103 protein-coding genes, 1 tRNA gene, 1 pseudogene and 1 other annotated feature (2 of these 106 cut by a window edge) are annotated in these 113,626 nt (G+C 59.5%); of the genes and pseudogenes, 68 read left to right on the top strand and 37 right to left on the bottom strand.

What is annotated here, in order from left to right; translation table 11 throughout:
- The 3 genes in view from IZV00_RS15425 to IZV00_RS15415 are tightly spaced (each overlapping or abutting the next) and all read left to right on the top strand, a layout consistent with a single transcriptional unit that may run on beyond the window.
- Positions 1–640 carry the 3' portion of an acyl-CoA dehydrogenase family protein gene (locus tag IZV00_RS15425; protein WP_196227466.1) on the top strand. 527 nt of this gene lie to the left of the window's left edge, so 640 of the gene's 1,167 nt are visible here — the last part of the coding sequence; its start codon lies off the left edge, out of view; its stop codon occupies positions 638–640.
- Positions 640–1,761: a CaiB/BaiF CoA transferase family protein gene (locus IZV00_RS15420; RefSeq protein ID WP_196227299.1), complete on the top strand. Its 1,122-nt coding sequence runs from the start codon at positions 640–642 to the stop codon at positions 1,759–1,761. The genes IZV00_RS15425 and IZV00_RS15420 overlap by 1 nt, the downstream gene beginning before the upstream one ends.
- On the top strand, positions 1,758–2,546 hold the full coding sequence (locus IZV00_RS15415) for an FAS1-like dehydratase domain-containing protein (protein WP_196227298.1): 789 nt from the start codon (positions 1,758–1,760) through the stop codon (positions 2,544–2,546). The genes IZV00_RS15420 and IZV00_RS15415 overlap by 4 nt, the downstream gene beginning before the upstream one ends.
- Positions 2,547–2,553: 7 nt before the next feature.
- Here the strand turns inward: IZV00_RS15415 and IZV00_RS15410 are convergent, their stop codons facing one another.
- From IZV00_RS15410 to IZV00_RS15395, 4 genes are read right to left on the bottom strand one after another with little or no spacing between them, the layout of a single operon-like run.
- Positions 2,554–3,924 (bottom strand): MmgE/PrpD family protein, encoded by a 1,371-nt coding sequence (locus tag IZV00_RS15410; protein WP_230463460.1) that lies wholly within the window; start codon positions 3,922–3,924, stop codon positions 2,554–2,556.
- 1 nt (position 3,925) lies between these two features.
- Positions 3,926–5,416 (bottom strand): aldehyde dehydrogenase, encoded by a 1,491-nt coding sequence (locus IZV00_RS15405; RefSeq protein WP_196227297.1) that lies wholly within the window; start codon positions 5,414–5,416, stop codon positions 3,926–3,928.
- A 35-nt stretch (positions 5,417–5,451) separates the two neighbouring features.
- Positions 5,452–6,042, bottom strand: a complete 591-nt coding sequence (locus IZV00_RS15400) for a thiamine pyrophosphate-dependent enzyme (RefSeq protein ID WP_196227296.1) — start codon at positions 6,040–6,042, stop codon at positions 5,452–5,454.
- A complete protein-coding gene (locus IZV00_RS15395; protein WP_196227295.1) occupies positions 6,030–6,581 on the bottom strand; it encodes a thiamine pyrophosphate-binding protein in 552 nt (183 codons plus the stop codon). The genes IZV00_RS15400 and IZV00_RS15395 overlap by 13 nt, the downstream gene beginning before the upstream one ends.
- A 90-nt stretch (positions 6,582–6,671) precedes the next feature.
- Here IZV00_RS15395 and IZV00_RS15390 point away from each other — a divergent pair, with 90 nt between their 5' ends.
- The 7 genes from IZV00_RS15390 (at position 6,672) to IZV00_RS15360 (ending at position 13,317) form a co-directional block, all read left to right on the top strand.
- Entirely contained in the window at positions 6,672–7,619 is a 948-nt protein-coding gene (locus tag IZV00_RS15390; RefSeq protein ID WP_196227294.1) for a LysR substrate-binding domain-containing protein, read from the top strand.
- A 132-nt stretch (positions 7,620–7,751) separates the two neighbouring features.
- A complete protein-coding gene (locus tag IZV00_RS15385; protein ID WP_230463459.1) occupies positions 7,752–8,954 on the top strand; it encodes an alpha-hydroxy acid oxidase in 1,203 nt (400 codons plus the stop codon).
- On the top strand, positions 8,951–9,844 hold the full coding sequence (locus tag IZV00_RS15380; RefSeq protein ID WP_230463458.1) for an amidohydrolase family protein: 894 nt from the start codon (positions 8,951–8,953) through the stop codon (positions 9,842–9,844). The genes IZV00_RS15385 and IZV00_RS15380 overlap by 4 nt, the downstream gene beginning before the upstream one ends.
- A 13-nt stretch (positions 9,845–9,857) precedes the next feature.
- Positions 9,858–10,646: an SDR family NAD(P)-dependent oxidoreductase gene (locus IZV00_RS15375; RefSeq protein WP_196227292.1), complete on the top strand. Its 789-nt coding sequence runs from the start codon at positions 9,858–9,860 to the stop codon at positions 10,644–10,646.
- Positions 10,647–10,733: 87 nt separating this feature from the next.
- A complete protein-coding gene (locus tag IZV00_RS15370) occupies positions 10,734–11,087 on the top strand; it encodes a VOC family protein (RefSeq protein ID WP_196227291.1) in 354 nt (117 codons plus the stop codon).
- A 47-nt stretch (positions 11,088–11,134) separates the two neighbouring features.
- Positions 11,135–11,539, top strand: a complete 405-nt coding sequence (locus tag IZV00_RS15365) for a VOC family protein (protein ID WP_196227290.1) — start codon at positions 11,135–11,137, stop codon at positions 11,537–11,539.
- Positions 11,536–13,317 carry a flavin-containing monooxygenase gene (locus IZV00_RS15360; RefSeq protein ID WP_196227289.1) on the top strand — a complete coding sequence of 594 codons (1,782 nt, stop codon included), beginning with the start codon at positions 11,536–11,538 and terminating at the stop codon, positions 13,315–13,317. Before IZV00_RS15365 ends, IZV00_RS15360 begins: the two co-directional genes overlap by 4 nt.
- Positions 13,318–13,666: 349 nt before the next feature.
- Here IZV00_RS15360 and IZV00_RS15355 read toward each other — a convergent pair whose 3' ends face one another.
- Together IZV00_RS15355 and IZV00_RS15350 are read right to left on the bottom strand one after the other, a co-directional pair.
- A complete protein-coding gene (locus IZV00_RS15355) occupies positions 13,667–14,872 on the bottom strand; it encodes a family 43 glycosylhydrolase (RefSeq protein ID WP_230463457.1) in 1,206 nt (401 codons plus the stop codon).
- 28 nt (positions 14,873–14,900) lie between these two features.
- Positions 14,901–17,990 carry a glycosyl hydrolase gene (locus tag IZV00_RS15350; protein ID WP_196227288.1) on the bottom strand — a complete coding sequence of 1,030 codons (3,090 nt, stop codon included), beginning with the start codon at positions 17,988–17,990 and terminating at the stop codon, positions 14,901–14,903.
- Positions 17,991–18,217: 227 nt separating this feature from the next.
- On the opposite strand from IZV00_RS15350, the gene IZV00_RS15345 reads away from it, so the two are divergent.
- On the top strand, positions 18,218–18,589 hold the full coding sequence (locus IZV00_RS15345) for a DUF6481 family protein (protein ID WP_196227287.1): 372 nt from the start codon (positions 18,218–18,220) through the stop codon (positions 18,587–18,589).
- A gap of 125 nt (positions 18,590–18,714) precedes the next feature.
- The gene (locus IZV00_RS15340; RefSeq protein WP_196227286.1) at positions 18,715–18,906 is read left to right on the top strand and encodes a hypothetical protein; all 192 of its coding nucleotides are present in this window, start codon (positions 18,715–18,717) and stop codon (positions 18,904–18,906) included.
- 123 nt (positions 18,907–19,029) lie between these two features.
- Here the strand turns inward: IZV00_RS15340 and yaaA are convergent, their stop codons facing one another.
- On the bottom strand, positions 19,030–19,782 hold the full coding sequence (gene yaaA, locus IZV00_RS15335; RefSeq protein WP_196227285.1) for a peroxide stress protein YaaA: 753 nt from the start codon (positions 19,780–19,782) through the stop codon (positions 19,030–19,032).
- Positions 19,783–20,022: 240 nt separating this feature from the next.
- Here yaaA and IZV00_RS15330 point away from each other — a divergent pair, with 240 nt between their 5' ends.
- The 3 genes from IZV00_RS15330 to IZV00_RS15320 all read left to right on the top strand — a co-directional run bounded on the left by IZV00_RS15330 (position 20,023) and on the right by IZV00_RS15320 (position 22,328).
- The gene (locus IZV00_RS15330; RefSeq protein ID WP_196227284.1) at positions 20,023–20,484 is read left to right on the top strand and encodes a YaiI/YqxD family protein; all 462 of its coding nucleotides are present in this window, start codon (positions 20,023–20,025) and stop codon (positions 20,482–20,484) included.
- The gene (locus tag IZV00_RS15325) at positions 20,484–20,696 is read left to right on the top strand and encodes a hypothetical protein (RefSeq protein ID WP_196227283.1); all 213 of its coding nucleotides are present in this window, start codon (positions 20,484–20,486) and stop codon (positions 20,694–20,696) included. Before IZV00_RS15330 ends, IZV00_RS15325 begins: the two co-directional genes overlap by 1 nt.
- A 14-nt stretch (positions 20,697–20,710) precedes the next feature.
- Positions 20,711–20,766 (top strand) — a sequence feature (sul1 is cis-regulatory element that is thought to sense ions involved in sulfur or methionine metabolism; They are found in Alphaproteobacteria).
- An 80-nt stretch (positions 20,767–20,846) separates the two neighbouring features.
- Positions 20,847–22,328: a SulP family inorganic anion transporter gene (locus IZV00_RS15320; RefSeq protein ID WP_196227282.1), complete on the top strand. Its 1,482-nt coding sequence runs from the start codon at positions 20,847–20,849 to the stop codon at positions 22,326–22,328.
- A gap of 59 nt (positions 22,329–22,387) precedes the next feature.
- On the opposite strand, the gene IZV00_RS15315 is transcribed toward IZV00_RS15320, so the two are convergent.
- Entirely contained in the window at positions 22,388–23,710 is a 1,323-nt protein-coding gene (locus tag IZV00_RS15315; protein ID WP_196227281.1) for an Hsp70 family protein, read from the bottom strand.
- A gap of 582 nt (positions 23,711–24,292) precedes the next feature.
- Positions 24,293–24,367: transfer RNA gene (locus IZV00_RS15310), tRNA-Gln, on the bottom strand.
- 122 nt (positions 24,368–24,489) lie between these two features.
- On the opposite strand from IZV00_RS15310, the gene IZV00_RS15305 reads away from it, so the two are divergent.
- Both IZV00_RS15305 and IZV00_RS15300 read left to right on the top strand, forming a co-directional pair.
- Entirely contained in the window at positions 24,490–25,011 is a 522-nt protein-coding gene (locus IZV00_RS15305; RefSeq protein ID WP_196227280.1) for a MarR family winged helix-turn-helix transcriptional regulator, read from the top strand.
- 66 nt (positions 25,012–25,077) lie between these two features.
- Complete coding sequence (locus IZV00_RS15300) at positions 25,078–25,392, top strand: hypothetical protein (protein WP_196227279.1); 315 nt, start codon at positions 25,078–25,080, stop codon at positions 25,390–25,392.
- Positions 25,393–25,433: 41 nt separating this feature from the next.
- On the opposite strand, the gene IZV00_RS15295 is transcribed toward IZV00_RS15300, so the two are convergent.
- Positions 25,434–26,258, bottom strand: a complete 825-nt coding sequence (locus IZV00_RS15295) for a transglutaminase-like domain-containing protein (protein ID WP_196227278.1) — start codon at positions 26,256–26,258, stop codon at positions 25,434–25,436.
- A 126-nt stretch (positions 26,259–26,384) separates the two neighbouring features.
- Between IZV00_RS15295 and IZV00_RS15290 the strand changes: the two genes are divergently transcribed.
- Complete coding sequence (locus IZV00_RS15290) at positions 26,385–26,648, top strand: hypothetical protein (protein ID WP_196227277.1); 264 nt, start codon at positions 26,385–26,387, stop codon at positions 26,646–26,648.
- Here IZV00_RS15290 and IZV00_RS15285 read toward each other — a convergent pair.
- From IZV00_RS15285 to IZV00_RS15275, 3 genes are read right to left on the bottom strand one after another with little or no spacing between them, the layout of a single operon-like run.
- On the bottom strand, positions 26,583–28,457 hold the full coding sequence (locus IZV00_RS15285; protein ID WP_196227276.1) for a response regulator: 1,875 nt from the start codon (positions 28,455–28,457) through the stop codon (positions 26,583–26,585). The two genes, IZV00_RS15290 and IZV00_RS15285, sit on opposite strands and share 66 nt — an antisense overlap.
- Complete coding sequence (locus tag IZV00_RS15280; protein WP_196227275.1) at positions 28,447–29,310, bottom strand: CheR family methyltransferase; 864 nt, start codon at positions 29,308–29,310, stop codon at positions 28,447–28,449. Before IZV00_RS15280 ends, IZV00_RS15285 begins: the two co-directional genes overlap by 11 nt.
- On the bottom strand, positions 29,307–32,405 hold the full coding sequence (locus tag IZV00_RS15275) for a response regulator (protein WP_196227274.1): 3,099 nt from the start codon (positions 32,403–32,405) through the stop codon (positions 29,307–29,309). The genes IZV00_RS15280 and IZV00_RS15275 overlap by 4 nt, the downstream gene beginning before the upstream one ends.
- A gap of 241 nt (positions 32,406–32,646) precedes the next feature.
- Here IZV00_RS15275 and IZV00_RS15270 point away from each other — a divergent pair, with 241 nt between their 5' ends.
- The gene (locus IZV00_RS15270; RefSeq protein ID WP_196227273.1) at positions 32,647–33,972 is read left to right on the top strand and encodes an MFS transporter; all 1,326 of its coding nucleotides are present in this window, start codon (positions 32,647–32,649) and stop codon (positions 33,970–33,972) included.
- Positions 33,973–34,058: 86 nt separating this feature from the next.
- Positions 34,059–34,349, top strand: coding sequence for a hypothetical protein (locus IZV00_RS15265; protein ID WP_196227272.1), 291 nt, complete (start codon positions 34,059–34,061; stop codon positions 34,347–34,349).
- Between the two features lie 114 nt (positions 34,350–34,463).
- Here IZV00_RS15265 and IZV00_RS15260 read toward each other — a convergent pair whose 3' ends face one another.
- The 4 genes from IZV00_RS15260 to IZV00_RS15245 are packed head-to-tail and all read right to left on the bottom strand — an operon-like array spanning position 34,464 to position 39,098.
- On the bottom strand, positions 34,464–35,252 hold the full coding sequence (locus tag IZV00_RS15260) for a DeoR/GlpR family DNA-binding transcription regulator (protein WP_196227271.1): 789 nt from the start codon (positions 35,250–35,252) through the stop codon (positions 34,464–34,466).
- Between the two features lie 19 nt (positions 35,253–35,271).
- Positions 35,272–36,516, bottom strand: coding sequence for an MFS transporter (locus IZV00_RS15255; RefSeq protein WP_196227270.1), 1,245 nt, complete (start codon positions 36,514–36,516; stop codon positions 35,272–35,274).
- Positions 36,513–37,667 carry an FMN-dependent L-lactate dehydrogenase LldD gene (lldD, locus tag IZV00_RS15250; RefSeq protein ID WP_196227269.1) on the bottom strand — a complete coding sequence of 385 codons (1,155 nt, stop codon included), beginning with the start codon at positions 37,665–37,667 and terminating at the stop codon, positions 36,513–36,515. Before lldD (IZV00_RS15250) ends, IZV00_RS15255 begins: the two co-directional genes overlap by 4 nt.
- Before the next feature lie 12 nt (positions 37,668–37,679).
- Entirely contained in the window at positions 37,680–39,098 is a 1,419-nt protein-coding gene (locus IZV00_RS15245; protein ID WP_196227268.1) for an FGGY-family carbohydrate kinase, read from the bottom strand.
- A gap of 89 nt (positions 39,099–39,187) precedes the next feature.
- Between IZV00_RS15245 and IZV00_RS15240 the strand changes: the two genes are divergently transcribed.
- Both IZV00_RS15240 and rhaI read left to right on the top strand, forming a co-directional pair.
- Complete coding sequence (locus tag IZV00_RS15240; protein ID WP_196227267.1) at positions 39,188–41,299, top strand: bifunctional rhamnulose-1-phosphate aldolase/short-chain dehydrogenase; 2,112 nt, start codon at positions 39,188–39,190, stop codon at positions 41,297–41,299.
- A gap of 23 nt (positions 41,300–41,322) precedes the next feature.
- Positions 41,323–42,615, top strand: a complete 1,293-nt coding sequence (gene rhaI, locus IZV00_RS15235) for an L-rhamnose catabolism isomerase (protein WP_196227266.1) — start codon at positions 41,323–41,325, stop codon at positions 42,613–42,615.
- Positions 42,616–42,907: 292 nt separating this feature from the next.
- Here rhaI and IZV00_RS15230 read toward each other — a convergent pair whose 3' ends face one another.
- The gene (locus tag IZV00_RS15230) at positions 42,908–43,513 is read right to left on the bottom strand and encodes an isocitrate lyase/PEP mutase family protein (protein WP_196227265.1); all 606 of its coding nucleotides are present in this window, start codon (positions 43,511–43,513) and stop codon (positions 42,908–42,910) included.
- A 335-nt stretch (positions 43,514–43,848) separates the two neighbouring features.
- Between IZV00_RS15230 and IZV00_RS15225 the strand changes: the two genes are divergently transcribed.
- Positions 43,849–44,607, top strand: a complete 759-nt coding sequence (locus tag IZV00_RS15225; RefSeq protein WP_196227264.1) for a helix-turn-helix transcriptional regulator — start codon at positions 43,849–43,851, stop codon at positions 44,605–44,607.
- A gap of 35 nt (positions 44,608–44,642) precedes the next feature.
- On the opposite strand, the gene IZV00_RS15220 is transcribed toward IZV00_RS15225, so the two are convergent.
- Both IZV00_RS15220 and IZV00_RS15215 read right to left on the bottom strand, forming a co-directional pair.
- Positions 44,643–45,104 (bottom strand): MaoC family dehydratase, encoded by a 462-nt coding sequence (locus IZV00_RS15220; RefSeq protein WP_196227263.1) that lies wholly within the window; start codon positions 45,102–45,104, stop codon positions 44,643–44,645.
- Between the two features lie 145 nt (positions 45,105–45,249).
- Entirely contained in the window at positions 45,250–46,038 is a 789-nt protein-coding gene (locus IZV00_RS15215) for an enoyl-CoA hydratase/isomerase family protein (protein ID WP_196227262.1), read from the bottom strand.
- Positions 46,039–46,375: 337 nt separating this feature from the next.
- Here IZV00_RS15215 and IZV00_RS15210 point away from each other — a divergent pair, with 337 nt between their 5' ends.
- The 5 genes from IZV00_RS15210 to IZV00_RS15190 all read left to right on the top strand — a co-directional run bounded on the left by IZV00_RS15210 (position 46,376) and on the right by IZV00_RS15190 (position 50,566).
- On the top strand, positions 46,376–47,713 hold the full coding sequence (locus IZV00_RS15210) for an acyclic terpene utilization AtuA family protein (protein WP_196227261.1): 1,338 nt from the start codon (positions 46,376–46,378) through the stop codon (positions 47,711–47,713).
- Complete coding sequence (locus tag IZV00_RS15205) at positions 47,713–48,018, top strand: AtuA-related protein (RefSeq protein ID WP_196227260.1); 306 nt, start codon at positions 47,713–47,715, stop codon at positions 48,016–48,018. Before IZV00_RS15210 ends, IZV00_RS15205 begins: the two co-directional genes overlap by 1 nt.
- 170 nt (positions 48,019–48,188) lie before the next feature.
- Positions 48,189–48,938: an SDR family NAD(P)-dependent oxidoreductase gene (locus IZV00_RS15200; RefSeq protein ID WP_230463456.1), complete on the top strand. Its 750-nt coding sequence runs from the start codon at positions 48,189–48,191 to the stop codon at positions 48,936–48,938.
- A gap of 99 nt (positions 48,939–49,037) precedes the next feature.
- Positions 49,038–49,406 carry a Zn-ribbon domain-containing OB-fold protein gene (locus IZV00_RS15195; protein ID WP_196227259.1) on the top strand — a complete coding sequence of 123 codons (369 nt, stop codon included), beginning with the start codon at positions 49,038–49,040 and terminating at the stop codon, positions 49,404–49,406.
- A complete protein-coding gene (locus tag IZV00_RS15190; protein WP_196227258.1) occupies positions 49,403–50,566 on the top strand; it encodes an acetyl-CoA acetyltransferase in 1,164 nt (387 codons plus the stop codon). The genes IZV00_RS15195 and IZV00_RS15190 overlap by 4 nt, the downstream gene beginning before the upstream one ends.
- Before the next feature lie 90 nt (positions 50,567–50,656).
- On the opposite strand, the gene IZV00_RS15185 is transcribed toward IZV00_RS15190, so the two are convergent.
- Positions 50,657–51,547, bottom strand: a complete 891-nt coding sequence (locus IZV00_RS15185; RefSeq protein ID WP_196227257.1) for a 3-keto-5-aminohexanoate cleavage protein — start codon at positions 51,545–51,547, stop codon at positions 50,657–50,659.
- Positions 51,548–51,928: 381 nt separating this feature from the next.
- Here IZV00_RS15185 and IZV00_RS15180 point away from each other — a divergent pair, with 381 nt between their 5' ends.
- The 8 genes from IZV00_RS15180 (at position 51,929) to lldD (IZV00_RS15140) (ending at position 61,151) form a co-directional block, all read left to right on the top strand.
- Positions 51,929–52,216, top strand: a complete 288-nt coding sequence (locus IZV00_RS15180) for a 4a-hydroxytetrahydrobiopterin dehydratase (protein WP_196227461.1) — start codon at positions 51,929–51,931, stop codon at positions 52,214–52,216.
- 135 nt (positions 52,217–52,351) lie between these two features.
- Positions 52,352–53,851 carry an aldehyde dehydrogenase family protein gene (locus IZV00_RS15175; RefSeq protein WP_196227256.1) on the top strand — a complete coding sequence of 500 codons (1,500 nt, stop codon included), beginning with the start codon at positions 52,352–52,354 and terminating at the stop codon, positions 53,849–53,851.
- Between the two features lie 526 nt (positions 53,852–54,377).
- Positions 54,378–55,970, top strand: a complete 1,593-nt coding sequence (locus IZV00_RS15165; RefSeq protein WP_196227254.1) for a bifunctional 3-(3-hydroxy-phenyl)propionate/3-hydroxycinnamic acid hydroxylase — start codon at positions 54,378–54,380, stop codon at positions 55,968–55,970.
- A 38-nt stretch (positions 55,971–56,008) separates the two neighbouring features.
- The gene (locus IZV00_RS15160) at positions 56,009–56,809 is read left to right on the top strand and encodes an IclR family transcriptional regulator domain-containing protein (RefSeq protein ID WP_196227253.1); all 801 of its coding nucleotides are present in this window, start codon (positions 56,009–56,011) and stop codon (positions 56,807–56,809) included.
- Between the two features lie 101 nt (positions 56,810–56,910).
- Positions 56,911–57,579 (top strand): SDR family oxidoreductase, encoded by a 669-nt coding sequence (locus tag IZV00_RS15155; protein ID WP_196227252.1) that lies wholly within the window; start codon positions 56,911–56,913, stop codon positions 57,577–57,579.
- A 100-nt stretch (positions 57,580–57,679) separates the two neighbouring features.
- Positions 57,680–59,593, top strand: a complete 1,914-nt coding sequence (locus IZV00_RS15150) for an N-acyl-D-amino-acid deacylase family protein (RefSeq protein ID WP_196227251.1) — start codon at positions 57,680–57,682, stop codon at positions 59,591–59,593.
- Complete coding sequence (locus IZV00_RS15145) at positions 59,593–59,814, top strand: hypothetical protein (protein WP_196227250.1); 222 nt, start codon at positions 59,593–59,595, stop codon at positions 59,812–59,814. The genes IZV00_RS15150 and IZV00_RS15145 overlap by 1 nt, the downstream gene beginning before the upstream one ends.
- A gap of 182 nt (positions 59,815–59,996) precedes the next feature.
- Entirely contained in the window at positions 59,997–61,151 is a 1,155-nt protein-coding gene (gene lldD, locus IZV00_RS15140) for an FMN-dependent L-lactate dehydrogenase LldD (RefSeq protein WP_196227249.1), read from the top strand.
- 52 nt (positions 61,152–61,203) lie between these two features.
- Here lldD (IZV00_RS15140) and IZV00_RS15135 read toward each other — a convergent pair whose 3' ends face one another.
- Complete coding sequence (locus IZV00_RS15135) at positions 61,204–62,034, bottom strand: alpha/beta fold hydrolase (protein WP_230463455.1); 831 nt, start codon at positions 62,032–62,034, stop codon at positions 61,204–61,206.
- Between the two features lie 8 nt (positions 62,035–62,042).
- Positions 62,043–62,963: a 2,3-dihydroxyphenylpropionate 1,2-dioxygenase gene (locus tag IZV00_RS15130; RefSeq protein WP_196227247.1), complete on the bottom strand. Its 921-nt coding sequence runs from the start codon at positions 62,961–62,963 to the stop codon at positions 62,043–62,045.
- A gap of 218 nt (positions 62,964–63,181) precedes the next feature.
- Between IZV00_RS15130 and IZV00_RS15125 the strand changes: the two genes are divergently transcribed.
- From IZV00_RS15125 to IZV00_RS15115, 3 genes are all read left to right on the top strand, one after another.
- Positions 63,182–64,045 (top strand): Coq4 family protein, encoded by an 864-nt coding sequence (locus IZV00_RS15125; protein ID WP_196227246.1) that lies wholly within the window; start codon positions 63,182–63,184, stop codon positions 64,043–64,045.
- Between the two features lie 187 nt (positions 64,046–64,232).
- Positions 64,233–65,567 carry a spinster family MFS transporter gene (locus tag IZV00_RS15120; protein ID WP_196227245.1) on the top strand — a complete coding sequence of 445 codons (1,335 nt, stop codon included), beginning with the start codon at positions 64,233–64,235 and terminating at the stop codon, positions 65,565–65,567.
- A 316-nt stretch (positions 65,568–65,883) separates the two neighbouring features.
- On the top strand, positions 65,884–66,429 hold the full coding sequence (locus tag IZV00_RS15115) for a nuclear transport factor 2 family protein (protein WP_196227244.1): 546 nt from the start codon (positions 65,884–65,886) through the stop codon (positions 66,427–66,429).
- 4 nt (positions 66,430–66,433) lie between these two features.
- Here the strand turns inward: IZV00_RS15115 and IZV00_RS15110 are convergent, their stop codons facing one another.
- On the bottom strand, positions 66,434–66,634 hold the full coding sequence (locus IZV00_RS15110) for a hypothetical protein (protein ID WP_196227243.1): 201 nt from the start codon (positions 66,632–66,634) through the stop codon (positions 66,434–66,436).
- Between the two features lie 21 nt (positions 66,635–66,655).
- On the opposite strand from IZV00_RS15110, the gene IZV00_RS15105 reads away from it, so the two are divergent.
- The 3 genes from IZV00_RS15105 (at position 66,656) to IZV00_RS15095 (ending at position 69,139) form a co-directional block, all read left to right on the top strand.
- Positions 66,656–67,615, top strand: coding sequence for a sulfotransferase family protein (locus IZV00_RS15105; protein WP_196227242.1), 960 nt, complete (start codon positions 66,656–66,658; stop codon positions 67,613–67,615).
- A 66-nt stretch (positions 67,616–67,681) separates the two neighbouring features.
- The gene (locus IZV00_RS15100; RefSeq protein WP_196227241.1) at positions 67,682–68,797 is read left to right on the top strand and encodes a DUF1214 domain-containing protein; all 1,116 of its coding nucleotides are present in this window, start codon (positions 67,682–67,684) and stop codon (positions 68,795–68,797) included.
- Positions 68,798–68,824: 27 nt separating this feature from the next.
- Entirely contained in the window at positions 68,825–69,139 is a 315-nt protein-coding gene (locus IZV00_RS15095; protein WP_196227240.1) for an SDR family NAD(P)-dependent oxidoreductase, read from the top strand.
- On the opposite strand, the gene IZV00_RS15090 is transcribed toward IZV00_RS15095, so the two are convergent.
- Positions 69,054–69,815, bottom strand: coding sequence for an HpcH/HpaI aldolase family protein (locus IZV00_RS15090; protein WP_196227239.1), 762 nt, complete (start codon positions 69,813–69,815; stop codon positions 69,054–69,056). The two genes, IZV00_RS15095 and IZV00_RS15090, sit on opposite strands and share 86 nt — an antisense overlap.
- Entirely contained in the window at positions 69,812–70,618 is an 807-nt protein-coding gene (hpaH, locus tag IZV00_RS15085) for a 2-oxo-hept-4-ene-1,7-dioate hydratase (RefSeq protein ID WP_196227238.1), read from the bottom strand. Before hpaH ends, IZV00_RS15090 begins: the two co-directional genes overlap by 4 nt.
- 172 nt (positions 70,619–70,790) lie before the next feature.
- Here hpaH and IZV00_RS15080 point away from each other — a divergent pair, with 172 nt between their 5' ends.
- On the top strand, positions 70,791–71,246 hold the full coding sequence (locus IZV00_RS15080; RefSeq protein WP_196227237.1) for a MarR family transcriptional regulator: 456 nt from the start codon (positions 70,791–70,793) through the stop codon (positions 71,244–71,246).
- A 4-nt stretch (positions 71,247–71,250) separates the two neighbouring features.
- Here IZV00_RS15080 and IZV00_RS15075 read toward each other — a convergent pair whose 3' ends face one another.
- Complete coding sequence (locus tag IZV00_RS15075; protein WP_196227236.1) at positions 71,251–72,678, bottom strand: NAD-dependent succinate-semialdehyde dehydrogenase; 1,428 nt, start codon at positions 72,676–72,678, stop codon at positions 71,251–71,253.
- A 201-nt stretch (positions 72,679–72,879) separates the two neighbouring features.
- Here IZV00_RS15075 and IZV00_RS15070 point away from each other — a divergent pair, with 201 nt between their 5' ends.
- From IZV00_RS15070 to IZV00_RS15040, 7 genes and pseudogenes are all read left to right on the top strand, one after another.
- A complete protein-coding gene (locus IZV00_RS15070) occupies positions 72,880–74,076 on the top strand; it encodes an acyl-CoA dehydrogenase family protein (protein ID WP_196227235.1) in 1,197 nt (398 codons plus the stop codon).
- Positions 74,077–74,087: 11 nt separating this feature from the next.
- A complete protein-coding gene (locus IZV00_RS15065) occupies positions 74,088–74,912 on the top strand; it encodes an alpha/beta fold hydrolase (RefSeq protein ID WP_196227234.1) in 825 nt (274 codons plus the stop codon).
- Positions 74,913–75,086: 174 nt separating this feature from the next.
- Positions 75,087–75,233: pseudogene (locus IZV00_RS15060) on the top strand (4-hydroxy-2-oxovalerate aldolase); the annotation flags it as partial.
- A gap of 495 nt (positions 75,234–75,728) precedes the next feature.
- Positions 75,729–76,805: a ferredoxin--NADP reductase gene (locus IZV00_RS15055; protein WP_196227233.1), complete on the top strand. Its 1,077-nt coding sequence runs from the start codon at positions 75,729–75,731 to the stop codon at positions 76,803–76,805.
- Complete coding sequence (locus IZV00_RS15050) at positions 76,798–77,712, top strand: VOC family protein (RefSeq protein ID WP_230463454.1); 915 nt, start codon at positions 76,798–76,800, stop codon at positions 77,710–77,712. The genes IZV00_RS15055 and IZV00_RS15050 overlap by 8 nt, the downstream gene beginning before the upstream one ends.
- Positions 77,713–77,800: 88 nt before the next feature.
- The gene (locus IZV00_RS15045; RefSeq protein ID WP_196227232.1) at positions 77,801–80,203 is read left to right on the top strand and encodes a TonB-dependent receptor; all 2,403 of its coding nucleotides are present in this window, start codon (positions 77,801–77,803) and stop codon (positions 80,201–80,203) included.
- A gap of 393 nt (positions 80,204–80,596) precedes the next feature.
- A complete protein-coding gene (locus IZV00_RS15040) occupies positions 80,597–82,261 on the top strand; it encodes a flavin-containing monooxygenase (RefSeq protein ID WP_230463453.1) in 1,665 nt (554 codons plus the stop codon).
- A 220-nt stretch (positions 82,262–82,481) separates the two neighbouring features.
- Here the strand turns inward: IZV00_RS15040 and IZV00_RS15035 are convergent, their stop codons facing one another.
- Entirely contained in the window at positions 82,482–83,339 is an 858-nt protein-coding gene (locus IZV00_RS15035) for an IclR family transcriptional regulator (protein WP_230463452.1), read from the bottom strand.
- A 235-nt stretch (positions 83,340–83,574) separates the two neighbouring features.
- Here IZV00_RS15035 and IZV00_RS15030 point away from each other — a divergent pair, with 235 nt between their 5' ends.
- Positions 83,575–84,660: a Gfo/Idh/MocA family protein gene (locus IZV00_RS15030; RefSeq protein ID WP_196227230.1), complete on the top strand. Its 1,086-nt coding sequence runs from the start codon at positions 83,575–83,577 to the stop codon at positions 84,658–84,660.
- A gap of 31 nt (positions 84,661–84,691) precedes the next feature.
- Here IZV00_RS15030 and IZV00_RS15025 read toward each other — a convergent pair whose 3' ends face one another.
- On the bottom strand, positions 84,692–85,720 hold the full coding sequence (locus IZV00_RS15025; RefSeq protein ID WP_196227229.1) for a helix-turn-helix transcriptional regulator: 1,029 nt from the start codon (positions 85,718–85,720) through the stop codon (positions 84,692–84,694).
- 534 nt (positions 85,721–86,254) lie between these two features.
- Here IZV00_RS15025 and IZV00_RS15020 point away from each other — a divergent pair.
- Together IZV00_RS15020 and IZV00_RS15015 are read left to right on the top strand one after the other, a co-directional pair.
- Positions 86,255–86,776 carry a VOC family protein gene (locus IZV00_RS15020; protein WP_230463451.1) on the top strand — a complete coding sequence of 174 codons (522 nt, stop codon included), beginning with the start codon at positions 86,255–86,257 and terminating at the stop codon, positions 86,774–86,776.
- 356 nt (positions 86,777–87,132) lie between these two features.
- On the top strand, positions 87,133–88,032 hold the full coding sequence (locus IZV00_RS15015) for an SMP-30/gluconolactonase/LRE family protein (protein ID WP_196227228.1): 900 nt from the start codon (positions 87,133–87,135) through the stop codon (positions 88,030–88,032).
- A gap of 211 nt (positions 88,033–88,243) precedes the next feature.
- On the opposite strand, the gene IZV00_RS15010 is transcribed toward IZV00_RS15015, so the two are convergent.
- The 3 genes from IZV00_RS15010 to IZV00_RS15000 all read right to left on the bottom strand — a co-directional run bounded on the left by IZV00_RS15010 (position 88,244) and on the right by IZV00_RS15000 (position 90,928).
- Entirely contained in the window at positions 88,244–89,038 is a 795-nt protein-coding gene (locus tag IZV00_RS15010; RefSeq protein WP_196227227.1) for an SDR family NAD(P)-dependent oxidoreductase, read from the bottom strand.
- A gap of 111 nt (positions 89,039–89,149) precedes the next feature.
- The gene (locus tag IZV00_RS15005) at positions 89,150–89,929 is read right to left on the bottom strand and encodes an SDR family NAD(P)-dependent oxidoreductase (RefSeq protein ID WP_196227457.1); all 780 of its coding nucleotides are present in this window, start codon (positions 89,927–89,929) and stop codon (positions 89,150–89,152) included.
- Between the two features lie 108 nt (positions 89,930–90,037).
- The gene (locus IZV00_RS15000) at positions 90,038–90,928 is read right to left on the bottom strand and encodes an NmrA family NAD(P)-binding protein (RefSeq protein ID WP_196227226.1); all 891 of its coding nucleotides are present in this window, start codon (positions 90,926–90,928) and stop codon (positions 90,038–90,040) included.
- A 200-nt stretch (positions 90,929–91,128) separates the two neighbouring features.
- Between IZV00_RS15000 and IZV00_RS14995 the strand changes: the two genes are divergently transcribed.
- The 9 genes from IZV00_RS14995 (at position 91,129) to IZV00_RS14955 (ending at position 100,561) form a co-directional block, all read left to right on the top strand.
- The gene (locus IZV00_RS14995) at positions 91,129–92,313 is read left to right on the top strand and encodes a Rieske 2Fe-2S domain-containing protein (RefSeq protein WP_196227225.1); all 1,185 of its coding nucleotides are present in this window, start codon (positions 91,129–91,131) and stop codon (positions 92,311–92,313) included.
- 138 nt (positions 92,314–92,451) lie between these two features.
- A complete protein-coding gene (locus IZV00_RS14990; protein WP_230463450.1) occupies positions 92,452–92,850 on the top strand; it encodes a nuclear transport factor 2 family protein in 399 nt (132 codons plus the stop codon).
- 34 nt (positions 92,851–92,884) lie between these two features.
- Positions 92,885–94,543, top strand: a complete 1,659-nt coding sequence (locus tag IZV00_RS14985) for a class I adenylate-forming enzyme family protein (protein ID WP_196227223.1) — start codon at positions 92,885–92,887, stop codon at positions 94,541–94,543.
- Positions 94,540–96,729 carry an acyl-CoA dehydrogenase gene (locus IZV00_RS14980; protein ID WP_196227222.1) on the top strand — a complete coding sequence of 730 codons (2,190 nt, stop codon included), beginning with the start codon at positions 94,540–94,542 and terminating at the stop codon, positions 96,727–96,729. The genes IZV00_RS14985 and IZV00_RS14980 overlap by 4 nt, the downstream gene beginning before the upstream one ends.
- Before the next feature lie 2 nt (positions 96,730–96,731).
- Entirely contained in the window at positions 96,732–97,535 is an 804-nt protein-coding gene (locus tag IZV00_RS14975; RefSeq protein ID WP_196227221.1) for an enoyl-CoA hydratase/isomerase family protein, read from the top strand.
- Positions 97,536–97,610: 75 nt separating this feature from the next.
- Positions 97,611–98,405 (top strand): SDR family NAD(P)-dependent oxidoreductase, encoded by a 795-nt coding sequence (locus IZV00_RS14970; protein ID WP_196227220.1) that lies wholly within the window; start codon positions 97,611–97,613, stop codon positions 98,403–98,405.
- Positions 98,406–98,474: 69 nt separating this feature from the next.
- Entirely contained in the window at positions 98,475–98,792 is a 318-nt protein-coding gene (locus IZV00_RS14965) for a 2Fe-2S iron-sulfur cluster-binding protein (RefSeq protein WP_196227219.1), read from the top strand.
- A gap of 109 nt (positions 98,793–98,901) precedes the next feature.
- The gene (locus IZV00_RS14960) at positions 98,902–100,089 is read left to right on the top strand and encodes a cytochrome P450 (protein ID WP_230463449.1); all 1,188 of its coding nucleotides are present in this window, start codon (positions 98,902–98,904) and stop codon (positions 100,087–100,089) included.
- A 124-nt stretch (positions 100,090–100,213) separates the two neighbouring features.
- Positions 100,214–100,561, top strand: coding sequence for an EthD domain-containing protein (locus tag IZV00_RS14955; RefSeq protein ID WP_196227217.1), 348 nt, complete (start codon positions 100,214–100,216; stop codon positions 100,559–100,561).
- 294 nt (positions 100,562–100,855) lie between these two features.
- Here IZV00_RS14955 and IZV00_RS14950 read toward each other — a convergent pair whose 3' ends face one another.
- On the bottom strand, positions 100,856–101,926 hold the full coding sequence (locus IZV00_RS14950) for a hypothetical protein (protein WP_230463448.1): 1,071 nt from the start codon (positions 101,924–101,926) through the stop codon (positions 100,856–100,858).
- A gap of 53 nt (positions 101,927–101,979) precedes the next feature.
- On the bottom strand, positions 101,980–103,962 hold the full coding sequence (locus IZV00_RS14945) for a flavin-containing monooxygenase (RefSeq protein WP_196227216.1): 1,983 nt from the start codon (positions 103,960–103,962) through the stop codon (positions 101,980–101,982).
- Between the two features lie 509 nt (positions 103,963–104,471).
- On the opposite strand from IZV00_RS14945, the gene IZV00_RS14940 reads away from it, so the two are divergent.
- Both IZV00_RS14940 and IZV00_RS14935 read left to right on the top strand, forming a co-directional pair.
- Complete coding sequence (locus IZV00_RS14940) at positions 104,472–105,248, top strand: SDR family NAD(P)-dependent oxidoreductase (protein WP_196227215.1); 777 nt, start codon at positions 104,472–104,474, stop codon at positions 105,246–105,248.
- Between the two features lie 158 nt (positions 105,249–105,406).
- A complete protein-coding gene (locus tag IZV00_RS14935) occupies positions 105,407–105,646 on the top strand; it encodes a Crp/Fnr family transcriptional regulator (RefSeq protein ID WP_196227214.1) in 240 nt (79 codons plus the stop codon).
- Between the two features lie 2 nt (positions 105,647–105,648).
- On the opposite strand, the gene IZV00_RS14930 is transcribed toward IZV00_RS14935, so the two are convergent.
- Positions 105,649–106,965, bottom strand: a complete 1,317-nt coding sequence (locus IZV00_RS14930) for an NAD(P)/FAD-dependent oxidoreductase (RefSeq protein ID WP_230463447.1) — start codon at positions 106,963–106,965, stop codon at positions 105,649–105,651.
- A 2-nt stretch (positions 106,966–106,967) separates the two neighbouring features.
- Positions 106,968–108,215, bottom strand: a complete 1,248-nt coding sequence (locus IZV00_RS14925; RefSeq protein WP_196227212.1) for an MFS transporter — start codon at positions 108,213–108,215, stop codon at positions 106,968–106,970.
- Positions 108,216–108,278: 63 nt separating this feature from the next.
- On the opposite strand from IZV00_RS14925, the gene IZV00_RS14920 reads away from it, so the two are divergent.
- The gene (locus IZV00_RS14920; RefSeq protein ID WP_196227211.1) at positions 108,279–108,863 is read left to right on the top strand and encodes a TetR/AcrR family transcriptional regulator; all 585 of its coding nucleotides are present in this window, start codon (positions 108,279–108,281) and stop codon (positions 108,861–108,863) included.
- A gap of 49 nt (positions 108,864–108,912) precedes the next feature.
- Here IZV00_RS14920 and IZV00_RS14915 read toward each other — a convergent pair whose 3' ends face one another.
- Positions 108,913–111,249, bottom strand: coding sequence for a TonB-dependent receptor (locus IZV00_RS14915; protein WP_196227210.1), 2,337 nt, complete (start codon positions 111,247–111,249; stop codon positions 108,913–108,915).
- Positions 111,250–111,402: 153 nt separating this feature from the next.
- On the opposite strand from IZV00_RS14915, the gene IZV00_RS14910 reads away from it, so the two are divergent.
- The 3 genes from IZV00_RS14910 to IZV00_RS14900 all read left to right on the top strand — a co-directional run.
- Complete coding sequence (locus IZV00_RS14910; RefSeq protein ID WP_196227209.1) at positions 111,403–111,780, top strand: RidA family protein; 378 nt, start codon at positions 111,403–111,405, stop codon at positions 111,778–111,780.
- Positions 111,781–111,801: 21 nt separating this feature from the next.
- Complete coding sequence (locus tag IZV00_RS14905; RefSeq protein WP_196227208.1) at positions 111,802–113,400, top strand: GMC family oxidoreductase; 1,599 nt, start codon at positions 111,802–111,804, stop codon at positions 113,398–113,400.
- Positions 113,401–113,470: 70 nt separating this feature from the next.
- A protein-coding gene (locus tag IZV00_RS14900) for a nuclear transport factor 2 family protein (protein WP_230463446.1) crosses the window boundary here: on the top strand, positions 113,471–113,626 show its 5' end (the start). The gene runs 357 nt beyond the window's last position; the window shows 156 of its 513 coding nt (coding positions 1–156); it begins with the start codon at positions 113,471–113,473; the stop codon falls past the right edge of the window.

Genomic DNA, 113,626 nt, shown 5'->3' with positions numbered 1-113,626 from the left:
GGAATGCGCCAAACCCACCGACGGCATCAGCGTGCTCTTGGTCGACATGCGCGAGGCGGTGGACAATGGCCTCACCATCCGGCCGATCCGGACAATGCTGAATCACGCGACGACGGAGTTGTTCTTCGACGATCTGCGCGTTCCGGCGGAGAATTTGATCGGCGAGGAAGGCAAGGGCTTCCGCTACATCCTGTCGGGCATGAACGCCGAACGCATCCTGATCGCGTCGGAGTGCATCGGGGACGCGCGTTTCTTTATCGACCGCGCCAGCGCCTATGCGAAGGACAGGTCGGTATTCGGCCGTCCGATCGGCCAGAATCAGGGTATCCAGTTCCCGATCGCGCGCGCCTATGTGCAGACGACCGCCGCCGCTGCCATGGTGGATAAAGCGGCAGCGCTGTTCGACGCGGGCGTGCAGCCGGGCACCGAGGCGAACATGGCCAAGATGTTGGCGTCCGAAGCATCCTGGTATGCCGCCGACATGTGCGTCCAGACCCATGGCGGCTTTGGCTTTGCGGAAGAATATGACATTGAGCGCAAGTTCCGCGAAACCCGCCTGTATCAGGTCGCGCCGATTTCGACGAACCTGATCCTCAGCCATGTGGCAACACATGTGCTGGGCCTGCCGAAGAGCTTCTGATGAGCAAAGTGCTGGAAGGCTTGTTGGTCGTCTCGCTGGAGCAGGCGGTGGCTGCGCCGCTATGCACCAGCCGTCTTGCCGAAGCGGGAGCGCGGGTCATCAAGCTGGAACGGGCGGAAGGTGACTTTGCGCGCGGCTATGATTCCGTCGTCCATGGCGAGAGCGCCTATTTCGTCTGGCTCAATCGGGGCAAGCAGTCGCTGCGGATCGACCTCAAAGATCCGGCCGATGCGGCGTTGGTGGAACGGATGCTGTCGAAGGCGGACGTGTTTGTTCAGAATCTTGCGCCCGGTGCAGCGGCGCGATCGGGATTCGGATCGGTTGATCTGCGCGCCCGCTATCCGCGCCTCATCACCTGCGACATCACCGGCTATGGCGAAAGCGGCGAAGCGGCGGGGATGAAGGCCTATGACTTCCTGATCCAGTGCGAAGCCGGGCTGGCGAGTATTACCGGCACGCCTGACGAGCCTGCGCGGGTGGGTGTTTCCGTTGCTGACATCGCTTGCGGGATGAACGCGCATGCGGCGATCCTGCAAGCCCTTATCGAGCGGGGGCAGACTGGCAAGGGGCGTGGCATCGCCCTGTCTCTGTTCGATGGGCTGGCCGATTGGATGACGGTGCCGCTGCTGCACTATGATTATGGTGGGAAGGCTCCGGCGCGCGCGGGCCTGAAGCATCCTTCGATCGCGCCCTATGGTGCATTCCCGACCGCCGATGGATCGCAGATCGTGGTGTCGATCCAGAATGAGCGGGAATGGGCGAAATTCTGCGCCACGGTGCTGGGCGACGCGGCTCTTGCGACTGACTCGCGCTACGCATCCAACACGTTGCGTTGCGCCAATCGCGCTGAACTGGACGCGCTGGTTGGTCGTGTTTTTGCGGCCGAAATGCCGGAAGCGCTGATCACTCGGCTGGAGGCGGCTGGCACCGCGTGGGCGCGGCTGAACGGCGTCGATGGTCTGTCGCGGCATAGCCAGCTTCGCCGCGTCACCGCCGAAACGCCGACGGGGCCAGTCGCCTTGCCAGCCTCACCCATAAGATGGGAGGGGGAGGAAGCGGTCGCGCTGCCGGTTCCGGCTTTGGGTGGTGATGATGAACCGATCCGCGCGGAGTTTCTGTGAGCCACGCGTTCGAACATCGCACCGACATAGCGGCGGCCCGGCAGGCACATTTGCTCGCCGCGCTGCTGGATCATGACACACCGCCATGGCGGCCGGGCGAATTGCCGCCACTCGCGCACTGGCTCCTGTTTCCACCGGACGCGCGGCAGTCCGGTATCGGGCCGGATGGGCATCCGCTGCGGGAGGATGATGGCCTGCCGCGCCGGATGTGGGCGGGCAGCCGCGTTCGCTTTCTCGCGCCGATCATGCTCGGCAGCGAAGTGGAGCGTGAGACGAGCGCGATCGCGGTCAATGACAAACAGGGCCGCTCCGGGCGAATGCGCTTCGTAACCTTACGTCACGTGCTGAAGGTGGACGGCCAAGTCTGCGTCGAGGAAGAGCAGGACATCGTTTATCGCGAAGCCGGGCGGAATGGGGCTCCGCCGCCGCCCGAAACTATGACGCCTGCGCCGCCCGTAGCGCGCGTTGTAACGATTGATCCGGTGCAGCTTTTCCGCTTCTCGGCTCTCACCTTCAACGCGCACCGCATCCATTATGACCTGCCCTATACGCAGGATGTCGAGGGTTATCTGGGGCTAGTTGTCCATGGCCCCTTCGTCGCGACCTTGTTGATGGATCATTTCCTGCGTCACACTCCGGCCGTGCAGGTGGCGAGCTTCTCCTTCCGTGCGCAGCGGCCGATTTTCGCGGGCGAGCCGTTCACGCTGGGGCTGTCGGGGTGCGACTTGACCGCTATCGACCATGCGGGCGGGCTGGCCATGCAGGCGCGGGTGGAGGCCCGCTAGCCTCATCTTATGCCGCCAGAGTCGTGAGTTTTCCAACATCCGGCAGAGAAGCGAGATCAAGTGCAACCGTCGCGAGCGCGTCCGCCTTTTGAGCCTCGATCACCGGAGCGGCAAGCGCCATGAACTTCGCCAGCAGCTTGTCCCTGCTGAGGAAGTTGAACGGTTCGCCCAGCGGCACGACCACCTTGCGGCTGAATGTCTGGCCGCGTGCCGTGATGGTGATTTTCCCCGACATGTTGGCAGGAAACTCCGCCTCGATCTGTGGGTCGTGGATGCAATCAACTTTGGGCAGTATCGCACGGATTAGTGGGTCGTTCAGCCGTTGATAGCTGTCCCACTCCATTGCGCCCGTCACCAGAGCGCATGAGAGGACGAACGGCGCGCTGAACTGCGCATCCACGATATTGCGCGGATTGCGCTTATGCTCGATGGGTGCTCCGACCAGCAGCAGGCCCGCGTTCGACAGGCCATAGGTGATGCTGTCGACCTCCTCCGGTTGAAACCCATGCTCCGCGCGCAACGCTAGAACCGCGTCGATACCGGCATGGCCGTAGCGGCAAGAAGGATAGGGCTTTATACCCGTATGCATCAGCTCGAAAACCGAACCCAGGTCCTCCACGATGCGGTCCGGCCGTGGTGAGGGCGCGTAGCCCTGAAGGAAGCCATGGCGCCCCTCGATCGCTTCGGCAGGCCCCTTGTAGCCGTTGCGCGCAAGGGTTGCAGCGGTCAGGCCTGCCATCGCGGCCCAGCCCACCTGAAACGGCTTCGTCTGCGCGCCGTCGGCCAGGAACTGGAGGCTGCCTGCGCTCTGGCTGAGCGCGATGCCCAGCGCGGAACCGATGTCGGCTGTGTCCAGGCCGAACACCCGCGCAGCAGCGGCAGCTGCGCCGAATACGCCGCAGGTCGCGCTGGGATGAAAACCGCGCGCATAATGATCGCCCGCTGGCAGCGCCACCGCGATCCGGCAGCAGGTCTCATAGCCTGCGACGATGGCGGCGAGAATGTCTGCGCCGGATGCTCCGGTCATCTCCGCAGCGGCAAGAGCGGCCGGAACGACGGGCGCGCCTGGGTGCAACGTCCCTGCTGCATGCGTATCGTCGAAGTCGAGCGCATGAGCAAACGCGCCATTGAGCAACGCCGCGCCCGCCGGGGCGTAGCTCGCCGGATCGCCAAACACTCTGGCGGCGCCGTTGGTGAGGCCCATCGCGGATACCGTGGCGAGCAAGGGTGGAGCAACTGCTGCCTCGCTGCGCGCGCGTACGATGCTGCCGATGAGGTCGAGCAAAAGAAGGGGCGTGCGCTCTACAACTTCCGCCGGAAGGGAAGCTATCGAGACGGTGGCACAGAAATCCGCCAAGGCTTCCGTGATTTTCATCATCTCACCGGATGACGAAGGGGTTTGACACGGGTGAGCCAAGGTCGATCCACACGCTCTTGGTCTGGAGATATTCGTCCATCGCCTCCTGCCCGTTTTCGCGCCCGATACCGCTGCGCTTCATGCCGCCAAAGGGCGCCATGAAGCTGACGGCGCGATAGGTGTTGACCCAGACTGTGCCCGCTTCGACCCGTTCCGACATGCGGATGGCGCGGCCAATATCTTGCGTCCATACCCCAGCGGCGAGGCCATAAGGGCTGTCATTCGCGATCGACAGCGCCTCTTCCTCGTCATCAAACGGGATGATGGCGAGCACTGGCCCGAATACTTCCTGCCGGGCGATCGGCATCTGGTTTGTGACGCCGGTGAAGATAGTGGGCTGCACGAACCAGCCGTCCTCCAAGCCTGCAATCGTGGGTTGGCCGCCGCCCAGCACGCATTCCGCACCTGACTGGCGCGCCCCCGCGATGTGATCGAGCACCTTGCCCCGCTGCGCCAGGGTCGTCACTGGCCCGACCTGCGTATCGGCAAGTTTCGGATCGCCGATACGCGCCGTGCCTGCCAAGGCGACCAGACGCTCCACCACCTCGTCATGAACGTCGCGCTGAACAAGTAAACGCGATCCTGCGATACAGGTCTGACCCGACGCTGCGAATATGCCGGACACCGCCCCATATACGGCGCGTTCCAGATCCGCATCGCCGAAGATGATGTTGGGCGACTTGCCGCCCAGTTCCAGCGTAACCTTCTTCAGGTTTTCGGCAGCGGAGCGATACACGGCAATGCCACCGGGTTCGCCCCCGGTGAAGGCGATCTTGGCAACGTCGGGATGCTTGACCAAGGGCTCGCCGCATTCCTGGGGCAGGCCCGTAACGGTGTTGACGACGCCCGCTGGAAATCCCGCGCGCTCGAACAGCTCGACAAAGGCCAAGGTGGAGCAGGACGCATGTTCGGACGGCTTGATGACCGCCGTGTTGCCCGCCGCCAGCAGTGGCGCCAGCTTCCACGCGAGCAGCATCAGCGGCGAGTTCCACGGCGTGATACAGGCTATGACGCCCAGCGGCTCGCGACGGGTGAAGGCATGCATCGACGGCTTGTCAATGGGTAGGACATGGCCCTCGATCTTGTCAGCCAAGCCAGCAAAATAGCGATAGTAGGTGGGAAGGTTGCCAAGCTGCGCGCGCATTTCCGCGATCAGCTTGCCATTGTCATGCGTCTCGATCTGCGCCAGCCGTTCCGCCTCTTCAGCGAGGATGTCGGCAAAGCGATAGAGCAGGGCGCCGCGCGCGGTGGCAGTCAGGCCGCGCCAGTCGGGTGAGTGGAATGCGGTGCGCGCCGCCTCCACCGCCACATCGACATCGGCGGAGGTGCAGCGCGGGATTAGCGCCCATGCCTCACCCGTCGCAGGATCAAGGCTCTCCAACCATTCGCCGCCATCTGCGTCGCGCAAACGACCCGCCAGCAGATTGCGAAACCGGACCAGATCCTCAGCCATCAAACATTCTCCCCAAGCTGACGTGGGTTGCTGCTTCAGTTCGGCCCAAAGCCTAGATGTTCGCGCATGCGCGCTTTCAGCCATACACCGTCGCGCGCGGGCAGGGCACGCGGCGTTTCTTCATGGATAATGCGGATGACGATCAGGCGCGGACCCTCGCCAATGGTGCCGATCGCTTCGCGTGCCCGGACGATCCCTGCCTCATCGCTGACCTCGAAACATTCGGTGAAGCCGCAAACGCGCGCCAGTTCGGCCAGGTTAATGCCTGCGCCCGCATGGCTCATCTGGCCACCCGTCTCGCCATAATGGCCGTTGTCCAGCACGACGATCGACAGGTTCTTCGGCTGCTGCACGCCGATGGTGGCGAGGCCGCCAATGCCCATCAGCTGCTCGCCATCGCCTGTAACCACCGCCACGGGCCGATCCGGCTGTGCCAGAGCGAGACCAAGCCCGGTCAGCGCCGCGCCGCCCATCGCGCCCCAAAGATAGAAGTTGCCGGGATGATCACCCGCAGCAAAAACGTCGTAGGTCGGAGAGCCGAGCCCGGTCACGATCAGCATGTCCTTGCGATCGGCGAGCAGGTCCGCCACGGCCGGGCGACGGTGAAGACGGTTCACTTCAGCCATTTCTTGGCTCCCAGCATGCTTTGCGACAACAGGATGGCGATCGGCTGATCGCTTTCAAATGCCATGGTGGTTGCGGAAGCCATCATGGGGGCGAGGTCTTCCAGCCGGTCGATGCGGATGGTGGTGACGCCCATGATCTCAAGCGCGGCGGGTGTCGCCCGGCCCATTGAGACCTGCCACGGATTGAACTCCTGAAACTCGCCGCGCATCGTGACGATGGACAGGAACGGAACGCGGCAGCTCGCCAGCAGCGAGAGCATGTTGATGCAGTTGCCAACGCCGCTCGACTGCATGAGGAGAGCGCTGCGCTCCCCGCCCAGCCAGGCCCCGGTGCAAAGCGCGATGCCCTCTTCCTCGGTGGTGAGGACGATGGTCTTCATGGTCTCGGCGGCGCTACACATGCGGATCAGGCGCGCATGGCCTGCGTCCGGAACATAGCTGACCTGTCGGATATTCGCCTGTTGCAAGGCGTCGAAGATTATGGGTGCCCAGGGGGAGTCGGCATGCGCCCCTGTTTCCGTCTCGCTAATGACTGACATGCGGTCCCTCGAATTAGATTTCGCAAAGCCTATTGCGGGATTTGCTAAACCAATAGGAACAATCTACGCGTCCAGCTATGTCGGTTAGGCATGATAGAAAGGTGCGTGCAGGTGGACTTCCGGCGGCTTGAACATTTCCTGAAAATCGCCGAACTCGGCTCGCTCAGCCGGGCAGCCGACAGGATGCGGATCGCCCAGCCCGCTCTTAGCCGCCAAATGCGCATCCTGGAGGAAGAGGCTGGCACGCCGCTATTCTACCGCCATCGCCGGGGCATGCAGCTCACCCCGGCTGGTGAGGAGTTGCGCCAGCATATCGCGGGGCCGGTACGACAAGTCCGGCAGGCCTTTGACGACATACGAAACCGCTCTGCGGAGGGGGGCGGCCAGATCGCCTTGGGTGTGCCGCCGACAGTCAGCTATATTCTGGCGGGACGCCTTGCGCGGCGTGTGGCGGAGCAGGCACCGAACATCTCGTTGCGCATTGTCGAAGGCTATGCGGGGCACCTGATCGACTGGCTGCAGCGGGGGGAGATCGACGTCGCGCTTCTCTACGGCCCGGCTTCGGATTTCCAAATGAACGTGGTGGAAATGCTGTATGAGGAATTGGTGCTGGTTGGCCCGTCTTCGTCCGCGCTGGACCCCGCCGTTCAAGTTCCGATCCAGGACATTGTCAAGCTGCCTCTCGTGCTGCCCAGCCAGTCGCACGGCCTTCGGCTGATCGTGGAGGCAGCGGCGCGCAAGGCTGGGGTGCCGCTCAACGTCCGATTTGAAGCGGACTCCTTCCTGGTGCTGAAGGAGTTGGTGGAGTTCGGGCTTGGCTATACCGTATTGCCCCTGTCCTCCATGAGCCGAGAGGTTGATGCAGGCATCCTGCGCTATGCGCCGATCGGTCATCCGCCCGTTGTTCGCCAGCTGGTGCTCGGGATGCCGCGCGAGGAGCAACTGACCCGATCCACGCGTATCATCGTTCGGCTGGTGCGCGAAGAGATCAAGCATCTGGTGGATAGCGGCGTCTGGAAAGCGCAGCTCCAATATTGATGTTTCAAGCCCCGCCGCGGTGCGGGCATAGCGATCTGGCATAGGTCCCGTTAGCTGTTCTATGACTATCAACACGGCGTACGGCCTATTCTGCCGCGATGCCGGGTTGTAAAAATGGTGGGGAGGACAGCGTTGGATAGGCGGGAAGCCGAGCCATCGGCCCGGATGAAGCGGAAGGCGGCGCGCATCCTGTCCCTCAATGATTATGAAGCGCTTGCGCGTGCGCACCTGCCGCGCCCGCTGTTCGGCTATGTCGCTGGGGCATGCGAAGATAATCTGACCGTTGTGGCTAATCGGGAGGCGATGCGCCGTGTCACCTTCGTTCCCCGGGCATTGCGGGATATGGCGGGCCGGACCCAGCAGGTCTCCTTATTCGGCCAAACCTGGACTTCCCCGTTCGGCATAGCACCCATGGGGTTATCGGCGCTGATCGCGATGCGGGGGGACATCGCGCTCGCACGGGCCGCCCATGCCGAAAATGTGCCGATGCTGCTCAGCGCAACATCGCTCATTCGGCTGGAGGAGGTGCGCGCCGTTTCGCCCTCCTGCTGGTTCCAGGCCTATCTTCCTGCTGATCGCGACTGGATCGACGGTGTGGTCGACCGGGTTGCGGCGTCAGGTTTCGGAACGCTCGTCATTTCCGTCGATGTGCCGGTGCTGGGCAATCGCGAGAATTTGATCCGCGAAGGTTTCTCCACGCCGCTCAAGCCTTCTCTTCGGCTGGCGCTCGACGGCCTGCTGCACCCGCGCTGGTTGCTCGGCACATTCGCGCCGACCTTGCTCCGCCACGGCATGCCAGCGTTCGAAAATTCCAGCGCCACGCGCGGCGCGCCCGTGATCGCCCGCAATGCCGAGCGCAGTTTCGGACAACGCGACCGACTGACCTGGGACGGTATCAGATATATTCGGGACCGCTGGCGCGGCAATCTGGTCATCAAGGGCCTGCTTCACGCCGAAGATGCGAGGCTGGCCCGCAGCGTTGGCGCGGACGGGATCATCCTGTCGAACCATGGCGGGCGGCAACTCGATGGCGCCATCGGCACGCTCGACGCCTTGCCCGCTGCCGTCGCTGTCGCAGGTGACATGCCCGTCCTGATCGACAGCGGATTCCGGCGCGGCAGCGACATATTGAAGGCGATCGCGCTGGGCGCGCGAATGGTGCTGATCGGTCGCCCCTTCCTCTATGCGGCGGCGGTGCATGGTGAAGCGGGGGTGCGCCACGCCATCGGCCTGCTGCGTGCGGAGATCGACCGGAACATGGCACTCCTCGGCACCAACTCGCTCGATGAGCTTGGGCCGGACTATCTCCACCGTACGGACGGAGCAATCATATGACAGAGACCGACCAGCCCCGCCCGTGCCCCGGTCCGCCTGCCGAGCAGGGTCCGCCAACCCGCTTTCTGATGCCCGCAGGCGCGATCGACACGCATTGCCATGTGATCGGTGAACCGCCCGAATATCCATTTGCGGCGGAACGGTCCTATACCCCGCCGCCAGCGAGTGCGGAAGCCTATCTGGCGATGCTGGATGCCGTCGGTTTTGCCAAGGGCGTACTCATTCAGGTCAGCGTGCACGGAACGGACAATCGGCTGCTCTGTGAGACCCTGTCGGCGCATCGTGAGCGGCTGCGCGGCGTTGCCGTCATGCCTGCCGATCTACCCGGCCGAGCCTATGCCGAGGCGCATGAGGCGGGAGTGCGCGGCCTTCGCCTCAACGACTTCATCCGCGATGGTGGGGGGCTCTACGGCGGGGGAATAGGCTTCAAGGATCTGGAGCGGTTCGATGCGCTGGCCTGTGAGATGGGCTGGCATCTCCAGCTCCTGCTCGACGGCCGTGAGCTGGTGGAACTCGCCCCGCGCATCGCCCGCCTTCGCTGCCCCTGGATTATCGATCATATGGGGCACATCCCTTACACAGCGGGCATCGATCATCCGGGTTTCCAGATGCTGGTCCAACTCGTCGCCGACGGCGGATGGGTGAAGATATCCGACGCATTCCGCATGTCGGAACAGCCGGACTATCGCGATTCCGTCCCCTTCGCACGGGCGTTGGTAGCCGCCGCCCCCGATCGTTGCGTGTGGGGATCGGACTGGCCCCATGTCGCGCAATGGCGGCCGATGCCCACGGTATCCGGGCTGCTAGACTTGCTCGCCGAGTGGGTGCCCGACGAAACGGTGCGCAACCGCATATTGGTGGACAATCCGGCACGTTTCTACAACTTCTGAAAAGGTTGCTATAATGGCACGCCTGAGCGGCAAAACTGCGGTGATCACGGGAGCAAGCGCTGGCATAGGCGCAGCCATTGCAGAACGGTTCGTGCAGGAAGGCGCGTCCGTCCTTCTCTGCGACCTGGCCGAAGAAAGTGGTCAGGCCCTTGCGCAGCGGCTCGACCAGCGCTTCCTGCGCGCCGACATGGCATCCACGGCCGATCGCAATGCCCTGTTCGATGATGTTCGTGCTACGTGGGGGCGGCTCGACATATTGGTGAACAACGCGGGGATCACCCATGCCGCTGAACTGGATGAGCTGACAGAGGAGGGCTTTGATCGTGTGATCGCCGTCAACGTCAAAGCCGCAACCTTCGCCACGCAGGCCGCAGCCAGGCTGATGCAGAAAGGCGGCTCGATCATCAACTTATCGTCCGTTAATGCTATCCTCGCCATCCCAAATCAGATTGCCTACGCTGTTTCGAAAGGGGCAATACGGCAGTTGACCAACGTGACGGCCGTTTCGCTCGCGCCAAGGGGTATCCGTGTAAATGCGATCGGACCCGGGACCATCATGACCGAAATGGGGAAAAATGTCATGGCAGGCGAGGAGCAGCGCCGCCGCATCCTCAGCCGCACGCCGCTCGGCCGCATTGGCGAGCCGGAAGAAATTGCGAGCATCGCCGCCTTCCTCGCCAGCGACGAGGCTTCCTACATCACCGGACAAACTGTCTACGCCGACGGCGGACGACTGGGCCTTAATTATACTATGCCAGATGATCGGCACGAAGTCGCGCAAGGGCGACGAGATGCCGAGTGACATCATGAAGTTGAATATCAGACGTCATTAATTTGATAGCAGCGAGAGAAATTGATGAGTAATACTTCACTATATTATGTCAAATTGATGGTCGGCGATGCGGAGGCTTTGGCGCCTTTCTATCGTGAGGTGTTCGGAATGAAGGAAATCCGGCGTATCTACGAACCCGAACATGTACGCCCTCACCTGGAGATATACCTGTCGGCAGGAGACACCGAGCAACTGTGCCTGATGCAATATTTCACCAAGCCTACGCCCCAACCTGGCGAAGTGAGGGTCGCCTTCACGGTGGGGAATGTGGACGACGTTGTGGCTGCTTCACAGGCCAGAGGCGGCGGCATAATCTTGCCGGCCGAAACCTTGGATGCACATAATTTTCGCTGGGCAACGATCACCGACCCCGAAGGTCATGCTATTGAGGTCATGCAATTCGGCCTTTGAAAAACATCGACCGTATTTCAGCAACTTTGACGTGGTGACGAACAATCATGAGCAAGATTTCGCTATTCTATTTCAAGCTGATGGTCAGAGACCCAGACACGTTGGTACGTTTCTACGGCGACGCCTTCGGAATGAAGGAAGTCGGACGTTTCGATGGCCTCGAAACCGCAGATCCGCATATCGAAATCTTTCTCAAGATGGGGTCAGGGGAAGGCGACCAGCAACTCGCTTTGATGCACTATGTCAACAGGCCCACCCCAACGCCTGGCGAGGCAGCGATTGCCTTCATGGTCGATGATGTGGATACCGTCGTGGCTACTGCATTGGCCGCTGGCGGCACCAGCATCAGAGCGGCCGAAACGCTGCAAGAACATAATTTCCGCTATGCAATCGTCGCCGACCCGGAGGGGCATAGCATCGAGGTCATGCAGTTCGTCGGAGCCAGCTCATGAGCGATGTTAAGAATATGATCCGGATATCCCCTGAAGCGCTAAGAGAAAAATACCGTATTGAGCGCGACAAGCGTTTGCGGGCGGATGGTCCGAACCAATATCTTGATCCGAACGCGGTATTTCGCGACTTCGACGCCGACCCCTATGTGGAGCCAGGCTTTACGCGCTCCGCGATCGTCGAAGAGACAGAGGTCGCCATCGTTGGCGGCGGATTTGGTGGAATTCTGACCGGTGCACGACTGCGGCAGCAGGGCATCGACGATTTCCGCATTATTGACCGGGCGGGCGATTTCGGCGGCACCTGGTATTGGAACCGCTATCCGGGCGCAGCCTGCGACATCGAGAGTTATATCTACCTGCCGCTCCTTGAGGAAACCGGCTACATCCCGACGGAGAAATACGCCAAGGCGGGGGAGATCTTCGCCTATTGCCAGCAGCTTGGCCGCCATTTCGACCTGTACGACCGCGCACTGTTCCAGACGCAGGTATCGGAAGTTCGCTGGGATGAGACGCGTGCGCGCTGGCTGGTCCGGACCAATCATGACGACGTGCTGGCGGCGCGCTTCCTCGTCATCGCTGGCGGGATCATGCACAAGGCCAAACTGCCCGGCATCCCAGGGATCGAGTCGTTCAAGGGACACAGCTTCCACACCAGCCGCTGGGACTATCATTATACCGGTGGCAGTCCGACCGAGCCGATGGATAGTCTGAAGGACAAACGCGTCGGCATCATCGGCACGGGCGCGACTGCCGTACAGGCGGTACCCAATCTTGCCCACCACGCAGAGCATCTCTACGTCTTCCAGCGTACGCCCTCTGGCGTGGGAGCCAGGAACAACCAGCCCACCGATCCGGAATGGGTCAAATCGCTTCAGCCAGGCTGGCAGCAGCGCCGGATCGAGAATTTCGAGGCGTTGGTCAGCGGTCAGCCCATGGACGAAGATCTGGTCAATGACGGCTGGACCCAGATTTCGGGCGGCGTCAATTTCGAAGGCGGAGCGGCGGACGATGATCAATATGAGCTGAACGATTTCGCCCGGATGGAGGCGATCCGCGCACGCATCGATGAAATCGTGCAGGATCCCGCCACGGCAGAAGCGCTGAAGCCTTGGTACAATACCATGTGCAAACGCCCGTGTTTCCATGACGAGTATCTGCAGAGCTTCAACCGTTCGAACGTCACGCTGGTCGACACCGACGGGAAGGGCGTCGAGCGGATCACCGAGAATAGCGTCGTGGTAAACGGCATCGACTATCCGGTCGACTGCCTGATCTACGCCTCGGGATTTGAGGTGTCGACAGGCTACACGCGCAGGCTCGGCTTTGAACTCTACGGCCGGGACGGACAGGCCCTGACCGACGCTTGGGGGGAGGGGGCAGCGACCTTGCATGGGATGTATACGAAAAAATTTCCCAATCTGGTGATGTCCAGCCTGATCCAGGGTGGCACCGGCGTCAACGTCGTTCCCATTCTCGATCAGGTCGCAATCCAGACGGCCTATACGATCAAGCGCATGGTGGAGCTGGAGGCCCGAACCTTCGAGCCGACCGAGCAGGCGCAGGAAAGCTGGCTTGGCGTGCTGTTCTCGCACCTGACTGGGAGCGCGAAATTTTCGACCGATTGCACGCCTGGCTTCTACAACAACGAAGGATCGCTCGGTGATCCCAAGATGGCGCGCAACGCTCCCTTCGCGGGCGGTACCATGGTATATTTCGAGGAACTGAGGAAATGGCGGGAGAAGGGCGATCTCGAAGGCCTTGAGATCTCGCGGGGCTAGGGAGCGGCGAACGGGCTGGAGCGGCGCTCTCCCCACGTGACCTACTCGCGGATCGTAAGGACATGCTGATCGCCGCGGGCGGGTTCAGATGATCAGCCCGCTCATTCCTGCCTTCCGGGTCCTCCCATGGGAGCGACCGCGCGCGATCATCTTGGATTTGGGCCTAACCAGCGGTAGCCCACGCCGGGTTGGAAGGAGCGAGCGTGATGGCTGAAGTGGAGACGTTGAGGCAGCTGCCATCGAGGCAAGCGATAATCAACTCGGTCGCTCGATGACAAACCCGGCGGCTTAACGAGGCCCGACAAATTCGTTCGTCGGGCGGCCCGCTATGCTGCTTATTTAAACGCAATCATGAGTAGTCGTTGACTCGCCATTCATCGCTCCACTCTATCGTCGGGCGATCTTCTGAGAAACGAATTGGCAGCCAGACATAACGCGAGATCGACGTATTGACGCCGGTCAAAGCCGATCCGCCACTTTTCACGAAGAACTGAAGAGCCTTCACCTCTGCCGGTGTCGGAGGTGGCGAGGGCTTTGACGAGATCTTGCGGATCGCTGACCTCAGATTTTCCGAGATGTTGCCATTGTTGAACTCCTCCCCGCCAAGCTCACCCAATTGCGGAAACCATCTATCCGCCATGGCGATGTAGAGATCTTTCTTTCGGGGGTGCTTGAAGATGCAGCTTATCTGAGAGTTGAACGACGTGCGGCTGCGATCGCCAGGATGAAGGTCGCCAAGCTCTTCGAACGGTCCATGATAATCCTTCGCGACGACGACGCTGGACGGGTTGGGAAAATAGCCCGTCATGCCCGACGCGGTCAGGTACAGTTTGCCGCGACGCTGGAAGCAGGCAATTCCCTCCTTGGTGTCGGGCGCTGAGGACGGGAAGTGACGGGATAGTTGATCGGTTACCCCGCACCAGTCTTCGGTAAGTTCAATACAGACCAGTTCCTTATGGTCATGCTCGAAATACATATAGGCGCGACCGGTTTCGTGATCGGCTACCATGTCGAAATCGCCCGCCTTCATGCCCGCTGGCAGAAGATGCTCGTTGACCATGGTGTAAGGCCCGGTGATCTTGTTCGCTGTCAGCACGATCCGATGTTCAGGACCAAGGCCCCGCACCTTGATCCAACAGACAAATTTACCGGTCTTGCGATTGTGAAGGATATGCGGGCGTTCGGGGAAGACGCTGGGGCTGAGCGCCGTCTTTGCGCCTGACCTGTCGGGCGGGATAAGGAGCCCGGCATCGTCCCAATTATAGAGATCGGTCGAACGATAGATGCGGATACCCCAGCTTTCCGGAGTGTCCTTACCGGTCGTGAACTCCTTGTTTTCGCCATACCAGTAGAAGACGCCGTCGACATGGATGACCCCGCCCGCATGCGCCTGGATCGGCTTGCCCGCCGTGTCGGTCCACAGTTCGCCCGGCTTAATACTGGTCCGGCGAACGCCACTGCCGGGGCTTCTCGCCGCCACGCTTGTTGACGCGACGCATGTCAGCGTAAAAGCCGACAGGCCCGCCTCGACCATCTCCCGTCTCGATAACTTCATGCACTCTTCCTCGATATAGTTATACCAGCTAGCGCCCCAGCGCCACGTCGCGATAAGGGCGCAAGATCACCGGGCCGATCAGCCCCACCTGCTTCAGCATCTTGGCCCCTTCCTTCGTGGCCGCTTCCACGGCATTGCGAAGAGGCGTGGCAACACGCACCTCAATGCGGTTTGCCCCCGCCCGCAGGAGGGGGCCGATGTCGATGCGGGATGTGTCCTGATAGCTGGACGGTGGCACCGCCATGCCGTTGACCGTCAGGCGGAAGGTGTCCACCACTTGTCCGAGATCAAGCCAGGCGCCATCGCCCTTGCTCCACGACGCGGGCAGCTGAATGTCGGCGGTGTAGAAGCCGCGGCCTGCCTTGTCTGGATGCCCCAGCGCGCTCCAACCCGGCAGGCTGTGATCGGCTCCAGCCTTCACGGGTAAATCCGGCAAGCGCTGCCGACGTGTATGGTCAAGGCCGGGCAGGCCCGTATGATCTGCGGTCCAGCTTTCGATGCCCAGGGTCCAGCGGTCAAGCGGCATGGGGGGAAGCAGCGCTTGGACGCGCGTCTGGACGACTTTGCCGTTCGACAGTTTAGTCTGGAAGTGCCCTGATCGATCGGCGCGCAAGACCAGCCCCGCGCCGTCGCTGCCTATGGTGTGGCCCGTGGTGGCGACTGCGTGGATAGCAGGGCTGGACTTCAGGTCCAGCGGACGGCCTATCCCAATCAGTTTGACGTCGTTCGCCGCCAAAGTGATCGGAATGCGGACTGCGCCGCCGGTTTGCTCGTACAGTCCCAGGGGCAGGATTTCACCCGTCCAGCTGTTCAGTTCAAACGGAATGCCTGTGCCTGCAAAGCTAAGCGTCTCGCTCGTCGTCTGCGTGCCCTGATTGAACAGCAGATAGTAATCGGTGTCTGCGGTTTGCCGCCGAACAGTAAGAATGTCGGATGAACCATCCCCGGGCGCGCGCGCCGCTGCCGGTTCAACGCCTAGCCCAGCTAGTGCAACGGATGCCTCCGCCTCGTCGGCAACGAAGCGGACCCGCGCATCAGATCGCTGCGCGAGCGTCCTAAGCTCCGCCACGAGCCGGGCAAGCTCCGCGTCGCCGCCACGCTTTCCGGCAAGTCCTGGCGTCCGCTCGGGCACGCGGCCCGCGATGATCAACGGCACCCCAAGGCGGGCGACATCGCGAATGCGGCGCAGGCTATCGACCGGCATCACCGCCTGATCGTTGAGAAGAATGGCCTTGAACCCCATGCGATGGGGCATCCAGACAGCATTGCGCACGTCACGGGCGGTCGATCTCGTCAGATAGGATGGGCTGACATATTGATGGGTAAAGCCAGCGGCGGCCAGCGGAGACGTGGTCGACGGCATTTTCGAAAGGCCGGGATAGCCTGTGAAAGCCGTCACATTAGGGGCGATCCCCTTCACCCCGAAGTCATGCCAGAAGACCGCGATGTCATAGCGCGGACGACCCTGCCGCATGACAAGTTGCAGCCGCGCGAGGTGATCGTTGATCAGCCGGTAGTCTGGCCATTGCGGCATCCTTGGGCCGAAGGCTTCGGAAAATTCCTTGTTGCCGTCGAAGCTGTTGCCCGGCCAGCGAGAGCGCACGCCGCTGCCCTCTGGCGTCGCGATATAGGGGAAGCCGTGCCAGACCAGCTGGTTCACGCCCCCTGCATACGCTTTGTACACCCAGTTCAAGTTCGCATCGTTGCCGGCCTGCCCGAACGGTGCGCCAGTCCCTTGCGCGATGGTGAAAGGCTTGCCGCCTGCCGTGGTCGCCCAGGTGCCAGCCTGGATCGGGCAGCATTCGGTGGACAAGGGGGCTTCCATAAGGCGGAGCTGCGCGCCGGTGCCGATCACCTTGAACAGTTCGGGATTGTTGAGGAAATTGCGGTTCTCGCCTTCCGGAATATCCGGCAGGGCGGCGAGATCGGCGATCTCCATCGGCCCGCCTTCGACCTGAAGACGGGTGGTCATGCCCACACCATGCGCCCAGCGCGCATAAGGCTTCATATGATTGTCGCCATAGAGATCGGAAAAGGTCTGGCGATAATCCTCCCGCACCCGCTCACCTGTATCGGCATAGTCGAAGAAGCCCTTGCGCGCACCCACGCCGCCACCGACCAGAAGGGGAAGATAGGGCGTGAGTGAATAGCCCCTGCGCCGTTTAAATTCGGCGAGGAAGGTCGAGGTCCATTTGAGGCCTTCGGACGGTTCGAAGCTGTCCTCGAACAAGGAGCTTTTATTAGTGCGGATCAGGGAACGGAGACGGGGCGTGAGGATAGAGCGATCGTAGAAATCAGTGACCGCGCGGGCGCCCGCAGGGCCAATATGATCGATCACATAGTTTGGCGTGCTCGCGCTCAGATTTTCGAGCTTCTGACCGTCGGGAACCTGATACAGGGCAATCACCCACCATGGGTCAGCGCCCGCCGGGGCGTTCCAAGACAAGGTTCCGTCTTTTGCAACCTTTGCCGTCAGGTCTTGTACCGACTGCCGATCGATCATCCGCGTGCCTCCGGTTTCCGGACACGCATCCGTCGCGCAGCGTGCCGCGAGCACGGCCACGAGCGTGCGGCGCGTGTCTGCACCGGTGCTGGATTTGGCGGGTAGTGGAAGCGCAGCTGTCCAGCGCTGTCCCGGCGCGATGCGCGCGTAACCGGCGACAAGCTGTTGCTGCGCTGCTGGATCGTCCAGGCTGGACACGCTGGGAACGCTGGTGGGCCAGTGCGGGCCAACCATCACATCGACACGAAGGCCTTTGCCGCCTGCATGATCGAATATTGTTTCAAGGGTCCGGGACCATCGGCTGCTGCCAAAGCCATTATCCTTCAGAAATGCCGGGTCGCTGCCAGTTTCTCCGGGGACGGGCATGGCTGCGATCTCCACGCCGCCCGCGCCCGCCTGCACCATCTGGTCGATTTCACGGCGAAGTTCGTCCTCCTCGACCGCCGCGAGGGGAAGCCACCAACGATAAATGGGCCGTACAGAAGCAGGAGGATTTCGGAATATATCCGCGTTGAGAGAAGGCGCTCCGCTGGCATTTTGTGCAATGGCAGAGGAAACATGGCCGGCGCAAATCATCAGCGCCAACTTCAATGTGAACGAACTTCCCCGCATCATGCCTCACCTCTCACGAAGACATGCTTAGCCGATCTAAAAAAGAACGGCAACGTGCGTTTTATCGCCATTCGCGAGCCCGAAGCAATAGAAGGCGGTGGTCATGAAGCGCCAGTAGTCTGGCGATATTGAGATCGGGAAGGTTTTTTGCTAATGGCACCCGCTGCGACGCTTCATGCCGCATTTTTTAGCGCCCGGTGCGCGATTTATATCGAATTCAAGGATAAGCATTGCCTTCTTATAAAGCTCCCTCGTTCCAAGATCGTATCGCCGCAGCAGGATCGGCCAAACAGAAGGCCCTGGATGCGTTGAGAGCCAAGCCGCCCGTCGACGAGGCAATTATGGCGGAGCGACGCCGAGCGCGCGAAGCCAAGGATCAAGCAATTGCAATCGAGCGGGCTGCCAAGGCTGAGGCTGCTGCTTTAGCCAAGGCTCAAAAGGCGGAACGCAAAGCGGCGGAACTGGCGGCAGAAGCTGAAAAGCAAGCCGCCGCGGAGGCTGCGGCAGCACTCAAGGCCGCCAGGCTGACGCCCCCCAGCGCCGCTGAAATGAAGGCCGCGCGCGATGCGCGCTACGCTGCGCGCAAAGCTCGAAATAGATAAGTGATGCCCGCGCCGGTGCCAGCAGGCGCCCTGTATATATGGGCGAGCCGGACTCACACCGCCTCGAATGAGCTGCTCAACACAGCCCATTAACGCTGTGCGTCCACCGGAATTTCGGAGAGAATATGGCCGATTTGTATCTGAAAGCATTGGAATCAGAGCGCCGAAGCCTATGGGCCGAATGCAGGCTGAAGGGCCTTGCGAAGGATACTCCGGAGCGCATTCGTATAGCGGAACTGGACGGACTGCTCGCAAAGCATAAAGCTAAGAAAAGCAGTGATTCTGCTCCGTCCGGCCCGGAAGCGAAAACTCGATGAACGGGTACGTCAAATTTGAGACCCCCGATGGTGACGTTCTTGTCATCAATGCAGGCCGTTCATTCCCAACTTAACGGGATACCGGCCGTACCAACAACAACGGCAGGCGCTCGGCCGCACCGCTCATGATCGTGTGAAGCGCCAGCGATCGACCTCGCTCTCTTCCGGATCGAACCGGTATCCGTCGCTGTCAAAGCCGCGCATGGCCTCAACGTCGGTGATGTGATGTTCGCACATCCAACGCGCCATCATGCCTCGCGCCTTCTTCGCGTTGAAGCTCACGAAGCGCGGACCATTGGGACCAGGATCTCGAAAATCTATGTTGATCACCCGCAAGCCTTCCAGCTTGCCTTCGACAGCCGCGAAATATTCCTGGCTTGCGAGATTGAGCACGGTGTCCGATCCCTCCTCCGCAACCTGCGCCCGCAGCAGCGTGGCAATGCGATCGCCCCACCAGTCTGTCAGCTTCTTGTGCCGGGGCGCCCAGCGGGTGCCCATTTCCAGACGATAGGGGCGGATCGCGTCGAGAGGCCGGAGCAGCCCGTATAGTCCCGAGAGCATCCGCACATGATCTTGTGCAAAGGCGACTCCGGCCTCGTCCAGCGTATCGACCTCGAAACCGGTGTAGACATCCCCGGCAAAAGCATACAGCGCTTGCCGCTCGGGCAAATCGGCAAAGTCCCGGAAACGGTCCGCATTGAGTTTTGCGAGGCGCGGCGAGATATGCATCAGCTCCGCCAGCCGCTTTTGCGACAGGTTCGACGCCGACTTGGCGAGACCGCGCGCCTTCTCGGCAAAATGCGGGGTAGTGACGGCGAGTGGCGGCAAGGCGCGCTCAAAGTCGAGCGTCTTGGCGGGAGAAAGCAGGACAATCATGCCTCGGGCGGTAGCTGCGGCAGCCCCGGGCGTCAAACCGTCGATCTTCAGACTTTAAGCGCGACCCCAACTTCAACGGCCGATATAAATTTCCCCGGATCAGGCTTGCCCACGTTCACCCGACCAGCCGCGACGCGCAGATTTCCAAGCCACGCTGATAGTCGCGCGAAACTGATCCTGTCGAAATGCGCCTTTCAGAAGGCTCTTCAAGGTTCTGACGAAGCCGGTTACAGCGAGCGGATGCCTCAAATCCTAATCGATGCCGATGCTTGCCCCGTAAAGGACGAGATCTACAAGGTCGCGTGGCGGTATGACGTACCCGCCATCGTTGTTTCGAACAGCCCCATCCGGGTGCCGGCGCATCCACTCGTCTTGCGGATAGTGGTGAGTGACGGATTTGATGCAGCGGATGATTGGATCGTGGAACATGTGGACGCAGGCTCCATCGTTATCACTGCCGACATATTGTTGGCCGACCGGTGCCTCAAGGCTGGATGCGGGGCTGTGATCGCCCCGAATGGGAAGCCTTTTACCCCTGCATCCATTGGCAGTGCCGTCGCGACACGAGCCATCATGGCTGACCTGCGGGCGGGCATGGCCGGTGATGCCCTCGGGGGTCCAGCACCGTTCGGAAAGGCGGATCGGTCGCGCTTTTTGTCCATGCTGGACGAGACGATAGTACGGCTTCGACGGAAAATGTAGTGGCCATCCTCCTTTCCCTTGCTCCAGAGAGAAACGACCTTGGTCAGCCGCTCAGCACAAGTCGTTGGTCTACCACACGGGCGCTGGGCGCATTCGAGGACAAGCCCTTCATCGCGGACGCCCTAGCGGAGCCCGCCGCCGTGACCGTGGGTGGTAGTGATCGCCGCATCCCGACGCAGCGACGGATTGCCCTCACCAGTCGAGAGGGCTAAGGGAACGGCATTCGCAAGGACCCGGTGAAATTCCGGGTGGCTATTCCGGCCGCCGATCCGCCGGATAACGTTCGTTGCTCGAGATTGTCAGGAGCCGATTTCCGCCAGCTCCGATCACGCAGTCCCGTGCGACCTCGTCGGTTTTCCAACATGAACAGCATCGCTTTTGCGCGCTATCGCGCCGAATGGTTCGATGGCGCGGCCAACGCCCGCCGTGATGTCCTCGCCGGCATGGTCGGCACCTTCGCTTTGATCCCGGAGGTTATCGCCTTCTCCTTCGTGGCTGGTATCGATCCGGAAGTAGGGCTATTTGCTTCCTTCATAATCGGCATAGTCATTGCTTTTACGGGTGGACGCCCTGCGATGATCTCCGGCGCTGCGGGGTCCGTCGCGCTTGTCGCGGCGGCGCTAGTCCATGCCCATGGGTTGCAATATCTCCTCGCGGCGACGATCCTTGCAGCGCTGTTGCAAATTGTTTTCGGCCTGATGAAGCTGGTTATATTGATGCGCTTCGTGTCCCGTTCGGTTCGAACGGGTTTCGTCAACGCGCTCGCCATCCTCATCTTCTCAGCGCAAGTTCCGCAAATGCTGCATGTGAGCTGGCACACCTATGCGATGATCGCTGTCGGCCTCGCGATCATCTATCTGGTGCCCCGGATCACAACGGCCATTCCGTCGCCCTTGATCTGCATCCTCGTCCTGACGGCGATCAGCATCGCTTTTCCCATGCCGATCCACACGGTCGCCGATCTTGGTCGCCTGCCCTCATCGCTGCCCTCCCTGACATGGCCCGATGTTCCGGTCGATTGGGAAACCCTGCGCGTCCTCCTGCCTTACGCAGCCGCCATGGCAGCCGTCGGCCTTCTTGAGTCCATGATGACGGCCAGCGTCGTCGACGACCTGACTGAAACCACCAGCAACAAGGCGCGCGAGTGCACCGGCCTAGGCCTTGCTAATGTTGCGGCCGGGATGTTCGGAGGCATCGCCGGCTGCGGGATGATCGGGCAGACGGTGGGTAACGTACGTTATGGCGGGCGGGGGCGACTTTCCACCCTTGTAGCGGGTGTGTTCCTCCTCCTTGTCATGGTGCCGCTTCGTCCCTGGATTGCTCAGGTGCCTGTGGCGGCGCTCGTCGCGATCATGATCATGGTGTCAATCAGCACCTTCTCCTGGGCTTCGATCCGCGACCTCGCCCGCCATCCCAAGGTATCTGGCACAGTGATGATGGCGACCGTCGTCGTTACCGTCGTTACCCATGACCTGTCGGCGGGTGTCGCCGTGGGAGTCCTGTTGAGCGGCGTGTTCTTCGCCTTCAAGGTCACGCGGATTATGGAGGTCACGTCCGACTATGATGGCGCGACCGACACCCGCACCTACACCGTCGCGGGCCAGATCTTCTTTGCAAGCGCGGACATTTTCGCCGACCGTTTCGATCTCCGAGATACGACCGCCAACGTCCGCATCGACCTCACTTCCAGCCATTTGTGGGACATTACGGCAGTGGGTGCATTGGAGGAGGTAGTTACCAAAATGCGGCATCATGGTATCGAAGTCGAGGTCACCGGACTGAACCAGGCAAGCGCTATCCTTGTTGATCGTTTGGCGCCAACGGTGGTTGACGCAACTTCCTGACGGCCGCCATCAGTTCATACGCAGCGGACCTGCCCATAAGTTTGCAACCTAACGCCATTTCAACCCTGCCCTGTTTCATCTTCGCCGCTTGCCGTCCATTCCGCGATGCTGGCCTGCTGACCAATCAGCGCAAGGCCGTGGGCGATGGAGGTCAGCTCATTGCCGCTCGCGATGCGGCTGGCGGCGAAGCGTTGCTCGAACAAGCGGCGGACGGCGGGGATCAATGAGGAGCCGCCGGTCAGGAAGACATGGTCTATCGCGCCCGCGCCGATCCCGGCCCGGTCGAGCGCTACGTCCACCGTCGCGCCGATGCGGGCGAGGTCGGGTGCAATCCAGCTTTCAAAATCGGCACGGCTGACGTCTGCCTCCACGCGCACGCCCGAACTGTCGAAATGGAAGTGCGCGCGCTCCTCGGTGGAGAGCGCCCGCTTCAACCGCCCAACCGCGTCATAGAGCGGATAGCCAAGCTCATTTTCCACCACGGCGATCATACGGCCGATCGCGGCGGGATCGCTCGCTGCCCGCTTCAGCTTCTCCAACTCGGCCAGCGTGCGCCGGTTATGCATCAGCGCAAGGCGAGCCCAGTCGCCGAAATCGGCAAAATGGCCGGGTGGTATTTCCAGCGCCTTGCCCATGGACGTATAGGTGCCGCCCTTGCCCAGCATCGGCAGGACCAGCTTGTCCATGATGCGATAGTCGAACCGATCGCCTGCCAGGCCGATGCCCGCGGACCCGAGCGGTGTACAGCGCCGCGCGGTCCCCGGCGCCTCTATGCGCACGACAGAAAAGTCGCTTGTGCCGCCGCCGAAATCCGCGACCAGCAGAGTGGCAGGTTCGGCCAGGCTGGAAGCAAAACTGAACGCAGCGCCCAGCGGCTCGTAGACATAATGGATTTCCCGTTCGAGGGCCGCAAACATGAGTTCGTACCGCTGGCGGGCAAGCGCGCTGTCCGGGCGCTGCCCCGCATAGCGGACTGGGCGTCCGACGATGATGCGGGATGGGAGGTCCTTTAGCGCGTCGGAAGCATGTGCCCGCAACCGCTCCAGGAAAACATGGCCCAACTCCTCGAAGCGAAACCGCTTGTCGAAGATTGTCGCATGTTCGAATGCCCTACTTGCTGCGACGGATTTGAAAGATTGCAGGAAGCGGCTACCTTGGGGGAACTCAAGGAACTCGGCAATGGCCCAAGGCCCCGCTTCCCGCGCCACCCCGCCGGGAACGCCATGATCCTCCCAGAAGCAAAGAGCGGAGCGAAAGATCGACCCGGCGTTGCCGGGCGCGGGATAATCCACCATCGTCGCGTCGCCATTCCCGCCGCCCACCGCGACAACCGAATTGGTGGTGCCGAAGTCGATGCCGATCGAGCGAGCCAGCGAAGTCATGATTGGGTCCTGTGATGCGCGGATTGAGGGGGCTGGGCGCTATCGCAGGCATGGACGGGATGCGCAATTGAGCAAACGCGCCCTTATTCCGGCTTCGGGGGAGGGGGATAGGTGATGAATTGGGTTGTTTGCGCAGGTCCATCATGCCGTTTTCGATCAAGACCGCGAGGATGATATCCATGATTCCGGGCCGCACGCCATTCGCAGAGCATGTCGCGCTCGGCCTGAAGCTGCTGCTGAAACAGCTGATTGCGCTGGCGATGGCTGACTGAGATACCTGCCATGGTGCCATTCCTGTCTGCGCCAGCGCGCTCGCACATGGCACTAAGCAATGTGGCGACATGGCGGGCGTGCGCCAGCCGAGCGGTGCGCAGGCTCAAGCATATAGCGCAGATCGCGCCGTCGGACCATCGCAGCTGGCGGCGGAAATAATAAATGGCGCCGCGCCGGAAGATGTTGGTGACTGCGCCCATGCTCTGTCACATCCTATCGCTACAGCTCATGTGCACGGCCCAAAGCCGCTGCACTTTCCGTTCCGAACCTCAATGACTTACCGGAACTTCGCTGCGAATCACGACAGTTTGGCTGGGGCGGCAGGATTCGAACCTGCGCATGGCGGCATCAAAAGCCGCTGCCTTACCGCTTGGCGACGCCCCAGCATGTGTGCGGCAACCGCCGCGCGGGACGGCATATAGCGTCTGTTGCGCGAAAGGAAAGCCTAGTCATGTCACTATGGCTTCGCCAATATGCGGGCTTCGAAATCTTCCTGGACGCCTCGCATGAATGCAAACAGTTCGCCCGCCAATGCACCGGTTTCGCAGATCACGCCTGCGTCGCCTCTCTTCCTGCGGGAGGATGAGATTCGGCGGGGGATCGAGATGCTGTATTTCGGCTATTCCGCGCTTACCCGATCGATCGACGACGGGCTTGCGGCACAGGGACTAGGGCGTGCGCATCACCGCGCGCTCTATTTTATTTCGCGTCAACCGGACCTGACGGTGAAGGAGTTGCTGCGCCTGCTGTCCATCACCAAGCAGTCGCTGGGCCGGGTGCTCAATGACCTGATAGAGCGTGGTTATATCGAGACGCGGCAGGGGGCGAGCGACCGGCGGCAGAAGCTGTTGCGGCTCAGCGCGTCGGGCAAGACTCTGGAGGCCGATCTGTTCCGCGCGCTGCGTGAAAAGATGGCGGCAGCTTATGCGCAGGCGGGGCAGGGGTCGGTGACGGGCTTCTGGCGCGTGTTGGAGGGGCTGATCCCCGACGCGGATCGATCGATGGTTTCCGGCCTGCGTAGCCGCTGACCCACAGGCAACCATAAGGCGGGCTAACGGTTGGGCTCATGCGTTTGACAGCAAGATGAGGGAAGCATGAGAGCATCAATTGTGGCCGCTTTGGTGATTGTCGCAGGGGTGGGCCTGTCGGCCTGCTCGGAAAAAGCAACCGACAGCCTGGAAAATGCGGGGTCGGCGATTGGCAATGACGTCAACCGGACGGTCGATCAGGCAGGAGCGAAGATCGACAATGGTCTCGATCATGCCGAGCGGGCGATCGACAGAGGCGCGAACGAGATCGGTGCGGCGACGAGAAACGCAACGCAGGATGCAAGGCGCGAAGCCCGGGAAGCGAAGGAAGATGCAGGCGCCGCTATGGAACGCGCGGGGAATGACTTGAAGAGGGATTGAACAAGCGGCGTGAGTCTCAAGGCTGAGATTCTAACGCCCACTCACGCCTGAGATTGGCCGGATAACCGGCTGAGCGCTGCGGCAACATAGCGGCGGCGCTCAGGATCGCGGCTGATCTCCAGCATGGCGCACAGGCTGCCCCGGGCGGCTTCCACCTCGCCATGTTCCAACTGCAATCGGGCAAGCGCCCACCAGCCTGCATCATGTTCGGGTGCAACCACCGTCATACGCTCATACATCGAGCAGGCCCGCCATGTGTCGCTCGCCTGTTCCGCCCGAGTGGCCTGATTGAGGAGCAGGCGCATAAGGGTCATGCGGTTCGACATTGGCTCAAGGGTCGAAACGCCTTGTCTGCCCGTCGATGCGGCGACCGTGAGAAGCCCGGCCACTTGCCCGGCCTGCACCAGCGCGCCGCTGCGGAAAGGATCGATGATCGCCGGAGCCTCATCAGGTCCGATGCTGACCAGGACATGGCCGGGCGTGTTCAGCGCATGCGCCTGCCATCCGGCGCGGCGGGCGGCGGCGACATAGAGGATGGAAAGGCTGACCGGCAGTCCCCTCCGACGATCCAGCACCCGGATCATGTCGCCGTTCAAGGGGGCGTCGTAGGTCAGGCTATCGCCTTCAAAGCCGAACTGGCCGCTGAATATATGCGCGAGAAGGGCGCCCTGCGCTTCTCCCGATTGCAGATCATCATTGATGTCCGCTCGTTCCGCCTCGATCGCGTCGCCGATTTCGCGCAGCAGGGCCAGATAGGGTTCGACGTCGATCCCTTCATGGTCCAGAGCGCTCAGCATCAAGGCGGCGCTGTCCAGCTCGATCTCTTCGTCAGCCAGCAGGCCGATATAAGCGATGCTCTCGTTCATGCGCGCACCGGGCAGTGAGCGGTAAGCGAAAGCTGATGGAGTCGGAGGGAAGCGGCAGTGAATTTTTCCATGCCCCCTACATGGTGGCTGTTGCGCGAATTTGCACCATCTATGGTAGGAAAGGGCATGGCGAAGCGGAAAAGACGACATCTGACAGCAACGATGCCGGATGGATATGTGAAGCGGATCGGGCCGACGAGCGACCCCTTCACCCATTATTGGCGGATCGTTGCCGAACTGGAAAATGGCAAAACGGAAATATTCTGGGGACATGTCAAATCGCTCGCCGAAGCGAAGAGGAAACGCACGGCAGCAGAGGAGGCATCAAGGATGCGCGGGTGGTGCAGTTTCCTGTTCGAAATCGCCGAACTGACTGTCGAGCCCACCTGAAACAGCCCCGCTATTTTCCTCACACAGCTTGCCACTACAGTGCAGTAATGCCTTGGGATCAAAAGGTTTGCTGATCAGCAACCGATCCTGAAACTGTTCAGGCAGGCTTTCGCGCCCATATCCTGTGACGAAGGCAAAAGGTATCTTCCTTTCCAACAGCGCAGCCGCCACATCATCAACCGGCATGCCTTGCAAATTGCCATCCAGCAGCGCGGCGTCGAAATCCGCATACTGCATCAATGTCAGAGCCTCTTGCGCACATCCCGCTATGGTCACGGCGGCCGTGCCATCTTCCAAAATGCTGGCAATCTCCATCGCCACAAGCGGCTCATCCTCGATGATGAGGAAACTGCGCCCCGCTATCGCGCCGCCTTGCACCGCCAACGCCTCTTCGCTCAGATTCATGGCGGCACTGGCGGTGTTGATCCGGCTGATCCGTGGCCCACACGGCAGCGTCATGGTCCAGCAAACTCCGCTTTCCTGATATTCCACGCTGGCCTGACCGCCTTCCGCCTTCAGGCTGCGTTCGATCAGAGCCGTGCCAAAACCTCTGCGTGACGGTGGAGTGACGGGCGGCCCGCCGCTTTCCACCCAGCGGATTAGCAGCCGGTCCCGCTCCATCTTCCACGACAGCGAAACCGTGCCCGCCGGAATGCAAAGCGCGCCATATTTATGCGCATTGGTCACCAATTCATGCAGGATGAGTGCGACGTGCAAGGCCAGTTCGGGCGCCAGCTCCAGTTCCGGCCCCTCGATGGTCAGCTGCCCAAGATCGATGGCGCCAATGTCGATCTGCCCATTGACCAACTCCCGCAGCGAGGCGCCCTGCCATGTCGTGCTGCTCAGCAATGAGTGTGCGCGGGCGAGGGCGTGGATGCGGCCTGTGAAGGTTGGCGCAAAGTCCGACGGACCCGACGAATGCCGCAATGTCTGCACCGCGATCGCCTGAACCGAGGCGAGGGTGTTTTTGACCCGATGATTGAGTTCCCCGATCAGCAGGCGCTGCGTATCCTCCGCTCGCTTCCTTTCCGTCACATCCAGCACCTGGACGTTGACCGACACGAGCCGCCCCTGACCATTCAGCAGCGCAGAACAATAGCATTCGCATTCCAGCGTCGGCCCCTCTGCCGTCCGCATGCGCAAATGCTGGACCGCGCGAACGGATCGCCCGGCGATAAGGTCACTCATCAGGCTGTCGAACGTGGCCTCGTCTTCCGGGTCGATCCATTTCAGCTCGTTCGCTTTGAAGCCAGCAACTTCCGGCGCCCGCCATCCAAACAGCCGCTCTGCCCCATTGGACCAGGCCACAATGTGCCGCCCGGCATCGAATTCGATGATCGCCAGCGGGGAATTGTCACTATGGGCATGCAGCCGGGCAAGGGCGGCGGCAATCTCGTCGCGCTGCCGGGCTAGTTCCTGCCGCTGCCCGAATAGCTCGACGAAAACCGCCGTCTTGTTGCGCAGGATATGCGCATCGACCGGCTTCAGCAGATAATCGACTGCGCCAGCCTCATACCCGCGAAAGCGCCGCCGTTCATCGGTCGCGACCGCCGTCAGGAAGATGATCGGGACCCTGCGTGTCCTTTCGGTGCCGCGCATCAGTTCGGCCAGTTCAAAGCCGTCCATGCCCGGCATCTGCACGTCCAGCAGCGCGAGCGCCACATCATGCACCAGCAGCAGTTCGAGTGCCTGAACGCCAGATCTCGCCTTGAGCAGTTCGACGCCTTCTCCGGCGAACAGGGCATCCAACGCCGTCAGATTTTCCTCAACATCGTCGACAGCCAGGATCTTGGGCTTTTCAGGCGGCATGGCGCAGATCCTCCATATCCTTGACGTTGCGGCGGTAGATTTTTTCAGCCTCATGGAAGTCGGCGAAAGCGTCGGAATAGCGAGAAAAGCGAAGCGTTTCCTTCGACCCCAGCCCCAGGAACCCGCCGCGCACAAGCGATCCGCCGAACAGGCCCAGCGCACGATCCTGCAAATCCCGATCGAAATAGATCAGCACATTGCGGCTCGATACCAGCTGCACTTCGGCAAACACCTCATCGCTGGCGAGATTATGCTCGGCGAACACCGCGCGGCGGCGCAGCGTCTTGTCGAACACCGCCGCGCCATAGGCTGCGGTATAATAATCGGACAGCGATTGCTTGCCGCCCGCCAGCCGGTGATTTTCGGTAAACTGCGCGATGCGGTCGAGATCATATATCCCGGCCTCCGCCTTCTTGAGCGCGGCGGGACTGATGTCCGTGCAATAGAAGATCGTGCGATCCTCCAGCCCCTCTTCCCGAAACAGGATCGCCAGCGAATAAAATTCCTCGCCATTGGCGCAGCCCGCGATCCAGATCTTGAGCGAAGGATAGGTGCGCAAATGCGGCACCACCATTTCGCGCAACGCCCGGAAATAGGCAGGGTCGCGGAACATCTCGCTGACCTGGATGGTGAGGAAACCCATAAGATCGGCGAACACCGCCGGGTCGCGCAGTAGTAGATGCTGGAGCTGCGAGAGGCTTTCGCATTCATGCCGCTGCTGCGCCCGGGCTAGTCGCCTGTGCAGCGAACCACGCGAATAGCCGCGAAAATCATAATGATAATGCCGCCACAGCGCCTCCAGCAGCAAATCGAGTTCTAATTCCTCGTGGGGCGCAAATATCTCCTCGCTCATCGCGGCATCCACACACGCGTGAGGCTCAGCAGCTTGTCGACGTCCAGCGGCTTGGCGAGATAGTCGTTCGCGCCCGCGTCCAGGCAATCCTGCTGGTCACGCGCCATCGCCTTGGCGGTCAGCGCGATGATCGGCATCTGCCTGCCCCATGGCTGCGACCGGATTTCCCGCGTGGCGGTCAGGCCGTCCATCTCCGGCATCATCACGTCCATCAGCACCAGATCGACCGGATCGGACAGCCCGCGCGCCGCCTCGTCCAGCGTTTGGAGCGCCTCGCGCCCATTGCGGGCAATCCGCACCTTCGCCCCGTGCGGCTCGAATATGGAGGTGAGGGCATAGACGTTGCGAATATCGTCCTCGACCACCAGGATTTCGCGCCCGTCCAGCGCCGCGTCGCGGTTCAACGACTTGGCGATCAGCGCCTGTTGCGGTTCGGGCAGGTCCGACACGACCTGATGCAGGAACAGCGTCACTTCATCCAGCAGCCGTTCGGGCGACTTCGCGCCCTTGACGATGATCGACTTGCTGTAGCGCCGTAGCCGCATCTCCTCTTCCGGGGCGAGGTCGCGCCCGGTGTAGACGATCACGGGCGGGAAGCCGACGGCTTCGTCAGCGCTCAGACGCTCGAGCAGATCCAGGCCCGACGCGTCGGGCAGGTTAAGATCCAGCACCATGCAGTCGAATGTTTCGCGGCCAAGCAGATCGAAACATTGCGCGGCCGAATGCGCCTCTACGGTTTCCACATCGCGCGAGGCGAGGAGCAGCTTGACGCTTTCGGCCTGCTGCGCATCGTCCTCGACCACCAGAACCCGGCGCAGGCGCTGCGACATGCGCGCTTCCAGCCCTTCCAGCATCTCGACCAGCGCGTCCCGCTTCACCGGCTTGAACAGATAACCGATCGCGCCGCTGGACAGCGCCGCCTGACTATCGTCGTCAACGGATACCACATGAACCGGGATATGGCGGGTGCGCACGTCCCGCTTGATCCGGTCCAGCACCGACAGGCCGGTATGATCGGGCAGGTTCATGTCCAGAATGACGGCATTGGGCACATATTGCCGCGCCATCAGAGCGCCCTCATCCGCGGTGCTGGCGATCAGGCACTGAAAATTCAGTTCGTGCGCGACATCGCAGAGGATCTTGGCGAAGACAGGATCATCCTCAACGATCAGGATGACGCGGGCGTCTCCCGACAATCTTTCGCGATCGTCCTGCGCGGCGGGGCCTCGGCGCGGGCGGCTCGGCTTGGGATTGGATGGCGCGGGCCGGAACTGCTCGGCAGGCCGTATCCTGTCCGCCGATGCCACCGCCGTGCCATCATATCGCTCGGGCAGGATCAACGTGAAGGCGCTGCCTTCGCCAGCCTTGCTTTCCACCAGCACTTCGCCGCCCAGCAACCGGGCGAGTTCACGCGAAATGGAAAGGCCAAGACCGGTGCCGCCATATTTCCGGCTGACCGTGCCGTCCGCCTGACGGAACGCTTCGAAAATCACCTGCTGCTGCTCGGCCGGGATGCCGACGCCTGTGTCGCGCACTGTAAACGCAATGCGCCCATCGGGCGTGCCGTTCACGCTCAGCTTGACCGATCCGCGCTCGGTAAACTTGATCGCGTTCGAGAGGAAATTCTTCAGCACTTGCTCGATCCGCTGAGGATCGCTTTCCATCTCGGCGGGCGCGTTGGGGGAGGAGCTTGCATCGAAAGCCAGCCCCTTGGACTGAGCGGACGGCGCGAATATCGCTTCCATCTTCTCGGTGAGCGCGCGGATGCTCATGCGGCGGGGCTGCAATTCCAGCTTGCCTGCCTCGATCTTCGAAATATCGAGAATGTCGTTGATCAACGTCAGCAGGTCATTGCCTGACGTTTCGATCGTCTCGGCGTGACGGACTTGATCGGGGGACAGATTGCCGCCGCGATTTTCCGCCAGCAACCGCGCCATGATCAGCAGCGAATTCAGCGGGGTGCGCAGTTCGTGGCTCATATTCGCCAGGAATTCGGATTTGTAGCGGCTCGCTTGCTCCAGTTCGCCCGTCTGGTTTTGCAGCGAATGTTGTGCCCGGGTCAGGTCGTCGCGCTGGATTTCCAGTTGCCGCGCCTGCTCCTCCAGCTGGGCGTTGGTTTGTTCCAGTTCCGCCTGCTGCGCTTCCAGCCTTGCGGCCGATTCCTGCAACTGGCGGCTTTGCTGCTCCAGCTCCTCATTATTGGCGCGCAGTTCCTCGCTCTGCGCCTGCAATTCCTCCGCCTGTTGCTGCGTTTCCTCCAGCAATTCGCGCAGGCGCGCACGATATTTGCCGGAACGGATGGCGACACCCAGTTGCCCCGCGATTCTGTCCAGCAATGCCAGTGCATCGCCATCGGCATCCTTAGGAAGTCCGAGTTCTATGACGGCATTGATCGTGCCGTCGGCCTGCGCGGTGCTGATCAGCAGGCTGTCCGGTTTCGACTGGCCCAGCGCCGATCCATAGGACAAATAGCCCTCGGGCACGTCTTTCAGGAAAAAGCTGCGGCGGTCGCTCACCGCCTGTCCGAGCAAGCCATCTCCCACCGAAAAGCGTTCGGGCAGGGGCGCATCGGCAGGAACGGCATAGGTGGCGTAGCGGCGGAAACCCTCGCCATTTGCGATATAGAGCGCTCCTGCCTGCGCCTTAAGATAATCGGCCATGAACGTAAGAGCGCTCGACGCCAGCGTATCCAGCGGCAGCTCCCCTCCCACTGCCTTGGCAAGGCCGACTTGCCCATTTTGCAGCCATTCCTCCCGCGATATCGCCAGGCGGTTGCGAATGAATAGGACGCCGACAATCGCCAGGATCCAGCAGGTCACGCCAGCCAGTAAACGGTTGGTGATGGCAACCTGAGGATCGACACCGACCGGGGCGAGGGTGAAGCCGACGGTCATCAATAGTGTCGCGGCTATTGCAACGACGATCGGGACTAGCGGACGCCGCGCGACATAGGACAGCACGAGCGGCAGCAAATAGGCGACCCATACCGCGGTTCCCAACGGAAAGATTATATCGGCGAGAAAGGGGAGGGCTAGCAGGACGGCCAAGGCCGCATACAGCCCTGCCTGCGTGATCGACGATTTGATTTGCTGCATTTTAAAAAAGAGCCCCTGTAACGCTCCAAGCGCACAGGAAGCTCGCTCCCCCTTTAGACCCATTCCCTGATCGAACATCCAGACCCTGCAATACAGGGCGATCAGTTCCATCCCGGCGATCTCCAACGACCCGAGCACACATTGGTTCCACGATAATCGGGCTTCACCAATTCACGCCCTTGTTCACCCGGGCCGTTCGCCTCTATGCAGGCGTCTTAGAGCAGGAAGGGCAGGAGGGGCTATGCTGACCGGGACGAACACACCGGCCGTTGCGGCGACATCTGGCGTCAGCAAGCGTGAGCTACGGACTGTCGTGGGCGCCAGCCTGATCGGCACGATGATCGAATGGTTCGACTTTTTCATCTATGGCGTGGCTTCGGCGCTGGTGTTCAACCGCCTGTTTTTCCCATCTTTCGATCCGCTGACGGGCACGCTGCTCGCCTTCTCGACCTATGCCCTCGGCTTCCTCGCCCGGCCGCTCGGCGGCGTGGTCTTCGGCCATTTCGGCGATCGCATCGGTCGCAAGACGCTGCTGATGATCAGCCTGCTCACCATGGGCCTGTCGACCACGGCCATCGGTTTGCTGCCGACCTATCAGCAGATTGGAACCTGGGCGCCGATCCTGCTTGTCCTGCTCCGACTGCTTCAGGGCTTCGCCGTCGGCGGGGAATGGGGCGGGGCGGTCCTGATCGTGGCGGAGGTCGCGCCTGCTTCGCAACGCGGTTTCTGGACCAGCTGGCCGCAGGTCGGCGCGCCCGCGGGCAACCTGCTCGCCGCTGCCGTATTCGCCGCATCATCCGCGCTGCTGACGGAAGCGGACTTCATGACCTGGGGCTGGCGCATTCCGTTCCTGCTGTCCATCGTGCTGGTACTGGTGGGTTGGTGGCTCCGCCGCGCCGTTTCGGAAAGCATGGTTTTCGCACGCGAAGCGGCGGAAGGCGGCGTCGAGCGCTTCCCGGCGGTAGAAGCGATCCGGCGCAAGGGCCGCGCCTTGCTCACCGGAGCCGGGCTCCGCTTCGGCGAGAATATCTGCTACTATGTCGCGGCGACCTTCTCCATAACCTACTGGACGGAAATAAGAGGCGGCGACCGTTCGCTCGTCCTGGACGCGGTGCTGATCGGCTCTGCCCTCGAATGCCTGACCATGCCCTTCTTCGCCGCACTGTCAGACAGGATCGGACGCAGGCTTGTATATGGCGCGGGCGCGATATGCGTTACCGCCTGGTTCACGATCTTCTTCTCCCTGCTGGACAGCGGGACGATCTGGACCGTCGGACTGGCAATCACCATCGCGATGGTGGCGCACGGCGCCATGTATGCGCCCCAAGGCGCGATGATCACCGAACTTTTCCCAACGCGCCTGCGCTATTCGGGCGCCAGCATCGCCTATCAGGCGACCTCCATCGTGGCAGGGTCTCTCGCCCCCATCATCGCGCTGTCACTATATAAGGCGAGCGGCGGAACGGGCATGGTCGCCGCCTATGTGATCGGCGGCCTGCTCCTCACCCTGATCGCCGTGATTGCCGCCCCCGAAACGCGCGGAGTTGATTTGAACAGCGTGACCTGATGAGAGCGACGCTCTGCTTCTTCTAGGCTGGTGACGGAACAAGCTGAAGGTCCAGCTGTTCAACATCCACCTGGAGGAGGTACAAGATGGCCGAAGTACATAAAGATCCCTATACCGGAGACCGCGTGGTCGTTCACAAGAGCAGCGGCGGGCGCACTGTTGCGATCGTGCTGGTCGTCATTCTGGCAATTGTCGGCATCCTGTTTGCCACCGGCTTCTGGAAGGCCGACGTATCTGGCGGTGACGTTCCGGAAGTCAGCGTGAAAGGCGGAGAGCTTCCCAAGGTGGATGTTGATTCCAAGGAAGTGGTGGTCGGCTCCAAAAAGGAGACCATCGACGTCCCGACCGTTGGCGTGAAGGACAATGGCGAGGAGTAACACTCGCCCAATCAAGCATTTTTGAATAGATAAACGGGCGAGATGCCGCGATGGCCGAAAAAGCTGTCGCGATATCTCGCCCGCTCTATTATATCTTACAGGAAGAACGGGCGATCAAACCTCAGCGATGATCACCTTCACCCCGGCTTTATCCAGCATCGCCCTCGCTGCCGGGGCGACGCCCGGGTCGGTCACGACGATATCCACTTCATTCAGGCCGCATACGATCGCGCCCGATGAAGAGGTGAATTTGCTACTGTCGACCAGCAATATCACCTGCTCCGCCCGATCAATCAGGCGGCGTTCGGCGGCAACCAAAATGACATCCTGTTGCATCACCCCCTGTGGCCCCACCGCCGCCGCGCCCATGAACAGCTTTGGCGCATGGAAACGCGGCATCGACTCTTCACCCGCAGGCGCGAGAATGATGTTCTGCTCCCTGAACAATGTCCCGGAAGGCAGCAATATCTGCGTTCCCGACTGAGGCAGCAGCGCATTGGCGATGTGGAGCGAATTGGTCAACACCGACAGGTCCAGTCCGCCGATATGCGGGCACATCTGCAACGTCGTCGTGCCGCCATCGATCATGATGCCTTCGCCATGCTGGCATAGCTGGGCGGCGGCCCGCCCGATCGATCGCTTTTCCGACAGATGTTCCGTTATAGACTGGGCAAAGGGGGTACCCGCAAGCCGGGCGGCGCCTTCAGGCTTGCCACCATGGCTTTCCGTCAACCTTGCACCACCACGAACGCGGTGGATTACCCCCTCTTCCTCAAGGCGGGTCAGGTCGCGGCGGATGGTGGCGGGGGACGCCGCAAGCCGCGATTCCAGAGCGCGATAGCTGACGAAGCCGGTAAGGCCCATTGCTTCGATAATCAGCCTTTCGCGTTCCTCCGCGTGCATTGTCCCCAAACCCCCTTGATCAGGCAGCCGCCCGTTCAGCTTCAAGCTGTTCCAGCGACTTGCCTTCGTTGCGTGGCGCCCAAAGGGTGCCGATCACGCCGCTTATGACGAGGAAACCTGTCAAAATCCACGCCAGTGTTGTGAAGCCGGTAGCGCTCAGCATCGGCACGAAGAAACTGAATATGCCAAGGCTGATGCGGACGATGGCGAAACACAGCCCCTGCGCCGTGGACCGGAGCATCGTCGGGAACATCTCCGAACTCCACAGCTGGAAGAAGCTCTGCGCACCGAAACCGCCGCCGAACTGGAGCAGGAACACGTAGAGCAGCGCCACCGGGATAGTCAGCGGGAAGATGGCGAGCAACGCCATGCCGACGATCTGGATGGCCGCCGAGATTGCGAACATCGTGCGCTGGTTCACCTTGTCGGCATAGCGCATGAAGACCAGACCGATGGAAACCATGCCGATCGCAAAGGACAGCGCCTGGATCGCGACCGATTGCGCCTGGGTCGCCGCGCCCACCGTGCGAAGGATATAGGGGAAGAAGAAGCCGTTGGTCCCCGCCCACAGGTTCCAGAAGCCATACATGCCAACCAGGCCCAGGATGGAAGCCAGATATTTAGGCTGGAACAGCGTGGACACCGGCAGCTTGGGAGTGCCTTCCTTCTGTGCGGATTCCCAGCGTTCGGATTCCTTCATGCGCGAACGTAGGAAAGTAAGGCCAAGGGCGATCACCAGCAGATGGGCAAAGACGATGCGCGCGCCCAATTCGCCAAGGCTGGTGAGGGCAAGGCTGAGCAGCAGCACGACCACCGGCCCCAGATACCACAGCACCTGCGCGACGCCTGAATGCTTGCCGCGCCGGTCATCGGGCGCCTGCTCCGCGATCAGCGACCAGGATGCCGGAATGTCGGCGCCAACCGCGACGCCAACGATCAGGAAGCCCACCACGATCATCCAGGGCGCGAAAGCAAAGACCAGCAGCGCCATGCCGACCGCGTAGACCAGCATATCCCACTGGTAGATTTTCTTCCGGCCCAGCTTGTCGCACAGCCGCCCGCCGACATAGGCGCCGACGCCCGCGCCGATCGCGTTCGGGCCGAACGCGCCGATCAGGCCGATGAAGTCGTTCGACAGCTTATAATGTTCCTGCCAAAGCGCGAGTGCGGCAGAGCCTGCAACGATCGAACCGGCGTCGATATAGTTGGCAAGACCCGCAAGGATCGTATCCCGCCAATTGTCCTTCTGTGCTCCCGCACTCATTTCACGTCCCTCCCGGCCAAAATGCTCTGGTCTATGTCGGCGATATTGGAGCAGCCGGTGAGCGCCATCGCCACGCGCATTTCGGCTTCAATTAATTGCAACATCTTCGTAACGCCCGCTTCTCCCTGCGCCGCCAGCGCATAGGCCCAGGCTCGCCCGAGCAGCACGCCCTTGGCACCCAGTGCCAGCATGCGGACCACGTCCAGACCCGATCGGACGCCGCCATCGGCCAGCACGGTCAGCTTGTCGCCAACCGCCTTGGCAATCGGGGGCAGGGCGCGGGCCGTGGACAGCACGCCGTCCAGTTGTCGCCCGCCATGGTTGGACACGATGATGCCGTCCGCGCCCAGCGCAGCGGCCTCCCGCGCGTCCTCGGGATCGAGCAGGCCTTTGATGATCAACGGCCCCTTCCATTCGGATCGGATGAAATCCAGATCGCGCCAATTGATCGACGGATCGAAATTATTGCGCATCCAGGCGAAGAAATCCTCAATCCCGGTCTTGCCCTTGAGCACGGGAGCGACATTGCCCAGCGTATGGGGGCGGCCGCGAACGCCCACATCCCATGCCCAGCGGGGCTTCGTGGCGGCCTGAGCCGCACGCCAGATCGCGCCCTTAAGGCCGTCCGCCCCAGCAAGCCCGCTATGATAATCGCGATAGCGGCTGCCCGGCACCGGCATATCGACAGTGAAGACGAGCGCCGAACAGTTGGCCGCCGCTGCCTGGGCCAGCAGGTCCTTCATAAAGGCCCGGTCCCGGATCATGTACAGCTGGAACCAGAAAGGACGCGATGCTGCGCGTGCGACTTCGTCCAGCGAACAGGCGCCTACGGTTGACAGGGTGAACGGGACGCCAGCGCCTTCGGCCGCCTTCAGCGCCTGGCATTCGCCGCGCCGTGCATTCAGCCCCGCCAGCCCGATCGGCGCGAGCGCCACCGGCAGCGCCAGCTTTTGCCCAAACAGGTTGGTCGAAAGATCGAGTTCAGACACATCGCACAACACCCGCTGGCGAAGCGCGATATCGCTCAGCTCGCTCACATTCTTGCGCAGCGTCACTTCGGCGTAGGAACCGCCATCAATATATTCGAACAGGAATCGGGGCAGGCGGCGGCGGGCGGCCTCGCGGAAATCGGTAACGCTGGCTATCGGCATTCGCGGAAACCTTTAAGAAGCCATCTCACCAATCCCAGTCAACCAACTGGAACGGTAAGAGGAAATATCCTGATCCAGCGGTTTGACTAGGCTGAGCGATCCCTGCGGCTTCAGGCTCGGATCGATCAGGCGCAGCGCACCGAAGGACACGTCATTATGGGCGTTGGCCGTATAGACCTGCATTTCGGGCCGCAGCGAAGCCAGAGCCCGGACGAACACCTCCGCGTCGGCAAAGCGTCCCTCGACCAACAGTCGATCGCGTGAGCCGATCAGGTCCAGCATCGTGTCGGCCACCAATGCGGCATATAGGCAGACTGCTGCGCGCCGCTGATACCAATCTTCCGGCCGCGCGATCCAGTTGCCGCTGCCGGTGGGGTAGGGGCCAAAGCCCTGCGCCAACGTCGGCAGCAGCATCGCACCCGATTGTACGACCTCGGACACAGCGGCCAGCAAGGCTGGTTGATCGGGTTTGATATCGACGCGGCGCGTGTCAAATTCGATCACCGTCTCGATTTCACGGCCACCCATGAAGCGGGCCGATGGCACGGCGCATCCATAGGCGTCGACGTTCACCAGGCAATCGCGCCCTTCGGCAAGACTGCTGGTCGCCAAAGCTTCTTTCGGCAGGCGCATCGCGATGAACCAGGTGCCGGTCGACAGGATCGTCGAATCGCCCTGTGCGATCTCGTCAAATCCGCGCGCAGCAAGCAGCGCCGCGTTGGAATCGTGCAGCCCGGCAAGAACGCGGATATTGGGAGAAAGGCCGGTGCGCTCCGCCAGCTCGGGCCGGATAGTGCCCAGGCTGTCCGCCGCTTTTACCAGCGGCGCAAAGCGCGCTGCCCAACCGAGCCGTTCGGCCAGCGGTGAAAAGCGAGCCTGATCGGGCGTCCAGAGGTCGCTGTGACAGCCAAGGCTAGTCACTTCTGTCGCTGCGATCCCCGACAGGAACCAGCCCCAATATTGCGCCCAGGGCAGCAGCGTCGCCGCCGCCATCTCGGCAGGGTAGAGGCGATCGAGCCAATAAAGTTGTGACCCGATATTAAGGCCGTCGGGCAGGGCGGGCGAACCGGTGATCGCAAAGGCATCGCGCTCCCTGCGATAGGCGTCCATAATCTCGTCTGGAATAGGCTGCTCATAATCGAGCGGCGTGAAGGCAAGTTCATCGCCCACAAGCGCAGCCACGCCTGCGCCATGCGCGACCGGGACGATGACTTGCACGGGACTCGACGCATAGCGCGACAGTGATTCTGTGAGCCATTCGGCGATGCCTGCAGTGTCGAGGCGGCGAATCCCGTCCTCGATCCGCACCTCGTTCGGGCGGACCTGGCGGTCCAGAATCTGGCCGTTACGAGACCAAAGGGACACTTTGCTCAGCGTTTTGCCGATATCGACGATGATGGCGAAGCCGCGGCTCAGTTCGTCCTCCCGCATGAAACTTTTCTCATATTGTTTGATCGAATATGATCGATTAGTAACGCAAAGGATTGATCGAGGAAAGCGCAAATGATAATAGGAGCGCCATGAACATGCAAAATCCAGTCTCGTCGGCGGCCATCCCCTTTGCCGTCCCCTCCAGCCGCTGGGATGACGGCGTCGCCGCGACTCTCAGCCCTGCCGAATTGCTCCTTTATCGGTCGAACCTGCTCGGTTCGGACCTGACGGTGACCAATTTCGGCGGCGGCAACACCTCCGCCAAGATCGTGGAGACCGATCCTCTGACCGGCGCGCAGACCGAGGTGCTGTGGGTCAAGGGTTCTGGCGGTGACATCGGCTCGATGAAGCTGGATGGCTTTTCAACGCTCTATCAGGAAAAGCTGCTAGGCCTTGAGAAGCATTATGGAGGCCCGGACGACGACGACAAGATGGTCGGCTACCTGCCTTACTGCACGTTCAACCTGAACCCCCGCGCCGCCTCGATCGACACCCCGCTCCATTCGCTACTTCCTTTTGCACATGTCGATCACGTCCACCCCGACGCCATCATCGCGCTTGCCGCTTCTTCCGGTGGCGAAGCCGCGACCAAGGAAATCTGGGGCGGCAAGATCGGCTGGCTGCCGTGGAAGCGCCCCGGCTACACGCTGGGCGTGCAGCTGCGCGACTATGTAAAGGCTAATCCGGGCGTCGAAGGCGTAATGCTCGCGGGTCACGGCATCATCTGCTGGGCCGACAGCGCCAAGTCCTGCTACGAACATACGGTCGAGCTGATCGCGGACGCAGCCAATTATCTGAACGCCAAGCTGGCGCAAAAGCCTGCCTTTGGTGGTCAGATCGTGGCTCCCAATGCCGATCGTGCGGCGATCGCTGCCGACCTGATGCCCCGCCTGCGCGGCCTGATGACCGGCGCGCGCACCAAGGTCGGCCATTATTCGGACGACGCCGAAGCGCTGGAATTTGTGGGTTCGGCAGAATTCCTGCGCCTCGCTGCGCTGGGCACGTCATGCCCCGACCATTTCCTGCGCACCAAGATCGCGCCGCTGCCGCTCGATCCCGCGAAGTTGCAGGACGACGCCTATCTGGCCGATCAGATCGCGGCCTATCGCGACATGTATGCGGCCTATTATGAGCGGTGCAAGCGGTCCAGCTCGCCCGCGATGCGCGATGCCAACCCCATCGTCGTGCTGGTGCCGGGCGTCGGCCGCATCACCTTCGCCGGTGACAAGACCACCGCGCGTCTGGCTGGTGAGTTCTACGGCAACGCGATCAACGTCATGCGCGGCGCCGAAGCGATCGGCGAATATATCGCGCTCGACGAGCAGGAAGCGTTCGACATCGAATATTGGCTGCTGGAAGAAGCAAAGCTCCAGCGCATGCCCAAGCCCAAGCCGCTGGTCGGCAAGATCGCCCTGGTGACCGGTGGAGCGGGCGGCATCGGTGCCGCGACCGCCGCGCGTCTGCTGGCGGACGGCGCTTGCGTCATGCTGGCCGACCGTGCCGCCGACGCGATCGAGGAAGTGCGCGCTGGTTTCGCCAAGCAGTTTGGCAAGGATGTGATCCGCGCCGCCGTGTGCGATGTCACCGATGAAGCGCAGGTCCAGGCCGCGTTCGACGATTGCGCCCGTGAGTTCGGCGGTCTCGACATTCTGGTCGCCAATGCGGGTATCGCGTCGTCGGCACCGATCGAGGAAACGACTGTCGCCCTGTGGCGCAAAAATTACGACGTGCTGGCTGAGGGCTATTTCCTCACCGCCCGTGCCGCCTTCCCGCTGATGAAGCGGATGAAGGAGCAGGGGGGCGCGTCGATCGTGTTCATCGGTTCGAAGAATGGCGTCGCCGCCGCGACCAACGCGTCGGCCTATGCCTCGGCCAAGGCTGCCGCCAACCATCTGGCCCGCTGTCTGGCGCTGGAGGGCGCGCCCTTCGGCATCCGCGTCAACACGGTGAACCCGGACGCTGTCATCAAGGGCAGCAAAATCTGGGACGGCGACTGGCGCAAGGAACGCGCCGGTGCGCACGGCATTGACTCAGGCAAGGAGCTGGAAGAGCATTACCGCCAGCGTTCGATGCTGAAGCGCGACGTGCTGCCGTCCGACATCGCCGAAGCGGTCTACTTCCTCGCTGGCGACATGTCGGCCAAGTCGACCGGCAACATGATCAATGTCGATGCGGGCAACGCCCAGGCGTTCACGCGCTGATCGGCAACGGAGAGGCTATCACCATGACCAATCTGCCCATTTCCGCCGAACTGATCGCGGAAGCCAATGCTCGCGACACGCAAGCACTGGAAGAAGATTATGCCGCGCTCGGCCGTAAGCTGTCGCGCACCGGCATCGACATCGAAGCGATCAAGGACCGCGTGGCGGGCTTTTCCGTCGCGGTGCCCAGCTGGGGCGCGGGACGGGGCGGCACCCGCTTCGCCAAGTTTCCGATCGCGGGCGAGCCAACCAACATCCATGAGAAGCTGGAAGATTGCGCCGTCATCAACCAGCTGAGCCGTGTCACGCCGCGTGTCTCGCCACATTTCCCTTGGGACAAGGTGAGCGATTATAAGGGTCTGCGCGAAGAAGCTCAGAGCCTTGGTTTGGGTTTTGATGCCGTCAATTCCAACACCTTCCAGGATCAGGTTGGACAGGCGCAGACCTACGCCACGGGATCACTGTCCTCGACCGTGGAAGCGACGCGTCAGCAGGCCGTCGAGCATAATATCGAGTGCATTGAGATCGGCCGCCAGCTGGGTTCGACCGACCTGACCGTCTGGGTTGGCGACGGCACCAACTTCCCGGGCCAGCAGGACTTCGCCCGCAGCCTGGACCGCTATCTGGAAGCGGCGGCACAGGTCTATGCGGCACTGCCCGGCGATTGGCGGATGCTGCTGGAACATAAGATGTTCGAGCCGGCCTTTTATTCGACTGTCATTTCGGATTGGGGTTCGTCGATCCTGGCCGCGCAGGAACTGGGTCCAAAGGCCAAGTGCCTTGTTGACCTTGGCCACCATGCGCCCAACGTCAATATCGAGCAGATCGTGGCGCGCCTGCATCGCTTCGGGAAGCTCGGCGGTTTCCACTTCAACGACAGCAAATATGGCGACGACGACCTGGACAGCGGTTCGATCAACCCGCACCAGCTGTATCTGGTCTTCAACGAACTGGTCGAGGCGGAACTGCACCCGCGCGACGGGTTCAACCCCAGCTACATGATCGACCAGTCGCACAATGTGACCGACCCGATCGAATCCATGCTGTCGTCTGCCGAGACGATCACGGCTTGCTACGCCAAGGCGTTGCTGGTCGATCGCGACGCGCTCCACGCCGCGCAGGAAGGCAATGACACGATGATGGCGTTCCAGGCGCTGCGCCGTGCTTACAATGTCGACGTGGCACCGATCATCGCCAAGGCCCGGCTGGAAGCTGGCGGCGCGATTGATGTGCTCGCAACCTACCGCGCCAGCCTATGGCGCGAGCGCAAGGCGCAGGAGCGCAAGCCCGTCGGCTTGGGCGCAGGGATTGTCTGATCTTAAATGTGATAGGACGCTGTCAGAATATGCAGCGTCCTATTTCAGGCCGGGAAGCACGCTGAACCTGGCGGCGGTTTCCCTCAGCTCATCAATGCCCAGAAAAGAGTCGATCTCCATGCTCGGCATCAGATGGCTTCGAGCGCTGGCCAGCGAGTGGGAAGTTGCAAGATCAGTGAGGACGCGGCGCATGTTAGTAATGGCCGCGTTTATGCCGATAGTGATAAAGCAGCACCTTTAGCCCCGTATTTTCCACATCGCTCCAAGTCGTCCCATCGGGCAACAGCGCGGCCTATGTCATGACAGGTGCGTTGATCTCGACCACTATCGTGGCCATCTGCTCCAGCGGGGTGAGGGGCAGCAAAATCATGTCCGCGCCCGCCTCAACAAACAGATTGCTTCGACGAATAACTTCATCGACCCCATAGCCTTGGTCATCGTCGAGCGGCGTCGCCCATTGCGTGTCGGTTCTTCCAATCACAACACACTCGCTGCTTGAACGCGCGCCAACCGCAGCAGCGATCTTATCGGCGGTAACTTCAGCGCTCTCGATCCGGGGCTGATGCGTTACGTGCTTGCCGAACAACTGGTCTTCGATGTGAAAGGCATTCGCGCCTGCTGCCTCTAGCACCCGGACGGTACGCACGACATGAACGGCATTTCCGAACCCAGCTTCAGCGTCGGCGATGATCGTCGATTCCGGGACTGCGTAACGGACATTGCGAACGCAGTCAGCCATATCGTCGAGGGACATGAACCCGGTGTCGGGCAAGGCATATTTGCTCGCTGACACGGCAAGGCTGCCAATGCTTAGCACGTCGAAACCCGCCTCAAAGGCCACACGGGCACTCATTGCGTCGAAAATCACCGGAACCGCAATAAGCTGCGGCTGCTCCAATCGCGTGCGAAACGAGGGGCGGCTCATTGGCCTGTTCCGCAAATAGTCTCATTCGACATAGGATTTCCCTCCAATTGGGAACGTAACGGTTTCCCTCGTTATCTCGTTAAGCGCCTTGGCTTGCCCGCCTGAGCAACAGTCGAGTGACTGTTACGCCACCCGGAATGAAGCTGGTCGTCAGCAACCATCTCCATCGGGACTGTTTCCCCGATGATAGGCGGCGGTCGAGCAGGTGCGCTGCGCCTCAATTATAAAAGTCGTTCTATAACGTAATCGAGTTATGATAAAGATAATATGATATGTCGCCATTTCCTGAGATCGGAAGGAGCATCCTGTTGAAATCGTTTCGGTTTGATCCTTCACCTTGGCAGCATGCGATTCAGGGCATAATCGATGCCCTGGGCGAAGAGGACTTCGCGGAGCGTCTGCTCGCCTCGCTGAAAGAGATCATCGGCGCGGACGGAGTCGCGATGTTTGAATTGACTCCGGCTAACGCGAAGCCGCTTTTTTCGGCCGGTATCGATGCATCCGACCTTCGAATCTTACATAACGACATCAGCTCGGTGGCTCAGCATCGCGCGCGCGCTTCGGCCGCCGAAGAGGACGCAGGAATACTCCCCGCTGAAGCTGATCCGTTCGAGTTGCGCTTTCAGGATACCGAGGGCCACGGCGTCATATGGTGCAGCCGTGGCTCTGACGAAATCCACGCTATGGCACTTGTCCGCCGTTTCGAATCCGGAAGATTTGATGATCTAGCGATCGCTCAGTTAACCGAGGTCGCGCAGGTTCTGATCAAGGTTTGCACCAAGCAGATATATCTGTGCCGACGGATGCCCGACCTTGCCGTTCATTTTGGCTCGCAAGAAAGCATCGACCAAACGTTAAGGGTTTGCGGCTGGGGTTTGACGGCGCGTGAGCGGCAGGTCGCGGTCGGCATCATTCGCGGCGTATCGGCGTTGGGCATATCGCTTGAGCTCGGACTCAGCGAGGACACCGTATCCACTTACCGCAAGCGGACCTACCGACGGCTGGGTATCGGAAGCCGTCACGAACTTTTCCGCAAATATCTCGAAGCCTTGCCCATGGTGGCTTGATCGCCGCTTCGTCTGCCTTCTCAGGAAGGCCCCGCTCACTTCGGGTAGTGGCGAAAGATCATCTCAGCGACGCAAGCAGGTTTTTCGGAGCCTTCGCGTTCCACCGTGCATTCGAGAATGGTTTCAACGACATTTCCCTGAATCATCTGGCACGACAATATTTTCGGCGACAGCCTAATACGCGACCCGACGGGAACAGGCGACGGAAAGCGAACCTTCCCATACCCGTAATTGACCCCCATTTTGAATCCCTCAAAGCGGAACACCCCCGTGTTCAGTGCCGGGAGGAGTGACAAGGTCAGCAAACCATGCGCTATCGTTGTGCCGAAGGGGCCGTGCTTGGCGCGGGCCTCGTCTACGTGAATCCACTGATGATCGCCGGTCACATCGGCAAAGGAGTTAATGCGGTCCTGATCAATCTCGACCCATTCGCCTGGCCCCAGCGGTTTTCCGATGAGGGCGCAAATGCTGTCGAAACTGTCGAAAACTCCAATCATGATAATCCCCTTAAGTCCATCCTGTCAGGCGCAGCCCGAACGGTTCAACCATGACAGTCAGAACCTCACCGCGTCCGGAGCAGGAAAGGACGACAATCTTCGCGCTCGATCGCTAGAGAATTGGAATGCGCGGCCTTATTCGTCGTCAATAGCCCTTGAACTGAGGGGCGCGCTTCTCGCGGAACGATGCGATGCCTTCAGCGGCATCTTCCGAACGGGTGCAGATGTCCTGCGCCATGGCTTCAGCCAGTAAGGCAGTTGCGCGGTCGCTTTCGAAGGCGACGTTGAGCTGGCGCTTCGCCATGGCGATCGCGAGCGTCGGCCCGGCAGCGAGCCGCTCGGCTAGTTTGGTGACCGCGACATCGAGTTCGTCGCCTGGCACCACCCGGTTTACGAGGCCGAGGGCGGCCGCATCGATTCCGCTGATGCTGTCGCCAAGATAGATCATCTCCTTGGCTTTCTGCATGCCGACCAATCGCGGCAAAAGCCATGCTCCCCCAGCGTCAACGGTGATGCCCCGGCGCACAAAAACTTCTATGAACTTTGCGTCTTCGCTTGCCACGGTTAGATCCGAGGCAAAGGCGATGTGGGCGCCAAGTCCTGCCGCGGTTCCCTGGACGGCGGCGACTACGGGCTTTGAGCAATCCTGGATCGCTTTGATGACTTGCTGCGCGCCGCACATTACACGCCGCATCGCTTGGCCCGCATGCGGTTGCGCGGCAATATTGCCGACATCGGCGCCTGTACAAAAGTGCTTCCCGTTGGCCGCTATGATGACTGCACGGACGTCACGGTCGTCCGTAGCCAATTCCAGTGCTGAAACCAGCGTATGGCGCATACTGTCCGTTAGCGCATTGGCTGCCTCGGGGCGATTGAGGATCAAGCGCAGGACGCCATTTTCCTGCGATCTCAGCACCTCGCCATTGTCGGTCATCGCTTATCTTGTCCTGTGGTTTTATTCTCATCATCTGCATGCGAATTCGGTAGCGACCTCCGCATCAGATACCGTTTCGCGGCGTCAAGACATCAGGATAGCAGACTGGAAGGTTCTTAATCTGTCCCCATGACAGGGACGTTTTCAAAGCCGGATGCGCGCGCTAGACCATCAGGGATATGAAAATGGTCGTCTTCACTTTAACGTTCGGCAATAGCAGATTTACCGCTAACGGCGGTGCCGCCTTGGACGTTGTCTGCACCGCCACTGGTAGAGAAGCGATCCCGCACAACCGACCAGGCGGACTTTCCGCTTGCCGCGTTTTAGAGGTGCTTCCATGAAAATCGTTCGCATCGGCGCTGGAGCCGGCTTCTCTGGAGACCGCATCGACCCGGCGGTAGAACTGGCCGAAAAAGGCGACATTGAATATCTGGTCTTCGAATGTCTGGCCGAGCGTACCATTGCACTGGCGCAGCAGGCGCGGCGGCTTGACCCTGAAGGCGGCTTCGACCCGCTGCTGGATCAGCGGTTCGAGGCAGTGCTGCAGACGTGCGTCAGGCGCGGCATCAAGATAATCACGAACATGGGTGCAGCTAATCCCAAGGCCGCTGCTGCAAGGGTCGCGGAGATTGCGCGCTCCCGCCAGCTCTACGGACTGAAGATCGCGGCAGTGACCGGCGATGACGTGCTTGAAGAATTGCGCCGCCACGATGCAACGCTGCTGGATAGTAGGGATCGGGCATCGTCGCTCGGCGACGCTATCTTCTCGGCAAATGCCTATACAGGCGCTGGTCCTATCGTTGATGCGCTGGCCAAGGGCGCGGATATCGTGATCACTGGCCGGGTTGCCGATCCCGCCCTATTCCTTGGGCCAATGATCTACGAATTCGGCTGGGCCATGGACGACTGGGAAAAGCTCGGCCGCGGCACGGCGATCGGCCATTTGCTGGAGTGCGGCGGTCAGGTGAGCGGCGGCTATTTTGCCGATCCGGGCAAAAAGGAAGTGGCCGATCTTGCGCGGCTGGGCTTTCCGATCGCCGAGGTCAATGAACAGGGCGACGCCGTGATCACCAAGGTGCCGGGCTCGGGCGGGCGCGTCGGTGTAGACACCTGTACCGAACAACTTCTGTACGAGGTGCATGATCCGAAGAAATATCTTCAGCCCGATGTCACGGCCGACTTTTCGCATATAGAACTGAACGATGTAGGTCCTGATCGCGTGGCGGTGACCGGCGCGGGAGGGACCCAGCGGCCAGATATGCTGAAGACCTCTATTGGTTATCTGGACGGCTATATCGGGGAAGGGCAGATATCCTATGCTGGGCCGAATGCCCTTGCGCGCGGCCGCCTGGCGCTGCAAATTCTGGAAGAGCGCTTCCGTCTCAGGAAGATCGATGCCACCGAAACGCGGTTTGAGCTGATCGGCGTCGATTCCATCCTCTCCGGCCGCGGGACAGAGATTCTCGAGCCCAAGGAAGTGCGCGTCCGCGCCGTCGGCCGCACGCGCACGCTTGCGGAAGCGGAAAGGATCGGACGGGAAGTCGAGGGGCTCTACACAGCGGGACCCGCAGCCGGTGGTGGCGCGCAACGGTATGTGCGAGAGGTCATGGCGATCAAGTCTGCCCTCGTGCCGCGTGACTGGGTGCGGCCCGCAATTGCGATCGAGGTAAGTTGATGACACGGTTGTACGACATCGCGCACGCGCGCACGGGTGATAAGGGCGATATCTCCGACATCTCGGTTATCGCCTACGACCGAGCCGATTACCCCCGGCTGGTCGAGCAGGTGACGGCTGATCGGGTGCGCTCGCTCTTCAACAATGAAGGGCCGGTCGATCGTTATGAGGTTCCCACATTGGGCGCGCTCAAGTTCGTCCTGCACGGTGCGTTGAAAAGCGGTGTGACGCGCTCGCTGGCGCTGGATGCGCATGGGAAATGCCTGTCTTCCCTGTTGCTTGAACTTGAACTGGACGATTGCTGACCGCGCATCTGTAGGCAATGTTTTTGCCGATGGGCGATCCCGTCGCCGCTTCTGATCGCAACCTGCTCTAGTCCGTTCGAACGTTGTTAGGGCGTGTCCGCTCTTTCATTCTTCATCCGCCGCATCGCAGACGCAGAGATCGCGGGTGTGCAATCGACGAAGGACGCATAATGTTGCAAGGGAAGACGGCTGTCGTAACAGGTGGCGCACAGGGTATCGGGCGGGCGATTTGTGAACTCTATGCAGCCCAGGGCGCGAAAGTCGCCGTTGTCGATATGCAGGACGGTGAAGCGGCGGCGGCGGGCATCCGGGAGGGCGGCGGCGAAGCCATTTATGTGCAATGCGATGTTACCGCCCGCGCCTCCGTCAATGCAGCAGCTGCGACCATCCGCGAAAAGCTGGGACAGATAGATATTCTCGTCAACAATGCGGGGAACACCAGCCCGGCGATGATCGAGAAGATGACCGACGACAATTGGGACAAGGTCATTGCGGTCCATATGACCGGCGGCTTTTATTGGCTACAGGCCGCGATCCCCGACATGATTGAGAACAAGTGGGGGAGGGTCATCTTTTCCTCATCCTTTACCGCGCAGTTGGGGTCGATCGGCCAACTCAGCTATTCGGCTGCGAAGTCAGGCATATTGGGAATGGTGCGGTCGGCATCGCGGGAACTGGGCAAGCATAACATTCTGGTCAACGCGGTATCCCCCGCTGCGCCGACCGAAATGAACCGGAAGGTCCGCGAAGACCCCAAATTCGCCGAGCGTCATGCCGCTATTGTCGCGGCCAGCACGCTGCGGCGGGAGGCTCCGGCCGACGAGGTGGCCAAGGTCTATCTGTTCCTCGCGTCCGACCTCTCATCCTTCGTAACGGGGCAGGTCATTTCCGCTGACGGCGGCCACATGATGGTGCGTTGATGCGGGTCACCAATATTTGCCCCCGGGCGTGATTGTGCGGCGCCCTCAGATGACGGCGCACCATCGCCCCGGCGATACATTTGCACTGGAGGATCGATCATGACCGATGATCATATGGAGCTGGCGCCCTATCGCCGTTATCTCGACATGCTGGGCGAAGGCGTGTTGGGCTATCAGCGTTGCGAACTCTGCGATCGGGCGATTTTTCAGCCAAGGCTGAACTGCACCGATTGCGGATCTACCCGGCTGCGCTGGGAAGCAAGTTCGGGGCGGGGTACGGTATATTCTGCGACCGAAGTCATCACCAAGGAAGGCCGCTATAACGTGGTGTTGATCGATCTTGATGACGGCTTTCGCATGATGAGCACGATAGTCGGCAATCAGGGCGGCTCCATCGGATCGCGCGTCACGGGACATGTCGAGCGGATGGGAGAAGCAGCACGCTTCGTGTTCGAGGTGATCGCATGAGCCAATTGCGCGGCAGCGCATGCATCGTCGGTGCAGCGGAATCGGATTTGGGCGATGTCGGGGTTGATCGGTACGGGATTGATCTCGCTGCCCAGGCCGCATTACGGGCGCTGGACGACGCAGGGCTCACCGTGCGGGATGTCGATGGACTTTACAGCATCGTGTCGCATCGCTTCCTTGCCAATCTCGACCTGGCCGAAATGCTGGGCATTCGTCCGCGCGTAAGCGGCTCGGCAAACATCGCGGGCAGTTCGGCGGTGGCCAACCTGATCCACGCATCGGCCGCGCTGGCCGCTGGCCTCGCCGGCACGGTGCTGATTGTCTATGGCAATACGCCGCGTGCTGACGGTCGGCGCAAGATGCCGCATCTGCCGCCGGATCAGCCTTCCTACCAGGCACCCTATCTCCCACGCGATCCTGTCACCGGCTATGCCCTCGCTGCTGCACGGCACATGCATCAATTCGGCACGACACGGGAGCAGCTGGCCGAAGTAGCCGTTGCCGCTCGCGCATGGGCGCAACTTAATCCGGTCGCGTTCACCTATGGCAAAGGGCCATTGACCATCGCCGACGTACTCGAAAGCCCGATGGTTTCGACCCCACTCAGCGTACGCGACTGTTGTCTGGTCACTGACGGGGCCGGGGCGATCGTGGTGACGCGCACAGATAGGGCACGTGACCTGCCCAAACCGCCTGTAGCCTTCCTCGGCGGGGGAGAGGCGCACTGGCACCGTTCAATCTCGCAGATGCCCGACCTGACCGTCACCGCGGCCACGCAATCGGGTGCCGCCGCCTTCGCGATGGCAGGCCTAGCCCCCGCAGATGTTGATGTCCTGCAACTCTATGACGCCTTCACGATCAACCCCATCCTCTTCCTCGAAGACCTCGGCTTCTGCCGGAAAGGGGAGGGCGGCGCCTTTGTCAGCGGTGGGCGGATCGCGCCAGGTGGTGCGCTGCCTGTTAACACCAGCGGCGGCGGGCTCAGCTACTGCCATCCCGGCATGTACGGCATCTTCACGCTGATCGAATCCGTTCGACAATTGCGGGGGGAAGCGGGCGCGCGTCAGGTGGCTGGCGCACAGGTTGCTTTGGCGCACGGCAATGGCGGCCAGTTGTCGAGCCAGGTCACGGCCATCCTTGGCACGCTGGATACGATATGATCCTGTTGCGGAACAGGAACCTTCGTCACGACAGTCCGGGAAATAATCCCGAGCTGTCGCACCTCGGTTTGCTACCATATAGCAGCAAGATTATGCGGATGTGGGAGCCTGCACATTCAGCATGGCGCGCACTTCCTCCGGCGAAGCGATCTCCCGTCCCACCCCTCGTGCAACCTCGACAACTTTGCGGACTACATCCGCATTTGTGGGCACGCCAAGTTCGGGAAAGGCATAGTCACCCAATCCGATGCAGATATGACCACCAGCCTCTATAATCTCTGGCAGAAGGGGCAAGTAGCTGCCCCCGGCGAGCATTACGTTCCAATGGATATTGGCATGCGTCAAGTTGTCGAGATAAGCACGCAATCCGTTCGACGTTGCCGGATGCCCGAACAAAATGGACGGTCCACCCAATACGAAGCTGACGTAAGTCGGTGTATCGACGTCGCCAGTACCGAGGAAAGCGTCCATGAGTCGTATTCCGGACAAGCCATAGATGACCAATTGCGGCTTCACTCCGAGTTCACGGAGCCTGCGGGCCATGCTGCGGAGATCGCGCGCACTATTCTGATAAACCCAGTTATCGACAATGAACTCCTTCGATTCCGGGTTCCAGACATCGAAGTTCAGCGATCCCAAATCAAGCGGCGCGATGTCAGGCCTCATCGAAGGCATTGCGGCCAACGCTTCGACATTGCTCAGTCTGAGCAAGGGGTCGTCGCCATGGTCGAAATGGCCCAGTGTCGGATGCACGAGCATCGAAGAGCATGACCGGATTGTTCCGATGATCTCAACCACTGATTCCAGATCCGACACCTCGGCACCCGCATCGTTGCGCGGATGGAAATGCGCGATCGTGGCGCCTTCATCATGCGCGTCCAAAGCGGACTGTATGATCTCGGCACTGGTGTATGGAATATTCGGGTTCTCCGCCTTCTTCCGCAATTCGTTCTGCCGAACTTCGATGATCAGTTTGTTCATATCCAGTTCCACTCACGTTCTTGTTGTTGTATTGTGCGCATCGTCCCACCTAACCCGGCAACAGAGATCTTTCCATCGTTCCGATTTTAGATGTGTTTCCCATCATGATGGACGAAAATTGGACGATATATATGAAAATGCCAAAATTTATTGGCTGAAAACGACCGCCATCGGGTTTCCAGCGACGAATCCTGTTAAATATCGTCGAACTCAAATGTTCGTGCAATGGAAAAGTCGAAGAATCTTGCGATATTTTAAGAGGCAGCAATCCACTATCTCTTCAAACGTGAGAAATCGCCACTTGGAAAGCGAGTTACGGCCCACCTCGACAGGCGATGATTGGAGCAGGATGATCCAGTTACCGGAATGGAGTACCAAGACATGATCCTGAGATTGAACGGCGACGAGCGGGCGAATGAACTTGCGAACCTGCCTGAATGGTCAGTTATTGGCGATCCGGATGGGATCACACGGCGCTTTCTGTTTGCCGATTTCAGCACTGCATTTGCTTTCATGACGCGGGTGGCCATTCTGGCGGAAAAAGCCGATCATCATCCCGAATGGTTCAACGTCTACAATCGGGTGGACATCACCCTGACGACGCACGATGCGGGAGGATTGTCTCGGCGGGACATCGATATGGCAAAAGCGATCGACAGCTTGCTTTAAGCCGACCGATCAAGGGATTGCTCCACGGACGATGCTGGCATCTGTTGGATCATGCGAAACATTCAGGCGCTAATGGAAGAGTGCGGCTGTCGAAATTCTCAAATTCATACAAGACATTGGTTAGGAAACGTAAAGATGAATGCTATTCAAGGCCAAACAACTAGGCTTACCCACCCCTTCCTCGACGGTCAGCCAAAGCGCCTGCTCATCGATGGCCAGTTCGTCGAAGCGGCTAGCGGCAAGATGTTTGAAACAGTCAATCCGGCTACCGGAGAGGTGCTGGCTCAAGTGGCCGAAGGGGATGCGGAGGATATCGGCCGGGCGGTCGCAGCGGCCCGGCGGGCTTTTGAAGGCCCATGGGGCCGCTCCAAACCGGCCGAACGTCAACGTTTGCTGTTGAAAGCAGCGGATCTGCTTGAGGCACGGTTTGACGAATTCGCCATGCTTGACACGCTGGACATGGGCGCTCCGCTGTCGCGTACGCAGGGCGGGAAGCACCGCTGTGTCGGCATGCTGCGCTATTATGCCGGCCTGGCTACGGCCATGCACGGCGAAACCATCGACAATTCGGTTCCCGGAGATTTCCTGAGCTATACCGTCAAGGAGCCTGTCGGCGTAGTTGGCGGTATCATCCCATGGAACAGCCCGCTCGCGACTGCGATCTGGAAGGTCGCACCGGCGATCGCCACGGGTTGTACGATCGTACTCAAGCCCGCCGAGGAAGCGCCGCTTTCACCGCTTGCCTTTGCCGCGCTTCTGCTGGAGGCGGGTGTGCCCCCGGGGGTAGTCAATGTTGTGACCGGCTTTGGCGAGACTGCGGGCGCCGCTCTGTCGGCTCATCGAGATGTGGACAAGCTTGCCTTCACTGGCTCCGGCGAGGCCGGTCGACATATCATTCGTGCATCGACCAGTAACTTCAAGCGCCTGTCCATGGAGCTGGGCGGTAAGTCGCCGGACATCGTCTTTGCTGATGCCGACCTTGACGCCGCAGTCGCAGGCGCGGCGATGGCGGTATTTCTCAATGCCGGACAGATTTGTTGCGCCGGGACGCGATTGTTTGTCGAACGCAGCATTCATGATGAATTTGTCGAGCGGGTAGGCGCATTTGCGGCCAAGCTGAAAGTGGGCAACGGTATGGACGCCGGGATCGACATGGGACCGCTGGTCTCGCGCCAACAGTTTGATCGTGTCACTGGCTATTTCAATAAGGGCGTCGATCAGGGCGCACGCACAGTCACGGGTGCTGAGCGGATCGACACAGGCGATCTTGAAGGCGGATTTTTCGTCGCGCCAACGGTGTTCGCCGACGTCAAGGATCAGATGGATATCGCGCGGGAGGAAATTTTCGGTCCAGTGATATCGGCCATGCCGTTCGACGATATCGAGGACGTTATCCGCCGCGGCAATGACACTGAATATGGCCTGGCCTGCGGCGTGTGGACCCGCGATCTCAAAAAAGCACATCGGATGACCCGCGCTATCCGCGCAGGCATGATCTGGGTCAATTGCTATAACGTGCAGGATCCCGCCATTCCGTTTGGCGGTTACAAGCATAGCGGCTTTGGTCGTGAGGGTGGCCAGCAGCACATGGAAGAATATCTCAACGTCAAATCCGTTTGGCTCAACATGCAATAATAGTCTCATCGAGCGGGCGGTCCGATGCGTCGGGCACGCCCGCCGATACAATGTGGCTGGGGTGAATGATGAACAGCCTCGCCAGAGCGCTGCGCATCCGGGAGCCGAACAACAGGAAATGTCGTCGGCGATATTCATCGACGAGCCATAGGCCGTGGCCACTATTCGGCACCCTCTGTCCCACAGGTGTCTGAAGGTTCATTCTGACCACCTCACGGCGAGCTAAGCCGCGAGGTCGACCCATTCTTCGCAGCGAAATCACCGTGATCTATGCGCGTCAAATTTTTGCTCACAGTCGAAATAATGTCTGGCTGAATGATGCGTACAGTGGTACGCCTAGCGTAATGATGATCGAGGGAAGTAAAATGGCGGCGAAAAGTGAGCGGATTCCCGCTCGCGAATCGACTTGTGAGGCCAATCGAGGCCCTGCGTTCGCGCGCGATTATAGGGGAGGCGCTGACGTTGACGGCGCGCCCGTCCTTTCTTTGGTAGGCAAACTATGAGCGGGGCTGGGCAACCACGGGTCATGGTCGTTGGGGCCGGGCCTTGCGGCGCGTTGATCGCTAACCTGCTAGGTGTCTACGGCGTACCGACCCTTATCATCGACAAGAACAAGGGCATCATACCTTACCCTCGCGCCGTCGGCGTGGATGATGAATCCTTGCGCGCATTGCAGGCGGCGGGCCTTGCTGACCGTGCGCATAGCGACATGATCCAAAATCAGCTCCTGCGGTATTTCGACTCGACCGGTCGACCGTTGATCGACGTCGCGCCTTCCGATCGGCCCTTCGGTTGGCCAAGGCGCAATTCCTTCATCCAGCCAATGCTGGAGGAAGTTTTGCGGGAAGGCTTCAACCGGTTTCCGCATGTCGAATTCCGCAACGAAACAGAGCTTGTCGCTTATAGCGAAGATGATCGCGTAACGGCCACGCTGCGGTCGTCCGATGGCCGCGAGGAAACAATCACCGTGGACTATATCGTCGGTGCAGACGGCGGCAGCAGCACGGTGCGACAGCTTGCGGGGATCGAGCTGGTTGGCAGCACTCTCGCGGCCCGCTGGCTGGTGATCGACATCAAGAATTCGGGAATACATGCCCCCTATGCTGGGAACTACATCAGCAGCAAACGGCCCTATGTCTCGATCGATCTGTCCTATGGTTACCGCCGGTTCGAGTTCCGCCTGAATGCCGATGAAACGGTTGAACAGGCGACGCAGCCGGAATTCGTCTCCAGGCTGATCTCGGAACGATTCAGGTGGAATAACCAACTGGACATAAGTGGCGCTCCCCGCGTTTATTCGCACCATTCCCGTGTTGCCGAAAAATTCCGGGCGGGCCGGATTTTTCTGGCCGGAGACGCTGCGCACCTTCAACCGCCCTGGTTCGGGCAGGGCATGAACTCGGGAATACGCGACGCAGCGAATATTGCCTGGAAGCTCGCAGCCGTCACCCGTGGCGAGGCGACGGATTCCCTACTGGATACCTATGAGGTCGAGCGCCGCGGTCATGCGACCGAAATGGTGAAGCTTGCGACGACACTCGGCCGCATCTACTCGCCAAAATCGACTATGGGTGAGAAAGCCCGATCCGTATTCTTTCGGACGCTGCGTCATTTCCCGCAGGCCCGCGACTATGTGACCAAGATGAAGTTCAAGCCTATGCCACGCTACCTTGAGGGTGTCGTTGCAGGCCTGAACGGCACGGTCCAGAACCGCAAGCGCCCTAACCCCATTGGACGAATGCTCATCCAGCCCGACGTTGAACTGACGGACGGCACGCGCATGAAGCTCGACGAAGCGTTAGGCGACCGGTTCGCCCTGGTCGGACTTCGGATGGACCCTCGCTCGGCCCTCGACAAGAACGAACTGGCTTTCTGGGAAGGCCTCGGCGCCCGGTTCGTGCAGATCAATCGCTCGCGCATAGCAAAGCCGGATATCGCAGCTGCGGACGGCCTTCTTGTGCTTGACGACGTGGAAGGCGGATTCAGGGATTGGGAAGCGGCATGGAAATACCGGGTCCTGTTCGTGAGACCGGACAGATATCTGGCCGGCGCTACTCTACCGGAAAATACGAATGCCATCTCACATATGCTTCAAATGACGATCGGTGTAGGGCACTGACATGACCGACGCACGAACGCGATCGTCAGGGGAGTTTGATGGCAAACGAAGAAGTGATCGCACCACGCGATATGGTGCAGTCCCTTATCAAGGGTCTCGCAGTCATCCAGGCATTCGGACCTGATCGGAAATCCATGTCCATGACCGAAGTGGCGAATACGATAGGAATTTCGAAGCCGAGCGCCCGGCGGTTTCTGTTGACGCTTCAATCGGCCGGCTATGTGAGGCGCGAGGGTGAGCAGTTCCGGCTGCTGCCCAAGGTACTCGATCTGGGCCTTGCCTATTTTTCGTCTATCGATCTGCCGGAGATTGCCGAGCGGCATCTCGAAGAACTGAACATGCAGGTCAAGGAGGCATGCTCACTGGGCATCCTTGATGGCGACAGCGTCATCTACATCGCGCGAGCGCAATGGCAGCGAGTGCGTTCGGTTTCGGTAAGGGTCGGCACCAGAATAGATCCCGCCACCACGGCACTGGGACGTGTGCTGCTTGCAAGCCTGCCTGATGACGAACTCGACGCCTGGATCGACCGGCATAAATTCGAGGTGTATACGGAATATACTGTCGCAGACCCCAAACGACTCCGCGCCATTCTGGACGATGTTCGCGAGAAAGGCTGGGCAATGTGTGATCAGGAGGTCGAACTGGGAGTGCGGACGCTTGCCGCGCCAGTTCACAAACCTGGCGGGAAAGTTGTTGCCGGGGTGAACGTGGCAGCGAACTATCAACGCGTTCCACTCGACAAGCTGATTGAGGATGTTCTTCCTCAGTTGCTGGATACCACCGCTCGCATCGATCGCGATCTTGCAGTCTACGGGCCGGGGCTGATCGATTATTAGGATTATCAACATTCAATCGTGAAGGGCCGCAAGTGGCCGACCGGGGCATGTCGCAGGAACGTTGGAATGATGGAAGTTATATCGGGATAAGGTACAGGTAGATGAAGAACCATGTTATCGTGACCGGCGCGGCGGGCGTGTTGGGGCAAGCGGTTGCGAAAACCCTTCGTGCAGCCGGACATCGCGTGACCGGCATCGACCGCGCGGAAGTCGGCGATGGCGAAGGCCTCTATCTCGGCAACATCGATCTCACCGATCCACAAGCCGCGAAGGCAGCGGTCGAGCAGGCGATCGCATCACAGGGCGCGATATCAGGGCTGGTCAACGTCGCTGGTACGTTCCGCTGGGAGACGGTGGCTGATGGCACCGATGCCAGCTGGTCGATGCTGTTCGATATCAACCTGCGAACCGCCGTCAACGCAGTGCGCGCAGCCTTGCCCTCCTTGCGTGAAGGCGGCGGCGGAATTGTCAGCATCGGTGCTGCGTCAGCGTTGAAGGCCGCCGCGGGCATGGGCGCCTATGCCGCGAGCAAGGCAGGCATTGCCAAGCTGACCGAGGCCTTGGCCGAAGAGGAGAAGGACAATGCTATCCGCGTCAATGCCGTGCTTCCATCGATCATCGACACGCCAGCCAACCGCGCCGACATGGCGGATGCGGACTTCAGCCGCTGGGTCGCGCCGGCAGCCGTCGCCAGCGTGATCGCCTTCTTGCTGTCCGACGGGGCTTCCGCCGTAACCGGGGCTTGCATCCCCGTGACCGGGCGCTGCTGATAGGCCGACGACGATCGGGACGACGACATCGGAGCCGCATATTTCATGATATATTCGGAGCGCATTGCAATGATAGCTCCGGCTTTGCAGGAGAAGTTGGATGTTTGACATAGTTATCCGCAACGCCCGTGTTTGTGACGGCTCCGGCAGCCCTATCTTTAACGGATCGGTCGCTGTGCGAGATGGCCGGATCGTCGCTATCGGAGAGGTGGAGGGTCCGGCGAAGGAGATCGTCGATGCAGGCGGTCTCGTTCTGGCGCCGGGCTTCATCGATCAGCACACCCATTTCGACGCGCAACTTTTGTGGGACCGCCTTGCCGAACCATCGCTGGAACATGGCGTAACGACGGTCGTGACCGGCAATTGCTCCCTGTCGCTGGCTCCCGTAAAGCCCGAGCATCACGACTATCTGGGCGGCACTTTCCGCAAGATCGAGGAGATGCCTGCCGAGGCCATGGACGCGGGCGTCAAATGGAATTGGCAAACGTTCGACGACTATCTCAAGCTGATCAAGCAGGACTTGGGCATCAATGTCGCGCCCGTGGTCGGTCACAGTCTGCTGCGGCTGTGGGTGATGGGTTTCGACGCGCGTTCCCGTCGCGCGACCCCCGCCGAAATCGCGGGAATGCGGGAACTGCTGCGTGAATGCTTCAAGGCGGGCGCGGTGGCGATGAGCACGAGCTGGGTCGATGTCGATGTCGATAATCGCCCGGTTCCATGCCGGTTGGGGGAACCCGACGAACTGGATGCCCTTTGCGCGGTGATCAGCGAATTTGGCGGAACGTTGCAGGTGGTCCCGGAATTTTTCCTTGTCGATATGTTGATGGTTCGCATCGACATTCTGGCTGACCTGTCCCGCAAGCATGGGATCACCTGCACCTTCTCACCGATATTTGACTCCGAAGCCTATCCGGAAAATGTGGGCATGGCTGTGGAACGCTCGCGGCTGCAATCGGCCAATGGCGCGCGGGTCATCCCGCAGATGCAGGTTCGCTCGATCGACATTGCTTTTGAACTGAACGCGACCAGCTCGCTGGTATCGACCATGCCGCGCTGGTGGGCCATGTTGGCTGCTGGCCGGGACGCGACGAAGGCGGCATTGCGCGATCCTGAGCAGCGCAAGCAGCTGGTGGAGGACGCACTGAACGTGGTCCCGCCGCTTGGCCTCAAGCTGGACTTCAACGAAGCGATCGTCAAGCGGGCCATGCTGCCGGACCATCAGCCCTTGCTGGGACGGAAGCTCAAGGACATCGCCGCTGAACGGGGCACGACCAGTGTCGATGTGATGATCGACATCGCGCTGGCTGAAGATCTGAACGCATCCTTCGGCCTGGAAGATCTGGCGCATGACAATGCAGACAAGATCGGCCGCTATCTGGCTGACAAGCATGTGGCAATCGGCGCGGCCGATGGTGGCGCGCATCTGGCCCGGTTTGCGACTTATGGCGATACCGGCCTTCTGTTCTCGCGCTATGTGCGCAGCGGGCTGATCCCGATCGAGGAAGCAGTCCGTAAACTGACCAGCCATGGCGCGCAGGTTTGGGGACTGAAGAACCGGGGCGAAATCAAGGTTGGTTATGCCGCCGATCTCGTTCTGTTCGATGACCAGACAATCGACCGTGGACCAGAGATCGTTGTCCATGATCTGCCAGGTGGAAAAGGCTTTCGCTATCTGCGCCGGGCGAGCGGCGTCAGCAAGGTATGGGTTAATGGCGCCCTGACCTATGATGGCGAGACCGGCTATTCCGGCAAGCGTTGTGGCACGATCGCCGCAGGTGGCGCTGGCAGCATTCCGGCGGCCCCGGGACGGTCGCCCGAGCCGCTGCGGCGCTGGGTCTATCCGCAGTCGTCCGACAGCTGGGAAAAAATGGCACAGCGTACGCTGCCGGATCTTCCAGTCGATGAAGCTGTCAGCCAGCTTCAAAGCTGGAACCTGTATCTCGCTTACCGCCTCGCTCCCGCGGAAATCACGCCGCAGGACATCCTGTTTATCGAACCGCCGGTAGCCGCTTGATGCAGGAGGCGGTCATAGCCAGCGTTGCTGCGGTTGCGACGCACGATGGTGAAGCCGCCCTCGTCGTCGTGCTGGCTCATCCCGGGGGCGGGCAGTCATATGTCCAGATGAGCGGCGAAGACGCGGCCGAAATCGTCGAGCGCGCCGGGAAATCCAATCCCGGCGAGCTCGTCGGGCTGCCGTGGACCGTGTTGCAGATCAGGGCGACCAGCTTCGTCTGAAGCTGGCGACCGGCACCGAAGCGGGACGGGGCGCGACAAATATTATTTCGGCCTCCTCCCCTGAGACGGGGACGCAAGCTCGTGTCATCACGCCCTTCTCTTGGAAGGACACCGCGACCGAGCCGTTTGCTCCACGAGAATAAGGATAATGGGATGGAAGGCCGCTCGTTCGGGAATTTGCAATGAAACGCGCCGCATCTGCGCTCGATTATCGCGAGTTGGCCCGCCGCCGCCTCCCGCCCTTTCTTTTCGAGTATATCGACGGTGGCTCTTATGCGGAGGTAACGCTTCGCCGGAACATCGCCGATCTGGAAGACGTCGCACTTCGCCAGCGCGTGTTGACCGACGTATCCGCCCTGGATCTCACGACCGAGCTGTTTGGCCGGCGGCTAAAGCTGCCGGTGGCGCTCGCTCCGGTTGGTTTGGCGGGTATGAACGCCCGTCGCGGCGAGGTTCAGGCCGCGCGGGCGGCAGAGGCAGCTGGCATCCCCTTCTGCTTGTCGACCGTCTCTGCCTGCCCGATCGACGAGGTGGCGAAGGGGACGAACACGCCATTCTGGTTTCAGCTATACATGATCCGGGATCGCGGGTTCATGCGGGAGTTGATGGCGCAGGCCAAAGCGGCCGGATGTTCGACACTTGTATTCACCGTTGATATGCCGGTGCCTGGCTCACGTTATCGTGATTATCACTCCGGTCTGGCCGGAGCGCCCGGCATCGGCGGTGCGATAAGGCGCACATGGCAGGGCGCTATGCATCCGCGATGGGCTTGGGATGTGGGCATTTGCGGACGTCCTCATCAGCTTGGCAATGTCGCGCCGGTGCTTGGCAAGAACACCGGCCTTGAAGATTTTTTCGCGTGGATGCGCAACAACTTCGATCCGACAGTAACCTGGCGGGACCTGGATTTCATTCGAGAAAATTGGGACGGCCCTTTGATTATCAAAGGCATTCTGGATGTTGAGGATGCAAAGGCCGCCGCAGCTTTAGGCGCCGATGGCATAGTGGTTTCCAACCATGGAGGTCGGCAGCTGGATGGGGTTCCTTCGTCCACGCGAGCTTTGCCCCCGATCGTTGATGCGGTTGGCGGCAAATTGACGGTGCTGGCTGACGGAGGCGTGCGTTCAGGACTGGATGTAGTGCGCATGCTTGCCCTTGGCGCCCAAGGTGTGCTGCTTGGCAGGGCCTGGGTTTACGCCCTTGCCGGTGGAGGGCAAGCCGGGGTTTCGCATATGCTGGCGCTTGTGGAGGCGGAAATCCGCGTCGCCATGGCGTTGACAGGCCGAACGAAAATCTCGGACATCGACCCGACATGTCTCGTCAAACTAGATGGGTAGCATTTTGACCAATATCGGCCGCTCGTAGCGGCCGATATTGTATTTAGCTCCTCTAGTTCCTCGCGTCCGCCGGGGTATGGCGATCGACGAACCATTTGACCAATTGGTTGAAGTCCGTTGAATATTCCACCTGGCTCCAGTGCCCGCACTTTGAAAACATGTGCAGCTCGGATTGGGGAATTAGCTGATGGAGCTCCCAGCTGCGCCTGGCCGGGATAATGGCATCCTCCCGGCCATGTACCAGCAGAACCGGCATGTGAAGCGAGCGCAGCCCATCCTCAGTCAGTGGGAACTCGGCGCGGTCAATCTCGCGTGCGGCGACGACTGCGGCGAAGCGTTCACGCGCAGGTTCGGATTGCAAAGCCTTGAACCGTTTTACGACCAGATCCTCTGGCACAATCGACGGATCATAGACAAATTTGTGAAGGACTTTCCGCACCCCGTCCAGGCTGGTATCGGCTGCGGCCTGGCCTGCTATACTGCTCGCCCTTACCGCACCTCCGGTTCCCATGGACACAATCCCGCTGACTCGATCGGGGTGATCGATAGCCAGTTGCAAGGCGATCCAGCCACCGAGCGAATTGCCTATAAGCCAGGTCTTGTCGATGTTCAGTGCGTCGAGAACGCGCAGGACATGATCCACCCATGCCCGAATTCCCAGACCTGCGCCCGCCTGCATCTGCGTTTCCCCGAAACCGAGAAGGTCAGGGGCGATCACGCAATGCCGCTGCGCGATCGATGGTAGATTAAGCCACCAGTTCGCGGTGGCAGAAACGCCCGGCCCGGAACCATGCAGGAAAGTCAGCGGACTTCCTTCACCCGCAACGATGACAGAAGTCAGTTCGCCAGGCGCGGTAGCCAGCATCTGAGGCTCGAAATTCATCACCATGACTATTGATGTCCTCCAATAATGCCCATTCCGGTGACCCAGCTCCGGATGGGTTCATAAGCCAGACGCTCCACCGGCCGTGACCATGCACCCAAGGCAGCAAGCCACGCTCGCACTTCGTGGGCGCCATTGCCGGCCGCGGCTTCGACCTGATCGGAATCCATATCCAGCACAGCGTCGATGTCCCCCGCCGCAATCCGCGACAGCACCCAGTCGTCCCATTCGACGTTGATGTTGCCGTCCACTCCATCGGCTATCCGTTTGGCGAGGGAACGGTCCCGCTTGCGGCTGTAATCGGCGGCCAATGCTCGGCCAGAGATGAGATACTGCCTTGTCGTGTCATCAAGCGCCGGATCATCGACAGCCATGGGCTTAACCCAGTGAGAAAGCCCGCCGGAACCGATAATGCAAACCCGGTTCGCGGAACTGGACGCAGCGATGGCACGACCGACGGCTTGCCCAAATTCGTAACAACGCCGAAATGACGGGCGCGGCGCTGAACCGCAATTCACCATGATCGGCACTATGGGCAAACCGCTCACCAGCACATCATGCGGTTGCGCGATTCCATGGTCGATGCCCATGCGCACGGAAACGGCGGGATCGAAGCCTTGACCTCTGGTCCCATCGACTATGACGCGACCGAAGGGAGCAGCTGACAAAAGGGGTCCTTCAGAAGTGCCATAGTCGCCGATACCGATAACCTCATCGACGCCGATACAGAATGAGGGCATGACGTCCAGGAAGAAGTTCCGGTAATGATCGGGGCCGAAAATGACCAGCGTATCCGCGCCAGATTGCTCGATCATGGTCCGCGCGCGTTCGACGCCCTCGGTAAATATCGCGCCCGGCCCGCTGATCTTGCGTTCGCCATTCCAGAATGGAGCGTGGCTCATCGCCGCAAATGCTACGATATCTGCCATGATGTCTGCTGTCCCTACATTTTGCGCAATTCATCAAGGCGGTAACCAGTCATGGACCACCTGCTGAGACCCTGATACGATATGCGTACTACGGTTGCGCTATTCGTAGCAATCCTTTAAATGGCTGTGAGCCGATAATTGCGGGCAGGCGCGGTCCGACGATTCCAATGGCCGGGGGGACCCATGTCTGGCATCTTATGGAAGATAAGGAGATGGAAATGAACGACGTCGAATTCGACCCTCATGCGGGCATTGCCCTCACCGATGAAGAGTCTGCTTATATTCGTGGCAACAGGACGCCAGTAGTTGGCAGCCTTCTGATGAGCACATCAAAGTATCTCAACAGTCCTAACTTTCGTGATCTTTACGCCCAAATGGGCCTGAGGCGAGTAGGACGGGAGGTAAGCGCCGCCTATCTTATTCCAGACGTCAACAAGGCAATGGACGAAGTGACCGATTACCCTGCGGTCCTGGCTCGCATTGCTGCCGCCCGGAAACGCCTTCCTGAATTCGACCAATGGCTCGAAGAACGTTTCGTCTCTGATATACAGCCTGAACATATCAAGGATTGCGCGCCTGGCACGCTGGGTTCCTGGATTTACGACTTCATTACAAACAGCGGCATGAAACTCGACATCATGTTCCTGGGAGAGCCGAAGAACGACTTTCAGTATATCAACAAGCGCCGTATGCAGACCCACGACATTCTTCATATGGTCACCGGCCTGGATACCAGCCTAGTCGGTGAAGCGTGCCTCAATATTGCCAACGTCATGTCGGAAGCGAATTATTTCGGCGACGATGAGCTGTTCGGCGATTTGAATCGGGGCGCGATCTTCCTCGCTACCACCAATCTCATGCGGAATGCCTGCCATTATCCTTCCGTCGTGCCCACGCAATTGGAAGGCTTTGCACGTGGTTATGCTCTGGGTTCGAAGCAGAAGAAGCCCTTGTTCATGATCAATTGGGAACCCTATTTCGACTGGAAGATCGAAGACATTCGCGAAGAGTTCTCTTTCCAGGACGGCCCGCCCGACGGTTCGTGGACATGGACGGGGTCTGCGGCAATGGACGCGGAATAGATTCTGCGGGCACGGTGTAACGCGCCGATTTCCGCCCTGCTGCGTAAATTTGGTGATGGAAGCGCGGCGCAGTCCTGCGTCATGCTTCCGTCGTGAATGTTGACGCGACGACCGATATCGTGAAGAGGCCGCCAGCTTCAAAACTGAAAGCACGAATAGCCAAAAAAGCGGGAGGGTGACGAAGAGAATGAAAGCAGCAACGACAAAGGGCAGACCGGCCTATCAGATATATATTCTGCTGCTGTTGCTGCTGGTCAATGCCATAAGCTACGCTGATCGACACCTCTTTTCCATCCTCATCCCTTCCATCAAAGCGGAATTTGGAGTCACCGATTCCGTGCTCGGGCTGATAGGCGGCCCGGGCTTTACCGTGAGCTTCATGCTTTTCAGCCTGCCCTTGGCGCGCCTTGCGGACCGATGGTCGCGGCGGGGCGTACTCGCCCTGGCAGCCACGCTATGGAGCATTGCAACAGCCGCGAGTGGAGTAGCCGCAAATGTCGTGCAGCTGGCGATAGCGCGGTTCGCGGTCGGCATCGGTGAAGCGGGAGGCTTGCCTCCTTCCCAGGCCATCCTGGCGTCACTCTATAGCGAAAACCGCCGCGCGGGCGTCATGGGCGTACTGACATCATCTACCTATTTCGGGTTGGTGATCGGGCTGGTGGGCGGCGCAGCCGTGGCTTCGCAATGGGGCTGGCGCGCGGCTTTTCTAACACTTGCAGTGCCCGGCTTCCCTCTGGCGCTTTTGTTATGGCTCACTGGCCCGCGTCGTACGCGAGGGTTTACGCCAGCTTCTACCAAGCCTAAGGCTGGCGAGAGCTTCTGGGCATTTGTGCAACTCTTCTGGGCGACCAAATCGCTGCGGCTGCTCGCCATTGGCCTCGGCATTTTCAACATTTTCGGCTATGCGGCAGCTGTCTGGATGCCAACTTTTTTCATGCGGTCACATGGCATGACGCTGGTGGAATCCGGTGCATGGCTGGGTATCGGCGCGTCGATCGGCGGTATCATGGGCAGCATGGGTGGGGGCATGCTGGTCGACCATCTGCGTAAGCGAGGAGAATATTGGCAGCTTCGCCTGCCTGCTATCACTCTCCTCCTGACCTTTCCCGTGAACGTCGCCATGTTCCTGATGCCCAACGGGGCGAGGGTAACGATCGCGGCACTGCATATCCCGGTTGTGGCGCTGCTTTCGGTTGTAAGCGCTATACTGGTTTCCGTTTGGGCTGGTCCCGCCTACAGCGCCGTATCGAAGCTGGTTTCGCCAGTACAACGATCACAGGCAACCGCGATGCTGGTTGTAGTCATAAACGTAATTGGCAGCATATCAGGCCCGATACTGGGCGGACTATTCAGCGACGCGCTGTCAGGTTACGCGGGTCAGGATTCATTGCGCGCAAGCCTGTTCCTGGTGAGTTTCGTGGCTATCGTCGGGGGGGCGGTGGTCTGGCGCGCGTCGCTAGCCTATCCGGACGATCTTTCGAACCGGAATTTTATCTCATGCGCCGCTTCGAGCGACAATTGATGCCCATGTATTGGTGCCGTCAGTCAACGAAGTTACAAATTCTCATTCGGCGCTGAGGAGTTCTATCGCCGCTCAAGCAGATTATCGGACTTATGAATACCCCCCTAAGCTAAAGGTTGACGGGTTGAGATACGGCAATCTATACACATGATAATTAAATCCCGGCTCCGACTGATTCTTCGTAATTGGTTGCCCTGGAATGACGATACCTCCTAAATAGCCCGAGCCGGTTCGCGCATGTCGCAGAAGGCCAGCGCATTGTGGTACGCATTTTCATGGCCAAGGAGACCGGGTCCAACGAGGAGTGGAACCGAAAATGGCCTATACTCTACAACAATTGTCCGATTTTGAGGACATCCGCACACTCAAGCATCGTTATCTGCATGCTATCGACACCGCCGATATCGATACGTTGCGCACGCTTTTCGTCGAAGATGCACGGATCGATTTCCGAGGCGGCTTGTATCGGCTGGCTTTGGAAGGTCGCGAGGAAATCCTTAAATTCTTTGTCAACGGCTTCCATTCAGGAATGATCGCCGCGCATAATGGACACGCGCCCATCATCACCCTGACCGGCGACAACGAAGCTACGGGCAAATGGTATATGAGCGATATCGTCTATCAGCTTGAAACTGATCGCTCCTGTCTCAGCGGCGCGGCATTTTATCAGGACACCTACCGCCGCGAAGGCGATCAGTGGAAGATCGCCACCAGTGAATATGATCGCCTGTTTGAATCGGTGGCTCCCATCAATCCACAGATGATGTTCTCGGCCCACTATCTCGCTACCCACGGCCGCAAGCCTGAAGAGCGCGAGGATACTTCGCACCAGATGGTCTGGCGCGAAATGCCGGAGGCCTAAAGGCTCAATGAGTGCTGATAGGACTGGCTCCATCCTTCCCCTGGAAGTCGATGCTTTTCTTGAAGAAGCTTGTCGCCGCACTGGCCTGGATGATTTCGGGCCGCAGTGGTTCTTCAAAGGCATGTCGGTATTTTTCGAAGCCGCCCGGAACGAAGCACAATGGACGCCCGAGGGCAGGGTGCGGCGCACCGAATATTTTCTCCATGGCCTGTCCAACCGTCTGAACATGTTCGATTGGATCAAGCGTCATCCCGAGATTCTGGATGAAAAGGTGTCCGTCGCCGGGATCGTTGTGGGCCTCCCACGAACCGGCAGCACGATGGTTCACCGGCTGCTGGACGCCGGCCCGAACATGACCGCAATGCGCATGTGGGAGAATATCTTCCTAGCTCCCATGCCCGGCGAAGGCGCGCATGGCCTTGATCAGCGGGTTGCCATCGGGCAGCAGGCGATGGCCGAGGAATTGCGTCAGTTTCCCCAATTGGCGGCGATGCACCCGCCGGTGTTCGACGGCGCCGAAGAAGAAATCCTGTTGATGGAACAATGGTTCATCGGCACCGGAGTGGAATCGCAACAGTGGGTTCCCAGTTTTGGCGAATGGCATATCAAGCAGAACTTAACTGATGCCTATCGCGATCTCTTCACCTCGCTCCAGTTCCTTCAGTGGCAGCGGCTCGGACGGAAAAATTGCAGCTGGGTGTTGAAATCACCGGGTCATCTGGTTGATATTCATTCGCTGCTGGCGGTTTTCCCGGACGCGAAAATCATCAACACGCATCGCGATCCGCTATCGACCATCCCGTCTTATGCCAGCATGATGGAGATGTTCTACGGCATGCATTCGAACGCAGCCGATCCTGCTTTGATCGGCCCCTACTGGGCAAAGCGTTGGGGACAGATCCTGTCGAGATATCTGGATGCTCGTCGCGAGTTCCCTGATGACCGGTTCATCGACGTGCAGTTCCGCGACGTCATCGGTGACAAGCTGGAACAAGTTAAGATGATTTTCGACCGCATGGGACGTCCGCTCGATGAGGCCGGGGTTGCGGCAATTGAAGCATCGATCGCGGCCGATCCGCATGCCAGCACCGCCAAGCATCACTATAAGATGGAGCGTTACGGCTTAACGCAAGAACTGATCGAGAATGAGTTCGCCGCCTATCGCACGCGTTTTATCGACGCCTGAATGCTGTCGGCTGCCGATCCGCCTTTGATGTGGTGGACGAGCAGCGCCTAATTGAGGGATGTAGTCATGTCGCAGAACGAAACCGCCGAAGACCGCGTGCTGAGCGGAAAAGCGTGGGAAGATTTTTGTGATCAGCTGAAGGCCGCTGGCCAGGTGATCCTCCGCCCGGAGGCGCCCGCTACTGCTCTCGATCGTGCGGAAGGGTGGCGCTATCTGACGCGGCTTTTGCGCTGGGGGTTCGAAGACAATGTCGAATTTTTCGACCCGGATTTTCCCCAACTATATCGCAACGTTCATGAAACGGTGAAGTTCGGAGCGGATAATCCGGACAATATCTACCACAATGCGGTCATACGCGGGGACCGTGATTATATCATCCGCGGAAAGCGCGGCAACGCGCCCTATATAAGCTTCGGTACGAAGGCCAACCGTTATCATATCGACGGAACGATGGCCTCGACCGGGGAAATCGAAGCACATGAGATGCATTTCGAACCCGACGGCAGCTTCGAACTGGTTGTAAGCCAGGAAAGGCCCGCCAACTGTAGAAACTGGTTGCCTATAGCGCCTGATACCACCTTCATGGTGGCTCGCGAAAGCTTCTTCCAATATGAGGGCCGCGAAGGATCGACGTTCAAGCTGGAACGGATCGGCGGCCCATCCCAGCCGCCGCCGCTCACGGCAGAAGCCATTGATCGCGGCCTCAAGGGCGCGGCCGCTTTCGTCAGGGGATCGGCCAATACTTTTGTCGATTGGGTCGAGGGCTTTCGTGCGCATCCCAATCAGATGCCGGCCCAGGACCAGACACGCTATATCAGGGGCGGCGGCGATCCCAACATCCATTACATCCACGGCTATTGGGAATTGGAGCCCGGACAGGCGCTGGTCATCGACACGCAAGTGCCAGAATGCGCCTATTGGAATTTCCAGCTGGAAAATTACTGGATGGAGTCGATGGATTATCGCTTCTTCCCGGTATGGTTCAATCACGAAACGGCGAAATATAATGCCGACGGGTCAGTCACCTTCGTAATTTCGGAAGAAGATGTAGGGTCCGGCAACTGGTTGGACACGACTGGCCACCGCAGCGGCGCCAGCCTTCTGCGTTGGGTACGGGCGAAGAATTTCCCGACTCCGCGTTGCCGCGTGGCCTCTATTTCGGAACTTAAAGCCAAGGATTGAATTAGCAGGGATCGCGAGGACGCGGACATGACTGCGGAAGAAAAAATATTCTCCGGCGGCGTTGCAGTTATTACCGGCGCCGGTTCGGGGATAGGCAGGGGACTCGCGCGGCGTTGCGGCCAGATCGGCATGACGGTGATCGTGACGGACATCGACAAGGTGCAGGCCGAAAAGGTCGCGGCGGGCATCATCGAGGCAGGGGGCAAGGCCGAAGCGTCCTCGGCACGACCTCGCTGGTCTTCAACATCCCAGTGGGTTAATCGGCTCGTCCAAAGAGCTGACGCAAATTGCGGGCGCCATTCGCCAAAAGCCCGATATCGGTGCCGACAGACAGGAAATTGACCCCTTCAGCGATGCGCTGCTGGGCATCATCTGTTGAAATAGCAAACAGGCCCGCCGGTTTTCCGAGAGACCTTATGCGGCTTAGCGCCTTCGAAATCGCCTGCTGCACGTCAGGATGGCCGGGGTTCCCAAGATGTCCTAAAGACCCGGCGAGATCGGCGGGACCGATGAAAAGCGCATCGACACCCGGCACCGACGCGATATCTTCTATCGCATCCAGTCCTGCCTGGCTTTCGATCTGAACGATCGTGAATATCCTTTCATGCGCGGTCGCCAGATAGGATTTATCGACGCCGAACCCAGATGCCCGGCTGGTCGCGCTCGCGACGCCGCGCACGCCAAGAGGCGGAAACCGGGTGGCCGCAACGATCCTTTCAGCCTGTGCGCCACTTTCCACCATGGGCACCAACAGGGTCTGGAAACCGATATCGAGATATTGTTTGATGATTGCCGCTTCGCCAACGGGGACGCGCGCAACCGGGACGATCGGATAGTTGGAAATCGCCTGCAGCTGAGCCAGCAACGTTTGCAATGTGTTGGGCGCGTGTTCCCCATCGAACAGCAGCCAGTCAAAGCCTGCACCCGCGCAAATTTCAGCCGTATAAGGATTGGCGAGCGCCTGCCAAAGCCCGATCAACGGGCGACCTTCATCCAGAAGTGTACGAAAAGCGTTCATGCGAAGCGCACCGAAATGGCACCCATGGGACCATAGTCCACATGGAAGCTGTCGCCCGCGCGCGCGGGCACGGGCGCGGTGAAACTGCCGCCAAGGATGATTTCCCCCGCCTCCAGATATTCGCCGTAAGGGGCCAGCTTGTTGGCCAGCCAGGCTGGACCATTGGCCGGATGATTCAGCACCGCCGCGGCTACGCCCGAATCCTCGATCACCCCGTTGCGGTAAAGCAATGCGGATACCCAACGCAGATCGACGTCCATCGGGCGGATCGGCCGTCCGCCCAGCACGATCCCCGCATTCGCGGCATTATCCGAAATCGTATCGAACACCTTGCGCGTCACGCCGCTGGCCTTGTCCACCTGCTCAATGCGCGCATCGATGATCTCGAGCGCTGGAACAATATAGTCCGTCGCCGAAAGAACATCAAAAATCGTGCAACGAGGGCCAGTCAACCGGCTTTTGAGGATGAACGCCAGTTCTACCTCGACCCGGGGGACGATAAAGCGCTCGATCGGGATATCCTGCCCATCGGGAAAGAGCATGTCATCAAGCAACAGGCCGAAATCGGGTTCGCTGATATTGGACGATCTTTGCATCGCACGGCTGGTGAGGCCGATTTTGTGTCCAATCGGACGTCGTCCATCGGCTATCTTCCTTGCGACCCACGCGCGCTGCACGGCGTAGGCATCCTCGATCGTCATGTCTGGATGGGCCAGGGAAAATTGAGAAACCTGCGTACGCGATTTTTCCGCGACATCAAGTTGATCCGCCAGGCGGGTGATGATTTCGTCAGCAAGCGCCATGATCAGAACTTTCCGAAGCTTCAGACGGGCAGAGTGCGTATTTTTTGTTTGTTGGGATCATTTAATGCACTTCCGTTGATCGTCCCGCTCCCCATAAAGGGTCTCCAATATGCAGATCGCTATCTATTTAACATGATAATTTGTCAAGGCTCATTCTGGCTATGGATGTGATATGACGCGGCATCGCCTTCCCCCCTATCGCGCTTCCTTGGCAGGCGCTTTGCTCGGCGCTCGCGAAGCCTTCATGGGACCAATCCGGCCGATCCTGCGTGATGCGGGCGTGACCGAGCAGCAATGGCGCGTGCTTCGCGTACTCGCCTTCGAACGCCAGACGGAGCCATCGGCGCTAGCGGAAGCGGCCCTGCTGCACGCACCCAGCCTGACCAGAATATTGAAAGATCTGGTCGACCGGAAGTTGATCACGCGCGAAGCAGACACGCAGGATCGCAGGCGTGCGAACCTGACGCTTTCCGATCAGGGGTACGCGCTGGTCGATCGCATCGCTCAGAAAACGACCGCCGTCCTTGCTTGCTATACAGAAATCTTTGGCGCTGACCGGCTGAACTGGCTCCTGACTGAACTTGCCGCCTTCACCTGTGCGATTGATCAGTGGGAACCGGAAGAATGAGGAATCAGAGCCCCATGCAGATATATTTGATTTCCAGATAATCCTCGATCCCGTAGTGTGAACCCTCGCGGCCTAGCCCGGAAGATTTGATCCCGCCGAAGGGCGCCACCTCGGTGGAAATGATGCCCGTGTTCACACCCACGATCCCGGCCTCTATCGCCTCCGCGACTTTCCACACTCGTCCCAGGTCACGGGCGTAGAAATAGGCGGCAAGCCCAAATTCGCTGTCATTCGCCATGCGAATGGCATCCTCTTCGGTCTCGAAACGGATAACGGGAGCCAGTGGTCCGAACGTTTCCTCGCGGGTTACGATCATGTCCGACGTCACGTCGCGCAGTACGGTCGGCGCAAAGAAACGGCCGCCCAGCGCATGGCGTCCGCCGCCGGTGAGTATCTTGGCGCCCTTGGCCAGCGCGTCGGAAATATGCTCATCGACCTTCGCGACCGCGTTATCATCGATCATCGGCCCGATCATTGTGCCTTCGACGGCGCCATCGCCGACTTTCAGCGCATTGGTCGCTTTGACCAGCTTCTCCACGAATGCGTCATAGATGGACGCTTGCGCATAAATGCGGTTCGCGCACACGCATGTTTGCCCGGCATTGCGGAACTTGGACATGATCGCGCCTTCGACGGCGGCATCCAGATCGGCATCGTCAAACACGATGAAAGGCGCGTTGCCACCAAGTTCGAGGCTGAGTTTCTTAATGCTGGGCGCTGATTGCGCCATCAGCTTTGCGCCGACGCCGGTCGATCCGGTGAAGCTGATCTTGCGTACGACGGGGTTCTCCGTGAACTCCGCGCCAATCTCGGTTGAGCTGCCGGTGACGATATTGAGCAATCCGGCGGGCAACCCGGCGGCCTCCGCCAGCACGCCAAGCGCCAGTGCACTGAACGGCGTCTGCGCAGCAGGCTTAACGACAACGGCGCACCCGGCCGCCAGCGCGGGCGCGATCTTGCGCGTGATCATCGCGGAAGGGAAATTCCACGGAGTGATCGCCGCCACGACGCCGATCGGCTGCTTCACCACTACGATCCGCTTGTCCGCCTGATGGCCCGGAATTGTATCCCCATAGACGCGTTTTGCTTCTTCCCCGAACCATTCGAGGAAAGAGGCCGCATAAGCGATTTCGCCTCGTGACTCGGCCAGCGGCTTTCCTTGTTCCAGCGTAAGAAGCTGCGCCAGTTCTTCCTGGTTCTGCATCATAAGGTCAAAGAAGCGGCGCAGCACATTGGCGCGCTCTTTCGCCGTTTTCGCCGCCCATGCTGGCATGGCCCGTTCAGCCGCGGCGATCGCCTTCGCGGCAATGTCGCGCCCAAATGAAGGGATGCGACCGATGATCGCGCCCGTCGCCGGATTATCGACGTCTATCCACTCGTCGCCGGTGATCCATTCACCGGCAATCAAGCAGGCTTCCCGCTTCAGTTCCATCGATCGCTCCTGTTCAAATGCAAACCATCATTGGACTCCGCAAAGGAGGTGATGACTAGCAGCTTAAGCTCGTATAAGAAATCTAGTGCGATATGCGAGTCATGTGTACGCTATGCGTTCAATTATGTCTGTAAACGCTGCGCCGCTTTAGCGGGGCAGGCTAACAGTGGAGATGGCAATATGGGAGCGGGATCTAGTCAAATGAAGGACGTAGGGGCCACCGGCACGCCGCTCCCGGAAACTCTCATCGATCGAGCACGAGCGATGATCCCTGTGCTTCGCGAGCGTGCTCCGGCCTGCGCGCGGGCAGGCTCCGTTCCGGCGCAAACCATATCCGAGATGAAGGCGGCCGGGTTCTTCCGTGTGCTCCAGCCCAAGCGTTACGGCGGCTATGAGATGCACCCCAATGTTTTCTACGAAATCCAGAAGGCTTTGGCGGAAGGCTGCATGTCCACCGGCTGGGTGTACGGGGTTCTGGGATGCCACCCCTATGAACTCGCGCTCTTCCATGACGAAGCGCAGCGCGAAGTTTGGGGCGATGATCCCGACATGCTCGCCTCATCGAGCTATCAGGCGGTAGGCAAGGTCGAAAAGGCGGAAGGGGGATTTTATCTCTCGGGGCGCTGGGGCTTTTCCTCGGGCTCGTCTCATTGCGGCTGGGTGCTGCTCGGCGCGATGTATTTCGATCCCGATGGCGGTCCGCCCGACATGCGCACCTTCCTTTTGCCGCGCTCCGACTATCAGGTGATTGAAGGCACCTGGGACACGTTCGGCCTTCAGGGCACTGGCAGCTTCGACATCGTTGTCGAACGCGTCTTCGTGCCCGAACATCGCACCCATAAGGCCAGCGACGGTTTCGCCTGCACCAATCCGGGGCAGAAGGAAAATGACGCCCCATTGTACCGGCTGCCTTGGGCGCAGGTGTTTGTTCGCTCGGTTTCCACAGCGGCCTTTGGCGGCGCGCGTGCCGGGATTCAGGCGGGCATCGACATTATGAACAGCCGCATTTCGACGAACACCGGCAAGGCTTCGAAAGCCGATCCGATGCTGCACGCCGCCATCGCTCGCGCGATTGCCGAGGTACACGAAATGGAACTGACGCATCGAGCGACCTTCGATGAAATGATCAGCTGTGTGGAGCGGGGCGAACTTGTGTCGATGGAGCGGCGTGCGCTGTTCGCCTACCAGTCTTCCACCGTCGTGCGTCGCATGGCCGGACTGGTTGACGATATCATGAAACTGCTGGGCGGGCGTGCCATCTACATGTCCAGTGCGATCATACAGCCCTGGCTCGACCTGCACGCCGCCCGCGCGCATGTCGCCAATGATCCGGCCAACCGCAGCGGCGATGTCTTGGGCACCATGCACGGCGAACCGCCGGCCTTTAAATTCATCTGAAAGGACTTTCGATGGCGAACGATCTTTTCCGCGCCAGCTATACGGTTGCGGGCGGCTATGAAATATCTTTGGCGGAACTGGGCGAAGGTCCTGTCGTGGTGTTCGTCCATGGCAGCGGCCCGGGCGCATCTGGCGCGTCCAACTTCCGCAACAATGCGCAGGCCTTTGCCGATGCGGGCTACCGCGTCATCCTGCCCGATCTTATCGGCTATGGTGCTTCGTCGAAGCCTGACGGGATCGACTATTCGCTTGAGCTGTTTACCCAGACACTCCTCGACGCCCTGAAGCAGCATGGCGTCACGGCGGGCAGTCTGGTGGGCAATTCGCTGGGCGGCGGTATCGCGCTCCAGATCGCGCTCGACCATCCTGAATTCGCGGTGGACAAGCTCGTCCTGATGGCGCCAGGATGCCTTGCCGAGCATGCAGACTATTTCGCCATGCCCGGCATCGCCAAGATGCGCTCGGGCTTTGGCAGCCCAGACTTCAACATCGCGGAACAGCGGCGCCTCATTGGCAATCTGGTACACCCCGGTTCGCTTCACCTGATCTCGGATGCTCTTGTACAGGAACGTTTCGCGGTTGCGCGCACGCAGTCGAAGGACGTCCTCATGCGAATGAAGACGCCCAACCTTGGCCCGCGTCTTGGTGAGGTCAAAAAGCCCATCTTCGTACTCTGGGGTCTCAATGACGAATTCTGCCCCGAAAGACACGCTCGCCTCTTCCTCGACGCCTGCGCCGACGTGCGCTGCCTCAGCTTCTCGCAGACCGGCCATTGGGTCCAGGTCGAGCGGGCGGAAGAGTTCAACCGCTACTCGCTGGCCTTCCTGAAGGGCTGATACAGCCTCCGCTGCCGCCCTTGCGGCATCCCCGATGGGCCATGAGGAGTAAGTAATGGCGGGCAAGGTCAAGGCGGCGATCATCGGGTCGAGCAATATCGGCACCGACCTCATGATCAGGATGATCACGAAGCGGGCGACAAGCTCTACATCCAGGACGTGACGCTGCGCGATGGCATGGACATCTCAGGCTTCCTGATGATGAGCCATATGATCGATGCCGAGAAGCTGGAGAGCCAGGCGCTGCTGATGGAAAGCTATGGCGCGCAGTGCGTCTATGTGACCGACAGCGGCGGCGCGCTCGACATGGTCAAGGCACGAGCGGCATGACACTTCGATACCTGTCGGCCGGGACGAGGTCCGGACTGGTTTCGCACCGGTTCGACCGAAAACCCCGCCACTTTCTGCCGACAGGCAAAGCTCGGCCACGACTTAAGGATTGGAAGCCCACCGGAACAACTGGCTCAATCCTGCCCCGCATGAGGGAATGCTTCTCCGTGACCTTCAGCAGCCCTGCCAACAGGGTCACAAGCATTGCTGGGACTGCCGAACGCAAAAGCGGCGCGCGCTGTGCAGCTTCTGCGGATATTAATCGTCGGTCAGTGAGCGGTATAGTCCGAGTAGACGTATCGGCCCACATTCCGGCTCGTTAAGCTCCTTGTGCATCTGGGTTCCTGAAAGCGTAGGAGGCCGAAAAATGGTCGGAAAAGTGCCGATTTCCCGTGGGGTTATATGTTCGCGCTGCACCGGGGTGGCCATTTGATTTCATGCATCTTGCAGCTCGAACATTTAACTGCGGATCGAAGAGTGTGAAGCATGGGTGAGCAGTTGGCGATCAAGGCTTCCGCGCCAAGCAGCGGCGATAACCTCTATATAAGGCTTCGCGTAAGCGATGTGATCGAGGAATCGCACGATTCCATGTCCATAGTCTTCGACACCAGGGGGCTAGACGATATATTCGCTTATCGCCCGGGTCAGTTCCTGACGTTGCGGGTGCCGGTAGGTGACGCGCATGTCGCGCGCTGTTATTCCTTGGCGAGTTCCCCCTTTCTGAACGAGCCGCTGAAAGTTACGGTTAAGCGCGTCGAGGGCGGCATTGCCTCAAACTGGCTGATCGACAGTCTTCGTGCGAACGACGAGCTGGAGGTATTGGCCCCGGCAGGCGTCTTCACGCCGCGCGTACTGGACACCGATCTACTGCTGATCGCAGGCGGCAGCGGGGTGACGCCGATCATGTCGATCCTCAAGTCCGCATTGCGCATGGGGAAGGGCAAGGTTGCCCTTATATATGCCAATCGTGACGAACGATCGGTAATTTTCGCGCAAGAACTGAGCAAGTTAGCGCAACAATATCCAGAGCGAATGGTAGTCCATCACTGGCTGGAAAGCGTGCAGGGATTACCCAGTTCGGCCCAGATTGCTGCACTCGCGGGGGATTTCACAAGCTACGAAGCGTTTATCTGCGGTCCGGACAAGTTCATGGACTGTGCGGTCGACGCGTTGCTGCGAGTGGGCATGGACCGTAAACATGTTCATGTCGAGCGGTTCATCTCCCTGTCGCAGGATCCGGGCATTCCTGTTGTACCGATGGATTGCAGTGACGAACCTACGGGGGATGAAGCGGCGCTCACTGTATTGTTCGACGGAGTGGCGACGCAACTTCTTTGGCACTCCGAACGGACACTGCTCGACACACTTCTCATGGCCGACATTCCCGCGCCCTATTCATGCAAGGAAGGGAAATGCAGCGCATGCATCTGCAAGTTGACGCGGGGTAGCGCGACGATGGTTCATAACGAGGTTCTGAACCAGGATGACATTGCAGAAGGCTGGTTGCTCGCCTGTCAAGCGGTGCCGAATGACGCGGCTGTGTCGGTGTCATTCGATGAATAAGGAAGCAGGAAAGGACGGCATGGGCATTAGTCAACTGGGCTATTTGGTCGTTGGAGCTACCGACATCGATCGTTGGCGTGCGTTCGGCACGCAGATCGCCGGATTGGCTGCGGTTGATGGCGCAAATGGCGAGTTGCTGCTGAAGGCGGATGGCCGCGCATTTCGTGTGCTGGTCGTTGCCGACGAGCGCGACCGCCTGATTTCCTCGGGCTGGGAAGTGTCGAATTCGGCTGACTTCGAGGCGCTGCGGGATCGGCTGATTGCCGCAGGCGTGGAAGTTGTTGATGCCGACTTAGCGGTCCTTTCACAGCGCCATGTCACGGGCATGTTCACATGCGCAGACCCGTCCGGCAACGTGATCGAAGTCTATTGGGGGCCGATCTCTGACTTCACCCGCTTTGTTTCGCCGGTCGGCGTTGCAGCCTTCGTGATGGGTTCAATGGGGATGGGCCATGTCGTGCTGCCTGCACTGAAGTTTGAGGAAACGCAGCATTTCTGGCGGGAGCATCTCGGCTTCGGCTTGTCGGATATTTTGCATATTCCCGCGCCTGGCGGGGCGAAGGCGCGGATTCACTTCATGCATTGCAATCCGCGCCAGCACAGTCTTGCGCTCGCAGAGATGCCACAACCTGCCGGTTGCGTACACATGATGCTGGAGGTTCCCGATCTCGACGAAGTCGGTCTCGCACTCGATCGGCTTTCTGAAGCGGGTATTCCCTTGGCAGCGACTTTGGGACGTCATGTGAACGACAACATGACTTCATTCTATGTCTGGACACCCGGCGGGTTTGCACTGGAATATGGTTGCGGAGGGATGGTAAAAAATTGGGAAGTTGAAGGAACAGTATTTGAAACCACGCGGGGAAGCCATTGGGGCCATCAATGGTTGACGCCACCAACTCTATAAACCCATGAAGATGCCAATTTGGCAAGTTAGTTCAAGACTATTCTTGCCATGAGAGGCAAGAACAACTTGTAAATAAGGGGAGGTAAAAATGAACTTACTAATAAAATCCGCTCTGTTTGCGAGCGTGAGCCTTGTGCCGCATTTTGTGTGGGCACAGGAAGCATCATCCCAACCGGCCGTTGGCTTCGGCGACATCATTGTCACCGCGCAGAAGCGCGAAGAAAACCTGCAGGATGTTCCGGTGGCTGTTACCGCACTCAGCGCGGAACAGATACAAAACCAGCGCATCCAGGACGTTAACGATCTGGCCACCAAGGTGCCCAGCCTTACCATCTTGAAGGGTGCGGGCGGCGACGCGCCCTTTATCACCCTGCGTGGTTCGCTCTCGGCGACACCAGCCAACCCCAACACCGACAACAGCGCATCCTTCTATATGGATGGCGTCTACCTGGGTAATATGTCAGGTATTGCGTTCGACATCAGTGACATTGAGCGGATCGAAGTCATCCGCGGTCCTGCGGGCACATTGTTCGGCACCAACTCGACCGCGGGCGCGATCAACTACATTACTTCTAGCCCCAAGGGTAAATTTTACGCGCGGCAGGAACTGACTTATTCCCGCTTTGATTCTATCCGGAGCAAAACCCGGATCGATCTGCCGGAATGGAATGGGTTCAGCGTATCGGGCACCTATGTTCATAACTATCGTGGAAGCGATATCCGAAACATCAACAGTAGCACCTGGGATGTTGCGGGTCAGAGCATGGGCACGAAAGACACGGTGACAACCGCGCCGAAGCTCGGGGTTCAGAAGACTGACGCTTTCCATGGAGCGGTTCGTTATCAACCCTTCGATGGGCTGGATGTTAACTACAAGTTCGATTACATCGACTGGCGCGGTGTCGCCCCTGCTCAGCAGATCGTCGGTTTTTCTGAAGGGCCATACGGCGCTTTTGCTCGTGGCATCATTGCCGCGCAGACATTTTTTGGCGGCCCTTCGTTAAGCGACTATGTACAGCAGGAACGATCGAAAAACGTTTATAACGATTTCACCTCTCGTGGTCGCAATAAGATCATGGCGCATTATCTTTCGCTTGAATACAAGGCGAATGATTATCTGACGATCAAGAATACAGCGTCGTGGCGCAGCCTTGACCGAGACTTCAGAACTGGTCAGATTGATGGCGCGGGTGGCCTTCTGATGCCCTATCCCGACTTTACAAACCCCACATTACCCTTACAGCCCTTTTCCCTGTTGACCTTCGGCAGCATGGACAAGCGCAGCCAGTTCAGCAACGAAACTCAGTTTATCGTTGATACTGACCCGCTGAGCCTGACGGCCGGACTCTTCTACTATAATCGTCATACGCAGCCCGGCTCGCTGGTCAGCGCCATCTTCCCCTTCACAGGCATGCCGAATTATGTCGTGCCCGGCAGCTACACAGGAAGCCAGCGGGAAACCTTCTATCGCTCGCGGCAGATTGCTGGTTATGGCCAGGCGACCTACCATCTGACGCCGCAGATCGATTTGACCGGCGGCGTTCGCTACACGCAGGATGCCAAGTCGGTTTTCGACGGAACTGTCGAGCCGGGCACAACGTACGAATATGATAAGGGCAAGTTCTCATGGCTCGCCAATATCTCGTACAAGCCCAATGATGGCACGATGATGTACGCCAAATTCACCACAGGCTATGTGGCAGGTGGATTGTCCGCGTTGCAGGCCACCGTCAACGATCGGGCAAGCCCCACTGATCCATTGCAACCGGTGCTCGTATCTGCAGCCGTCCCTTACAAGGAAGAGACAGCTGTATCTTGGGAAGCCGGCATCAAGGCGGACTTCTTTGACCGTCGGTTGCGGACCAATTTCGCCCTATTTTACGTGACCTATAAAAATCTTCAGCAGACGTTTCCGGTCACAGCCACGGCGATCGGTCCACTCAGTCATCAACCAATCACCTTCTCTACTTTTGCCACCACCAATATCGGCAAGTCGCGTGATTATGGCCTGGAATACGAAATTTACGCCATGCCGATCGAGGGTCTGACGTTGAGCGCTACCGGCGCGTACAACAATTTCAAATATGTCGAAGCTCCTCCGGGCTCCGTGGAACCGGTTTACCGTCCCAAGTTCACGGCGAATGTGGCGGCGGAATATTCTGTTCCGCTCAGCGGCGACATGCGTGTCAGCTTCCGGGGTGATGCGGAATATCGGTCGAGTATCGCACTTGCCAATCACCGTATCGTCACTCCGTACCCTGAGAATGATCGTCTGAACGAGCTTCTCTTCCAGGATCCTCTGATGAAGTTGAACGCACGAGTCACGCTGAGCAACATTCCGATGGGGCCGACCACTAGCCGCATCTCGGTTTGGGGCCGTAATCTTACAAACAAGCAGCGGTATAATTCAGGCGGAGATTTCGGCACAGTCATCTCTGGTGTGTTCGATGACCCGGTCACCTACGGCGTTGATTTGGCTGTAGAGTTCTAAGCAAGTTAGCGCGCGCGCCTTCCACAAAGGCGCGCACGCATTTTGGACTTATGATGTTTATTTTATTGTCAGAAGATTTCGGGGTAAGTTTTTTGCACGTCGTGCGTAGATTAACATGTCTGAATCCCATGGCCGTAAATGAGACCATCGGGTTGCAGGGAGGGGCGGGGAGAAATCGCCGTCCCTCTTACCGGTGATAAACGGATGAAGCTTTTAAGAATAGTTCCATATGGAATTTTGAATATTGGCGGATTCTATATTGAAGAATGATATCGTCTGGAACGAGCCAAATATTGGCATATAGTCAAACCGATCAGCAATTGAACCGCTGATATTAACGAATTCTCTGGCCGTTTAAGGCGTTTCCGCAAGATATCTTAAGAGAGTGATGCAATGACAATTGAGACCCCCCATGAGGTTAAATCGATGCGGAACGGTTCGAACGACGCAGTCGACGTCGTTGTGATCGGGGCGGGCTTCAGCGGGATGTACGCGATCCATCGCCTTCGTAACGATTACAAGGTTACATGCTTCGAGGCAGGCGATGGCGTTGGCGGCACATGGTATTGGAATCGTTATCCAGGCGCTCGTGTCGATATCGAGAGCATGGAATATTCATACAGCTTCGATGAGGAGCTTCAGCAGGAATGGAAGTGGCCGGAGATGTTCTCCGCGCAGCCTGATCTGGAGGCCTATGCGAACCATGTTGCTGACCGCTTCAAGCTGCGCGACTATATCCGTTTCTCCACCCGCGTTGAGCGACTGGAGTTTGACGAAGCAGCGAACCGCTGGCACGTCTATACGGATCATGGCGAACACGTCGTGTGCAAGTATGTGGTCGCGGCTACGGGCAGCCTGAACGTGCCGACCTTCCCCAACTGGCCTGGAAAAGAGGACTTTAAGGGTGAGATTTACCACACCGCACGTTGGCCGCGGGAGGGTGTCGATGTATCCGGCAAGCGGGTTGGCATCATTGGAACCGGATCGACAAGCATCCAGGCGTCGCCCATACTCGCGCAGAGCGCTGAACATCTCTATGTTTTCCAGCGCACGCCCGCCTTCAGCATGCCATCGGGCAACCGGCCGATTTCCGAGGAGTATGACCGGGAATGGAAGGAGAGCTATTCGGAGCGGCGCGAAAGGATGTGGAAGACTGTTGGTCTGTCCTTGATCAAGCTGCCGGAGAAGTCGGTTTTCGACTATACACCTGAGGAACGGCGGGCAATCCTGGAGAAGGCGTGGAATTCACAAAGCGCCTTCCAGCTGCAGGTAACGTTCAGTGACAGCCAAACCGATCCAAAGGCAAACGAGATCGTAAGCGAGTTCGTTCGCGAAAAGATACGTTCGACCGTCAAGGATCCCACGGTTGCCGAACTTCTGTGTCCAAAAACCTATCCGCTCGGTGCCAAGCGGCTTTGCATCGATTCCGGTTACTTCGAGATGTATAATCGCGATAACGTGACCTTGGTGGACGCCCGGACGAACCCCATCATCGGCTTCACACCGGAAGGTCTTCAGACGACGGCTGCGACCTATGATCTGGACGTGGTTGTTTTCGCGACCGGCTTCGATGCGATGACCGGCGCGATGACCAAGATGAACATTACCGGCGTGGGTGGTGTTACCATTCGCGATAAATGGCGTAATGGTCCCACCACCTATCTGGGGATGATGGTGGCGGGTTTCCCGAACCTCTTCATGGTTCACGGCCCACAGAGCCCGTCCGTCTTGTGCACAATGATCATGGGTGGCGAATGGCAGGTGAACTGGATCGCGCGCGTGATCGACGAGATGGAAAGGGACGGCTTCGAACGGATCGATACGACGGTTGAGGCTGAGGAGGGCTGGAGCGCCGAACTCAACGGGGTTGCGGACTATACCCTGTTTAAGAAGGCCGATTCCTGGTACATGGGATCAAACGTCGAAGGAAAGCCGCGAAGCTTCATGGTGTATGTGGGTGGCTACGAACGCTACTCCTCGCTTTGCACCGGCGCAGTGGACAACGGCTACGACGGGTTCGTGCGTTTGAAAGCGCCCGCTAACACAGAAGCGGTTTGAAACCAGTTGTGGATCGTGGCTCCCGCTGTGAAATAGTGGGAGCCACGATGAGCGCTACAGGCCACAGTCTGCACGAGACATGCGGGGATGGGTGTATCCGGATAGTGAGGGATCACATCCGGATCATCCATCCCCATTTGGTTATGGATGATTTCGATCGCGGCGAATATTGGCTGTCCTGCGCCCGCGCGACGCTGATGGGCTAAAAGGGCAGGGGGTATCAGCCCATCGCCTCAATCCCAAAAGATTCTGTGCCAGGCGCATAGCCCAGTTCGGCGGAGATCTGCCTGGCGTGCGACATAAGAGTTTGGGCGATAGGGCCGCTCATTGAGTCATCGAAATAATGCGGAGATCCCAGCGACGTCAGAGCGCCGACCAATTCACCTCGATAGTCGAACAGCGGTGCGGAGATTGCGCTAACGCCGATAGACTCACTTTTGAATTGCGCCATCCCGTTAGCGCGCACCGATGCGATAATCCCGTCCAATTCGGCCTTGGTGGCGGGCGATCGACCTTTGGCGCGGTTCGTTGCCAATTCCTTTTTTACCAGGTCTTTGGACGTCGCTCCCGCCCAAGCGGCGTAGATCATGCCCGTGGCTGAACGCGTAAGCGGCATTGCTTCGCCCACGCGGAGGCCGATAGTGAACCGACCGCGATGATCATGGACTGCCACGACCATCGGTCCGATGACGGTCCAAATAGCCAGCGCAACTGACTGCTGGACCTGTGCACTGATGGCTTCCAGACGACCGCTCGCGATCCGCACGACATCCAGTCCCTGAAGGGAGCGGATGCCCATGTGCCGCGCGGCAGAGCCGAGGCGATAGCGGTCGGTGACGGGATCGCGCTCCGCCAACCCCACCCTTACGAGGCTGACCATGTATCGATGAGCCTTGGCAGGATGCATGCCTGCGCGCAGCGCCAGAGTCTTGAGCATAGGGGGCGGCGAATCCAGCGCGTGTTCGACCAACGCATTCAGCAGGCGCATCCCGGTTTCGACCGACTGGATGCCAATACGTTCGTCATCTTCTTCGCTCTCAGTCGCCATATTTCCGGCTTCGTCCGCGCCCCCGATCATGATCCATTCCTCACTTGGCCAGCCTGTGATTGGCCTTTTAGAATATCCCCGCCAATTTGGGATACCCGTTTGTCTTTTAAACGATGCGAAAGCAAAAGTTTGAGCGGGAATCCCTCGTCCTGACCAGCCTTTACGCGCCTTGACGATCGGGGCGGGGGATAAGAACGACATTGCAGGCTCGCACTCGGTCGATTATGCTGAACATAACGCAATATATCATTAAGAGGTGTGGAAGTTGAAACTTCGGGTCGGGATCGTCGGGGCGAGCGCTGACGGCAGCTGGGGCTCCCGCGCGCATATTCCCGCACTTCGCAGCCTGCCGGGTTTCGAGGTCGCCGGCGTTGCGACCACTCGGCTTGAAACCGCTCAGCGCGCCGCAGAGGCTCTGGGGATTCCGCGAGCCTTCGAAAATTCCGCTCAACTTGCAGAAGACCCAGGCATTGACGTCGTTGCGGTCTGCGTGCGTGTGCCATTCCATGCGAAGGTCATCGAAGCAGCCATAGCAGCACGCAAACATATCTATTGCGAATGGCCGCTCACAGTGACAACGGCAGAGGCGCAATCAGCGCTGGAAGCGGCCGAACGCAGTGACGGGAACACGGCCGTTGGACTTCAGGGCCGTGCCGACCCTGCCGTGCGCATGGCCAAGCGCTTGATCGACGAGGGCGCCATAGGGGCGATTCATGCCGTCGCGCTGAATTATTCTTCGGCATGGCCTGTGACTGTTCCCTCCCAACATATGCTGATGCAGGACGCCCAGTCCGGCCTCTCTCAACTCGAACTTTCGGGCGGTCATTGTCTGGACGCGCTCTGCTATATGCTTGGCGAATTCAAGGAACTGTCGGCTACCTTGGCGACGCATGTCCCTCAGGCGCGCGTGTTCGACACTGGAGAGGTGGTGACGCGCACTTCCGCCGACCAGATGGTCGTACAGGGCACATTGGCGACCGGCGTCACTTTGTCGGCTCATATCATGGGAGCGCCGGGGGCGGGGACGGGGACACGGATCGAAATCCAGGGCACTGAAGGATGTCTTCTTCTTTCATCGGCAAGCCGTAATGTCGTGCCCTCCGCTGGCCTTTCCCTTTCCCGTTTCGCCAAAGGCCGGACTGAACCGGTGGATATCGCTCCAGAGTGCATCGCAGCACCGGAACGCCCGAGCGGCGATGCCGCCAATGTGGCGAACATGTATGCCCTCTTCGAAGCCGCGATCGCGGAAGGCAAGCCATTTCAGCATGGTTTTGGCGCTGCCGTCACTCGGCACCGCATGCTGGATGCCATTCGCCAATCGGCTGTCAGCGGCACCCGTGTCATGTTGTAAGGAGAGGGGGGGGGCAGCGCCGGGAAGCCGGTCAAGACAGGCCGATAACACCGTTAAGCAGAATGCGGACAAGCTCGGTCTGTCGGGTCACCCCGGCCTTCACGAAAACGGAACGCAGGTGCGCGCGGGCCGTGTTGCGTTTGATGCCCATTGCGTCCGCCGCTTCGTCCAGCGTCAATCCATTTGCCAGCTCCGCAGCCAATGTCGCCTCGGCTCGCGTGAAATCGAACATCTGCTGTATCGCATCGATCATCGACCCGCTTCGCGCATCAGGATCGCGAAGAAACAACGCCCAGGCGGGACGGACCTTACCCTCCGAACTGGCGATCAGGGGAATGCTGCGAACGACGATACCCAATTTCCGGTCGGTGTCCGGCCGACTGAGTGACTGGGTCAGCATCATGTCCGGGTCATTCGCCGTTCGCGCGAGAAGATCTCGAATGTTGCGCGAGTCCGACGCGTAGCAACCTTCGATCATGCCGTTCACGTTGCGAAGACCGTCCTTCGCCGCCATCAGATCGCGCGCCGCCTCATTCGTGCGCAGGATATGCTGTGTCTCGTCCAGAATGATGGTCCCGATGTGCAGGCGATCGAGCGTTTCTTCAAACAGCTGTCGTTCGACCTCCTTCCTGCCGATCAAGGCCGCGAGGTGCAGCCCTTGCTTCAGATGCGGGACGAGGAAGGAAAGCTTCGCCTTGTCCTCCGCGGAAAAAGGCGGTTGATCCGGACCACGATGAATCCGCAGTCGCGAAAAAGTACCGGACGAAGTTACGATATTGACCGCAAGGATACGGTCCACCCCGATAGCTGTAGTATAGATGAAAAAATCTTTGTAAAAGACGCATTGCTGCCATTCTTCATCGGCCATGATCTCGCTGCCGATAATGACCTTGTCTGCGGGAAGTACGCGCAGCGGGTCGAGATCATACCAACTTTCCTGATACTTTCGAATGGTTGCATCAGCCGCGCGGTCGCTGCATACGAGAAAGCCCAGATCATGCTCTGATGAAGGACGGATCACCATGATCGCGCTAGCACTGACAAATACTGATGTAAGCATCTCGACAAAACCCTGCCAGGAAGGAGAGCTGTCGATGGATTTGTAGAATGTGAGCAGAAGATCATTCCACTCTTTTGATACCGTACATTCAGATGAACGCGCAACGTCAAGCATGAACCACGATTATCCTCTCATTATCCATATCGTAATTTACAACTTCAATCTAATTTACAGCAATCGACTAAAGGCCATTTCTACAATCTTCCGATGTCATGGCTCCATTGGCGGAGGCTCTCCAGCCTCAATATAGCGGGTATCACACGACATTTCATCATAGCTATCACTGCAATAGCCTCTTAAGATGCTCTTGGCGAGTTCGCCTTCGGGCAGCTTGCCACGGCGCTTGCCCTATCCATAGGCGGCGCATTTACCATCGGCGTAAGGTCTGTACGTTATTCTCGGCGTCCTGCGACTTCGATCATGACGGCTTAAGGGCCTTGCACAATCATCGGGCTGTTGTCTCGCGCCGACTGCAACTCGGCGTACCGGCCGGGGGCCGAGCGAACCAGGTCATAATATTCATAGGAGGGTTGGGTGGCAAAATATGGATCGATTGCGCAAATCGGCATGGTCGTCGAGGATCTGGATTCAAGCGTTCAACGATGGATCGGCACGATGGGCGTCGGCCCTTGGACGGTATTGCGAAACGTCACACTTACGGGCCGCTATCGTGGGCAGGATGTTGTCGTGAAGATGGACGTAGGCTTGGGCTATCAGGGCGAGACGCAGATCGAGCTGATTCAGGTCACCAATGGAGCCCGCTCCCCCTACCTGGACGACGACGGAACGCCCCGCGCCGGGCTGCACCATCTCGCCTGGACTACTGACGATCTTGACGCCGTTGTCAGCAGCGCCGAGGCGGACGGCCTGAAACTGGTGTTCCGCGCCGACAGCCCCGGCAACCGGGTCGCTTATCTGGAGGGAGAAGGGGAGAAGGGCGTTCTGTTCGAATTCATCGAAAACGAAGCCCTCAAACAACTGATCGCCGAGGGTATCGCCGCAAGCCGCAATTGGGACGGCACAGACCCCATTCACATCATTGATTTCGAAGCTTGACCGGCAAGGTGTGGGCGGACGATCGGGACTGAAGACGTCAGTTAGACGGCGCGCAGTGGTCGAGCATTTCGCTGTCGCTGCTTAACAAGTCCAAGGACACTGGACGGAAGAGATCAAATGATCGCGCGCGAAGCTGATCTCGAAGCGCTTGATGGAATAGGCAAACTATATTGATTAGAAGATGAGGATGTGCAAATTCTTGCTTACCGCCCAGCTCCTGAGGAGCTATGGGTGATCATGCAGGGCCATTCGGCCACGGCACGATTGACCAAGATATTCCGTCCAGTTTCGTCGAAGAGCGAACAAGAAGATGATCTGCGCTTTGATCAGTGCAATAGGCATGAGAGGATTGATTGATGATCACATTACCCCTTCCAGAAATTGTTGTTGACGGTCTGTCACTGCCGGAATGTCCGCGCTGGCATGATGGAGCGCTTTATTTTTCGGACATCACCGCCGGACGCGTGCACCGTCTGAATGCCGATGACAGCACGGAGCTGCTTTACGAAAGCTCGACCGATTTCATAGGCGGGCTCGGTTTCCTGAACAATGGAGACCTGCTTGCTGCGGCATCGAAGCAACGGCAAGTGCTTCGGATCGTAGATGGCAAGGCAGAGGTTTTTGCCGATCTGAGCGGTCTTTGCCCCTATGTCCTCAACGACATGATCGTCATCGACAACAATGCCTATGTCGGCCAGCCTGGTTACGATCCCTGGGGCGCGCATATGGACAAGATGCCCGATCCCGCAGATGTTCTTTTTGCCAACACTGAAGGCAGTGTTTCCGTTGCTGCTTCCGACTTGATGTCGCCCAACGGGATTGCGGTCAGCCCCGACGGTTCCACCCTCTATGTCGCTGAATCAACAGGCAATCGCATCAGTTGCTTCACGAGAGACTCGGCAACTGGAGCTCTGTCGAACCGGCGCGTTTTCGCCACCCTGCCTGATGGCGGCATCCCCGACGGCATCTGCCTCGACGATGAAGGCGCTGTTTGGGCCGCCATGCCCATTGCTGTGACGCCGAACGCATATCTTTCGGGCTTGGGGGTCGTGCGTCTGGTTGAGGGGGGGCAGGTCACCCATGTAGTCCCGGTTGGGGAAGGGCGCCGCGCGCTCGCTTGCGCCTTTGGCGGACCGGATCGGAAATCCCTTTATATCTGTACGGTTCCCGAATTCCACGGCTCTGCGGCTGCTTCGGAAGGGCACGGCCGACTTGAACGTATTTCGCTCGACTTCATTGGCGCGGGAAGACCGTAATCTGCGTCGCCCGGCTGTTACGGTTGGCCGTAACAGTTTGGCCTTAGCGTGAAACATGACGGCGCCTGGCCAGTGATATGGTCAGGCGCCGTCAGCACGAATGGGAATCTGTGAAAGCCTGATGGTCTGGCAGCTTGAATTGCCTGGCACGCTCCAATCCCACTGTGCCGGTTAAACCCGCGCATGCCTTCTTAGGCTGTGATACGCAGGGTCAATTAAGGGTCAAACCGCCATCGACAGCTATTGCCTGACCGGTAATCCATGCGCCATCGCTCGATGCGAGCATCGCTACCATCCCGGCAATGTCCTCTGGCTTGCCCAGCCGGGGCAAGCGGGTTGCACCCAGTGCTTGATCCAGAAACTCCTGTGGCATGGTCTCGCGATTTTCAGGGGTTACGACCATGCCCGGCATGATGGCGTTGGCTCGCACGCTTTCTTTGCCCCACCGCGACGCCACGTGACGCACCAGCGCATTAATCCCGCCCTTGGCCATCTGGTAGCAAGGATTGAACGGAGCGCCAGTCCTTGCCTGGACGGAGGAAGTGTATATCATCGCCCCGCCGCCACGCGCAAGCAGAGCCGGGATGGCGTGGCGGGTCGCCCGCAGCATGCCTTTCAGGTTGATATCCAGCGTCCGGTCCAGCACATCGTCAGTGACGCTCGTGGCATCGGTATCCACTGAAAGGAGCCGTAGGTCGGCAAAATTGGCATGAAAGACGTCGATTCCGCCGAAAGCGGAAACGGCGAGTTCGACCAGTGCGGCGACAGAAGCATCGTCCGCTGCATCAAAGCTCAGACCTCGCGCATCGCCACCAGCCGCGACGATTTCGGAAACCAGGCTGTCGATCCGTTCGATTTCAGCTGCCGGGGAGCCGACGACGACCTTCGCACCTTCACTCGCCAACCGCAACGCGGTGGCGCGCCCAATGCCAGTGCTTGCACCAGCCACTACTGCTACCTTACCGACGAGACGGTGACAGTCGTCTCGCTTTGCTGAACCGGCCATTATGGTATCCCTTCCTTATGCGCCTGCTACTTGTGCCTTGAGGCACAACAAATGGTCGAGGAGGTAGTAAACTATTACGTCCTCATATTATCCGATATTAGGCCCAAGCCTTCATCTGATCGTCTGTCCGCCATCTACTGCGATGGTCTGACCGTTGATCCAGGATCCATCCGAAGAAGCAAGCATGGCGACCATCGCCGCGATATCCTCCGGCGCGCCATTGCGCGGGGAACGGTTGGCATTCAGATGTTCCATCCTGAATTCTTCCGGGACAAAATCCGCGAATTCCGGGTTTATGACAAAACCAGGCAAGATGGCATTCGCGCGAAGACCCTCTTTGCCCCATCTGGAGGCCAGATGCCGGACCAGCGCGTTGAGGGCGGCCTTGGACATGCCGTACACGGGCCGAACAGGCTCGCCGATGAGGGACCCGATCGACGACGTGTAAATCATCGCCCCTTCATATTTAAGCAGTTCGGGCACTGCATGGCGGGTTATTCGCAACATGCCCTTGAAGTTTACATCCAGCGTTCGCTCGATCACCTCGTCTGTGACCGTCATCGCGTCAGTGTCGCTGTGGACGACGCCCATGTCCGCAAAGTTTGCGTGGACCGCGTCCAATCGGCCGTACGCCGTCAGCGCCTGCTCGATCAGGGCCTTTGCCGATTCATCGCTGGTCGCATCGAAAGACGCGCCAACGGCTTGGCCTCCAGCAGCCTGGATTTCGGCTACCAAAGTCTCGATCTTGTCGGCTTCCAGCGCCGGAGACCCAACCACCAGACGGGCACCTTCGCCTGCCAGCCGAAGGGCGGATGCCCTGCCGATCCCTGAGCTCGCACCTGCAACGACAATCGCTTTGTCGTGCAAACGCCTGCATCCGTGCCATGCCATCTCAAATCTGTCTATCATGACCTATGTGATCTCATAATGAAACGCTCGGGCTGCCGAAGGCTTGTGATCCAGCTTTTACATGCCACCGGGGTGCAACGGCCCTTTCGCTTATTTGCAGGTTCCGGTGACAAGATTCTCTTTCGCCCATTGTGCCATCGTCAGGCCGGGACGGCCCAGAACTGTCTTGACGTCGTCACGGACGACGGTCTGGAACTGCAGCGCGCCAGCGGCCGCCAGTTCCATATAGGTGACCGCGCTTTCCATATAAGCGCGCTCCGGAATCGTCGGAAGCTTGTCCGCCACGGCTTGCATCGCCTCAGGCCCCAGCATGAGACATTTGATCTCAATGCCGGACGCTTCGCTGAGAATGTCCGCGACCTCCGGTCCCGTAAGGACCTCGGTGCTCAGCCAATAGTTCGCGCCCCCATGCTTTGCCGGGCCTTCCCGCAGCACCGCGGCAGCTACCGCGCCGATATCGGAAGCAAACACCCATCCTTGCGGTACGTCGCGCCAGAAGACGGGGAACGAACCGGTCTCGTTAATGGGAGGAGTGCTTACCAACATCGAATCGCTGATGACATTGGGGTGAATATGGGTCCAAGCGATCCCGCTCGCCTCGATGTAGGTTTCGATTAGGATATGCCAATTGAAATGCGGGATCATATCCTGGGGTGAGCTGAAAACGCCCAGATGGACAATATGGCTGACGCCCGCATCGACAGCCGCATCGACGAATTTCTTGCTCTGATAGAGCATGGCTGAGGAATAGCCGGTCAGCAGGAAAACGCGATCGACGCCTTGTAAAGCCTCGGCGAAACCCTCTGGGCGATCGAGGTCGAGTACAACCGCTTCGCGCCCTTCTGCACGCCACTGCTCTGCGACTGCGGCCCGGCTTGTCGCGAGGCGCACCGTGATGCCTTCGTGATGCGCGCCAAGCTCTTTGACGACATGCGACCCTACCCGTCCAGACGCACCGAGGACCAAAACCGTTGCTACCATGAATGGCGTTCCTTCTTACAGATGAGCTTCGCTCGCGCGAATTGGCGGGGATCGCGGTGGATTCAATTGCCATCGCGACCCAGGATGCTCTGTTTCAGCGATGCTACATCCGATTTGTGAATCTGGCCTAGTCTCTTCGGACGAAGCGGCATTTTTCCGCCCGGCTAAAGTTTCGGACAAGAAATTTGGAGAGAATATATATGCGTAAGGAGGGCTCAGAGTCAGACGAAGTCGCCGTTATCGTCGCCGACCTGCCCGATCGACTTCCACGCGGCTGGGTCTGCATCGGCGTCGCAAGCGATTTCAAGGATGGCAAACCCCATGGTGTCGAAGCCTTCGGCACAAAATTGGTGGTATTTCAGTCGGAAAGCGGCACCCTCTCGGTTCTGAACGGCTTTTGCCCACATATGGGCGCTGACCTGTCGGAAGGCACGGTCAAGGGCGATTCCGTCGCCTGCCCATTCCACGATTGGCGCTGGGGCGCGGACGGTCGTTGCACGGCGGTCCCTTATGCCAAGCGAATGCCTGCCCGCGCGCGGACCCGCAGTTGGCAGACGCAGGAGGTCGATGACCTGCTGTTCGTCTGGTACGATTCGGAGGGTGGGCCGCCGGATGAGGACATGGTTCTGCCCCGGATTCCGAATTTCGCGACGGACTTTTCTCCCTGGAGCCATAGCGTTCACGAGGTCGGGATCAGCGGTCGTGAGCTGGTCGACAACATGGTCGATGTCGCACACTTCTTCTATGTCCATGGTCAGGGCGTAGCCGTAGCTCCGACATTCTTCGGCAATCGTTTCGAAGGACATGTGGCGTGGCAGTTCATGGAGGTCGGGGTCACGGCCGAATCCTTCACTGACGACTATGACAAGATGCAGCCGGGCTATCCTCTTGAGCGCGTTCCCTACGGCAGCCTGCGTGGTGAGACATTGTATACCGGCCCGTGCCTGCTGCAATCCCGGCTGGCATCATGTTTCGACGGGGAATTCGCGGATACGTATATCGTTCTCGCGCAGGTTCCCAAGACGCCCAATTCGTTCACACTTCACATGTTGATTACCACTCGACATAAGCCAGGTCTTACGCCCGAACAAAATGCGGAGCGACAGCTGCGTGTTGCCGAATTCAATCGGCAAAATACTTTGCAGGACGTTCACATCTGGGAAACCAAGACCAGGATCGACAATCCGTTGCTGTGCGACACGGACGGCCCGGTCTATCAACTGCGCCGTTGGTACGAACAATATTTCATCGATCGCGCGCAGGTAAAGCCAGAGATGAGAAACCTGTTCGAATATCAAACCGACACCCGGCATGCGCTTGATGTCTGGGAAGTGCAGGCACAGGAGAAGCTTGCCGAGCTGGGAGCTTTGGCAGAAGCTGATTGAGAGCTGATACGAAAGGCGCGGGAATTTCGCAGTAAGTGTCCTTCCTCCTTTCAAGCCCATCGTGAATTGCCCGAACGCTTACTGCGTACTTCATACTCCTGGATCGAGATGATGACCCCCTCTGTGATTGAGACCTACATGATGGAACGCGAGCTGCAACGGCTGATTTTCGAATTGGCGCGGTGCATGGATCAGCGTGACATTGAAGGACTGCGCAACCTGTTCACTGAGGATGCGGTATTTGAAAAGGGGGGTAGTCCGCTGGTGGGGCTTGATGCGATCATGCGCTTCATCGGGGAAATTCCCGTAACGAACCGAATGCTCCACATATATACGAACATCGTCATCGACTGTGTTGATCCCGATCACGCGCGCAGTCGTTCGAATTATGTCGCATATTCCCGGTCGTCCACGGCCGAAGACCGTCGTGCGGCCCTGATCCCCGTTTCCATTGGCAATGCTCTGGACGAATTCCGCCTGACCCCCACAGGGTGGCGGATCGCGAAGCGGACCCTGGTCTATATCGCCAATGCTTGAAACTCCTCACACGCGGCCAGACCAGGCAAAGCAGATGACACTGGCTCAACGGCTTGCTGCCTTGAACGAGGCAGATCACTGGCGCGCGCGCGCGGTGCTGCGGAAAGAATGGGTCAGTTCGGGTCTCCATAAAGGGCGGTTGATGCCGGAGATGATCCGCGAATGTGTGGATGCATCCCCGGATACCAAGATCATCTTTGGATCGGCGGAACGTCCCTGCTCGACGACCACGGGTGCCTTGCTCGCGGAAAGCTATGGCATCGCCCGCGCCTTCCAACGCCTTGGCCTGGTCGAGGGCGACGCGGTCGTCGTGCAGGTGCCGAACTGGAAAGAATGCGCCCTCACGATGCTCGCGGCGATGCATCTGGGCCTGATTTTCGTGCCGATGATGCACACCCTTGGCGCGGCAGAAATAGAATATGTCTTGCGCAAGTCGGACGCTCGCGCATTCGTCGTCCCGGATCGCTGGAAGAAGATCGACTATGGCGCGCGGCTGGGCGCCCTTGGCGATTTGCCCGAACTCAAACATGTGATCGTTATTGGCGATGAGGAGATGCCGCGCCCGGTCGTTCGCTGGAGCGCGCTGAATACCGGCGGGGACGAACCCATGCCGCGCCTGACTGCCAGTCCGGACGACCCCTGGCTCATCATTTTCACATCCGGGACCACGGCTGCACCGAAGGGCGCGGTGCTGACGCATAATGCGTTCGCTTCGGAAGTCGCCAACTTCCCGATGGTCCGTTCCGCATCCGGCACGCCGGAGTTTCATCCTTTTCCCAGCGGTCACGCCGCAGGTGTGATCATGACTTTGCGACCGCTGCTGATGGCGGATCCCATGATCCTTATGGACGCCTTCGATGAGGATGTGGCCGTCGCGCTGGTCCGCGAGAATCAATCGGATCGGGCGGCGGGCGTCCCGTTGATGGTCCAGGCTTATCTTCGTCATGCCGACGAGGTTTTTCCGGACGGTCTCCGGCAAATTCTCATCGGCGCCACAAGCGTTTCCCCAACATTGATGGAACTGTGCGAGGCGCGGGGCTGGGCGGCGACGCGATGCTACGGATGTACCGAACATCTGACGATCAGCGGTTCGTATCCGACCGATCCCAAAGAAAAACGCATGATGACCGATGGCCGGTTGATGCCGGGCGTGCAGGTCCGGCTCATTGACGAAAACGAACAACCCGTACCTGTCGGCGAACCGGGCGAGATCGTTTCCATGGGGCCGGAGCTTTTCAAGGGCTATCTCGATCCGGAACATAATGCGACGGCCTTTGACCGCGATGGCTGGTTCCGAACCGGCGACATCGGTGTCCTTGACGAAGATGGCTATATTCGCATCGTCGATCGAAAGAAGGACATCATCATTCGTGGCGGCGAAAATATTTCCTCCAAGGAAATTGAAGACGTGATGATGCAACACGCCGCCGTATCCGAAGTCGCTGCCGTCGCCTGGCCTGACGAAGCATTGGGTGAGCGGGTCGCGGTCTTTGTCAAGGTCGCCGACGCTGTCACGCTGACGTTGGACGATATCCGCGCGCATTTCGCGCAGGCAGGGCTTTCCCACCAAAAGGCGCCAGAGCGGCTGGTTCTGGTTGCGGAATTGCCCCGCAACGCCATGGGCAAGGTGCTGAAGCCGGACCTTCGCAAGCAGGTCCTCGACTTGATAGAGCAGGAGCGAGTGAAAACATGAACCTGCAACTGTCGGAAGAGCAGCAGCTTCTGCGCGACATGCTGGAAAAGGCGTTTGCCCGCCAATGTACCCTGGCGCACCTGCGCAATAGTGAGGCACTTGGCCACGACGCTGAAACCTGGGTGCTGTTCAACGAGTTCGGCCTGCCGCTTCTACGCGTTCCCGAAGCGCAGGGCGGCGTTGGGGCAGGGCTGGTCGAAGCCGTGGTCGTCGCGGAGGCGTTGGGCAAGTTCGCCCCGGTGATCCCGGGCGTGGAGATGATGGTCGCGGCGCGGCTGCTGGCCTTGCTTGGCGCGGACGATGTCCTGCAAGGCGTTGCTGACGGGGGCATCGCCCTGTTTGCGCTCGATGACGCAGCGGTGCGGCGCCAGCAGGTCATCGCGCATGCTTCCTCCGCCGATCTGATCCTGTTCCGCCTCGGGGAAGAGATCCGGATACTCTCAGGTCCGGTCGCAGGAGAATCTACGGATATTGGCGGCCTTGGTGCACGCCTCGTCGATTTTGATGGCGACGGGGGCAGGCTGGTCGCGCAGGGCAGGGATGCAGTGCAGGCCTATGAGGCCGCAGTCGAGGAATGGCGGTTGCTCAATGCCGCCCGGATCGCGGCTGCCGCTCAAAAATCTCTGTTCGATGCAGCCGAATATGCCAAGGAGCGTCACGCCTTCGGCCGTCCGATCGGCAGTTTCCAGGGACTTGCCCATCCGATGGCGGATCGTCTGGTTGATGTGGAAGGTGCATCGCTGCTGATCCTGCGTGCAATTGAGGCGATTTCCCAAAATGCCGACAATGCCGCTGGCCTCGTCAGCCTGGCATCATGGTGGGCTGGACAGGCGGCCCGGCCCGCCACCGTGCTCGGGATGCGTGTTCTTGGTGGCTATGGCGTTACCATGGAATATAGTGCGCAAACCTATTTCCGGCGCGTCGCCGCATGGTCGCTGCTGGCTGGCGACCCGGACGAAGAGTTGCAGCGGGCGGCTTCCCGGATGTGGTTTGGAGGCAAGGCGCACCTTCCTGATTCTGGCGAGAACGACATTCGCTTCGATTTCCCCGAACACGCATTGTCGCTGGCGGAGGAGGTGCGCGCCGTCTTCGCAGAACATGCGACACCGGAAAAGCGTGATTGGTCCTTTGGATCAGATGACGGGCACGACGTCGACCTTTTTAAAAAGCTCGGGGCCAAAGGACTTTTATTCCCTGACTGGCCGACGGAATATGGCGGACGCTCCGCTGACGTGCTTGCGGTGGCGGCTGTTCGCGGCGTTTATGTCGAGTTTGGCTGGAATGATACGGTAGTGGCCGTCACGGAACTGGTCGGCCGCGCGCTGATCGACCATGGCAGCGACAAGGCCAAGCGCGAAATCGTGCCTCGGATGGCACGAGGCGAACTCTATGGCTCGCTCGGCTATTCTGAACCGTCTTGCGGATCGGACCTCTTCGCCGTCCAGACACGCGCCACGCGTGATGGCGAGGGGTGGGTGATAAACGGGCAGAAAATGTTCACCTCGCAGGGCCATCTGGCGAACTACTCGCTTATGGTAACCCGTACCGGGGAGGATAAGCATAAGGGCATCACCCTGTTCGCAGCGCCGCTGGATCAACCGGGATATCGCTGCGATCCGATCGAGACCGTAGGGGGAGAGCGGACCAACACCACCTTCTATGATGACCTGCGCGTACCGGATGAACTGCGTATCGGCGAGGTTGATGGAGGTGTGAAGGTCCTGGCGGCGGCGCTCGCGCGCGAGCAGGGGTCGATGGAACTCTTTATCGGTTCGCTACAGGAAATGGTGAAATCGGGCGTTGAGTGGAGCCATGGCTCCGACCAGAACGGCCAGAAACGTTCGGCGAGCCATCGGGTACGCAGCGTTCTGGCTTCGGTTGCTGCCCGGCTGGAAGTGCTTCATGCCTTGCACCGGCGCGCCCTCTGGGCCGCCAGCACGGGTGACCAAAAGAAGCACTTTGGCCCATCGGGCAAGCTTTTCGGAAGCGAAGCCATGATCGAGTGCGGTGAGATGCTGATGGCGCTGACCGCACCGGACTCCCTGTTCTCCGGAAACACGGTGCTGGGCAAGATAGAGCGCGAGTACCGCCGTTCGATCGCCGCGACCATATATATGGGCAGCAGCGAAGTTCAGCGCAGCATTATTGCCGAAACCGGGCTTGGACTGCCCCGAACGAGGAATTGAACATGAGCGAACAAGACTTCGTTATCGAGGCTGACGGGCCTGTTTTGACCCTGACGTTCAATCGGCCGCACAAATACAATGCGATCACCAATTCGATGTTCGATGGCCTTTATTCGGCCTTCAAACTTTTCCGGGACGATGCAGCCCTTCGGGTTTTCCTGATCCGATCGACCGGCAAATATTTCTCGGCAGGTTATGACATCACCGCGATCGAACCCGCGAAGCCGGGCGAGAGCGCCCGGCAGTTCCGGCAGCGGTACGGGCAAGCGGCCCGCCACTGGTTGTGGGATGAGTTCGAGAATCTCGAGAAGCCCGTCGTCGTGGCTCATCAGGGACCTTGCCTTGGCGGCGCTCTTGAAATGTCGCTATCGTGCGATTTTCGTCTGGCAAGCGACGCGGCAACCTATGCTCTGCCCGAACTGAACTTCGGCGCCATACCGGGGTCAGGCGGCACTAGCCGCCTCGTCCGTACCGTGGGTGCCCATTGGGCGCGCTGGCTGATCATGGCCAATCTCCCCATGAACCCCGAACGCGCGCTTTCGGCTGGTTTGATTCATGAAATCTATCCGGCCGAGGAATTTGACGAAGAAGTCGCAGCCTTCTGCCGCCATCTCGCGGCGCAACCGCCCGAGGCGCTGGGTTCCGCCAAACTCGCCATCGAACTGGCCAAGGATCTCGACCGGACGCAAGGGCGCAATGTCGAGCGCCTGATCAACAGCAGCCTTAATGGCGGCGAAGAGCAAGACCGGCTCTTCGAAGCCTTTCGCGCGCGCTTTGAAAAGAAGGGCGCCAACAAGGCCCAATGAGCCGGGGTGGCACAAACAGGCAATGATCGTCGCGCCAATCAACGGTGCGAAGGATAAAAAAGGAAGAGGTGTAAGATGGCACGCATGCAGGACAAGGTTGTGATCATCACCGGCGGCGGACGCGGCATGGGTGAGGCGACGACCCGGCTTTTCGCACAGGAAGGCGCGATCGTTACGATCGCGGATATGTTGGTGGACGAAGGAACCGCTCTGGCGGCCGAACTGGGAGGCAAAGCCAGCTTCACGCGGCACGACGTCTCTTCCGAAGACAGCTGGCAGGCTCTGACGGCAAATCTGCTCGAACGCTATGGTCGGATTGATGCACTGGTCAACAATGCCGGCGTATGCGTGATGGCACCGGTCACGGAGGTGACCGCCGCCGATCTCGATCTCGTTTTCAACGTCAACGTCAAGGGAACGATCTTCGGCATGAAGCATGTCGGGGGGGCCATGAAAAATGCCGGCCGTGGTGCGATCGTCAACATCTCTTCTGTCGATGGTCTGCGCGGCTCCAACTCTCTGTCCGCTTACTCCGCGAGCAAATGGGCTGTTCGGGGCGCCACCAAATCGGTAGCGCTCGAATTCGGTCCTCATGGCGTGCGTGTCAATTCTGTCCATCCGGGCGGCATCGATACTGCGATGGGCAATCCCCAAAAATGGCAGGGCGATGACCGCAACGCACACTACACGCGCGTACCACTCCAACGGATGGGCGAACCGAACGAAGTCGCAGCGGCGAGTTTGTTCCTGTGCTCTGACGAAGCGTCTTACATCACCGGAGCTGAGCTGGCGGTGGATGGCGGATGGGTAGCAGGCTATTACCACAGCTACTGGTCGACCGCGCCCGCCAGTCTGCAACAAGGCGGCTGACGGTTATAGCGCGGTGACGCGCTATTGCCCTCAGGCAGTGGCGGATGATCAGAATAAAGGATAGTTTTCATGCGGGTGAGGTTTGTCGGCCAGGATGGCGCTGAAACGATCGCGGAGGGGCTGGAAGGTGACACCGTGTTACGCTTCGCGACAGACAATTCCGTCGATGGCATAATTGGGGAATGCGGGGGCTCAATGGCCTGCGCAACCTGTCACGGCTATGTTGATGATCAATGGATCGACAAGCTGGAAGCGCCAGGTGAGGCAGAACTTGCCATGTTGTCGGGTTGCATCGACGTCCGCGAGGGCAGCCGACTGACCTGTCAGATCGTGATGACCCGTGAACTGGACGGCCTCACGATCCATGTGCCCGAATGTCAGGCCTGAACGCACTTGATGGTTAAATGCCATCGATCAAAATATGCTATTCTGGGGCTCGTTTGATTAGAGCTGGATGTTTGCGACCGGAACGATGACAGGATCGGAGTTAAGTAGGATGTTGCGCGACCGCGAACCATTGATGAGCGACAAGGATTTCGGGCTTGACGAACTGCCCGACCTTCACGAACTCCTCGCCGAACTTCGGACGCATGGATCGGTCGTCCCCGTCAAATTCTGGGGAAATACCATCTGGCTGATAATGGGCCACCCCGAGGTCAAGCAGGCGTTCGGTGATGTCGTCAGTTTCGATGGCGGCGCGTTCTTCATGGAATATGCAGCCCCGGCGATGGGCAGGAATATTCAATCCATGCAGGGTGACGAACATCGTGCGAAACGAGCGCTTGTCGCGCCTTCGTTCATGCCAGGCAAGGTCCGCGCTCTCGTGGAGCACACGCTGGAGCCCATCATTCATGAACTGCTTGATCGCATAGAAGGCAAGGAGGAGGTGGAGTTTACGCAGGCCTTCACCCGGCCTTTCCCCTTTTCCATCATCACTCGCATGCTTGGGATACCCGTCCACGATGAGGCCAAATTCCTCAAATGGGCCGTCAAGCTGATCGATTACGGCTGGGACCCGGAAGGCTCTCTTCAGGCGAAGAAAGAGTTTGACGATTATATGGACGACATCATTCGTCAGCGGCGCGCGGAGCCGAAGGACGATATGATCTCGATGATAGTCACTGCCGAGGTTGGCGGCGAGCATCTGTCTCACGAGGAAATTCTGGCCTTTCTGCGACTGTTGTTCCCGGCGGGTTCCGACACGACCTACAAGGCAGGCGGCAGCCTGTTTGCATGTGTGCTTGCCGACCCCGCCTTCCGGGCAATGGCACAACAGGACGATAAGGCACGCACGGCTTTGGTAGCCGAAGCTCTTCGTTGGCAGCCACCCGTGGCTCTCGAACCGCGCATGGCATCGGCCGACATTGAGCTCGGCGGTGTTTCCATCAAAGAAGGGGATATGGTGGCGCTCGCAATCACGGCCGCCAATCGCGATCCGGCGGTCTTTCCCGATGGCAGCCGCTTCGATCCCACGCGCGATAACAGCAAAAGTTTGACCTTTGCTTATGGTCCCCATTTCTGTCTGGGTATGCACCTTGCTCGCCGTGAATTGGAAGCTGCGCTGCGGATCGTTTTCGAACGTTTCCCGAACATGCAATTATCCCCTGATCGGCCGGTCGAATTTGTCGGTGGGGTATTGCGCGGTCCGCGTGAGCTTTGGGTTCGCCCTTACGGTGCGAAATGAACAGAAATGATCTCGATACGATCGAGTGACGCGATAAAGCTCTTGCAAGCTGACGTCGGTGGCCCGGCAATGTCATTCTTCGGGCGACTGATTCTTCCGCATTAAAACATCCAGGAGAAACATAATGTTCAAATGCATTGCCCTCTTGCGCCGTCGACAAGATCTTAGCCGAGAGCAGTTCATTGATTATTACGAAAATCATCATTCAAAGTTGATGGCTGAGCTATTGCCCAATATTCTCGATTATCGTCGCAACTACATCAACTTGGATGGAGCTCTATTTTTCCCAAAGGCAACTGAGCTCGATTTCGATGTAATAACAGAGCTCTGGTTCGCCGACCGCGCCGCTTATGACGTGTTCCTCGCCAAGGCCAACGAACCGGAAATTTTCCAGCGGATGGCGGCGGACGAGGAGAATCTCTTCGACCGCGACTACACGCGTTTGTTCACTGTCGATGAAACGCAAACTTAATGACGGGTTGATTCCCGCCGAACTCGAGAAGCGCGGGATCGCATTTCGACGCAGACGATCGGCAGCCGTATAGTGCCATGCGGTTGCCGAATTTAATCTGTGCTACCTGATAAATGGGGTTGCGGTCTCTGACGTTGAGAATGGACGAGGTCAGACCCCACTATCCACCAACAAAGCGACGTAATTTAACATAAGATATATTATCAGTCATATTGGCCATGGCGGCCATTCTGACATTCCAGCACAGCGATCGAATGTTCGCCGAACTGCGTGAAGCATTGGATGAAGCCGCCCTTAAGCGGCTTCGTCCATTGCATCGGGCGGGATGTTCGTGGGACCGCCAATATCATAGACCATGGCCAGAAGACCGACGAACGCATTATCGTTCATAGGATCGGTCGGCACTTCGAACTGGACTCCACGCTTCTTCATGTCCTCGATCAGCATGTTGATCGCCTGCTCATGGGTGATGTCGTCGCGATGATCGTAGGTCAGCTTGAAATCATCCATGTCCTTGAACAGGCGCGCGCCCCAATGGACGAGGAAGCGCATTTCCTCTTCCGGCACCTTCTGGGTGACTTTGCCAAAAGTTTCGATCTGCCAGCCGGTCGGATCCTGCGGGTCAGGGCCAAAGGTCGAACTGATGTCGAGTCCTTGCGGCCTGCGCATGGCAACCGGACCGGCAGCCTGCCCATGGTGGAACGTCATCTCGTTTTCGACAACCACCGCGCGGCCCCACATGGGGGCGTTGATCTGCATGGCCTCACCGCTCGGCCCATCAGGCCAGCAGTTGAAGCCGCCGCCAATCTTGCCCTTGTAATACCAGGCGATCACCTGGCCCTTCTTCGAGCGCCAACGATTGAACAGGCAGGACTTCGCCATCGTCAGCAGCAGCCAGAGCGGCGTGTTTTCCATCGTCAAACCCCGGAAGACCGTGCCATCCAGATGGGGCGGCCCGCCGAGGGGGGTTGGCCCCTGGATATTGAAGAGGAAGGTCTCCGGCTCGGCATATTGGCAGTCGTAATAATTCCGCACCAGCTCGAGAAAGCGGGAGTTGTAATAGCAATCCTCGATCTCCGGGTAAAAACAGGTGCCGCCGCGCGCCAAATATCCTCGAAATCCGGGATAGATACCAATCATGTCCCAGGTCAGCTTGACCCCTTCCGGCAGTTGCTTGCCTGCGCCTGAGGTTGTGGCGATAACCTCCTCTGGCGTCTTGAAGTTTTCCGCCAGCATCAACGGCCAAGGACCATTGTTACGAGCAACACTCAACAAACGCGCATGCTGATCGTCCGTATAAGCCTGATCGATCAACTGCGGAGGTGCGACCGGGCGGAACTGCTCAGCGAGATCACGAAGCATCATCTAGTCTCCCAATATCATTCGGTTGTCATCCGTTTCCTGTTTACGGAAGCGGATCAGATGGTCAGCATTTCCATTTCGCGCGGTGCGGGCTTGGCGGCATCGTCGGCGCGCGTGACGTTGAAGTCTTCTTCGCGGGGCGAGCGCAGGACATGCCAGATCCGCGAGTTGTGGCGCGGGATGGCGAGGATGACCTTCTTCTGCCCGTCGGCGCCCTTGTCGCGATAATAGCCATGGGCGCTGCCGCACTGCACCCAGGCGGTCTTGGCCAGGTTGGCATCGACATCGTCGATGAACGCCTGCGTCGCCTCTGGCGACACATCGAAGGACGACAGATGATCGTCCACCATCCATTGCAGCAGTTCGATGATATAATGGACCTGCTGCTCGCTCACCACCGCATGGTTGGCGACCAGATAGCTGTAGGGCGCGCCCATGAAGACGAAGTTGGGGAAGCCGGTGATCAGCATGCCTTCATAGGAGAAGGGATGCGGGTCGAACGCGTCTGTCAAAGTTTCGCCGCCGGTGCCGCGAATGTCGAACTGCCGCCCGAAATGCAGATTGTAGCCGGTCGAAAGCAGCAGCACGTCGCATTCGATGCGGGTGCCATCGGCTAGGATCACCGCGTCCTGCTCGGCCTCGGCCAATTCGCCGCGCACGATCGACACATTGGGCTTTTTGAGCGTGTCGTAAAAGCCGCAATCCAGGATCGGCCGTTTCGCGAACACCGGGAAGTTGGGTGTCAACAGCTTCACCATCTCCGGATCGTCCGGGAAATGGCTTTTCAGATAGCCTTCGCACATCATGCGCATGCCGTCGTTGATCGGACCAAAGCCGCCCGTCTTCGCGGCATAGTCCTCATCCTTCATGATCATGCCGTGCATGTCGCGCATCTGGCTGTGCAAGCCCTGCAGACGCTTCCACTGCGCGACGAAGGGCACATATTCCATCGCCCAGCGCTCGATTTCGGCCACCGGCGCATGCGCCTGCGGATTGGGGATGATATGTTCCGGCTGGCGCTGCACGATCACCAGTTCGCCGACCTTGTCGGCAATGGCCGTCGCCACCTGCACGCCTGAACAGCCCGTGCCGACCAGGACGACCTTCTTGCCCGTCAGATCGACATTATGGTCCCAGGCGGCCGAATGAATGACCGGCCCCTTGAAGCTGTCGAGATTCTTCACCTTGGGATAATTGGGATTGTTGTTGGGTCCTACCGCCATGATGAGCACGTTGCACTCATGGCTTTCCGGCTTGCCGTTCCGGACCGCCTTCACCGTCCAGATCTTGCGCTTCTCATCCCATTCCGCACCCTCGACCCAGGTGCCGAACCGGATCCGGTCGCGAAGGCCATATTTGTCGGTGACGCGATCGAGATAGGACAGGAATTCCGGGCCACGCGGGTAGAATTGCGTCCAGGAAGCATTTGGCTCGAAGGAGAAGGAATAGACGCGGCTCGGCGTATCGACCGCCGCGCCCGGATAGGTGTTGGTCAACCAGTTGCCGCCGACCGTGTCCAGCGCCTCCAGCACGGTGAAATCAAATCCCGCCTGTTGCAATTTGATGGCCGCGTTGATGCCCATCATGCCCGCGCCCACGACCAGCACCTTGAAATCGGCGGGCGGGACATCGGCCGCCTTGCGAATGCGCGTGTCGGTGGTGAACCCGGCATGCTGGAACGCGACATCCACCGACATTTCGGGCAGGTCCTGACCCAGCAGCAAACGGCTCATCCGCTTGAACATCGGCCGGTCCAGCTGCGGCATGACCGGAGGCTTCCCGGCCTTCACCGCCACGCGCAGGCGATCGCGGATCTCGGCGACCACGGCCGGATCGATGGCAGGCCGCTCTTCATGCGCATGGATATCGACGAACGTCTCGACCAGCTCTTCCTGACGCCCGTCGATCGCATCCCAATAGTGGTTCAGCAGCGTCCGATTGCCGGTCATCTGGATCAACGCCATCAGCGCCATGGTGGGGTCCAGCGCATCGATCGCGGCATCGACCCTGGCATTCACGTCCAGCACCCGTTCGTGCATCCCGTCTCTCCTCATATGTGCCCGCTTTCGGACTCGATGAGAATGAATTACACATTAGTGTGTAATTGATCAAGCGACATTCGCCGCGCTTGGCGATCTGCCCAGGATCATCCGCCGCTGAAGCTCACCGAGGGCTTCGTATCACCATTCATTGGAGGCGTTGCGCCAAAAATAGCGATGCAGCACCCAAGGGGGTGCCAGCGAAAGCTCCATCGCCTTTTTCCGTGTCGGATCAATTGGTGAGCCCATAGGGTAACTTCACGTTAGACATGCGGGCGCCGTCGATGAAATGCCAATTCAATCTGTGAAAGATCTTCGACATTGGCGATGTTTCCACGATGGAGCTTGTCGGCAACGTTGGTTGCGAACAACTATCCATCATCTCATTATGGACTCACCGGCATATGGAACCATCCGCTGCCGGACGGCCTGCTGCGAATTAGCAGCGTCCGTCTCGTCAGCTTTTTAGACAAATAGGGTTCGTCGCTCGGTTAAAGGAATTCTCTCGCATGTCACTCGCCCCCGCCATTGCCTCCCCTTCCTCTCCCGTCATCATCACCGGTGGCGCATCAGGCATAGGCCTTGCGTCCGCTCATGCGCTCGCCGTCATTGGCCGCCCTGTTGCTCTGTGGGACATCGACGGCGACAAGGCATCGGCAGCGGCACACGCCATTGTGGCGGAACATGGCACAGCGTCCACGGGCATTGCGATTGATCTGCGTGAACTTGGTGGCATCGAAGCTGCCTTGGCGGCGACGCGGAAAGCGATCGGCAGACCAGGCGGACTGGTCCATGCTGCTGGCGTTGTTGATACAGCATCGCTGGACGGACTGACGGCGGAGAGCTGGGACAGCGGGATCGCGATTCATCTCCGCTCCCTCGCTTTCATCGTTCAGGCGCTCCATCAGGATCTGGCGGCGCAGCCGGGCTCCGCAATCGTGGCGATAGCTTCCATCAACGCAACTCTCGGCAATGCCATGAACCCGATCTACAGCGCGGCGAAAGGCGGAATATTGTCGCTCGTCCGATCACTGGCCGATCGACTGGCCCAAGATGGCGTCCGCATCAATTCGGTATCACCGGGCCAGATCATGACGCCCATGATGCGTCCCGCAGTCGAAGCTCTGCCCCATGGGCATTTCGAAAAGCGTATCCTGCTCAACAGACTTGGCGATCCAGAGGAAGTGGCACGGGTCGTGCGCTTCCTTCTGTCCGATGAGGCAAGCTATATCACCGCGTCGGAGATTGTCGTCGATGGCGGCAATATTTCCTCCCAAAGAGGGTGAGTTCGCGGGCAACCGGGCAGCCATTAGTGGTGACTGTCTCGACCTCTTCTCCTTCCCTGCTGCTGATTGCGCCTAGCCCTCGACGATAGGGGGCCATAAAGGCTGGGGACAACCGGGTGGGAAGCAAGGAAGAAACTTGGCCACTCCAGGAAAATTTAATGGCGCTGCCACCCCGGCAACGCATAGCCTCTCGCCTGCTGGCGTCGGCAATCCCGTCGGATGACGGACCCGTCGTCCGGCTCAGCCAGCAGGCATTGGGCGAGATGATTGGCGTCACGCGCAAGACGATCAATCTGCATCTCGCCGCGTTCGAACGGGCGGGGCTGATCCGGTTGGGCTATGGCCGTATCGAATTGACCGACGCTGATGGGTTACGCGGCGTGGCGGCAGCGGACTGACGCTACAGAACACCCAAGCGTTGTCCCACCCGAGCAGCTGGCAGCAGAAGATGGCGGATCAGCATCTCATATTTCCGGTTGAACGAGACAGGCTCCGGCTTTTCCAATGGGAAAGGCATGGCGTGCATGGCATCGCGCGCCAGCGCGTCCGCCATGATCTTGCCCATCAGCGGCGCCATGACATTGCCCCAGGCATTGAAATACATGAGGCCAAAGACATTGTTCGCCAATTCGAACACGCCCGGAAATTGCGCTTTTCGCATCGCGACACGGCCGGTCCAATAATCCTCCATCTCAATTCCCATGCCGCGAGCTTCCGGCCAGACCCGGTGCAGCCAGCGCAACTGCGAGCGGAAATGCCATGCCGCATCATGGGCACCCCCAACACGGGGAATCGACGAGAGGATCAACCGGTTGTGGCGGTCGCGGACCATCGGATTAAGATCGACCGGCGCCTGCGCGAACGTGCCCCCGCCGGGCAGTATGATGTCTAGCGCTTCCTGTGGCAGCGGTTTCGTCGTCAGAGCATAGGCGGTCAGGGGATAGAAGGCTTTACGAAACGCCGGTTCAATGGCCGCCGGATAGGCCGCCGTGCAGAAAATCACACGATCGGCCAGCACGCTGCCGCTCCGGGTCCGCACCCGCCACCGGCCCTGCGTCGGTTCAAGTGACAGAGCTTCGCTGTCTCCATGAATTTGTGCGCCGAGCCGGGCCGCCGTCGCGATCATGCCGTTGGTGAACAGATAGGGGTTCACCCGGCCGCCATCTTCAAAGATCACGCCAAAGGGATAGGCGTTTGATCCGGTTCGCGCCTTCATCTCCGAGCCGGACGCAAACGTCAGCCTCTGAAGTCCGCTCGTCTCCAGATAGGAAAAGGTCCGGACAAAGGCGTCAAAGGATCTCCGTGTCTTCATGCCGTTGATATAGCCCGACCGAACCGCGTCGCAGTCGATCCCATATCGGGCAGAAAGATCGAAGGGGATGGTGTGATGCTCGCGAAACAGTTCCAGGAAGTGCTTTCCCCCGTCCGGAAAGCGCTCGAACAGCTTTATGTCGCGCAGGATCGGCAACACATGGCCCGCATTACGCCCGGAGGCGCCCCAGCCGGGCTGTCGCGCCTCCAGCACGATCACGCCGATCCCCGCCTCCGCCAGATGAAGCGCCAGAGACGCACCCGCAAGCCCGGCGCCGATCACCACGACATCGGTCGAAACATCCTTCATCAAGGCTGGCCAAGCTCTCGCCAGCCCTTGTGGCTTGGTCCAGCCGCTGCTCGATACGGGCACTTCCCCCCGTTCATAGGCTTCGTTGTTCGACATGATCATATTTCCAGACAGAGGGTGGATTCATCGCGCGCTGGTCTTGCACGGCAGAAAGTCGAGGCGCAGGCGGCGAGCAGACAGAGCGCCGCGATGATGAGTATCGGCCGGGAATATCCGACGGTCGCTTCATAGGCCCAGCCCATGACCGCCGGTGCCAGCGCGGCGAGAAAGCCATTCACCGTGAAAACGATGCCCAGCATCGTGGCATAGGTTCGCTGCCCGATGATCTCGCTCAGCAACATCGAACCGGCCTGCGCTGGCAATCCTGCAACGCCGCCCCAGCACAGGATGAACAGCCAAATAGCAGCATAGCCGTGCCCCACGCCGAGCAGCGCCAATGTGCCCGCGCTTTGAATTAGCAGGATCAGCGGCAGGAGAATGCGCCCGCTCACCCGGTCGGACAGGTAACCGCCTATCCCCAGGCCGGGCAGACTCATGAAATTGGCAATGCCGAAAAGAGTGACGGCATCGCTACCCGAAAAGCCGGTCTTGCGCAGATAGGCGATGAGGTTGAACAATATGGCGTTCATTCCGAACTGGCTGATTGTCAGGACCAGGATCAATATCCAGAAGGCGGGCAGTCTCAGGCCCTGTTCTACTGTGAGACCCGACGCTTGATGCTCATGACGTTGGTCGCCGTTGATGCTGCGGGGCAAGCGGCACAAGAGAGGCAGCCCGATCAGGGCGACGACCGATCCGAAAATCCAGAACGCCTGCCGCCATCCCGCAGCGTCGATCAGCCAACGGCTGGCGATTGGCATGGTGGAACTGGCAAGAGCACTGGCGCCAATGAACAGCGCCACCGCCAATCCCCTTCGCCGGTGAAAGCATTGCGAAATCACGGCGATGCCCGGCACGATCGTCGCAACGCCCGTGCCGATTCCAGACAATGCCATGGCCGCCATGAATTCCGCCAGAGAACGGACGAACCCGGCCGCGACCCAGCCGCACAGGGCAACGCTTACGCCGACGAAAAACAGTCCCCTCACCCCTAAACGCCGCATGAGCGCGCCGACGCTCAGATTGCCGATGCTCATGCCAAGCAGCAGCATCACCGGCCCGCCACCCATGGCCGCTTCGCTCCAGCCAAAATGCGCCTGCATCACCGAAACATAGACGCTGAGCGAGGTCAGCATGCCCCCGATCAACAAAAAGCCTATCGCCGCGAGGATGAACAGCAATCCCCATGGCTCATCCGGGAATACCGCCTCTCCTTTCGACAGCCTATCCTGTGCGGTCGTCTGCATATATTCTCATATCCAATGAAATGACGCTTGAACCGGGCAGTCGCGGCCCGATAAGGAAAGCGTATGACGCGCGGCAACATCCGCCCTGGGGGGCGCACGGAAAGGGTTCGGCAGACCGTTGCCGCGACCGTTCTTCACCTCATAAAAAGCGGGGCGACCGAGTTTTCGATGCTGGACGTCGCGGAACAGTCCGGCATTGCGCGGTCGACCATTTATGCGCGATGGCCCAGCAGAGAAGCGCTGATCGCAGAGGCGTTGACGACGCATAATTCGACATTCCAGGTGGAACCCAGGTCCGATTGGCGCGATCATCTGCGCGCGATTGCCACCGCATTTCGCGACTTTTCCTCCGAGCCTGATGAAATCGCCATCAATGGCCTGATCGCCAGCCTGGGACCAGGCTTCCTCAACGAGGAAACGAGGCGCCAGTGGCTGTCCATCTCTCATGACATGGGGGAGCCGCTTCGTGAGGCGCAGCGCGCGGGATTGATCCGTCGTGATGTAGACATCACGATGGTCATCGCGACATTGTTCACGTCGATAGCGGGCCTGATCGTGATCGCGAAGGACCGGCCGGATGACGATCATCTGGAGCAACTGACGAACCTGCTGATCAGGGGATGCGAAATCCCCGGGGTGAAAGGCTGACTTGCCGACGGCCAGGGAAAAGGTTCGCCCTTCCCCGGCCGCCGGTCGCTCAATAAGTGAACTTTGCATCCACCCCGAACGTGCGCTTTTTCTTGAACGAGGCGCTGCCGTAGCCAAGACTGCCGAAGTCGATGCCGAAATCGATGTTGCGCTGATTGGTAAGGTTATCGCCCCACAGGCCGACATCGAGCTTGCCAGCGCCTGCGGAAATGTCCGCCAGAGAGATGCGGGCACGCAGATTATGATCCGGGCGAGATCGGATATCGCGATTGAACAGGTTCAATCGATCGATCGTGAACCAGTAAACCGTGCTGCGATAGGCATAGTCGGTGCGTAGCGACAGTTTTCCAACGGGCAGACTGTAATCATATTGAACGCCGATATGCGTGTTAAGCTTCGCCGCTTGCGATAGACGGGCTTCGGACGCGACATTGACCAGTTCGTTGGTCGCAGGATCACGATAAAGATAGCTTTTATATTTGGGCGAGGTGTACCCCAGCGACGCATCTATCGTCAGTCCCCGCACCGGAATGGCGGTGATCTCGGCCTCCACACCCCGATACGCAACGCGCCCCGCATTGACGATCGCCGAAGTCGCGCCGCCAGTGCCCGCCAGAAATTGCGAAATCTGAAGGTCGCGGTAATCGACATAGAAAGCGGACAAATTGGTCCGCAGCATATGGTCGAACCACTCACCCTTCAGCCCCGCCTCATAGGCGACCACCTTTTCCGGCGCGAAAACATTGATCTCTGACGCGGAAGGATTGATGCCGCCAGCCCGGAAACCGCTGGACACACGAACATAGCCCATCAAATCCTGCCGAAGTCGGTAATTCGCCGACGCCAGCCATGAAAGATTGCGATAGGAAACCTGCCCATCCAGATTAGGCTGAACATCGCCCGCCAGAGTCAGCCATTTCTTGTCACGCGTGTAGCGAACACCGCCCGTGAGTTCGAGGCCGCTGCCTTCCGGCGTGTAGCTGATCTGGCCGAACAGCGCATAGGAACGCGCCTTGCCCGAAAATGCCTGCAAGGGGGAGAGGTTGACGCCCGCATCGCCGCCCGGCAGCACAAAGGTCAGCTGCTGATAATTGGCTTCGGAAGACTTTTCGCTGAAGTAGAAGGCGCCGCCAACATATTTGAATTCACCGGCTTCACCCAGCAATTGTACTTCCTGCGAAAATTGATGCTGGCGTTGCGTCGTGTAGCCATCATAGGGCGTGACCGGCTGCACTCCCGTCGGCGCGACAGTGCCATCGACGAACAGGATCGGGCTGAGCGTAAAGCCGCGCAGCGTGCCATTGCCCGACAGGCCGTTCGCGCCATCCTGGCGGTAGGAGCGATAGGCGGTGATCGACTTGATCGCGAGTTCCGGGATCAACTGATAGTTTAGTGTCAGCGCATGACCATAGACTCTCGCCTTCACCGCGAAGGTCGGGTTGCCGTTCAGGTCGAGCGCGGGCTGCTGTTCCCCCTTGCGCAGTCCGTCCGCGCCAATCTGGAAAGATGAGCCTCCGAACAGCGGTGAGGCGCCAAAATAGTTGCGCACATCGTCGGTGGCATTGACGACCTGGAAGAAGGCCGGAATGCCGGTGCGCGTGTTGTAGTCGAAACCGTAATTGACCGTCAGGTCACCAAAGTCTCCCTGAACCGCAGCCGTGACGGCTTCACTGTTGAGCGCGCCGGGATCCTGATTGGACGGCGCCAGGACATTGTCGAAATAGCCGTCGCGCTGCCGGTGCATATAGGAAACAGACGCCTTGATCGGCGTTCCAGCGATATATCCCGTATCGAAGCGCGCCCGAGCGTACCAGTCGTCGAAGCTGCCATAGCCTGCCTTGCCTTCGAAGCCTGCATGACCGGCAGGCTTGCGGCTGATCAGCTGAACAGCACCGCCCACACTGTTACGACCGAACAACGTCCCCTGTGGACCGCGCAGCACTTCGATCCGTTCCAGATCGACCAGATCGAAGACCGCACCGGCCGATCGGGCGATGTAGACGCCGTCCAGATAGATGCCGACCCCCTGTTCAGAGACCGCGCTGGGCGACGCGTTGCCGATGCCCCGGATAAACACCGATGCGGCGGTGATCGACGCGGGCTGTTGGCTGATGCCCAGATTGGGCGTGAATTGGGCGGTGGCGACGACATCGCGGATATTCAGCCGGTCCAGCAATTCGCCAGACATTGCCGTCACGGCGACTGGCGTGCTCTGAAGATTTTCGCGCGTCCGCCGCGCCGTCACCACAATGGTTTCCAGCCGCGTACCATCGCCCTGGGCGACCGGTGTCGCGGCCTGCTCCTGTGGTGCAGCCGCCCATGCCGGGGTCACGCTCCATGCTATCCCCGCCAGCAACGCGTAGCGCGAACAGAGTCCAACTCTCATGCCAATACTCCCCTAATTTTCTGGACTCGTTCGAGCCCATTGCTGTTCTTGGAGACGGCAATTGGCACAGCGTTTTTTATTTAACAAGACATTTTGTATCGTTTATGGCAAAGCGCATTCATCGCGGCGGATCGCCGATCGGAGGAGAAAGGCATGTCTGAAACTGAAGGCTCTGAAAGCTATGGATTGTGCGAAGCGAAGGTGGCGAGCGGACTTCTGTTTTGCTCCGGCCAGATCGGTGTGGAGGCTGACGGAACCGTGCCTGCCGATCGTTCCCGCCAGTTTGCGCTTGCCTTCGACGCGCTAGCCGAAGTCCTTGCGCGTCACGGAAGCAAGGCGAGCGACATCGTTGACCTCACGACCTTCCATGTCGGCTTCCCCAACCATATGGACGCTTTCATGGCCGCCAAGGCCAGTTTCATGAACGGCGCCAGTTGCTGCTGGACGGCGGTGGGCGTCGCGGCGCTGGGCTATCTTGGCTCGCTCGTCGAGATCAAGGCCGTCGCAAGCCTGCCCAATCCTGCATGCTGAAAATGACGAGGGAGGAAGTTTGTGAAGACCGCTGAAGAGTTCGATTATATTGTGGTCGGCGCTGGTTCGGCTGGATGTGTCCTGGCCAACCGCCTATCCGCCGACCTGTCGATCAAGGTCCTTCTGCTCGAAGCGGGTGGACGGGACGTCAATCCGCTGATCCACATGCCGGCCGGATTTTTCCCGATGCTCCAGGCCGGAATGGTCAGTTGGAAGTATCAAACCGCGCCTCAAAAGCATCTGGACAACCGCGTCCTCAATGATGCGCGCGGCAAGGTTCTGGGCGGCAGCAGTTCGATCAATGGCATGTGCTATAGCCGGGGCAGCCCCGAAATCTTCGACCTGTGGGCCGAGCTTGGTAATAAAGGCTGGTCCTATTCAGATGTCCTGCCTTATTTCAAGCGGGCGGAATGCAGCTGGCGCGGGGAGAATGAATTTCACGGCGGCAGCGGCCCTTTGCCGGTGACGCATGCCAAGGTGACCAACCCGGGCCACAAGGCATGGCTTGAAGCCGCCCAGCAGGCAGGCTTTCCCTATAGCGACGACCATAATGGCGCCGTGCCGGAGGGTTTCGGTCCATGCGAATATACGATCAGCAAGGGACGCCGCATGAGCACGGCGGTCACCTATCTTCGGCCCGCAAACAAGCGGCCGAACCTGACGGTTCGTACGAAAGCCCACGTCACCCGCATCATTATGGACGGCCATCGTGCGATAGGGGTTGAATATCGCCAGAAAGGCCGCATCGCACAGGCCCGCGCCGTTCGTGAGGTCATCAGTAGCGGTGGTACTTTCCAATCACCACAACTGCTTATGCTGTCGGGCATCGGTGACGGCGACCATCTCCGATCGGTCGGGATCAGAGCGGTTGCAGACCTCAAGGGTGTCGGTCAGAATCTGCACGACCATATTGGCTCCCAGGTTCAGATAATCAGTCCCGAACCGGTGTCAGATTATAAGTTCATCTCGAACCCCTTGCGGATCGCAGCAGCTGCTTTGCGCTATATGACGACGCACACCGGGCCGCTTGCGGGCTTCAGCACGGACGTTATCGCTTATCTGCGATCAGGTGCGCCAGGGCATGACGAACTTGACCTCAAATATTATTTTCTACCGATCCTGTCGGGTGACGGCGCGCAGATCGTTCGCCAACATGGCTTCACCAACCTCGTCATCCTGACCCGCCCGGAAAGCCGCGGAGAGCTGAAGTTGCGATCGTCCGATCCGTTTGCGCAGCCTATCATCGACGCCAACTATCTGGCCGAGGAACGCGACCGCGATGCCCTGCGGCGCGGCGTTCGGATAGCGCGGGAAATCTTCAAACAGCCCGCCTACGCCAAATATCGCGGCGAGGAATATCATCCGGGCGCTGATTGTTCCACCGACGCGGAGCTTGATGCCTTTTTCCGCCGTGACTGCCACGTCAATTACGAAGCGGTGGGCACCTGCCGCATGGGTCATGACGACATGGCGGTAGTCGATGATCAGTTACGTGTGCATGGCATTGACGGACTACGCGTGGTCGATGGTTCCGTCATGCCACGGATCACGACAGGCGATCCCAATGCCTCGATCATCATGATCGCGGAAAAGGCAGCGGATTTGATGCTGAATGGGTGAAAAGTTGCAGCTCGCATGAAAACATCAAATTAGGGACGCAATCGCGCTCACCTCTTTTGGGGATCAGATCATGGAAAACGCATTTGCCGCGTTGGAACGACGTCTTGCGGCCGCAGAAGACCGCTTAGAGATTATCGATCTTGAAGCAGAATATTGCCGTGCATGGGATAGCGGAGACACAAAGGGTTGGGCCGATGTCTTCGCCCCGGACGGAGTGTTCGAGATT

It is taken from the genome of Sphingobium sp. Cam5-1 (assembly GCF_015693305.1).
In the GTDB taxonomy this organism is placed as follows: domain Bacteria; phylum Pseudomonadota; class Alphaproteobacteria; order Sphingomonadales; family Sphingomonadaceae; genus Sphingobium.
This window is presented reverse-complemented; position numbering and strand designations above follow the sequence as displayed.

Excerpts from the sequence above, each read along its gene's own strand:
- IZV00_RS15025 (WP_196227229.1), bottom strand. The coding sequence starts at position 85,720 with ATGCTTACATCAGTATTTGTCAGTGCTAGCGCGATCATGGTGATCCGT.
- IZV00_RS15125 (WP_196227246.1), top strand. The coding sequence starts at position 63,182 with ATGAACGACGTCGAATTCGACCCTCATGCGGGCATTGCCCTCACCGAT.
- IZV00_RS14925 (WP_196227212.1), bottom strand. The coding sequence starts at position 108,215 with ATGCAGACGACCGCACAGGATAGGCTGTCGAAAGGAGAGGCGGTATTC.
- IZV00_RS15135 (WP_230463455.1), bottom strand. The coding sequence starts at position 62,034 with ATGAATTTCGAGCCTCAGATGCTGGCTACCGCGCCTGGCGAACTGACT.
- IZV00_RS15095 (WP_196227240.1), top strand. The coding sequence starts at position 68,825 with ATGACTGCGGAAGAAAAAATATTCTCCGGCGGCGTTGCAGTTATTACC.
- IZV00_RS14980 (WP_196227222.1), top strand. The coding sequence starts at position 94,540 with ATGAACCTGCAACTGTCGGAAGAGCAGCAGCTTCTGCGCGACATGCTG.
- IZV00_RS15200 (WP_230463456.1), top strand. The coding sequence starts at position 48,189 with ATGTTGCAAGGGAAGACGGCTGTCGTAACAGGTGGCGCACAGGGTATC.
- IZV00_RS15155 (WP_196227252.1), top strand. The coding sequence starts at position 56,911 with ATGAAGAACCATGTTATCGTGACCGGCGCGGCGGGCGTGTTGGGGCAA.
- IZV00_RS14985 (WP_196227223.1), top strand. The coding sequence starts at position 92,885 with ATGACACTGGCTCAACGGCTTGCTGCCTTGAACGAGGCAGATCACTGG.
- IZV00_RS14965 (WP_196227219.1), top strand. The coding sequence starts at position 98,475 with ATGCGGGTGAGGTTTGTCGGCCAGGATGGCGCTGAAACGATCGCGGAG.
- IZV00_RS15320 (WP_196227282.1), top strand. The coding sequence starts at position 20,847 with ATGAACAGCATCGCTTTTGCGCGCTATCGCGCCGAATGGTTCGATGGC.
- IZV00_RS15065 (WP_196227234.1), top strand. The coding sequence starts at position 74,088 with ATGGCGAACGATCTTTTCCGCGCCAGCTATACGGTTGCGGGCGGCTAT.
- IZV00_RS15305 (WP_196227280.1), top strand. The coding sequence starts at position 24,490 with ATGAATGCAAACAGTTCGCCCGCCAATGCACCGGTTTCGCAGATCACG.
- IZV00_RS15245 (WP_196227268.1), bottom strand. The coding sequence starts at position 39,098 with ATGCGGGAGGACGAACTGAGCCGCGGCTTCGCCATCATCGTCGATATC.
- IZV00_RS15205 (WP_196227260.1), top strand. The coding sequence starts at position 47,713 with ATGACACGGTTGTACGACATCGCGCACGCGCGCACGGGTGATAAGGGC.
- IZV00_RS14915 (WP_196227210.1), bottom strand. The coding sequence starts at position 111,249 with ATGAGAGTTGGACTCTGTTCGCGCTACGCGTTGCTGGCGGGGATAGCA.
- IZV00_RS14935 (WP_196227214.1), top strand. The coding sequence starts at position 105,407 with ATGGCGCTGCCACCCCGGCAACGCATAGCCTCTCGCCTGCTGGCGTCG.
- IZV00_RS15105 (WP_196227242.1), top strand. The coding sequence starts at position 66,656 with ATGTTCGATTGGATCAAGCGTCATCCCGAGATTCTGGATGAAAAGGTG.
- lldD (WP_196227249.1), top strand. The coding sequence starts at position 59,997 with ATGAAACGCGCCGCATCTGCGCTCGATTATCGCGAGTTGGCCCGCCGC.
- IZV00_RS15300 (WP_196227279.1), top strand. The coding sequence starts at position 25,078 with ATGAGAGCATCAATTGTGGCCGCTTTGGTGATTGTCGCAGGGGTGGGC.
- IZV00_RS15015 (WP_196227228.1), top strand. The coding sequence starts at position 87,133 with ATGATCACATTACCCCTTCCAGAAATTGTTGTTGACGGTCTGTCACTG.
- IZV00_RS15285 (WP_196227276.1), bottom strand. The coding sequence starts at position 28,457 with ATGCCGCCTGAAAAGCCCAAGATCCTGGCTGTCGACGATGTTGAGGAA.
- IZV00_RS14940 (WP_196227215.1), top strand. The coding sequence starts at position 104,472 with ATGTCACTCGCCCCCGCCATTGCCTCCCCTTCCTCTCCCGTCATCATC.
- IZV00_RS15210 (WP_196227261.1), top strand. The coding sequence starts at position 46,376 with ATGAAAATCGTTCGCATCGGCGCTGGAGCCGGCTTCTCTGGAGACCGC.
- IZV00_RS15330 (WP_196227284.1), top strand. The coding sequence starts at position 20,023 with ATGCCTCAAATCCTAATCGATGCCGATGCTTGCCCCGTAAAGGACGAG.
- IZV00_RS15365 (WP_196227290.1), top strand. The coding sequence starts at position 11,135 with ATGAGCAAGATTTCGCTATTCTATTTCAAGCTGATGGTCAGAGACCCA.
- IZV00_RS15190 (WP_196227258.1), top strand. The coding sequence starts at position 49,403 with ATGAGCCAATTGCGCGGCAGCGCATGCATCGTCGGTGCAGCGGAATCG.
- IZV00_RS15100 (WP_196227241.1), top strand. The coding sequence starts at position 67,682 with ATGTCGCAGAACGAAACCGCCGAAGACCGCGTGCTGAGCGGAAAAGCG.
- IZV00_RS15185 (WP_196227257.1), bottom strand. The coding sequence starts at position 51,547 with ATGAACAAACTGATCATCGAAGTTCGGCAGAACGAATTGCGGAAGAAG.
- IZV00_RS15005 (WP_196227457.1), bottom strand. The coding sequence starts at position 89,929 with ATGGCATGGCACGGATGCAGGCGTTTGCACGACAAAGCGATTGTCGTT.
- IZV00_RS14970 (WP_196227220.1), top strand. The coding sequence starts at position 97,611 with ATGGCACGCATGCAGGACAAGGTTGTGATCATCACCGGCGGCGGACGC.
- rhaI (WP_196227266.1), top strand. The coding sequence starts at position 41,323 with ATGACCAATCTGCCCATTTCCGCCGAACTGATCGCGGAAGCCAATGCT.
- yaaA (WP_196227285.1), bottom strand. The coding sequence starts at position 19,782 with ATGATTGTCCTGCTTTCTCCCGCCAAGACGCTCGACTTTGAGCGCGCC.
- IZV00_RS14975 (WP_196227221.1), top strand. The coding sequence starts at position 96,732 with ATGAGCGAACAAGACTTCGTTATCGAGGCTGACGGGCCTGTTTTGACC.
- IZV00_RS15375 (WP_196227292.1), top strand. The coding sequence starts at position 9,858 with ATGGCACGCCTGAGCGGCAAAACTGCGGTGATCACGGGAGCAAGCGCT.
- IZV00_RS15395 (WP_196227295.1), bottom strand. The coding sequence starts at position 6,581 with ATGTCAGTCATTAGCGAGACGGAAACAGGGGCGCATGCCGACTCCCCC.
- IZV00_RS15165 (WP_196227254.1), top strand. The coding sequence starts at position 54,378 with ATGGTCGTTGGGGCCGGGCCTTGCGGCGCGTTGATCGCTAACCTGCTA.
- IZV00_RS15115 (WP_196227244.1), top strand. The coding sequence starts at position 65,884 with ATGGCCTATACTCTACAACAATTGTCCGATTTTGAGGACATCCGCACA.
- IZV00_RS15390 (WP_196227294.1), top strand. The coding sequence starts at position 6,672 with ATGATAGAAAGGTGCGTGCAGGTGGACTTCCGGCGGCTTGAACATTTC.
- IZV00_RS14955 (WP_196227217.1), top strand. The coding sequence starts at position 100,214 with ATGTTCAAATGCATTGCCCTCTTGCGCCGTCGACAAGATCTTAGCCGA.
- IZV00_RS15110 (WP_196227243.1), bottom strand. The coding sequence starts at position 66,634 with ATGGAGAAAATATTCGGTGCGCCGCACCCTGCCCTCGGGCGTCCATTG.
- IZV00_RS15180 (WP_196227461.1), top strand. The coding sequence starts at position 51,929 with ATGATCCTGAGATTGAACGGCGACGAGCGGGCGAATGAACTTGCGAAC.
- IZV00_RS15050 (WP_230463454.1), top strand. The coding sequence starts at position 76,798 with ATGAATAAGGAAGCAGGAAAGGACGGCATGGGCATTAGTCAACTGGGC.
- IZV00_RS15150 (WP_196227251.1), top strand. The coding sequence starts at position 57,680 with ATGTTTGACATAGTTATCCGCAACGCCCGTGTTTGTGACGGCTCCGGC.
- IZV00_RS15405 (WP_196227297.1), bottom strand. The coding sequence starts at position 5,416 with ATGGCTGAGGATCTGGTCCGGTTTCGCAATCTGCTGGCGGGTCGTTTG.
- IZV00_RS15040 (WP_230463453.1), top strand. The coding sequence starts at position 80,597 with ATGACAATTGAGACCCCCCATGAGGTTAAATCGATGCGGAACGGTTCG.
- IZV00_RS15255 (WP_196227270.1), bottom strand. The coding sequence starts at position 36,516 with ATGAGTGCGGGAGCACAGAAGGACAATTGGCGGGATACGATCCTTGCG.
- IZV00_RS14950 (WP_230463448.1), bottom strand. The coding sequence starts at position 101,926 with ATGATGCTTCGTGATCTCGCTGAGCAGTTCCGCCCGGTCGCACCTCCG.
- IZV00_RS14960 (WP_230463449.1), top strand. The coding sequence starts at position 98,902 with ATGTTGCGCGACCGCGAACCATTGATGAGCGACAAGGATTTCGGGCTT.
- IZV00_RS15420 (WP_196227299.1), top strand. The coding sequence starts at position 640 with ATGAGCAAAGTGCTGGAAGGCTTGTTGGTCGTCTCGCTGGAGCAGGCG.
- IZV00_RS15000 (WP_196227226.1), bottom strand. The coding sequence starts at position 90,928 with ATGGTAGCAACGGTTTTGGTCCTCGGTGCGTCTGGACGGGTAGGGTCG.
- IZV00_RS15195 (WP_196227259.1), top strand. The coding sequence starts at position 49,038 with ATGACCGATGATCATATGGAGCTGGCGCCCTATCGCCGTTATCTCGAC.
- IZV00_RS15400 (WP_196227296.1), bottom strand. The coding sequence starts at position 6,042 with ATGGCTGAAGTGAACCGTCTTCACCGTCGCCCGGCCGTGGCGGACCTG.
- IZV00_RS15010 (WP_196227227.1), bottom strand. The coding sequence starts at position 89,038 with ATGGCCGGTTCAGCAAAGCGAGACGACTGTCACCGTCTCGTCGGTAAG.
- IZV00_RS15240 (WP_196227267.1), top strand. The coding sequence starts at position 39,188 with ATGAACATGCAAAATCCAGTCTCGTCGGCGGCCATCCCCTTTGCCGTC.
- IZV00_RS15410 (WP_230463460.1), bottom strand. The coding sequence starts at position 3,924 with ATGATGAAAATCACGGAAGCCTTGGCGGATTTCTGTGCCACCGTCTCG.
- IZV00_RS15075 (WP_196227236.1), bottom strand. The coding sequence starts at position 72,678 with ATGGAACTGAAGCGGGAAGCCTGCTTGATTGCCGGTGAATGGATCACC.
- IZV00_RS15350 (WP_196227288.1), bottom strand. The coding sequence starts at position 17,990 with ATGATGCGGGGAAGTTCGTTCACATTGAAGTTGGCGCTGATGATTTGC.
- IZV00_RS15370 (WP_196227291.1), top strand. The coding sequence starts at position 10,734 with ATGGTCGGCGATGCGGAGGCTTTGGCGCCTTTCTATCGTGAGGTGTTC.
- IZV00_RS15295 (WP_196227278.1), bottom strand. The coding sequence starts at position 26,258 with ATGAACGAGAGCATCGCTTATATCGGCCTGCTGGCTGACGAAGAGATC.
- IZV00_RS14910 (WP_196227209.1), top strand. The coding sequence starts at position 111,403 with ATGTCTGAAACTGAAGGCTCTGAAAGCTATGGATTGTGCGAAGCGAAG.
- IZV00_RS14930 (WP_230463447.1), bottom strand. The coding sequence starts at position 106,965 with ATGTCGAACAACGAAGCCTATGAACGGGGGGAAGTGCCCGTATCGAGC.
- IZV00_RS15270 (WP_196227273.1), top strand. The coding sequence starts at position 32,647 with ATGCTGACCGGGACGAACACACCGGCCGTTGCGGCGACATCTGGCGTC.
- IZV00_RS15090 (WP_196227239.1), bottom strand. The coding sequence starts at position 69,815 with ATGAACGCTTTTCGTACACTTCTGGATGAAGGTCGCCCGTTGATCGGG.
- IZV00_RS15055 (WP_196227233.1), top strand. The coding sequence starts at position 75,729 with ATGGGTGAGCAGTTGGCGATCAAGGCTTCCGCGCCAAGCAGCGGCGAT.
- IZV00_RS15290 (WP_196227277.1), top strand. The coding sequence starts at position 26,385 with ATGGCGAAGCGGAAAAGACGACATCTGACAGCAACGATGCCGGATGGA.
- IZV00_RS15315 (WP_196227281.1), bottom strand. The coding sequence starts at position 23,710 with ATGACTTCGCTGGCTCGCTCGATCGGCATCGACTTCGGCACCACCAAT.
- IZV00_RS15260 (WP_196227271.1), bottom strand. The coding sequence starts at position 35,252 with ATGCACGCGGAGGAACGCGAAAGGCTGATTATCGAAGCAATGGGCCTT.
- IZV00_RS15070 (WP_196227235.1), top strand. The coding sequence starts at position 72,880 with ATGAAGGACGTAGGGGCCACCGGCACGCCGCTCCCGGAAACTCTCATC.
- IZV00_RS15220 (WP_196227263.1), bottom strand. The coding sequence starts at position 45,104 with ATGATTGGAGTTTTCGACAGTTTCGACAGCATTTGCGCCCTCATCGGA.
- lldD (WP_196227269.1), bottom strand. The coding sequence starts at position 37,667 with ATGCCGATAGCCAGCGTTACCGATTTCCGCGAGGCCGCCCGCCGCCGC.
- IZV00_RS15130 (WP_196227247.1), bottom strand. The coding sequence starts at position 62,963 with ATGGCAGATATCGTAGCATTTGCGGCGATGAGCCACGCTCCATTCTGG.
- IZV00_RS14990 (WP_230463450.1), top strand. The coding sequence starts at position 92,452 with ATGATGGAACGCGAGCTGCAACGGCTGATTTTCGAATTGGCGCGGTGC.
- IZV00_RS15175 (WP_196227256.1), top strand. The coding sequence starts at position 52,352 with ATGAATGCTATTCAAGGCCAAACAACTAGGCTTACCCACCCCTTCCTC.
- IZV00_RS14995 (WP_196227225.1), top strand. The coding sequence starts at position 91,129 with ATGCGTAAGGAGGGCTCAGAGTCAGACGAAGTCGCCGTTATCGTCGCC.
- IZV00_RS15360 (WP_196227289.1), top strand. The coding sequence starts at position 11,536 with ATGAGCGATGTTAAGAATATGATCCGGATATCCCCTGAAGCGCTAAGA.
- IZV00_RS15035 (WP_230463452.1), bottom strand. The coding sequence starts at position 83,339 with ATGATCGGGGGCGCGGACGAAGCCGGAAATATGGCGACTGAGAGCGAA.
- IZV00_RS15355 (WP_230463457.1), bottom strand. The coding sequence starts at position 14,872 with ATGAAGTTATCGAGACGGGAGATGGTCGAGGCGGGCCTGTCGGCTTTT.
- IZV00_RS14920 (WP_196227211.1), top strand. The coding sequence starts at position 108,279 with ATGACGCGCGGCAACATCCGCCCTGGGGGGCGCACGGAAAGGGTTCGG.
- IZV00_RS15340 (WP_196227286.1), top strand. The coding sequence starts at position 18,715 with ATGGCCGATTTGTATCTGAAAGCATTGGAATCAGAGCGCCGAAGCCTA.
- IZV00_RS15380 (WP_230463458.1), top strand. The coding sequence starts at position 8,951 with ATGACAGAGACCGACCAGCCCCGCCCGTGCCCCGGTCCGCCTGCCGAG.
- IZV00_RS14945 (WP_196227216.1), bottom strand. The coding sequence starts at position 103,962 with ATGCACGAACGGGTGCTGGACGTGAATGCCAGGGTCGATGCCGCGATC.
- IZV00_RS15215 (WP_196227262.1), bottom strand. The coding sequence starts at position 46,038 with ATGACCGACAATGGCGAGGTGCTGAGATCGCAGGAAAATGGCGTCCTG.
- IZV00_RS15265 (WP_196227272.1), top strand. The coding sequence starts at position 34,059 with ATGGCCGAAGTACATAAAGATCCCTATACCGGAGACCGCGTGGTCGTT.
- IZV00_RS15280 (WP_196227275.1), bottom strand. The coding sequence starts at position 29,310 with ATGAGCGAGGAGATATTTGCGCCCCACGAGGAATTAGAACTCGATTTG.
- IZV00_RS15145 (WP_196227250.1), top strand. The coding sequence starts at position 59,593 with ATGCAGGAGGCGGTCATAGCCAGCGTTGCTGCGGTTGCGACGCACGAT.
- IZV00_RS15080 (WP_196227237.1), top strand. The coding sequence starts at position 70,791 with ATGACGCGGCATCGCCTTCCCCCCTATCGCGCTTCCTTGGCAGGCGCT.
- IZV00_RS15120 (WP_196227245.1), top strand. The coding sequence starts at position 64,233 with ATGAAAGCAGCAACGACAAAGGGCAGACCGGCCTATCAGATATATATT.
- IZV00_RS15275 (WP_196227274.1), bottom strand. The coding sequence starts at position 32,405 with ATGCAGCAAATCAAATCGTCGATCACGCAGGCAGGGCTGTATGCGGCC.
- IZV00_RS15160 (WP_196227253.1), top strand. The coding sequence starts at position 56,009 with ATGGCAAACGAAGAAGTGATCGCACCACGCGATATGGTGCAGTCCCTT.
- IZV00_RS15045 (WP_196227232.1), top strand. The coding sequence starts at position 77,801 with ATGAACTTACTAATAAAATCCGCTCTGTTTGCGAGCGTGAGCCTTGTG.
- hpaH (WP_196227238.1), bottom strand. The coding sequence starts at position 70,618 with ATGGCGCTTGCTGACGAAATCATCACCCGCCTGGCGGATCAACTTGAT.